Source organism: Mesorhizobium sp. WSM4820 (genome assembly GCF_055811075.1).
Genome location: NZ_JBVVQN010000028.1, coordinates 1 through 82,340 on the forward strand (window position 1 = coordinate 1; position 82,340 = coordinate 82,340).

The following is an 82,340-nucleotide window of genomic DNA, read 5'->3' on the forward strand; positions in this document are numbered from 1 at the left end:
CCCCCAGATTCCCGCCCCCGCCCTGCAGTGGGCCTCCGCGGCGTCGACGGACAGCCATTGCGGCGCCGGCTGCTTGCCGGCGGTGATGACGTTGATGCGGTTATAGGTTCTCAGGCAATGGTCGGTGATCCACAGCAGCGTGTTGGCATCCGGCGGGAAATAGAGCCTGACCGTGTCGGCCTTCTTGTTGGCGACGAAATCGGCAAAGCCCGGATCCTGGTGGCTGAAGCCATTGTGATCCTGCCGCCAGACATGCGAGGTCAGCAGGTAATTGAGGGAACCGATCGGCTCGCGCCAGGCAAGCTCGCGGGATGTCTTCAGCCATTTCGCATGCTGGTTGACCATGGAATCGACGATGTGGATGAACGCCTCGTAACAGGAGAACAGGCCATGGCGGCCGGTCAGCAAATAGCCCTCCAGCCATCCCTGGCAGAGATGCTCGCTGAGCACTTCCATGACGCGGCCGTCCCGGGAGAGTTTTGCGTCATAGGGCTCTATCCGCTGCATCCAGACCCGGTCGGTAACCTCGAATACCTCGTCAAGCCGGTTGGAGGATGTCTCGTCCGGCCCCATCAGCCGGAAATTCCCGGCCTGCGCATTCAGGCTCATGACGTCGCGAAGATAGCCCCCGAGAACCCGCGTCGCCTCGGCCTTGGCGCCACCCGGACGCGGCACATCAAGCGCCAGGCTTTTCCAATCGGGAAGCACGAGGTCGCGCTTCAGCAGTCCGCCGTTGGCATACGGGGTTGCGCCCATGCGCTTGGATCCGGTTGGCGCAAGCGCCGCCAGCTCTGGAAGAAGATGCCCGCTGTCGTCGAACAGCTTTTCCGGTTCGTAGCTCCGCATCCAGTCTTCGAGGATCTTGCGGTGTCCCGCATTGCTGCGGGCGTTCGACACCGGCACTTGATGCGAGCGCCAGAAATCCTCGACCTTCTCGCCATCGACCTCCTTCGGGCCGGTCCACCCCTTCGGGCTGCGCAGCACGATCATCGGCCACAGCGGACGCTCTCCTTGCCAGAACGGCGTACGGGCGCGCTCCTGGATCGAGCGGATTCTGTCGAGCACGGTGTCCAGCTTGATGGCCATCAACCGATGCATGGGAACCGGCTCGTGACCTTCGACGAAAAAAGGTTCGTAGCCATAGCCGGCGAACAGGGCTCGCAATTCCACGTCATCCATGCGGGCAAGGATCGTCGGGTTGGCGATCTTGTAGCCGTTGAGATGCAGGATCGGCAGGACAGCGCCGTCGGATGACGGGTTGAGGAACTTGTTGGAGTGCCATGCCGCCGCGAGCGGACCGGTTTCCGCTTCGCCGTCGCCGACGACGCAGGCGACCACCAGATCGGGATTGTCGAAGGCCGCGCCGAAAGCATGGACCAGCGCATATCCCAGTTCCCCGCCTTCATGGATCGAGCCGGGCGTTTCCGGAGCAGCGTGGCTCGGCACTCCGCCGGGGAACGAGAATTGCCGAAAAAGTTTCCTCAGGCCGTCTTCGCCCTGGCCGATTTCGGGATAGATTTCGCTGTAGCTGCCCTCAAGCCAGGTGTTCGCCACCATCGCCGGGCCGCCATGACCCGGGCCGCAGATAAACAGAACGTCGAGACCGCGTTGACGGATGACGCGGTTCAGGTGGACGTAGATGAAGTTGAGGCCAGGCGTCGTGCCCCAATGGCCAAGCAGCCGCGGCTTGACGTGTTCGGCTTTCAGCGGCTCGCGCAGCAGCGGATTATCCATCAGATAGATCTGGCCAACCGAAATGTAGTTCGCGGCCCGCCAATAGCGGTCCATGAGATCGACCTGATAAAGGCCCGTTGTGGTCGCAGCTTTCTGAGCCTCGTCGTTCATCGAAAATTCTCCAGAATGCGTTCGCCCGTCGATATCTGGAGTGACATCGCTCTGGAGAAAGGATTTCACGGAAATAAGTTCGGCTGGAGCCGCCATTTGCGCCCGCCAATCGCTCTTTTGCAGGAACCTGGAAGCTCGCCAGCGGTTAGGGAGACTAGCCGCCCGATATGAGTTGCCGAGGCCGAGCGCCTACCCGAGAAGCCGTCGGGCACGATCAGGGGACAATCGGGGGCTGTCAGTTCGCAAGAGGAGCAAAAAGATGCTCGATCTTTCCCGCGCACGCAACCGAATGGTCGAAATCCATCTCAGCCGCCGTGGCATCCATGACCGCGAGGTGCTGGAAGCGATGCGCGAGGTTCCGCGCGAGGCATTCGTCGCTCCCGGCTTTGAAGAATTCGCCTATGAGGACGGGCCGCTGCCGATTGCCGAGGGTCAGACGATATCGCAGCCCTACATCGTCGCCTTGATGATCGAGATGGCGGAAATCGGACCGGGCGACCATGTCCTCGAGGTTGGCACCGGTTCGGGCTACGCGGCTGCCGTGATGAGCCGGCTCGTCGAACGCGTCTACACGATCGAGCGCCACGCCGGGTTGGCCGAAACGGCGAGACAGCGGTTCCAAGAGCTTGGCTACGACAATATCGAAGTCCGCACCGGCGATGGCACCAAAGGCTGGCCCGACGCGGCGCCCTTCGACACCATTCTGGTCGCCGCCGGCGGACCCGGTGCGCCGCTTGCGCTTCAGGAACAGCTCGACGTCGGCGGCAGGCTCGTCATCCCGGTCGGCGACGATCCGCATGATCAGCGCCTTCTCAAGGTCACCCGAACCGGCGCTGCGACTTACAGCGAGGAGGATTTCGGCGGCGTGCGGTTTGTCCCGCTCATCGGCGAGCAGGGCTGGCCCGAGAGCGGCAACCGTATCGCGAATGATCGTCCGTCCGGACGCGCACGCACGCGCAGCCTGCCCGAGATGATCGCGGCGGCGGCCGAACCGCTGCCGGACTTCGACGATCCGGCGTTCGGCGCATTGTTCGACCGGTTTGGCGACCGGCGCGTCGTCCTGCTCGGTGAAGCGAGCCACGGCACGTCGGAGTTCTACCGGGCCCGCGCCGCGATCACCCGCAGGCTCATCGAGAAGCACGGCTTCACCATCGTCGCCGTCGAGGCCGACTGGCCTGATGCAGCGGCGATCGATCGCTACGTCCGCCATCGGCCGCCACGCGCCAACGCCGATCCGCCGTTCCAGCGGTTTCCCACCTGGATGTGGCGCAACACCGACGTTGCGGCGTTCGTCGACTGGATGCGACATCACAATGAACGCATCAGGCTATCGTCCCGACTGGCGGGGTTCTATGGCCTCGACATCTACAATATGAGCGGATCGATCGCCGCGGTTCTACAATATCTCGATCGGGTCGATCCGCAGGCAGCAAAGATCGCGCGTGAACGCTATGGCTGCCTGACGCCTTGGCAACATGAACCATCCACCTACGGCCGTGTCGCACTCACATCGGGTTTCGAGAAATGCGAGCAGGCCGTGCTCGAACAATGCCGCGAACTGCTTGCCAGGCAGCTCGACTATGCCCAGCAGGACGACGTCGATTTCATGGATGCGACCCAGAATGCCCGGCTGATCGCTTCCGCGGAACGCTACTACCGGATCATGTATTATGGCGGCGCGCAGTCCTGGAATTTACGCGACACCCATATGTTCGAGACGCTCGAGCATCTGCTGGAAGCTCGCGGGCCGAACGCCAAGGCGGTCGTGTGGGCGCATAATTCCCATATCGGCGATGCCCGCTACACCGAAATGGGGAATGTCAGGGACGAAGTGAATATCGGCCAGTTCTGCCGCCAGCGCTTCGGCGACGAGGCAGCCTTGATCGGGCTCGGCACGCATTCCGGGACAGTCGCCGCGGCCTCCGACTGGGACAGCGAGATGGAAATCAAGCGGGTGCGGCCTTCCCATAGCGATAGTTACGAGCGGCTTTGCCATGATAGCGGCGTCTCGCGTTTCCTGCTCGATATCAAGCGCGACGATACGTTGCGCGAGCGGCTTCTGGAGCGTCGGCTGGAGCGCTTCATCGGCGTGATCTATCGGCCGGAAACCGAACTGCGCAGCCATTACGCGGATGCCTCTCTTGCCCAGCAGTTTGACGCGTTCGTCTGGTTTGACGAAACCGTCGCGGTGACGCCGCTTGGGCCGGAGCATGTCGGAACCGGCGTTCCCGACACCTATCCGTTCGGGCTTTAGCCGCCTCTCGGACAAGGCCGCGTCGAGGTGAGTTTCGGCGGAACATTCATCGCGCCGTGCTGTTTCTAGTGCATGTCGCCCAAAAGTGCGCAGCGGTTTTGGGACAACGACATGCATAAAAACAAAGATTTAAAGCGCGTCGATTGAATCCGTTTCAACGCGATGCGCTTTAGAACAGGAACCCTTTTCGAAGGAGCTATGCCATGAGCGGAACCAAACATCCAAAGTGGAAAAAACCGAGCGATGCCGATCTGAGGAACAATCCCGGTATCGGGAGCTCCAAGGGCACGATCAAGGAAGGCGACGAAGTCTTGCTCGAAGGCGAAAACACCATCGAAGGCGACGTCGAGAACGACACCAACGCCCTTGGCGGCATCAATCCAAGGCAAAAGATGCGGACGAACAAGTAGCGCCGCTGCGCATCCCTGCGCGTTGTTCACTCCCCAGCAAAAAACGTCGCGGCAGCGGCAATTGAGACCAGGCTTAGCATCGCCAGGCCTGCCCTGGCGATGTGCGAGGCTTCCCAAACGTCGCGCAGGTCTGTCCAGTCGCCGCTTTGCTTCCGACGGAGCATTGAAAAAAACGTCGCGGCTGGCTTAGAGACAGCGACATCCTGCACCCAGAAATTGTTGACGGGATGCGTGACCAGCCAATAGACCGCATGTTCCGCCACGAGGAAGACAAGGGCCGCCAAGGTCCACCAGAATCTAGCGCCAGGATAAGGCGTGAGGTAAAGCAGGGTGGCGAGTGCAACGATGCCGCCGATCTCGGCAAACCCGCCGATCGTGAAACCGGGATAGTAGATGGTCTGCACAGATTTGTAGGTGGCCTCCTTGAGGCGCAACTTGCCGGGCAACTCCAAAGCGTGCGCAAGCGACAGCGCCATCGTGGTTGCGACCAGAAGAAGGGTGACAATCATGAACGCGCGCATGCTGTTCCTCCCTGAACCGTCTTGGCAATACGCGGCGTACATAGCGTGCTCGCCGACACGGTAAAGGTGACGAAGGTGGAGCCGCCGCTCCATTATTCAACGCCGCTGGCATAGAGCCCCACCGCCAAGGCATGGAACCATCGTTCGGCGCGATGGTTGTCACCCTGGATGATCCTCCTCCGAGCAAATGGAAGGAGACACATGCCGCTGTGAACGACCCACGTCTAGGCCGGGGTCGACAGCGAGAAACGAGCTATTCATTGGCGCCGGAGCTGTTGAGTGGAAACACATTGGCGCCGAGGAGATGTGAAGCAAGCTTCGGGGAGTCTCCGATGACCGATCCTGATCCAGACCCGAACAATCCCGTGCCGATACCGGATAATCCCAATCCTGAGCCGGCCCGGCCGCCTGCTCCGCCGGAGACTCCGCCTGGTGAGCCTCCGGGCGTTCCTCCGCCTTCGCCTGATCCCGTTCCCAGCCCCGAAAGGCAGCCCGTCGAAATTCCTCCCGATATACCACCGGAGATCCCCACGGAACCGACCTTCCCGGGTCCGACCGCCAGGGCATTGGACCCGGAGCATTGGACCCAGGAGTAAAAACCCGGCGGTAGAACGACGCCGTCGCCGGCCATTCCGGTTTTGGTCATTCCCCGATTTGGCTGGTCGAACGTTCGTTGAGCGTCGCGCCGGTTTGCGCATCGATCGCCGCCAGGCTGACCTCATAGCCCCACAGGGTCCGGATATGGCGCAGCGTCGCGTCGCGACCGCCCTCCTCCAGCATGATGCCGTTCTTCACCTTGTGCTCCAGTCGCAACTGCCGGTCGCCGAGCAGATCGACATCCACAACCTGGATATCCGGCCGGCTCGCGCCGATGTCGTAGCTCTGGGCGAGCCCGGCGCGTATCTTTTCGTAGCCACGCTCATTGTGTATCGACGCGACTTCGTAATGCGGCTCGCTGGCGGCGTCGGCGAGGACAAAGAACCGCCATTTCCGCATCAGAGCGGGGCTCAGATACTGGCGGATGAAAGATTCGTCGCGATGGTTCGCCCACGCGTCGAGCAGGGTTTCGCGCCAATCGCCGTTGCCGGCGATATCGGGGAACCAGTCACGATCCTCGGCAGTCGGCTCGGTCGCTATGCGCTGGATGTCCTGCATCATGTCGAGGCCCAACGCATAAGGATTGATGCCGGAAAACCGCGGGTCGTCGAAGCCCGGCTGAAAGATCACGTTCGAATGGTTGCGCAGGATTTCCAGCATCGCGCCTTCGCTGATCAGGCCACGATCGAACAGCATGTTCATCAGCGTGTAGTGCACGAAGGTGGCGCAGCCTTCGTTCATCACCTGCGTTTGCCGCTGCGGATAAAAGTATTGCGCGACGACGCGGACGATCCTGACGATTTCACGCTGCCAGGGCTCCAGGACCAGGCTGTTTTTTTCCAGGAAGTAAAGCAGGTTCTCCTCGGGCAACTTGAGCGTTTTCTTTCGCTCCGCGATGTCGGAATTCTTTTCCCCAACATTGTCTCCACCCTTCGAAGGCGGCAGCGTGCGCCACAGATCGTTGTAAGAACGCTCTTCGTACTCCAGGCGCTCACGAACGCCTACACGCTGCCGCTCCGACGACAGCTTCGGCGGCCGGCGATATCTGAAGACCCCCTGTTCCATCAGCGCGTGGGCCGCATCGAGGATCGCCTCCACCGCGGCAACGCCGTGCCGCTCCTCGCAACGGGCAATGTAACCCTTGGCAAAGTCCAGATAACTCAGGATCGCGCTGGCGTCCGTCCATTGCCGGAACAGATGATTGTTCTTGAAAAAATGATTATGGCCAAGCGCTGCATGAGCTGTCACCAGGGCCTGCAGGGCCATGGTGTTTTCCTCCATCAGGTAGACGATGCAAGGATTGGAATTGATCACCAGCTCATAGGCGAGCCCCCGCCCGCCCTTGCGGTAGAGCAATTCCTGGTAGAGAAAATGCTTGCCGAAGGACCAGTGGCGATACATCAGCGGCATGCCGACCGAGGAATAGGCGTCGAGCATCTGCTGGGACGAGATGATCTCCATCTGCACCGGATAGATGTCGAGATGAAGCTCTTCGATGGCGATCGCCTCGATCGCTTCGTAGGCGCGCGACAGTGTCTTGAAATCCCAGTCGGACCCCGAAAAGAGCAAACCTGATTTGCTGGTTTGGCCTGGTTTGCCGGTTTGGCCTGATTTGCTGGTTTGGCCCGACTTGCTGGTCTGGCCCGACTTGATGGTCTGGTTCGCCATCGGCTCCCCTCAAGCGCTTTTCTGCAAGACCGGCTGCCTGGCAAAGAGCTGGCGAAAGACCGGATAGATGTCGGCTGCGTTGGCGATACGGCTCATCTGGAAATTCGGCCATCGCTGGTTGACAACGCTGTAGGCGCGCCAGAGCGAGGTTCCATTGTCGGTGGTGCCGAAAATATGGCTCTCACGTTCGTCGATGATCTCGACATAGGCGAAATACTGGCACAGGCGCATGATCTGGCCGTCCATCAGGCCGATGCAGCGCTCAGAATCGGTGACGAAATTGTCGCCGTCCGACGCCTGGGCGGCATAGATGTTCCACTCGTTGCTGGGATAGCGTTGCGCGATGATGCGGTGCATTTCCTCGAGTGCCGTGGAAACAACCGTGCCGCCGCTTTGCGTATTGTAGAAGAAGGTTTCCTCGTCCACCTCCTGCGCCTCGTGCGTATGGCGGATGAAGACGATTTCGGTGCGGTCGTAGCGCCGTTTCAGGAACAGGTGCAGCAGCACGAAGAAGCGCTTGGCCAGATCCTTCTCGCGTTCGCCCATCGAGCCGGATACGTCCATGAGACAGAACATGACCGCATTGGCGTTCGGTACGGGCTGGGCGTCGAAACGGTTGAAGCGGATGTCGACGGGATCGACATAGGCGATCCGCTTGCGGCGGCGCTCAAGTCGCTCAAGCTCCTCCCGCAGCGCTGCAATGCGCTGGCGTGCCGGCGCCGCGATCTGCGGCTCGGCCTCCAGCATTGCGAGTTGCTCCGCAATCGCATCGAGTTCCTCCTGCTTGGGGCGCCTTAGCGCAATCCGGCGACCATGGCTGTTTCGCATCGTGCGCCCGACATTGATGTTGGTCGGCGAACCGGTCGCCGCGAACCCGGCGCGGCGCGGTTTGAAGGATAGTATCTCCTTGAGGTTGAGCTTGACCATGTCGGGAAGTTCGAGATCCTCGAAAAAGAGGTCGAGCACCTCCTCGCGCGAGAGCACGAAACGAAAATCGTCCTCCGAGACCGTTTTCCCGGGAGATGAGCCGCCGCCGCCCTGGCCGGGCTTCGGAACCCGGTCGCCCGGGGCGAAATGCTTGTTGCCCGGCAGGATGTGCTGCCGCCTGCCGCTGTCCTTGGCATCGCTGAAGCTCGGCTCTGCTGTGCCCCTCGCCGGCATCGAGACGGTGTGCTCGCTGTCGACATCGGCGATCTTGCCGGTACGGATCCGATCCCGGATGCTTCGCTTCAGCTCTTCGCGCGCACGCTTCAGGAAGCGCTGGCGGTTGCCGAGGCTCTTGTCCTTTGGGTTCAGTCGGCGATCGACAAAGATCGGCATGGAACCATCCCGGCCGGACTCAGCCCGCCTTGTTCACCCGCATGTACCAGTCCACCAGCCGGCGGACCTGGCGTTCGGTGTAACCGCGTCCGACCATCCGATGCACGAACTCGGTATGCCGCTTCTCCGTTACGCTGTCCTGCTTGGAGCCGAAGCTGATCACCGGGAGCAGATCCTCGACCTGGCCGAACATCCGCTTCTCGATAACTTCGCGCAGCTTTTCATAGCTCGTCCACGACGGGTTGCGGCCATGGTTCCTCGCCCTTGCGCGCAACGTGAACTTCACGACCTCGTTGCGGAAGTCCTTGGGGTTGGCAATGCCGGCCGGCTTTTCGACTTGCGACAGTTCGTTGTCCAGCACCTCGCGATTGAGGATCTGGCCGGTATCGGGGTCTTTGTAGTCCTGGTCCTCGATCCAGGCATCGGCATAGGCGATGTAGCGGTCGAACAGGTTCTGGCCGTATTCGCTGTAGGACTCCAGATAGGCCTTCTGAATTTCATGGCCGATGAACTCGGCATAGCGCGTGGCCAGTTCCGACTTTATGAAGTCGAGATAGGCGGCTTCCGTTTCCTTGGGGAACTGCTCGCGCTTGATCGCCTCCTCCAGAATGTACATCAGGTGCACGGGATCGGCGGCCACTTCCTTGGTGTCGTAGTTGAAGGTCTGCGACAGGATCTTGAAGGCAAAGCGCGTGCTGACGCCGGTCATGCCTTCATCGACCCCGGCGGCATCGCGGTATTCCTGAACCGACTTCGCCTTGGGATCTATGTCCTTGAGGTTCTCGCCGTCATAAACGCGCATCTTGGTGTAGAGCGGCGAATTGTCGTGCTCGGCCAGACGGGTCGAAACGGTGAACCGGCTGAGAATGTCGAGAACCTCCGGTGCACAGGAACTGGAGGCCAATTCGCTTTCGCGCAGCAGCTTTTCGTAGATCTGCCTTTCTTCGGTGACCCGCAGGCAATACGGCACCTTGACCACCAGGATACGGTCGAGGAATGCCTCGTTGTTCTTGTTGTTCTTGAACTGCAGCCATTCCGATTCGTTGGAGTGGGCTACGACGATGCCCTGATACGGGAAAGATCCGAAGTTTTCCGTACCGTTGTAGCTGCCTTCCTGGGTAGCGGTCAGCAACGGATGCAGGACCTTGATCGGCGCTTTGAACATCTCGACGAACTCGAGCAGCCCCTGCGTGGTCCGGTTCAGGCCGCCGCTGTAGGAATAGGCGTCCGGATCGGATTGGCTGAAATGCTCGAGCTGTCTTATGTCGACCTTGCCGACCAGGGCCGAAACGTCCTGGTTGTTCTCATCGCCTGGCTCGGTCTTGGAGATGCCTATCTGGCGTAGCCGCGAAGGCATAAGCTTGACGACGCTGAACTTGGAGATGTCGCCGGACAGTTCGTCGAGGCGCTTGGCCGCCCATGGCGAGATAAGACCGTTCAGCCGGCGCCGCGCGATGCCGTATTTGTCCTCCAAAAGGTCGCCCATGCGGTCAGGATTGAAAAGCCCGAGCGGCGATTCGAAAACCGGACTGATCTGGTCGCCGACCTTCAGCGTATAGATCGGACGCTCCTCCATCAGCTTCTTCAGCCGTTCGGCGAGCGAGGACTTGCCGCCGCCGACAGGGCCAAGCAGATAGAGAATCTGCTTGCGCTCCTCGAGCCCCTGAGAGGCATAGCGGAAATAGCCGGCTATGCGCTCGATCGTGTCCTCCATGCCATAGAACTCGGCGAAGGTGGGATAGACCTTGATTGTCCTGTTCGAGAAAATGCGGCCGAGCCGCTCATCCATGCTGGTGTCGATCAGGGTGGGCTCGCCGATCGCCTCGACCATCCGCTCGGGCGCCGAAGCATACATCGATTTATCCTCGCGGCAGGCAAGGAGATATTGCTGGATGCTTATCTCCTCCTGCGCCGCATTGGTGTAAATCTCCGAAAACAGATCGAAGACGTCGGAGTGGTTCTCGCGCATGGTATTCCTCGCCCCGGCCGGTCTGGTTGCTGTCGCCTCTTCACTCAACTGTCGGAAAGCCTTTGTGGTTCCCTATTACACGTAGTGCGTCTGCGACCGGATGTTAGGGGTCCAGACAGATATCGTGAACGCCTGGAAGTCAGCCAGCGAATGGCTCGCACAATGGAACGTTTCCGAGGGAAGTCCATTCTTCCACCAGCGCTTGCCGAGCGCAACAGCCCGCTGGGTACAAGTTGCCTTTCTGAAGCAATAAACCGCCCGCGCTCAGCAGTTGCCCGCGCTCAACGGTTGCCCGCGCTCAACAGTTGCCCGCGCTCAGCAGTTGCCCGCGTTCAGCAGTTGCCCGCGTTCAGCACTTGAATGGCGAATCACTGGCCATTCGGCGAAGAGAGCTGCACTGCGGTGTCCAACCCTGCACCGGGAGCAACGGTTTCGCTCCTGATAGGTAACGAGGGAAAGGAGATGTTCCATGTTCGAGAACAGCATGTGGTTGATCGTCGTTGCTGGAGGCCCGCTACTGCTGGCAATCCTGCTCGCCTACGCACTCCTTACGTGGCGACGCCGGGGGCCTGCAGCGCGCAGAGAAAGCGATCGGGCCACCGAGCGACTGTATCGCGAGGAAAACGGCCCGGGCAGAGGCGGTAAAACAACGTAAAACACGTCGCATGAAGTCGGTCGAACGCGACTCGCTTTAGACTCCATCACTTTCGGGCCAAAGCGCCCGGATCTGCTTCGGCAACGCGTCCCGCACCTTGGCCGACTGGCCGAGGTCGACATGCCTGGCGAGTACCTTGAACACGGATCTCAAGCCGGTTGCGCTCATCGTCGCCTCCTCTGGGCAATCCAACACCCGCCCAAAATGCCCGTCATGACGCGCAAACGGCGATCTAGCGCAATTGTTTCGTCACTCGTTGAAAATTGTCCAAGAGGTCTTTACGCGTACAGTTACGAACGGGCACCCCAAGGAGGCGGCCATGAAGAGCGATACCGAATATCTACGTCTCGCCGTGGAGATCGCCACCGAGAGCCGGGCGAGTGGCAATCATCCTTTCGGGGCGCTCCTGGTCGGGCCGGAAGGCGACGTGCTGCTTTCGTCGGGCAACACCTACGCGCGGGATCGCGGCGTTGGCCACGCAGAGGCAAACGTGGCCCGCGCGGCTGCGCAGCAATACGACCCGACCTTTCTCGAGCGATGCACGCTGGTGACCTCGGTCGAGCCGTGCTGCATGTGCGCCGGGGCCTGTTACTGGGCCGGCATCGGCACCGTGGTCTACGGACTCAGCGAAAGGCGGCTGGCCGAGCTGACCGGAGACAATTCGGAGAATCTGACCCTCGATCTGAGCTGTCATCAGGTGTTCGCCGCCGGACGGCGCCATGTAGCAATCCGTGGCCCATTCCCTGAACTCGAAGAACAGATCGTAACCGACCACAAGGATTTCTGGTGACAGAACCAGTCATAAAAGGACTGCTGTCGGTGAAGAATCCGTAGCCTCTGCGGCGCCACGAGCTCCGGCCACTTCTGGCCCAAAGGTGTCACACGCGAGGCCCGCGTCTTGTTGCAGAAAGCCATCGACTCGCGCGCAAAACCGCCGACACGCAAAACCGTCCACTGACTCGACCGACACGTTCATTCCACCAGTTCGAACGCTCAGTTGCCCGGAACCTTCCGCCCCTCTCGCCGGTTTACCGCGGAGGGGTTGCAAATGGGTCGATATTTCAGCCTGTCAGCTGCGTCATTATTGCTCGCGAGCGGCTCTGCCGGCGCCCAGACGAGCACTCAGTCGGCACTTGAGTCCGCGGGAGCGGAAGCGCAGCAGGTAGAAATGCTGTTTTGGGTCATGCTAAGCGGCGGCGCCGTCATCTGGCTGGGCGTGGTCGGCCTGCTTCTTCATTCAGCCCTCGTCAATCGCCGCAGGCTGGCCGAAAAGTCTGCCAGCAGCATCATCCTTTGGGGCGGCGTAGTCTTCCCCTCGGTCACGCTTTGTGCGCTGCTCGCCTATGCGCTGTGGCTGATGCCTGGCCTTCGGCCCTTCGCCCAGGCGAGCCCCGCCGCCCTGCGGATCGAAGTCACCGGCAGGCAGTTCTGGTGGGAAGTTGTCTATCACCCTCCTCTGGGACCGCCGGTCGCGTCTGCCAACGAGATCAGGCTGCCGGTCGGCGAGCGGGTCGAATTGACCCTGAAAAGCGCCGATGTGATCCATTCCTTCTGGATCCCACCGCTCGGCGGCAAGATGGACATGATCCCCGGCCGCACCAACAGGCTTTCGATCATGGCCACCAAAGCTGGTCTATTCCGCGGCCCGTGCGCGGAATATTGCGGCACGTCTCACGCGCTGATGGCGCTCTCGGCCGTCGCCATGGCGCCCGAGCCTTCCGGTCCTGGCTTGCCGCCCAGGCAATTCCCGCGGAAGGGGCCGGCGCAAGCGGCGGCGCGCTGTTCCTGCGCCATGGCTGCGGGTCCTGCCATGTCGTCGCGGGCACCGATGCGCGCGGCCTGATCGGCCCGGATCTTTCGCATATCGGTTCCCGCGCCACCGTCGCAGCCGGAATCCTGCCCAACACCGAAGACGCCGTCGCCAGCTTCATCGCCCGGCCCGAGCTGATCAAGCCCGGCTCCAGGATGCCGGCCTTCGACATGTTGCCGCCGGACGACATTCGCGCCATAGCCGCCTGGCTGAGAGGCCTGCGATGAGCGCTGCGGTCAAGGAGCGTTCGCCGGAAGAATACAAGGCGCAGGAACAGCGGCTGCGCGCTGTGTGGGCCAATCCGACCGGTTGGCGCTACTGGACCTCGGTGAACAATTACCAGATCGGCCTCTGGTACGGCTCGGCCGCCTTCGCCTTCATGCTGTTTGCCGGCGTGCTCGCGCTGCTGATGCGACTGCAGCTCGCCGTGCCCGACAACGACTTCCTCTCGGCCGATTTATTCAACCAGGCTTTCACCCTGCACGGCACGGTGATGATGTTCCTGTTCGCGGTGCCGATCTTCGAGGCGGTCGCGATCTTCCTGCTGCCGCCGATGCTGGGCGCCCGCGAAATGCCGTTTCCGCGCCTCGGAGCCTTCAGTTTTTGGAGCTTTTTGCTCGGCGGTATCTTCGTCTGCGGCTCGATCTTCTTCAATGCGGCGCCGTCGGCAGGCTGGTTCATGTATCCGCCGCTCGCCACCGACAAGGAGTTCTCCGGCATTGGCGCCGACATCTGGCTGCTCGGCCTTTCCTTCATCGAAGTCGCCTCGATCGCGGCCGCCGTCGAGCTCATCGTCGGCATCATGAAATGCCGCGCGCCGGGCATGCGCATCAATCTGATGCCGCTCTTCGCCTGGTACCTGCTGATCGTTGCCGGAATGATCCTGTTCGCCTTCCCGCCGCTGATCGCCGGCGACCTCCTGTTCGAGATGGAACGGATGTTCGATTGGCCGTTCTTCGACGCAGCGCGCGGCGGCGACCCGCTGCTGTGGCAGCATCTGTTCTGGATATTCGGCCATCCGGAAGTCTACATCATCTTCCTGCCGGCGATCGCGCTGATGGCCATGATCGTGCCGACTTTTTCCCAGCGTCCGATCGTCGGTTACTCCTGGATCGTGCTCGCGGCAGTGGGGACAGGGTTCCTTTCCTTCGGCCTGTGGGTGCACCATATGTTTGCCACAGGCCTGCCGCAGATCTCGCTGGCCTTCTTCTCGGCGGCCTCCGAGGCGGTGGCGATCCCGACGGGCGTGCAGATCTTCGTCTTCATCGCCACCATGCTGGCCGGCCGGGTGATCTTCTCGACCCCGATGCTGTTCGGCACCGGAGGGCTGGCCATCTTCGTCATTGGTGGCCTGACGGGCGTCATGGTGGCGCTCGCACCCTTCGACTGGCAGGCCCACGACACGTATTTTGTCGTTGCGCATCTCCATTATGTGCTGATCGGCGGCATGCTTTTCCCGGTCGTGGCCGGGCTCTATTACTATTACCCGCTGATCGACGCGAAGAAGCTCTCAGACGGGTTGGGGCGGCTCGCCTTCTGGCTGATGTTCTGCGGCTTCAACATTGCCTTTTTCCCCATGCATCTGAGCGGCTTGCGCGGCATGCCCCGTCGCGTCTTCACCTATCCAGCCGAAATCGGCTGGGACTGGCTGAACCTGATCTCGACGGCCGGAGCCTTCATTTTCGCCGCGGGCGTGCTGGTGGTCGTCTTCGACGTGCTCAGGCCAAAGCACCGGCAGCCGCGCGGCGAATTCAACCCGTGGAATGCCGGCACGCTGGAATGGATTTCCGAGCCGGAGGAGAACTGGGGCGTCCGCTCGATACCCATCGTGCGCAGCCGCTACCCCTTGTGGGACCAGAAGGACCTTGCCCGCAAAGTCAATGAAGGCCGCTATTATCTGCCCGACGCGGAAGAGGGATGGCGCGAGGGACTGGTCACCACCGTGCTCGACGCCGAACCCGTCCAGGTGCTGCGGGTCGGCGGCACCTCCCATGTCACCATCGTCTCGGCTCTTTCGCTCGGAGGCGCCTTCATCGCGCTTACCTTCCACTGGTGGATCGCGACGGCGCTGGCCGCAATCATCTGCTTTTGCGCAGTCATCTACTGGCTCTGGACGGGCACTGGCGAAATCCCCGAGAAGCCGGAAAAGGATGTCGGCCTGGGCCTCAGCCTGCCGCTTTATGCCTCCGGCTCCGATTCGGTCGGCTGGTGGGCGATGTTCATCACCATGGTGGGCGATGGCACCGCGTTCGCCAGCCTCGTCTTCGGCTATTTCTTCTACTGGACGATCCATGCCAACTTCACCGCGGGGATTGCCGGGCCCGATGCGGTCTGGTCGCTGGTCGCTGCCAGCCTGTTCGCTGCGGCGTGGGGCCTGATGGTGGCGGCACGCACGGTCAACAGGCGCGGCGCTACGGCCACTATGCGCGGCTTGCTGGTGCTGTCCCTGCTAACGACTGTTGCTGCGTCCGCCACAGGCCTGGCCGCGCCATTGTCTCCAGGCATGGACCCGACGCGCCACGTCTATCCCGCAATCGTCTGGATCCTGGTGATCTGGGTGCTCGCCCATGCAGCGCTCGGCACAGTCATGCAGGCCTATTGCCTGGCCCGCTCGCTGGCCGGCCGACTGACGCCGAAGCATGACCTGGATCTAGGCAATGTGGTGCTCTACTGGCATTTCCTGCTGATTGCCGCCGTCACCACCTTCGCCATCATCGGCCTCTTTCCGGCAGCGATGTGAGGCGCCGATGTGGCTTGTCCCAAAACAGATCGAGACACTGTGGACGCTGTTCACTGCGCCGGTGGTGTGGGCTGCGCATTTCCTTGTTTGCTACATCGGCGCAGCGATCTATTGCGCCAAGCCCGAGCTTGTCGGGCTGAGTTTCAGCGCTGTGCGCGCCGGCATCGCCGCCGCCACCGTGATCGCCCTCTCGCTGATCGCGCTGTCAGCATGGCTCGCCTGGCGGCAATGGGGCTTCGGCACAGACGATCCGCCGCACGACGATCCGACGAGACGCGACCGGACCCTGTTCCAGGGCTTTGCGACGCTGCTGCTCTCGGGTCTCAGCTTCATCGCCGTGATCTTCACCGCGATGCCTGCATTGTTCCTGACGGAGTGTATCCGGTGAGACGCGCCTGCCTCATCCTCGGCATCCTCGTCCTTGCCCTGGTCTGGCTCGGGCCGCTGCTCGATGGCTTGCGGGATTCGTTTTCGGCGCACATGCTGGCGCATATGGGAGTGGTGGCGATCGCCGCGCCGCTGATGGCGATTGGGGTCCCGCTCGGCCCGACACCAGGTGCGAGCCGGGCGTTCACCCTCGCCCTCCCCGCCTCCCTCGTCGAACTCATCGTCGTCTGGTCCTGGCACGCACCGGCCTTGCGGGCTCTGGCGCAAAGCTCGCTGTTTGTCACCGCTGTCGAGCAGGTCACGTTCCTTGCCGCCGGGCTGTTCCTGTGGCTGGCCTGCCTGCCGCGCCGCGGCTCGGACACCACAGGCTATGCCGCCGGCGCCTTCGCCCTGCTTCTGACGTCCATCCACATGACCTTGCTCGGCGCGCTGCTGGCGCTGACCCCGCGGCCGCTTTATGGGACCGGCGAGACAAGCTGCTTCGGCATCGCGCTTTCCGCCCAGCAGGATCAGGAACTTGGCGGCGTCATCATGCTTCTGGTCGGCGCCGCGGTCTACCTGGCCGGCGGCGTGACGCTTTTCGCGCGCATCCTCGCCACACCACCCCGGAAGACGGTCTGATGCATATCAGCTGGAAGAAGCTCGCCATAGCGCTTACCATTCTGCCCTTCGTCGTGGTGCTGGGGGCCTGGATCGGCTTTTTCAATGTCGGTGCCTCGAGCGGCCACTGGAAGATCACGGAATGGTTCCTCCATTTCGCCATGCGATCGGCTGTGCGCACCTATGCCCTGGCGGTCGACGCTCCAGAGGCTCTGCCGCGCCATGCGATTCAGCCGGCCGCCGGGCATTTCGCACGCGGCTGCGCCATCTGTCACGGCGCGCCGGGCGAGCCGCGATCTCCTGTCGTCATGAGAATACTGCCGCAGCCGCCTGACCTTGCCGGGGCCGTCGGCGAATGGTCGGACGCGGAGCTTTTTCGTATCGTCAAGCACGGCGTGCGTTTCACCGGCATGCCGGCCTGGCCGACGCAGGAACGCGACGACGAGGTCTGGGCGATGGTCGCCTTCCTGCGCGAACTGCCGTCGCTGGACGAGGCCGCCTATCGCGATCTCGCCTATGGCGAAAGGCTTGCGCCTCCCGCAGGCGCTGCCGAAACCCTGCCGCAAGCGCTGGCGGATTGCGCCCGCTGCCACGGCGAGGACGGTTTTGGACGCGGTCCCGCGATACCCGTTCTGGCCGGGCAGAGCGAGGCGTATCTGCTTGAAAGCCTGCGTGCCTATGCCGAGGAAGGCCGGGCAAGTGGGTTGATGAGCCTGCCCGCCATTGCGGCAGGGCCTCAACTCTGGCCGGACCTGGCCAGGCATTTCGCTGCCCTGCCGGCGATGCACCCCGGCGGCGGCGGCGATCCAGCACTTGTCCGGCGCGGCAAGGAAATCGCCGAGAGCGGCGTCAGGCAGGCCAATGTGCCCGCCTGTCTCGGCTGTCACGGAAGACAGGACCGCAGCCCGCTCTATCCCTCGATCGCCGGCCAGCCGGCGCCCTACATCGAGACGCAGCTTGGGTTGTTCAGGGCGGGAAAGCGGGGTGGAACGCGCTTCGGCCATCTCATGGCAAATGCCGCGAAGGGTCTGACGGACGACGACGTCCGCGCGCTTGCGGCCTACTTCTCCCGATCGGCCGCTGCGTCGGCAACCGCAACGCGATAAGCGCGTTTGCGTTCTTTCGACGTTTTTCGAGGTTCTGGTGAAAAACTTGGCCACCGCCCTTCTCATACTGATCATTGTTCTCGTAACCGCCGCAGGAGCGATCTTCTTCCTGTCGCGCGAAGAGGCGACCGTTCCGATCGCCGAGACCTATGGCCCCAACCCGACCCTGCCGGAGCCCAATCCGACCTGGCTGCCGACCGTCCATGTCGCTAAGGCCATGCCATGGCCGCAGGGCACCAAGCCGACAGCGGCCCAGGGATTTGCAGTCAACGAATATGCCCGCGGGCTCGACCATCCGCGCTGGCTGTATGTGTTGCCAAACGGCGACGTGCTGGTGGCCGAGAGCAATGCGCCGCCCAGGCCGGAGGAGGGCTTCAGCATACGGCGCTTCTTCGTCAATTTCTTCCAGAGCCAGGCCGGCGCGGGGACGCATAGCGCCAATCGCATCACGCTGCTGCGCGATCAGGACGGCGACGGGGTGGCAGAAACCAGAACCGCCTTTCTCACCGGGCTGTTCTCGCCATTCGGCATGACCCTGCTCAACGGCAAGCTCTACGTCGCCAACGCCAATGCAATCGTGGCCTTTCCCTACCAGGAGGGTGCGACCGAGATCACCGCACCGGCGGAGAAGATCGTCGACCTGCCTGCGGGGAGGAACCACCCCTGGACCAAGGACGTGACCGCCTCGCAAGACGGGAAGAAGCTCTATGCGACGGTCGGATCCAATTCCAATGTCGGCGAGAACGGCCTGGAGGCAGAGCAAAACCGCGCCGCCGTGCTGGAGATCGATCTCGCCTCGAAGCAGACGCGTCTCTTCGCCTCCGGCCTGCGCAATCCGAACGGCCTGTCGTGGCATCCGCAAAGCGGTGAGCTCTGGGTCGTCGTCAACGAGCGCGACGAGATCGGCAGCGACCTGGTGCCGGATTACATGACTTCGGTGAAGGATGGCGGCTTCTATGGCTGGCCTTACAGCTATTTTGGCCAGCACGTCGATAATCGCGTCAAGCCGCAGCGGCCCGACCTCGTCGCCCAGGCGATCAAGCCGGACTATGCGCTCGGGGCGCACACGGCTTCATTGGGACTGACCTTCAACACAGGCGACCTGTTCGGTCCTCAATACAGGAATGGCGCTTTCGTCGGGCAGCATGGCTCGTGGAACCGCAGGCCGCACAGCGGCTACAAGGTGATTTTCGTGCCGTTTTCAGGCGGCAGGCCCTCCGGCCCGCCCCAGGACATCCTCACCGGCTTCCTGAGCGAGGACGACAAGGCTTTTGGCCGTCCCGTGGGCGTGGCGATAGACCGGCGCGGCGCCCTGCTGGTGGCGGATGATGTCGGCAACAAGATCTGGCGGGTCGTTCCAGCTCAGACGCAATCGGCACTTTGAGCAGTTCGTGCTGCCGGCGGCCCGGAAGCGATATGGCACCGCTTGCCATTGCCGGTCGGACACGGCGTTCCGGCGCCGATCAAAGCCGAAAATCAAGCTGTCGTTGCCAATCCGCGCCCGCGTGCGTGCCGGACCCTTTGACGCATACGATCGGCAAGGGAAGCGAGCGAGCCTTGCGCCGTGCGCGTCCCAAGGACGGATTGCAGGACAACGCCCTGCGTTGCGAATTTATGCTTGAACGCCTCTGCGCCGCACAGGAAATCGACCGTGCTCAAGCCGTGATCGAACGACCACTGTATGTAGTCCATCATCAGGATCATGCCCGGCGACGCTTGGCTGAAATCCGGATCGAAAGTGGTCACGAACGCCATCATGGTGTGGTGCTGGACGAAGTTGATGGAAACCGCGACCATTGCGCCATTGCATTCAAGTACGAAAATGTGCAGCACGCCGGCACGCGCCAGCGCGTCAACAAGTGCGGCCAGTACCGGCGCTCCCTCTTCGAAAAGTTGCGATTCACGCTTGCGCTCGACCAGCCATCTGCGCTTCAGGGCAGAGAGCCGGTCGAGTACCGGCTGCAGTGGCTCGTCTGGCGCAAGCAGGCGAAATTTCATTTCGCCGGCTTCTTCCAACGTCTTGACGCCGCGCCGATAATTCTGCCGTGTCTTTTTCGACTGCTCCGCGAACCACGCCCCTCCGCTCGCCCACTGTCCGGCGACGCGATAACTGACTTCCTCCCTGTGATTGGGGCGAAGTCTGATCCCGCTGGAGGTATCCGGAGTGAGAATTTTGCGGGCCGCCGCACCCGGCAAGAGACGATTGAGAAAGGCAATATCGAAGCCACCGGCGTCACAGATCCGGGCCCATACTCCCTGCAGGGCCGATAACGAGCATTCCGGAGCAACGAGAATATCGCCGTAATCGGTATAGCTGCTGGCCGCCCATTCGAGAAACCGCAGGCCCTTGCGCTTGCGGATCGCCATGGGAACGACAGCAACGAGCCTGTCACCATTCCAGACCAGGCCGATCCGCAGCGCGCGCTGGTCACGGTCCGCTACGGTATTCCACCAGGCCGAAATCCAGGCATGACTCTGAAAGACCAGCCCATCGGTGCGATGCCAGAGATGCGCCCAATCGGCTTCGATCGCAGCCAGGCGATCCGCCGAACGGACAACTTCCAGGCGCTCTGCGCTCGAGGCGTCAATCGAAACAATGGTGTTCATGAAGGGGAACGATCCTCTGCGATGGCATCCGGACGCCTCTGGAACAGTCTGCGGACATGCCCTCCCATCTTCCTGAGCGGCAGGATGTAAAGCCCAAAGAGCGATTGATAGTCGCGCACATCGCGATCAATCAGGCCAAATTTGAGGTCTTCATCCGGATCCGGGACAAACTGCGTCCCGAAGAGGCGATCCCAGAACGAAAACAGCAGGCCAAAATTCTTGTCGTAGTGGCGAGGGTCGATGCTGTGGTGCACCTGGTGCCAGTGCGGACACAAGATGACGTTGTTCAATGGGCCGAAGGAAATCTTGAAATGGGTATGACGAACAAAGTCCATCATCAGGATGTTGCGGATGACATAGACGTTGATGCCGAAGATGGCGATCTCGACTGGATCGAGCGCGATCAGGCTCCAGATGCCGAAGCAGATCCCCGGGATGACGCCATCCCAGATACGGTTCATCAGGTCGTCCAGCGGGTGAACCCTATCCTTGGTGATTCCCACCATCACCTCGGCCGAATGATGCACTTTGTGCAATTCCCACAGGAACGGGAAGTGGTGCTGGGCGACATGGTAGAGATAGTATGAAATGTCGTAGGCGATCAGCATGGTTGCGGTGAAGACGACGATCGTCACCGGTCCGGCCGCGCCATCGATGAGCGGCGCCTGGATACCCAGCAGCCAGCCGATTGCGTGGTGCGTCCCATAGCCGACGGCGGCAACGAAGGTGACGCCGGCAGGGATGAGCAGGAATGGCATTATCGCCCGTTTGGTGACCCAAAATAGGACATCCGCTCGCGCCGACGGGTGCAGGATGACTTCCGCCGGGAAAGCGAAATCGAAAAAGTCCCTGAGGGATTTATGCTCGACAGTCCGCCAGTAAGCGACCACCGCGCTCCCCAGTGCGGTGAAAAGCAGGAGGCCGAGCGTCACCAGATCGACGTTCGAAAGCTTTTCCACAATCAATCCGGCGAATTCAGAAAACATCGGTGCGGTGGCTCCTGGGCCGTAAAATGGCCGTCCGGCGAATTGCGAAGCAAGAAACTTGCCAAACCCACTGCATGTTGCCGGCAACCAAATGGCTATTGCGGCTGCAACAAGCATAAGCATGCCGGATTTGCGCCAGACTAGCAGTTCAACCGTAACAAAACGCTAAAAGTTCGAACGCAATTAATCTCGAACATGCCGAAACACCGGAGAGGCCGCTCCGCTGCAGCGCCGGTCGCTATCATAGCGGCGGCGGGGCGATTGCTGCGAGCTGTATCTCAATTCCGTCTTCGCCCACTTCGCCACGCCAGGCGATGCGTTCGGCCGGCTGCCTGACGCCAAAACGCGGCGAAACCCAGCCGCCCTGCCCCGGTGCGTCGCCGCCGGCACGGATGTCGACCGCAGCGTCCGGAAAGCGCATGGCTATCAGCGGCTCATCGCCGCGCAATACCGTGACCGTGTTTTCGTCCCGGTCGGTGCCGAGGCCGGCTGCGAGTTGAAAGACGATCTCGGCCACACGCCTGCCGCCGAGCAGTTGGTCGGTCAGGACGATGCCGTCGGCCCGGTGCATCACGGTGCGCTGATGCATGACGCCGAAGCGGCTTTTATAGCCGTCATGGCGGGCGCGCAGCTTCCAGTGCGTTCCCGGCTCGCTCTCCACCAACTCCGCAACCGCCTTGTGCGACCAGTTGAACATCCCGGCGATGATGCTTTGGCTTTTGCCCTCGATATTCAGCGTGTTATGCGCCGGTGTCGAGCGAAACCAGTCGCGCCAGACGCCTCCCGAACCGTAGAGCCAGGTGCCGGGATCGACCAGCACCGGCTCGCCATCGATGCACAAGGTGAGCGACAGCGCGTCGGCATGGCCGTGAGCCGCTATCGAGAGATAGCCGAGCGGGCCGTGGTCGAATGTCAGATCGATGCTGCGGCCGTTCATCTCGCCGCGCCAGACCGAGAGCCCGCTCTGCGTGAACGTTTGCAGCCCACGCGACACCGGTGCCGGCTCCGACGGCGTGCCAAAGACAAGCGCCCGAAAATCGTCGGGCTCAGCAGCGTTGCCCGGCATCTGTAGAAAGCCATGGATGGCGGCGGCGACGGATCGGACATAGTCCGGCTCGTCACCGAGCGTCAGCACGCGACCTTCGTCATTGTCGCCAAAGCCGGCGGCTGGTGGCAGCCAGGCGACGAAATTGGCAAAAGCGGCCAGGCGCGCTTCAACGGGCGAGGCAAACGGCGTTCCGGCCTGGCGTGCCGCTGCGACGCACAGCAAGATCAGTTCGGCGGTGAAGGCCGCGTAAGTCGGGGTCTGCTCGGCACCGGCGCCATCGGCGAGAATCTGCTTGCGCGCCTCACCCAGGAGGGCTTCGCGTGCAGCGTCGGGTGCGGCCCCCAATGCCAGGCCGATCAGATACTCGCCAGCCAGTTCTGCGACGAGATGATTGTTGGCGGAGGAAAAACGGGAGGGGAACCGCGGCAGCCAATAGGCGCTTGCCGCCAGTATTTCGCCCACGTGCTGCCGTGTCGCCGCGCCAAGTCGGTCGCCGACCAGGTCCATGGTGACAATCAGGCTGATGGCTCGCAGCGCGACTTCGATGCCGGAGGCCCAGCCGACCCCCCGAAACGGCGGGTTGGCTGAATGCCAGCTGTCGATCGCCGCCTCTATGGCCCTCCGGGACTGGTCGTCGCCGGCGAGAAGCAGGTGGGCGGCCAGTGGCGGCAACTGCTGCAGCCGGTTGATCTCCCACACGTATTTTACATCGCCGCGGCCGCCGCCATGGCGAAAATCGATATCGAAAGTATGGGCCTCGGCACCCGGCCAAAGCCCGCCGGTCACCGGATCAAGGCGCCAAAGCTCGGGAGGAAACAGCCGATCGGGATCGCGCCGTGGCCATGTCCGCCCAAGTGCGGAAAACTCGCCGCCAAGCGCCTTTTGCGCCGCCGCCGCTATGGCTTGCCGTTGTGCCGGTGTCGCAGCCAGCACAGCATCGCGCAATCCACGCAGCACCGGATGCAACCGGGGCGAAGCATAACGCTGCCAACCGCCGTCGCGGCGGCGCGAAGCGATCCTTCGACGCTGCTCGCCCAGCCGGTGCAACACCTCAGCCGGCTCCATGCTGCGCAACCGGTTGATGTACCAGCCGATTCTCATACCGCCCCGCCAGGGTTTCGATTCTTGTATACCATGCTGTCGAAAAGCCGAGCGACCGCAATCCTCTTTTCCGATCCTGCGGTTAATATCTCCAATCATGAAACGGAAAGAGTGGCGATGAGAAGGACGGCGTTTGTTGCAGCGTGGATGCTCGGCATGGCGATAGCCGCCAGCGCTGCGCCGATCCCGCTGCAGCGCGGCGTTGGCGTGCATGAATGGCTCAACTGGTCGCCGGTGGAGGAGGATGGATCCTACCGTTGGCCGCCCTATCGCAGCGAGCAGGAGTGGCGCGCTGGACATAGGCCGCTCACCGATTGGCCCGGCGACGCGTTTACGCACATTCGGTCGATGGGCTTCGACTTCGTCCGGCTGAGCGTCGACCCCGGCCCTCTGCTTGCCAGCCGGGGCGCCAAACGCCAGCAGGCGCTCGACATACTTGCCGCCGCGGTCGAGCGGGTCACGTCGGCCGGCCTCAAGGTGGTTTTCGACCTGCACGGCGTCACCCAGGTTCCGGCCTACAGCATGGAGATGATCTATGACGGTGCCGACAGCGAAGGCGTCGCCAGCTATCGCCAAATGGTTGTGGCGGTCGCCGCCATGCTGGCCAGGGTTGGCACCGACAAGGTAGCCCTCGAGCCTTACAACGAGCCGGCATACTACCCCTGTAATTCGAGCGGCAGCGATGACTGGCAACGGATCATGGCAGACACGGTCCGCGATATTCGCGCAGTCAGCAGTGAACTCACCATCGTCGCAACAGGCGCCTGTGGCGGCAGCATTGCCGGACTGGTCAATCTCGCCCCCGGCTTTGACGATCCGAATGTCTACTACAGCTTCCATATGTACGAGCCGCACAGTTTCACGCACCAGCGGTCTGACGGGACAGGCGCTTTCGCCTCGGGGCTGCCTTGGCCGGCCGACAGCAGCACGCCCGAAAAGGTGACCGAAACCCTTAAGGCCCGGATGGACGCCGCCGGCTTGAGCCCGGTCGAGCAGGTGATGAACATGGTCGCGGCGCGTCAAGCAATCGCCCGGTATTTCGAGCAGAATTGGGGGCCGAGCCAACTCGAGGCGAGCTTCCGTCAAGCGGTCGACTGGGCCGAGGCGCATGGCATTCCAGGCCGGCGACTGTTCATGGGCGAATTCGGCGTCATCCTCATGTCGGCGGACGGCCGCATGGGCGCGTTCGACGCTGACCGTCTGCGCTATCTCGAATCGGTGCGCCAGCAGGCGGAACGCTTCGCGATACCTTGGTCCGTCTGGGAATTCGCCAATCCGCATGGGATGTCGCTGATCCTCCCCGACGGACCGCCCGTAGCTGATGGCGGACTGGTGCGAGCGCTGGGTCTTGCGCTTCAGTAACGCGACATGTCGAGTTGCTGGTTGATGAGCGCCCGCTTGCCGCCCCGCCCGGCGGCAATGCGGTCCACGGCTTTCAGGCAAAACCGGATACGACCGTTTGTGCGGTTGACCAACGTCTCGACGAGTCGCGCGGCGCAGGCAGGTGCCGCCCCGGCGGTCGGGATATAGCGAATCAATGCCTCGCCGGGCTGGTCCTGGTAGAATTGCAGCTCCTCTATGCCGTCGAAGAATGCGGGGCCGTCGGGCACCAGGTGCGTCGTCACCACCCGGCCGCCGTCGGCGGTCACCAGATAGTCGACGTTTCGGCGCGGCATGACAGCCTCGACTCTAAGCCGCTGGCCGTTTGCCTCATTCGGCAATTCCACCAACCGGGCAGAGTCGCCGGTATCGTAGCGGATGAAAGGCATGCCGGTCGACAGGAAGCCAGTGCCGACGAGCCTTCCCTCCTTGCCTGTCTCTGTTACCGGCTCGCCTGCCGCGTCGACCAATTCGGCGAGGCCGTAGAGAGGATTGAACTCGTAGCTGCCGGGGGCTCCGGGCGTTTCTTCGGCGAACAGCACCTTTTCGCTGAGCCCATAGAAGCAGGACAGCGGCACGTTGCCAAGAACGCTTCGGATGATCTCCCGTTGATGGGGATGGACTGGCTCCGAGATCATCATCATGCCCTTGACGGGCCGTTTTGGTACTCGGTCAAGCACGCGCATATGCCGGCAAAACAGCTCTATGGCCGAGGGATAGCCATAAAAATACGTGATGCCCCGTGCGTCGATCAGGTCGAGATAGGCATCGGCGTCGTCGACCGTCATTGGAAAGACAGAGAGCCTTAGCTCGCGAAGTGCCGGGTCCCATTCATGCAGTCGCTTGCCGGTGGCATCGAGGCTGAACCCGCGGAAGCAGACGCGCGCCGTGTCTTCATCGTAACCGATCCGCGACCAGACGTGGTAGACAAACGCCATCTCGCGGGCGCTCCGATCCTTGTCGAGATAGAAGCGAAATGGCTTGTCGGTGCTGGAGCCGTTGCCGGAGGCCTCATCCAGTTGGGCAATCGGCACCGCCAACGCTGCAGTTCCAGCCGCCCGCAGGATGTCCTTGGACAGGACCGGGAGGCGGCGCAGGTCGGCAAGTCCCAGCGTCGACAGATCGAAGCCAGGACCGAGGGCCCGGTCGATCGACTCGCGATAGAACGGACTGCCGGCATGGGCTTTCCGCAACAGCGCGCGCAGCGCGGCCAGATGAAATTGCCCGGCATAGACAGGATCCTCGGCGGCCATGGCGATCCGGCTCCGCCACGACCGATAGGTCGCACCAAATTTTACCCGCGTTGGCGCCAGCGCCAGCATGGGCGCCAGCAGCCGCCTGACCGCTGGCGGGCTTCGCACATAGGCACCGCGCGCTACGTCAAGAAAATTCATGATTTTGCACCGGACCTGCCGTTTGCCGCCTCATGCCACACACGGCATATCGATGCCGCGAACGAAGAAAGCTCCAGCCGTTCCCGGTGCACCGCCATGGCAGCCGAGCCAAGACGGGCGCGCAACGCCGTGTCGTCAACCAGTTCTGTCAGTGCCTCGGTCAGCGCCGCCACATCGCCGGGAGGCACCAGCAACCCGGTTTTCCTGTCGATGATGATGTCCTCTACCGCGCCGACAGGCGTGGTGACCACTGCGAGGCCGGAGGCCATTCCCTCGATGACCGAGACCGGGAGGTTTTCGGCGAATGAGGGGAGCGCCAGAATGTCGGCCGAAGCGATCAGCGATGCAACCTCGTTCGGACCCACCCAGCCTGGAAAGGCGATACATCCGGCAAGCCCCAGCCCGGCCGATCTTGCCCGTACGGCCTCGACGTCACCATCGCCGGCGATTGTGGCGCGCCACTGCCTGACAGGCTTCATGCGATGCAGTGCGTCCAACAATTGCGGCACGCCCTTGCGGTCGCCGATACGGCCCAGGAACAGGATGTGAACGCTGTCTCCACCACCGACATGGGCCAGGGACGGGACTTCGGTGGCATTGGGCACAATCACGATGTTCGTGGCCGCGCCTGGCGCCCGTGCAGTGACGAAGTCGCGCCAGATACGGCCCAGAACCACGATCCGATCGGCATGCTCGAACATATGCCGGATGCGGCGGCTCATGAAGCTGCGGTTTTCCTTCCAGAACGTCTGGTATTGAGCTCCATGCAAATGCAGCACATAGGGGATGCCGAGCAATCGCGCGCACCTCGCGATGACCATCTTGCGGTAGGTACTGCCAAAGCTCGATACGTTGATGTGAACGACGTCGGCACGGCCGGCAACACGCGCGACCACCATCCGAAGGCAAAAGCCAATCATGTAGAGGACCGACAGCGCGACCGAGCCCGAACCGCGACTGGGAAGGAACCGCGCTTCGACCTTTCCGTCTCCCTGCCGTTGGAGTTCTCGATCGAGCGCCGCCATGATGCGGTCGATGCCGCCCTGCCCCGACACACCCGACGGGGTCGCGACCAAGACATGTATTTTTCGATCGGGTAAGAGACTTTGCAGCATGGTATTCTCGATAGCACGGACCGCGTAACCACAAAGCAAACGTTCCCGGTAAGTTTACGGCAAATCTTTTAGTTCAAACTGAATCTGTTCACCCTTCGCCGCTGTCGCGCTGGATTTTCCGCCGGTCGACGGTTAGTCGATGCGGAATTTTCCGGGGACAACCCTTTGCTGCTGCGCTCCACGCTCATCTACGCCCCGGCGATCCTGCTGACGCGGATTTCCGCTCTGCTCCTGCTGGTCATCGTGACGCGGCTGGTCGACCAGACCGAGTATGGGCTGCTGACCCTGGTGGTGACCATCGGCGAAATGACCGACATTGCGGTCACCAACTGGCTGCGCATCGCTTTGCTCAGGCTTGGCGGCAAAGGCGACGTCAGCCGCGGCAGCCTGATGCTGGCCGGGCGGGTGTTGCTTGCCAGCACGGCACTGGCGCTGATCATATCCGTGGTCGCCTCTGCAGTGATCGTGCCGGAGCGCTGGGTCGAGTTCGCGATCGCCGTCTGCAGCTACCTGATCGCCGGTTCCATCGGCCGCTACGCGTTGACGGTGCTGCAGATGCAGCAGCGTCATTCGGTCTATTCGATGCTCGAGTTCCTGCGCGCCGTGCTGCAGCTGGCGCTGCCGATCGGCGCCATCGTCATGTTTCAAGATTCCTTTCTGACGGTATCGCTCGGCTCCAGCCTCGGTGTACTGATCGCCGGCATCGGGGCGGGCGTCATGGCATCCCGACGCGTCGTTGCCGGTCCGCCACGCTTCACCCAAAAGGAGTTCTTCGTCCTCGGCGTGCCCCTGGTCATCATGGCGCTGGTCGGCTTCGGCCTGCACAGCGCCGAGCGTGTGTTCCTCAAGATCTATTACGATGCCGGCGCGGTGGCGATCTTCGCCGCAGCCTATGCACTGGCCCGCCAGCCGATCGATATGGTCGCCAATTCCATCAACATGGGCGCCTTTCCCGAGGTGGTCAGCCGGTTCGACGACGACGGGCCCGCGGCATCGGGCCGGCTGCTGTCGCAATTGATGGCCTTGATGATGCGCCTTTGCCTGCCGGTTGCAGCGATGCTGGTCGCACTCAGCAGCGATATCACGCAACTCCTGCTGCCCGCCGAGTATCACGGCCGTTTCGGCCTGCTCTTTCCGATCATCGCCTTCAGCGTGCTGTGTGCCAATCTCGCCAGCTTCGTCTATGGCACCGTGGTGCACGCGCACAAGCGGCCGTGGCTGCTGATCATCGCCAATTCCTTCGGCTCGGTGGCGACAATCGCGCTGTCCGTCCTGTTGATCCCGCCGATGGCGGAGGTCGGCGCTGCCTTGGCGCTGGCGGGCGGATCGCTGGCAGGCCTTTTAGCCTGCATCATCATCAGCGAACGGCTGACGCCGGTGCCGGTGCCATGGCGCGACATCGGCATGTCGGTCGTCATCTCGCTCAGCACCGGGCTGGCCGCCAGCCTTGCCAGCGCTCTGCTCGGCAATATGCCGGCCATCTTCTCGCTCGTTGCCGGCGGTGCCGCTGGCGCAGTGGTTTTCTTCGGGCTGACCTGGCTGTTTTATCCCGCCGCCGCGATGCAATTCGTAGCCAAGCTGAGGGCGCGGCTGCGGCTCGCATAGGCCGCAACGGCATTTGCCGAATTGTCGTTCCATAGTCCTGGAAAAAGCGGCTCCGACTTCGGACTGATGCAGCAGCCCAGGGTCGTCGGCTGGTAAAGCTATTTATGGATCGACCTTCCGGCGTCCCCGACGGCCCCATAACTCCCGGCACAGCAGCGCCGCGTAGGCGGTGTTGGTGTCATAGTAGCGGCGCCACAAGCGTCGCGGCTCCTGTGCCACGCGAAACAACCACTCCAGACCGGCCGCTTGAACCAGTTTTGGCGCCCGCGCAACCTTGCCGCCATAGACATCGAAACTGCCGCCCACGCCCATGACGAAACTCGGGGTGAGTTCGTCACGATAGCGCTTGATAAAGCGCTCCTTGCGCGGCGTCGGCATCGCCACCAACAGGCAGTTGGCCCCCGAGGCGTTGATCGCCTCGACGATGCCGGCCTCGTCTTCCGGCTTGAAATAGCCATTGCGCATGCCGGCGACAACGAGACCCGGATAATCCCTGGCAAGTCGCATTCCAACGGCATCGAGAACGGATTGTTCGGCGCCCAGGAGGAAGGGCCTGAAGCCACGCTTCGCGCAGAGGCTCAGCAGATTGATCATGACGTCGACGCCCGCCACCCGCTCCGGCAGCGCGACGCCGCAAAGACGCGCCCCCCAAAGCACGCCGATGCCGTCGACGTTGATCACATCCGCCGTCGCCACATCCTCCCGCAACTCGCTATTGTTGCGCATGTTCACAAGCTTGGCGACATTCACCACCACATGATGCAGCGGCCGCCGCAGGGTCATCGCCTCATCGGCGATGGCCAGCGTCTCGGCCATGGTCAGCGCATGGATCGGCGCGCCGAGGAATTCCCGGCGCCGCGATGCCAACAGGCGATGCTGCGCCCATGCAGGGTCGTGCGCGTTCATGCGGCTTCCTCTGCACTTGCAGGAAGCGCCTCGAGCGCTGATTTCTTGCCTTCGATGCGGGCGTCGGGCTTGCGTGCCTTGCGCCAGGTCCACAAACCCCTGGTGTCGATGAGCTTCTTGTCCTTGAGCGCTTCGGGATCGACCAGATTGAACTGCCGATGGTCGACCAGCAGGACGACGATATCGCACTGGTCGATGGCGGAAAGCGCATCGGTGAAGACGATGCCCTTGCCCTCGAGCTCATGGGGCAGCCTGTGTGCGTTGGGTTCAGCCGCAATGATCCTCAGGTTGGGAATATCCGACAAAAGCTTCACCACCTCGACAGCCGGGCTCTCGCGCATATCGTCGATGTTGGGTTTGAAGCTGAGGCCAAGACAAGCGACCGTCTGCTTGCGGGACGGGTCGAGCAAGGCTTGTATATCCCTGACCACCGACAAGGGACGCTCGGAATTGATCCGGCGCGCCGAAGCCATCAGCCGCGTGCTATTGGGCGCGGCATCGATGATAAAATACGGATCGACGGCAATACAGTGGCCACCGACGCCAGGGCTCGGCTGCAGGATGTTCACGCGGGGGTGCCGGTTGGCGAGATCGATCACCTCCCAGACGTTGAGCGACAAATCCTGGCACACCGCCGCAAGCTCGTTGGCAAAGGCGATGTTGACGTCGCGGAACGCGTTCTCGGTCAGCTTCACCAGTTCCGCGCTTTCGGCCTGGGTCGTGAACAGGTCGCCGGCAACAAAGGTCGAATAGAGTGCGGCGGTGCGTTCGGCCGACTTGCGCGACAGGCCGCCGATCGAGCGATCGTTGTTGATCAGCTCGGTAAGGACCTTTCCCGGCAACACCCGCTCGGGCGAGTAGGCGACCAGGACATCGGCCTGTTCGCCATGCGCGAGAGGAAATTTGAGGTCGGGCCGCAACTCGGCAAGCAGTCCGGTCATGATGCGCGTCGTGCCGACCGGCGATGTCGACTCCAGCACCACAAGATCTCCCCGCTTCAGCACCGAGGCGATGCTTCGTGCCGCCGCGAGCACATAGCTCACGTCAGGCTTGTGGTCCTCGGTCATCGGGGTCGGCACGGCGATGACAAAGGCGTCCGCTGGCTGCGGCGTGCTGAAAGCCCTGAGCTTGCCGTTGGCTACGACCTTCTGGATCAAACCATCGAGGTCCGGCTCGACGATATGGATTTCGCCGCGATTGACCTTCTCGACCACCGCTTCGTTGACGTCGACGCCAATGACGTCGAGCCCGCGACTGGCGAAGATGGCACAGGTCGGAAGGCCGATATAGCCCATGCCGATAACGGAAACGGTCTTGATCTCAGCCATGATGCAGCAGTTCCTCAACGATCCGGTTACTGGCCCGGCCATCGCCATATGGGTTGTGTCGTTCTGCCATGCCGCGATAGGCCGCCTGATCGTCGAGCAGGCTGTTGGCATTCAACAGGATCTTTTGGATATCGGTGCCGACGAGACGGGCGGTGCCCGCCGCGATCCCCTCGGGCCGTTCGGTATTCTCACGCATCACCAGCACCGGCTTGCCGAGCGAAGGCGCTTCTTCCTGCACGCCGCCGCTATCGGTCAGCACCAGATAGCTCTGCTTCTGCAGGAACAGGAACGGCAGATAGTCCTGCGGGTCGACCAGGTGGATGTTGGGCACGCCGCCCAGTTCTGCGTTGACCACCGAGCGCACATTGGGGTTGGGATGGACCGGATAGACGATCTGCACGTCCTCGCGCATTGCCAGCCCCTTCAGCGCCGTGCAGATACGATGGATGCCGCCGTCGAAATTCTCACGACGATGACCGGTGACGAGCACCATTTTCTTGGCCGGATCGAGGAACGGGAAACCGGCGGCGAGTTTTGCGCTCATCAGACTGTCGGCGTCGATCGCGCCGGAAAAATGCAACAGCGTGTCTATCACCGTGTTGCCGGTCACGAAGATGGTGCTCGCAGCCTTTCCTTCGGCGATGAGATTGTCGCGCGCCTGGATGGTCGGCGCGAAATGCCAGGTCGCGATATCGCCGGCAATCTTGCGGTTCAGTTCCTCTGGAAACGGAGAGTTGATATTGTGGCTGCGCAATCCGGCCTCGATATGGGCGACCGGGATGCGCTTGTAGAAGGCAGCCAAAGCCGCAGTCATCGCCGTCGTCGTGTCGCCTTGCACGAGGACGATATCAGGCTTCGCCTGCTCCAGCACTTCGGCCATGCCCAGCAGCACGCGCGAGGTCACGTCGAACAATGTCTGGCCGGGCTGCATGATGTTGAGATCATGATGGACCGGCAGGCCGGTCAGTTCGATGACCTGGTCGACCATCTCGCGATGCTGGCCGGTGATGCATGTCTCGGTGATGAAACCTGGATGGGCAAGCGCGGCACGCACCACCGGAAAGCATTTGAGCGCCTCAGGCCTGGTGCCGAACACGATCAGCAGTTTTTGCCTGGACGGCAGTTTTGGATGTGAAAGGATGTTCATTGCTGATCCTGGTCGCCAGAAGGCGTCGCGACCTGCCGATTATTCGCCACGAGCTATAATAGCGGCAGAAGCCGCCTCCGTGACCTTAAATCTTAATATATGATTAACAGCCAAGCCCACGTCCTCACCGGTAACTCTTATGAAAGCCTGAACCGATAGGTATCCTGGCAGAGTAGTCTTGAAAAAGAATATATTCGATTGACTAATGTTTTAATTATCGGCCACACGGTCGGATCTCGGCGCTGGGAAAATGCGCTTCTGGTGCGGTTGAGCGCAGCCGGTCACGTGGTTTCGAGCGGCCGCGCGCCGACGCCTGCGCCGATTGCACGCGGCCTGGATGTTGTGCTGGCGATCGAGAGCCGGCGCTTCGGTCCCTCATTGGCAAGCCGCTCCGAGCCGTTGCCGTCTGGCGGTTCTGGTCCGGCCGACCTCATAATCGATCTCACCGGCACTGCCGCACGACGTGACGCGCCGGTTCTGACGCTCGAATTTTGCGGCCGCAGCACGTTCCCCGCCGGTGTGGCCGAGATGCTGGCGAGCGGGCGATTGCCCGAACTTGCCGTTCGCCTCGACGGCGTCACAGTTGCCCGGGGCCGACCGATGCTCGGCGACCGGCTCTGGCTGTCTCGCAGCTGCAACGACCTGCTCGCTGGGGCCATCTCGCTGGTCGCGCAAAGCGTCGCCCGTGTTGCCGCGGGCGAACTTGCGCCGATAGCCGATAGCCCGGCGCCGATGCTGAGGAACGGCAGATTTGTCCGACACTATCTGCCTTTTTTCTGCAAGGGGTTGGTCGATCGCGCCGTGCAAAAACTCAGGCTTGGACGGCGTCCCTTCTATTGGCAGGTTGCCTATCGGCTGATCGACGGGCCAGGTGTCGCCGAAACCGGGCGGCTCGACGGTAAGCCGTTCACCGTCCTGCCGGACGATGGCCAGCGATTCTATGCCGATCCGTTCGTCCTCGAGCGGGATGGCCGCCACTATCTGTTTGTCGAGGAATTTCCCTACGCTACGGGTCGCGGCGTGATTTCTGTCGCCGAACTGGGTGACGACGGCAGCTTCGGCGTGCCGAGGGTGGTGCTGGAGGAAAAGCACCACCTGTCGTATCCGCAGGTGTTCGCTCAGGCCGGCGAGATTTTCATGATTCCTGAAAGTGCGGCGGCGCGCGAGCTTGTGCTCTACCGCGCCGCGCAATTTCCAGATCGCTGGGTACGCGACACAGTGCTGTTGACGGACAAGGATTTCAATGATGCCACGCTGCTCGAATCGGACGGCCGCTTCTGGCTGTTGGGGACGGAGCGGTTCGGTTATGGCAGCGCGTCGGACACGATGGCGGTCTATTCCGCACCCTCGCTGCGCGGGCCGTGGGTTGCGCACGCGCTCAATCCCATCGCCGTCGATCACTCGGCCGCTCGCCCCGGCGGCGCCTTTATCCACCACGGTGGCGCCGTGGTGCTGCCGGTGCAAAACGGATCGAGAGCTTACGGCGGCGGTCTCGGGTTGATGCGTCTGGACCGGCTTGACGATTTCGACGTCGGTTTTGCGCCGCCCCGCCCGATCGGCCCGGGGCCGGCATGGGGCCGCGCGGGCATTCACACGCTCAACCGCGCAGGCAATCTCGAGGTTGTGGATAGCGCCGGCTGACGCGTCTGGAGCATGCGCTATCCACGCCGATTCAGTTTTGGCTCGGATGCCGCCGCGGCCGACAGTATGCTCGCCGGCCCGCTTCGAAACGGGGCGTTTCTATAGGCAAGCAGCAACACCACGATAATGGTGATCTCCGGCGATTTTGACGAGAGCGCGTTGTTCGACAGCGCAGCAAGCAGGAACGTCATGGTGCCGATCCATGCCGGCAGCGGCGCCCCGCGCAGCAACCGGAAAATGAACCAGAACACCAGCCCGATGAAGAGCACGGCTATCGGCAAGCCGAACAGCATGATGATGACCACCGGCGCGCTCTCGATATAGGGTAGATGCAACTTCTCGTTGACGATTGCCAACAGGTCGTCGACGTTCATGCCGAACAGGATGTCTTTCCAGCTGACAAGTCCGAATACCTGGTAGATCGTCACCCGCGCCATGAAGTTTTCGTCAAAGATCGTGTTGCCGAATCGGTTCAGCAGCCCGCCCGAAAACAGTAGGGCCACCAGCACTGCGCCGCCCGCCACGGCGAACAGCAGCACGACAGACTTGGCCTGCCGCTGATGCTTGAGCGACAGGCGCGGCCAGGGCACGAACATCAGCAGGATGAGGGTTTCTGCGGCAGCGAGCAACAGGGCGGCCCGGGCGCCTGATGCAGCACAGCCGACGAGCAATACGAAGATCGCCAGCACCCGCACCCATATGCGCCAGTTCGTCAGCGGTACGAACCCGATGACTGTGGCGCAGAGCGCGCCCAGGGCCAGCGGGTGCGCCGATAGGCCGATCGGCCTGAACTGCAGTTCGTTGAGACCGTAGGGCAGAAATCGATGTTGAGTCACCGCTTCGATCGTGCCCATCACAGCGCTGAGGACCACCATCCCAAGCACGAGGTCGCCCAAGGCACGCCGCACTTGCGCGTTCAGGGCCAGCATCAACAGGCCTGCGGCGCCCGCCACCAGATAGGTATCGATGATAAACCCGGAGGAGCCGGCACGGCCGGTGATGAACAGATACGGCACCAGCGCGAAAATCACCGCAGAATAGAGCAGCAAGGCCTTGAAGATTCCAATTTCGTCGCCTTGCAGCAGAAACGGTCGGCTGAAAAGGACGACAGGAAGCAGCAGGAAGATAGCATAGGTGCCGACATGCAGTTTCTCGTAGAACGAACCGCCGTCGGCGGTATAGTCGACGACCATGTTCATGATCTGCGGTGAGGCCGTGAAGCGGAGCAAGAACGCCAACGCAGCGCACAGGAAAAACAGAAGCGACAGCGCGTTCTGACGGCGCGCCTGGCTGGATCGTTCCGATACGGCAGCTGGATAGCTCATGGCCGGTCCAAGTGAAGGTATTCAAACGCCATTCTGGCCAACGATATCCATTCAAGGGACCGCTGAACGGACGCGGCGCGTGACTCGGCAAAATATGCCAACTTGGAAAATGACATGTTAACGATCTTTCTGTAGTGCTGGTCCGCGTAGCGAATAACCAGAGTTAGCACCATGTCCGCCGCTTCCGGCACAACCCCTCCCTCTGCAGCGGGTTCCGACGTCAGCGCGTTCGAGCGGATCGCCAATGCGCGGCGCGCCAGCAGGGCAAGGCTGCAACAGGATGCTCCGGTCATGGCACGCCCCCCTGCCCCTGTCACTCCGCCCACGCCCGAGCCTGTCCCAACGGTGACGCTCGACAAGATCGGCGATTTCCTCGAGCTCGATTTTCGACGCCTGTTTGTCTGGCTGCGTGCCGGGCTCGTCTGGGCATTGATGCTGGCAGTAGCCGGCGGCGTCATCGGCGCCGCCTACGGGTTGCTGAGCAAACAGCGTTATACCGTTACGACGGAAATCCTCATCAATCCTGCCAATTTGCAGGTTGTGGAAAACGATGTCTACTCGCAACCGGGCCAGGTCGACAGCCAGATACTGAACGCGCGCAGCAAGCAGCGCATCTTGACCTCCGGCAACGTGCTTGCACGTGTGGTGGACGAACTCGGTCTTGCCAACGATCCGGAGTTTTTCGATCCGGACCAGACCGCTTCCACCTCTGGTGCTGCAGCGAGTGGCGGCAAGTCCGATCCGAAGCTTGTCGCCCAGAAAAACCTGGCGCAGCGGGTCAGCGTCGCTGCAGATGAAACCTCGTTCGTCACAACCCTTGCGGTATCGGCAGAAACCACCGGCAAGGCGATCCTGATCTCGCAAGCCATGGTGAAGGCTTTCCAGGAAGAACTGGCCAAGTCCGAAGCTGCTGGCGCCGGCCGTGCCGCAGCTGCTCTTGAAGGCCGGCTCGGCCAACTCAAACGCGACGTGCAGGCAGCCGAAGAGAAGGTCGAGAGCTACAGGCGCAGCCACAATTTGTCGGCCAGCAATGGCCAGCTTGTCAGTTCGCAGACGATGACGCAGCTCAATAGCGAAATTGGCGAGGCGCAATCGCGCGTCATCGCGGCGCAGGCAAGTTACGACGCCTTGGTTGCTTCCGGTGTCAATGGGGCCAATCCTGACCCCGCGGTTTCGGCAGCACTCTCAGTGTTGCGCGACAAGGCGAATGGCTTGCGGCAGCAGATCGATTCTCAGTCCATGACCTATGGTCCGCGCCACCCGACGATCGTCCGGCTCAGGACAGAATTCGAAACCGTCAGTTCTCAACTCAGGGCGGAGTTCTCGCGCACGGTCGGCACGGCAAAAGCCAACCTGGACAAGGCCAACGCCTCGTTGGCTTCTCTCACCGCCAGGATGAACGATCTGAAGAACAACGTTTTCACCGAAAGCGAGTCCCAGGTCGCCCTGCGTGAGCTTGAACGCGACGCCGCCTCGAGAAGGGCGGTTTATGAAAGCTTCCTGTCTCGCGCGCGCCAAATCACCGAGCGCGAGCAGATCGACACCACCAATGTGCAGGTGATTTCCACCGCCGTGCCGCCACCGGGGCGCTCGTGGCCGCCCCGCACCCCTGTGACGGCAGGCCTGGGAGCTTTCGCCGGCTTTGCTCTGGGCATGCTGCTGGCCATTGCCATGGGTATCGTTCGCGACATGCGCCAGCCGCCGAACCGACCAGGCATCGGCGTCAGCCGAGCCTGAAATCCAGGCATGGCGAAACGCATTGTCTTTCACATCGCCAGTCTCAGGGGCGGCGGCGCCGAGCGTGTCTTCGTCCTCATGGCAAACGAATTGGCATCGCGTGGGCACGATGTCACCCTTTTTACCTGGAACGCGCAAGGACCCAACGCCGCGCTGCGCTCCCCCGCCGTGCATCTGGTCGATTTCGACCTTCCCATCCGGGGCGAGGGTTACGGCAAGTGGGAGACGCTGAAAGGCATCGTGCGAAGCGCAGGTTTGTTCAGCCGCCTTGCTCCGCATGCGGTCTACAGCGCCCCGGAATTTGCCAATCTGGTCGTGGCGCTGGCGCTTCTCCTGGCGCGAAGCCGGGCGCGGTTCTTTCCAAGCTTCCACGCAGCCGCCTCACTGCCTTCCAGCAGTCTCGGCGCGAGAATAGCGGTCTGGCTTTCCGCGCTGGTTGCAGCGCGCGCAACCAAAGCCATCGCCGTCTCAGCGGGTGTCGGCCGCGACATTGCGGCCCGCGGCTTTCCCAAATCCAAAATTGTCGTCATCAACAATCCGCTGCCGCCGGTTGCGACGCTCGAACAAGATTCCCATGCATGGCAGGCACAGCTGGCGACGATGGGCGATGGCCCGGTCATCGCCACCGCCGGGCGCCTGGTGCCGGTCAAGGACCATCGGACCCTGCTGCGGGCTTTCGCTGTCCTGCGCGCCGGCCGCCGCGCTCGACTTGTCATCTTCGGCGAAGGTCCGCTGGCTGCCGAGTTGCGCGCCTATGCCGAGGAAACCGGTATCGGCGCGGACGTGCTCTTTGCTGGCTACGTCAACGACTCAGCCGCCTGTTATGCCGCAGCCGATCTGTTCGTGCTTTCCTCGACGAGCGAAGGCTTTGGCAATGTGCTGGTCGAGGCCATGGCTGCGGGAGTCCCGGTAGTCTCCACAGATGCGCCACATGGCCCGCGCGAGATTCTCGGTGACGGTCGTTTCGGCGCCCTGGTGCCGGTCGGCGATGCCGCGGCTATGGCAAAGGCGATTGCTGATATGCTGGACAACCCCACTTCTGCCACCACTCTGAAAAGCAGGGCAGCGGATTTCGAAGTTGAAAAGATCGGCGATCTGTACGAAGCGCTGCTCTAATGCATGTCGCCCAAAAGTGCGCAGCGGTTTTGGGTCAACGACATGCACAAAAACAAAAGGCTAAAGCGCGTCGCAGACGCGACGCGCTTTAGCCAAGGAATTTCGCGCTGGCGCTGATTGACGCCAGCCGCTATCGCCTTTCGCGCCGACATCGAAATCTGATAGCAGCGGATGAAGAAAAGCAGCAGGTCGGTCACCGCGGCAGGAGCGCGGGCAGCCGCGCGGCGATTCTTTTTAACGGAGCGTTCGAATGAGACATGTGTGGCGTTGGTTCGGCCCGGTCGACAAGGTGACGATTGCGGACGCGCGTCAAGCCGGGGCGCAAGGCATCGTCACGGCCCTTCATCACGTTCCTCACGGCGCCGTCTGGCTGCCCGCCGAAATCGAAAGGCGTCAGCGCGAAGTCGCGTCCTTGCCGGATGGCAGCGCAAGCGAACTGAACTGGGACATTGTCGAAAGCCTGCCGGTTTCCGAAGCGATTAAGACGCAGGTCGGCGAATGGCGCAGCCATCTTGCCAACTACAGGACATCGCTGGAAAACCTGGCGCGAGCCGGCATTTCGGTCATCTGCTACAATTTCATGCCCGTGCTCGATTGGACCCGCACCGATCTTGCCTGGCGCCTGCCGCATGGCGGCACCACCATGCGCTTCGATCTGATCGACTTCGCCGCATTCGACATCCATATCCTGAAACGCCAGGCGGCGCCCGGCGACTACACACCGGAGATCGCCGCCGAGGCGGCGCGCCGATATGCGCAAATGGATGACCATGCGCGCAAGATTCTGGCAAGAAGCGTCAATTCCGGCCTGCCCGGCTCGACCGAAGACACGTCTCTCGACGGCCTCGCGGCTCAACTGTCAAACTATGACCGCATCGACGCAACAACCCTGCGCCGGCATTTCGTCGATTTCCTGGCGGAGGTCGTGCCCACGGCCGAACGCCTCGGCCTGCGACTCTGCTGCCACCCCGATGATCCGCCGTTTCCGCTGCTCGGCCTGCCGCGCATCATGTCGACTGAGGCCGACTACAGCTACGTTCTGGACGCAGTCGACAGCCCGGCCAACGGCGCGACGCTGTGCACCGGATCGCTCGGCGCAAGACCCGATAATGATCTGCCCGGCATGATCGAGCGGATGGGGCCAAAAATCCATTTCACCCATCTGCGCAATGTGCGCAAGGAAGCGGCCGGCACCCCCTGCTCGTTCCACGAGGACGAGCACCTTGCCGGCGACACCGACATGGTGGCGGTGGTGGCGGCGCTGCTTCACGAGGAAGCGCGGCGCAAAGTGGAGGGCCGCCCGGACGCCATCATCCCGATGCGCCCCGACCATGGCCAGGATATCCTCGATGACCTGACGCGCGGGGCGCAGCCCGGCTATCCGGCCATCGGCCGGCTCAAGGGATTGGCCGAGCTCCGCGGCGTCGAACATGCGATTCGCAGGTCGACATCAGGAGAGCCGATCTCCACTTACACCGCATAATCCAGAGGGAAATGCCACAGGCCGGTCCGCGACCTGTGCTCGTTAAACATGCCATCTTCGACCGCTGGGCGTCCGGCAGTCCGCCTCCGGCTTGATGCCAGCTTTTCACCCATTTCCGCGGACTTGTGTATAATAGCAACTTGCGGCTTGAGTCCGATTGCAATCCGCTGGGTTACGCTCGTTATTGGTCCATCCGCAGCCGGAGTTGAGAAGAACTCCAGGAGGCGGTTGGGAATTCATATCCTGGGAGGAAAACAAGATGAGAAAATTCGCCGCCGCTCTGGCCGCCGCCGCTACGCTGTATTCGTTCGCCGCGGGCGCGCAAACCTATCCCGAACGCACCATCACCGTGGTGGTGCCGTTTTCGGCCGGCGGCCCGACCGACACGGTCACGCGCCTCGTCGCGGAAGCCATGTCGAAGGATCTCGGCCAGCAGATCATTGTCGAGAATGTCGGCGGCGCCGGCGGCACGCTGGGCGCCGGTCGCGTCGCGAGCGCCGAGCCCGACGGCTATACGCTGCTCCTCCATCATATCGGCATGGCGACAAGCGCCACGCTTTACAGAAAGCTCGCATACGACACGCTGAACAGCTTCGAATATGTCGGCCTCGTCACCGAGGTGCCGATGACCGTCGTCGGCCGCAAGGACCTCGAGCCGACCGACCTGAAGGGGCTGGTCGACTACGCCAAGGCCAACAAGGATACCGTCACCGTCGCCAATGCCGGCATAGGCGCGGCCTCGCATCTGTGCGGCATGCTGTTCATGAGCGCGATCGGCACGCCGCTGGTCACCGTGCCCTACAAGGGCACCGGACCGGCCATGACCGACCTTCTCGGCGGCCAGGTCGACATCATGTGCGATCAGTCGACCAACACCACCAAGCAGATCCAGGGCGGCACGATCAAGGTCTACGCCGTCACCTCGGCTGAACGCCTCGATGTTCTGCCGGACGTCCCGACGACGACGGAAGCCGGTCTCCCGGAGGTGCAGGTCGGCATCTGGCACGGCATCTACGCGCCCAAGGGCACGCCGGCAGAGGTCACCGAACGCCTGTCGAAGTCGCTTCAGGTCGCGCTGAAGGACCCGAATGTCGTCGCCCGCTTCGCCGAACTCGGCACCAAGCCATCGCCTGAAGCTGATGCGACTCCGGCCGCGCTGAAGGCCAAGCTGGAGGGCGAGATCGCGCGCTGGAAGCCGATCATCGAAGCCGCCGGCCAGTACGCCGACTGAGATTTTGAACGGGGCGCCCACCAGCGCCCCGTTTTTTTCACACCGGCCCCATTTTCACACCGGCATCGGCGCGCCCGCGGCGCGGGCCTGGGAGGACGTCATGAAACCCTTCACAATCGACACGACCAACGGCATATGCGCCGCGCTGTTCATCTTTCTCGGCGGATTTTTCGCGCTGCAGTCGCTCGACCTCGAAATCGGCACCGCCTTCCGCATGGGACCGGGCTATTTCCCGCTGGTCCTGGCAATCGTTTTGATCCTGCTTGGCGCCGTCATCCTCGTCGAAGCGGTGCGCTTCGAGAGCGAGCCGATCGGCCATGTAGCCTGGCGCGGCATGCTGTTCATCCTGCCTGCCCCGATCTTCTTCGGCCTGACCGTGCGCGGCCTCGGCTTCCTCCCCTCGATCTTCCTGACGGCGCTGATCGCATCCTTTGCCAGCGGTCGCATGAGGCCGCTGACCGCGCTCGTGCTCTCCGCCGGCCTGACGCTGTTTGCGTTCCTCGTCTTCAGCTATGCGCTCGGCCTGCCGTTCCGGCGCTTCGGCCCGTGGCTGCAGTTTTGAGGAGATGAACATGGAACTCCTCGACAACCTCGCGCTTGGTTTTTCGACGGCCTCGTCGCTGGCAAATCTCGGTTTCTGCCTGATCGGCGTCCTTCTCGGCACGCTGATCGGCGTTTTGCCCGGTATCGGCGCCACCGCCACCATCGCCATGCTGTTGCCGATCACCTTCCAGATCGGCGACCCGGTTTCCTCCCTTATCATGCTCGCCGGCATCTATTACGGCGCGCAATATGGCGGCTCGACCACCGCCATCCTCATCAACATGCCTGGCGAATCCTCGTCGGCCGTCACCGCCATCGACGGCTACCAGATGGCCAAGAACGGCCGCGCCGGGGCGGCACTCGCCATCGCGGCGATAGGCTCGTTCTTCGCCGGCACGGTATCGACCTTCCTCGTCGCCGTCTTTGCCCCGCCGCTGACGGCGATCGCGCTGGAATTCGGCGCGGCCGAGTATTTCTCGCTGATGATCGTCGGCCTCGTCTCGTCCGTCGCGCTCGCCCACGGCTCGATCGTCAAGGCGCTGGCGATGGTCGTGCTTGGCCTGCTGCTCGGCATCGTCGGCACCGACATCTACACCGGCACGCCGCGCTTCACGCTCGGCATCCGCGAATATGCCGACGGGCTGAATTTCGTCGCGGTGGCGGTCGGCGTCTTCGGCGTCGCCGAGATCCTGCGCAACCTCGAAAACGAGCACGAGCGCTCGGTGATGATCCGAAGCGTCTCCGGCCTGATGCCGACCCGCGACGACTTTCGCCGCATGGCGGCGCCGATCGTGCGCGGAACCATCATCGGTTCGGCGCTCGGCATCCTGCCGGGAGGCGGCGCGATCCTTGCAGCCTTTGCCTCCTACACGGTCGAAAAACGCATCTCGAAAAACCCCGGGGAATTCGGCAAGGGCGCCGTCGAAGGCGTCGCCGGACCGGAATCGGCCAACAATGCCGGTGCGCAGACCTCCTTCATCCCGATGCTGACGCTCGGCATTCCGGCCAACCCGGTCATGGCGCTGATGATCGGCGCGATGATCATCCAGGGCATCGTGCCCGGCCCCAATGTCGCGATCGAACAGCCGGCGCTGTTTTGGGGCATCATCGCCTCGATGTGGATCGGCAATCTGATGCTGATCATCTTGAACCTGCCGCTGATCGGGCTTTGGGTGAAACTCCTGACGATCCCCTACTACGTGCTCTTCCCGATCATCATGGCGTTCTGCTCGATCGGCGTTTACAGCGTCAACACCAACATCTACGACCTCTACGCCGTCGCCTTCTTCGGCTTGCTCGGCTATCTCCTGACCAAGCTGCGCTGCGAACCGGCGCCGCTGCTGCTCGGCTTCGTGCTCGGCCCGCTGCTCGAGGAAAACCTGCGCCGCGCCATGATTCTCGCGCGCGGCGACCCGACCACCTTCGTGACGAGGCCGATCAGCGCCGGCCTGCTGTTCATCGCCTTCGCCGTGCTCGTCATCGTCTTCCTGCCGGCGGTCAAGAAGAAGCGCGAAGAGGTGTTCGTAGAGGAGAATTAATGTATGTCACGCAAAAGCATGCCCTTGGGCCTGACCCCGGGCCTGACCCGAGGGTGCGCAGCGGTTTTGCGACAACGACATGCATAACAAGAACTTAAGTCACGCGGCCGCCTGTCTACCGGCGCGGCCGCGAATGCGGGCCCCGGTTTCCGCATCGAACAGAAAGACGGCAGCATCCTGGAAGGTGATGCCGATCGGCTCATCCATATCGTAGTGCGCCGATTTATCGGCCTTGACGGTTACGGTGGCCCCACCGAACTGGCAGGTGATCAATGTATGATCGCCGATCAGTTCCACGGCATAGACTCGCGCCGCAATCTTGCCCTCCGATGGCGCCGTGACCCGGCAATCCTCGGGCCGGAGGCCGGCAGTGACCTTCTTACGGCTTTCGGCAACGCTGGTCGCAAATCGCCCTTCCGCGCAGGCGAAGCTACCCTCGACCAGCTCACCGTGGAGAAAATTCATCGGCGGCGAGCCGATGAAGCCGGCGACGAATAGGTTCGCCGGATCGTCGTAGATCTGACGGGGCGTCGCGATCTGCTGCACGACGCCGCGGTTCATGATGGCAACACGGTGCGCCAGGGTCATGGCCTCGATCTGATCGTGGGTGACGTAGATCGTCGTCACGCCCAGATCGGCCTGCAGGCGCTTCAGTTCCGAGCGCATGTGGCCGCGCAGCTTGGCGTCGAGGTTGGAGAGCGGCTCGTCCATCAGGAACACGCTCGGCCGCCGCACCATGGCGCGGGCGAGCGCGATGCGTTGCCGCTGACCGCCGGAAAGCTGCCGCGGATAGCGGTCGAGGAACTCCTCGAGATGCACCTTGACGGCGGCACTGCGCACGGCGGCGTCGCGCTCAGTACGCGGCACGCCACGAAGCTTCAGCGGATATGCGATGTTCTCGGCAACCGTCATGTGCGGATAGAGCGCGTAGGACTGGAACACCATCGCCACATCGCGATATTTGGGCAGCACGTGGGTGACGTCGCGGTCGCCGATGAGGACGCGGCCGGAACTCACCGATTCAAGCCCGGCCACCATGCGCAGCGCTGTCGTCTTGCCGCAGCCTGAAGGGCCGAGCAGCACCAGGAACTCGCCGTCCTCGATCTCCAGGTCGAGCCCTTTGACCACCTCGACCGCGCCGAAGGACTTGTAGATATCGGACAGGGTGACCCGCATATTGACTAGCCCTTCACTGCGCCGACCAGCAGCCCGCGCGCGATATGCTTCTGCAGGATGCTGGAGATGATGACCACGGGGGCGATCATCACGGTGATCAACACCGACATGTTCCACCATTGCGGCCCGCGGGTCGTGTTCTGTGCCGATACCAGCACCGGCATGGTCTGCGCATCGGCATTGGAGAGGAAGAGGGCCAGCAGATACTCGTTCCAGGCAAGGATCAGCACCAGCAGGAAGGTCGCGACCAGGCCGGACCGCACCAGCGGCAGCGCGATGGTGAAGAAAACGCGGAACTTGGAGGCGCCGTCTATTTGTGCGCTCTCCTCGAGGTCGAGCGGGATGCCGGCGAAGAAATCGCGCGTCAGCCACACCACGATCGGCAGGTTGATGGCGGTGTAGGTGGCGATCAGCGCCACCTGCGTGTCAAGCAGGCGCATCTGCTGGAACATCACGTAGATCGGCAATACGGCGACGATCGGCGGCATGATGCGGTTCGAGATGATCCAGAACTCAATGTCGCTGTTGCCGACCGCAAGCTTCGTGCGTCCAGCGAGCGTGAACAGCGCAATGACGAAGAGGGCTGCCGCCACGACAATAGCGATCTCCCAGCGCACGCCGAAAGTGGCCACCGCCACGATGATTGCGGTGAGCAGGATCAGGAAGATTGCAACGGCGGCGAGTTTCACCTGGAAGCGGATACGCACGAGCGCGTAGGCTGCCAGCGAGCCGATCAGGACTGCGAGCAGCGTGCTGGCGACGGCGACAACGACCGAATTCATGTAAGGGCGCAGCGTATAATTCTGCACGAGCATGAAGTCCCATGCCTGAAGCGAGGGAGCAAAGTCGACGAACGGAAGATAGAACGGCCCGTTGTCGACCTCCCCAGGCCCCTTGAAGGACGTGATGAACACCCAGTAGAGAGGAAGCACCACAACCAGCGTCCACAGGAACAGCAGCACATAGGTCACCACCCTGGCGACCGGCGCCTGGCTGTCGATCGAGGCCGGCTCGAACAGCCGGCGCGCCAGCGAGCGCGGCTCGGTGCTCATGCTTCGAACCGGCGCGCCGGCCGGACCACGAAGTTGAAGAACGAGACGCATACGATGGTCGAGATGAAGAGCAGCATGTAGCCGATAGCGGCCGAGCCGCCGAGATCCTGGGTGCGCCAGGAAATGAAGGAATGGAGCGTCATCGATTCCGTCGCCAGGCCGGGGCCGCCGCCGGTGAGCACGTTCGGCAGATCGATGATCTTGAAAGCCTCGATGAGCCGGATCAGCACGACGGTAGCGGCAATCGGCGCGATCGCTGGCCAGGTAATGTCGCGAAAAATCTGGAAGCCGTTGGCGCCGTCCAGCCGTGCCGCCTCGACCTGATCGCGCGGCTGGTTTTCGATGGCCGCCAGCAGCACGATGAACATGAACGGCGTCCACTGCCAGGTGTCGCCGACCAACACCATCAGCCGCGCCGACCAGGCCTCCGTGGCCCACGACCACTCGCTGATGCCGAAAGCGCGCACGAGCGGGGCGAAGGGCCCCTTCTGCATGTCGGCGAGCATGCGGAACGTGTAGGCGATGCCGACCGGGGTCACCATCAGCGGGATGAAGAAGAGGACGCGAAAGAAATTCCGGCCGCGGATCGGCTGGCCGCACAGCAGCGCGAGGCCCAGCCCCAGTGCGAACTGCACGGACACGCCGACGAACACGTAGAGAAGCGTGTTGACGACAGTCCCCGGCACGCCGCCCGGCGCCATGGTGGCCAGCGCAAGAACCGCCAGGCCCATCGCCATCGAGGTCGCCAGAAGCCGACCAACCGTGCCGACGACGGTCGGCCTGCCACGCAACAAGTAGCGGGCGAGGAGGAAAAACAGCCCTGCCGCGATCAAGGCCAGCAAAGCGAATTGGACAAAGCCGAACGTGCCAAACTTACCGAGCAGGTGATACTGCTGCGAGCCGACCAGCAGCTTGCGGAAGTTCAAAAGTCCGATGAATTTCAGCGTGAATCCGCCCGACGCGAGCGCAAAGCGCGAAAGCGCGAGATAGGCCGAGATGATGAGCGGAAAAATTGCGAAGCAGAGAAGCACGACGACGGCTGGCAGCACCATGATCCGGCCTGAGTGACCGTCCAGCCATTCGGCCCAGCTGCGGCGGTCGGCAGCGTCTGGCATCGTGTCGGTTGCGGTCATCATATCCTGAGAAAGTGGGGCAGGCATCAGACCCGGCGCGGACGATGCCACGCCGGGTTGTTTGCTTGGCTGCCTATTTGGCGCCGATGGTCGCCTTGTAAAGTTTGAGCTGCTCGTCTTTGCCAACCTCTTCGTTCAGCTCATTCCAGCCCTCCTCGACCGCCGCGACGGTCGCTTCCTTGTCGATTTCGCCGGCGAGGAAGCGCGAGACCGCCTCGTCGAGCACGACCTGCTGGTACTTCTGATTTTGTGGGATGCGCAGGTCGAGGATCATGTTCGGGCTGCTCATGCTGTCGTTGATCGCGCCCAGGTAGACTTTGGCCTCCTCCTCGCTCATGCCGGCCTTCTTCCAAAGGTCGCTGTAGCCGAGCTGCGAGGTGCGGTACGGGTTGAACCCGGTGCCGCCGACGGTAACGTCGGCATTCGATTGCGCTGGCTGCGTCATGAACGAGAAGTAGGCGTAGGCGGCGTCCTTCACCTTCGGATCGGCCGCCGCGTTGATGCCGCCGCCCCAGCCGCCAAAGGCGGCGAATGGTGCATGGTTCACGCCGTCGATCGCGTGCGGGCAGTTTTCTGCCGTGCAGGCTTCTAGCTTGCCGGTGTCCCAGTTCAGGACCTCCTTGGATCCGGGCATGATCGCAGCGCCCCATTTGCCCATCACCTTGGACTGCTTCGGATCGATCGAGATCGTGCCTACATCACCCCAGTCGAGGTTCAGCGCGCAGCGGCCGGAAGCGAAGAGCGGCCTTGTATCGCTGACGTCGAGGTTCAGTTCGTCCGGCGGGCCGTACTTGGTCGATTCAGACAGGAAGTCGAGCGCCTTGCGGAAGGCGTCGTTGTTGACGAGCGGCGTCATGTCCTTGGTGTTGAAGAAGGTGCCCTGGCTGGTTCCCTTGGACTGGGTCATCGAGCCGACCACATCGGTGACGAACCAATAGCTCTGCGCGTTGCGCTTCTTGGCGATGCAGGAGCCGAAATCCGGCGTGCCATCGCCGCTCATGTCCTTGCCATGCGTGGCCTTGGCGACCTCGAGATACTCGTCCCAGGTTTTCGGCACCGCCAGGCCGGCCGCTTCGAGCACATCCTTGCGGTAGTACATCATGTGGAAGTCGCCATCGAGCGTGATCATGTAGGTCTTGCCGTTGTACTTCTCGGAGAAGTCCCGGAAGAACGCGCCCACATCGTTCTGCTGGATGTCCTTGTCGGCCTCGACCCGCGGCGTCAGGTCCTCGAGGTAGCCGCCGGCAATGTAGTCGACCATCCATTGCGGGGCGAACACGCCGGCGTCGACCGAGTTGGTGCCGCTCGCCCAGTCGGTGAGAATCTTCTGATAGAGATCCGAGAAGGGCACCGCGATGACATTGATCTTGGCACCGGTGAGCGCTTCGAACTCGGGCGCGCGCCGCTGCAGCGGCTCCTGAATCGCACCGGTCTGCGTAATGACGTTCACTGTAACCCCCGCAAACGGCTTGTCCTGGGCAAAGGCAGGCGCGCCAACCAGCGCGGTAAAAGCCGAAAAGCCGGCCAGAAAGACCCCAATTCTCATCAGACTTCCTCCCGTGTTGACCGGGACATGTTCCTGCGAACCAAGCCGCCGGTATCTCCCCGTCGGTTGCCGTCGCCAGAGCACGGCACCAACGCTTGCCAAGCACAATATCGGCATCGCGCAGCGAGTCCAGTGCCTTGCCGCGACGGAAGGTGAGCTGCCCCGCGGGCTTCCCGGCTAATGCATGTCGCCCAAAAACGCGCAGCGGTTTTAGCGCGGAGTCGCCAGAAGACCGCTCGATCTTGCCTGGGGAGTATTCCACCGCATCGACAATCCCCGTCACACCACCGTCGGCACGGGCGTCACTGCAAGTTGGTGTGGCGGTGCAACATCAGTCTGTGCGCGTCGCGGATCTGCTGGGCCATGAAGAGCACAATGCTGTCGAGCAGGATGAGGCAGGATTGCTCGAACAGGCTGCCGCCAAACTGTTTCGAACCCTCGACAGGGACATGCAGCGTGACATCGGCAATGCCGGCCAGAGTCCCGGCCGGCTGATGCGTCAGCGTAACGACCTTGGCGCCCTCCGCCTTGGCGATGCGGGCAAAGCCTGTACTGACCGGCGTTTCCCCGGAGCCGGAGATGATCAGCAGCGCATCGCCCTCGCGGATCGATGGCGCCGATACCTCACCGACGAAATGCACCGTTCGGCCAAGATGCATGAAGCGCATCGCACCCATCTGCGCGACAAGGCCGGAGCGTCCCTGCCCGGAAAAGAACCATCGCTGATCGGGGTCATCGAACGCCTGCACCAGCCCTGCAAAGGCGTCGGCGTCGATCCGGCCGAGAAGGTCGGTTATCTCCCGTCCCACGGCCAGCCACGGCCTGGATTGGGCAATCTGTCGCGAATCCATCGGGCTACCTCTTTCGGACTTGCGGATTCTGTGATGGCGCTGCCAACCACGAGGATTTCAGGCTCGACTGCGATCACCGCTTCCAGCGTGTCGGGGCCGATCCCGCCGGCGAGCGAAACCAGAAAGCCGCGATCATGCATCTTTCTGACGGCGTCGATATGTGAGGTGGAAATGTTGCCTGCCAGCCGCGCATCGGTTGGCGAGTGGACCGCGACATAGCCGAAGCTTTCGGGGAAGACAGCATTCAAGGGAAGCAATTCTGCCTTGCCCATCTCGGTGATGGTGTCGACGATCACCGTCGCGCCGAAGGCTGCGGCACGTTTTCCCACCGTCTCATGCGTGGCGGACGAAGCACACGAAAGCACCGTCATGAACGCGGCACCGGCGCCGAATACCATATCAGCCTCGAACCGGCCGCCGTCGACGGTTTTGGTATCGGCCAACACCATGACTTCAGGGCAGAGCTCGCGCGCCGTGGCGATGGCCGAGAGGCCGAGGCGTTTCAGCAATGGCGTGCCGATCTCGATAATGTCGGCAAATTCCTTCATCTGCGCGAGCAGGGCCAGGTGTTCAGGCTTGTCGAAGGCGACTTGGAGGAGCAAGGCGGTTCTCTCGGATTGCTTAAGACAGCGGATGCGGCATGCCGCCCAACCCACTGTCGTGTGCTTCGTGGTCGAAACCTGCCATAATCCAGCAACCTCCAGGCTGGTCTGCATAGGGAGCAAATCGTACCCTGCAAAGCAAGTGGTCTTGTCGAAAGCAGGAGGTGCGGGCCAGATCAGCGCCGACGCCACCTGCAATGCAGTATGAGATAGTCCTTTGACGAGACTGTTTGAGCCCATTGCATGCAAGGTCGACCTGTCGACTGGTGCGATGGGAAATGCAACCGGCACCTACCAGAAGCGCTTCCGCGATCTGGACGGGCTCTATGCCGACGCCGCGGCGTTCGAAGCCATGCGCGTGACATGGGGTGAGCGCATCGTCTACGAGGTCTCCGAGTTCCGACCGACCGAGCAGTCGGGCGACCTGATTTTCGGCGTCACGCACATGGCGCCCGGCAAGGTCGGCGACGAGTATTTCATGACGCGCGGCCATATCCACAGGCAGGCCAACCGGCCCGAGATCTACTATGGCCAGAAAGGCCACGGTCTCATGCTGATGGAGTCGCCGGAGGGCGAGGTTCGCATCCTGCCGATCGACGCCCAGACCGTCTGTTATGTTCCGCCGTTCTGGATCCACCGCTCGATCAATGTCGGGGAAGGCGATCTGGTGATGCTGTTCTGCTACCCCGCCGATTCAGGGCAGGACTACGAGATCATCGCGAGATCGGGAGGCATGCGCTCGCGCGTGGTCGCCGGCGATGGAGGCTGGAGGCAAGTCGACAACCCGGATTGGCGACCGCGTGACGCAAAGCTGATCTCTGCCCTCTATGGGCAACAATCCGGCACGGCGCCGGCATGAAGGCTCGCTACGAGATCGCTGCTTCATTTAGCATTGCTGCACTGCGCGCGGAGAAAATCCGGGAGAATGGCAAATGAACCGCTATCGGCCGGCCACCCAGCCGACATTCTATTTTATCGGCGTCACGACGACGAGCAGCTCGATCATGCGGGTTTTCCCGGCATGGGCGCGCCACCTCGGGCTGAAGGAAGCGGTTCTCAAGGATGCGGTTCTCAGGGGCATCGACTTTCCACTCCATGCCGATCCGGAGGCCTACCGTGAGGTCGTCTCCTTCATAAAATCCGACCCGCAGTCGCTTGGCGCGCTCGTCACCACGCACAAGATCGATCTTTTCAACGCAGCGCGCGACCTGTTCGATGTGATCGATCCGCACGCCCGCCTGATGCACGAGACCAGTTGCCTGTCGAAGCGGGGCGGAAAACTCGTCTGCCATGCCAAGGATCCGATCTCTTCGGGCCTTGCGATAGACGGTTTCATTCCGGCGGGATATTTTGCGGACACCGGCGCGGAGGTCCTGTCGATGGGCGCCGGCGGATCGACGATAGCAATCACCTGGCACCTGATGCGCAAGCAACGTGGCGCCGACTTGCCTTCGCGCATCATTGTCAGCGACCGTTCGCAGCCGCGTCTCGATGAAATCGAGCGCATCCACAGAGACATGACGTCGACGGTCGAGCTCGAATATGTCCTGGCGGACCGACCAGAGATCAATGACGAGACGTTGGCGGCGCTGAAACCAGGCTCGCTGGTGATCAACGCGACCGGACTTGGCAAGGACGCGCCCGGCTCGCCGATTACCGATGACGGCGTGTTCCCCAAGCGCGGCATTGCCTGGGATCTCAACTATCGCGGCGACCTGATCTTCCTCGACCAGGCAAGGCGGCAGCAGGCCCGACAGCAGTTGCAGATCGAGGATGGTTGGACATATTTCCTGCATGGCTGGACGCAGGTGATCGCAGAGGTCTTCGACATCGCGATCCCGGTGTCCGGGCCGGATTTCGACGCGATGTCGCGCATCGCCATCGAAGCGGCGAAAGCCTGACGCCGTCGGTCTTGTCACACCGCGCTCGCTTTGACTGATAGACAGAGGATCACATGTTTGCCCATCTCAGGACTCTTCCGAAATGAGCGGCGAACTTTTCCTCGCCATCGACGTCGGCACCGGCAGCGTCCGCGCCGCACTGATCAATGTCGCCGGCAAGATCCTCGAGCTTGCGTCGCGCGAGCACGACCAGATCGTGCCGGAATTCGGCTGGGCCGAACAGCGGCCGCTCGACTGGTGGGAGGGTGCGCGAGCCAGCGTCAAGACGGTGCTGGACCGCGTCGAAGGTGCCCGCGAAAACATCTCCGCCATCTGCGTCTGCGGGCAGATGCACGGGCTGGTCCTGCTCGACGCGCACGGAGCGCTGACGCGCGACACGGCACCGCTCTGGAACGACAAGCGCACCGTCGATCTCGTCCGTCGCTTCGAGCAAGCGAACCAGCCGGACAGCTACCTGCCCGAAAGCGGCAACACGCCGACCCCGGCATGGCCGGGCTTCAAACTACAATGGGTCCGAGACAACGATCCCGCCGCATACGCCCGAAGCGCAGTCACCGTCATGCCGAAGGATTACATCAACTACCGGCTGACCGGCGAGATCGCCATGGATACGGGCGACGCGTCCTGCAGCTTCCTGATGAACCCAGAGCGGCTCGACTGGTCGCCGGTGATGATCGAGCGCATGGGTCTCGATGCCGCCAAGCTGCCGCCGATCCGCAACCCGCTGGATGTCGTCGGCCACGTCACCGAACAGGCGGCGCTCGACAGCGGCCTGCGCTCTGGAACCCCGGTGCTGGTCGGTGGCGCCGACTATCCGGTGGCACTGCTCGGCTCAGGCGCCTGTCGCCCGGGAATGGGTTCCGACAGCACCGGCACGGGCGCCATCATCACTGTTATCGCGGAGAAGCCGCTGCTTGACCCGGAAATCTCGAACGTTGCGACGGTCGAAGGCAACTGGGCGCAATTCGTGCTGCTGGAGACCGGCGGCGACGGCATGCGCTGGGCACGCCGCGCCTTCCACGGCAACGCGCTGTCCTACGACGAGATCGTCGCCCGCGCCGCCGAGGCGCCGGCCGGTTGCGACGCGCTGCTCTTCATGCCCTTTCTCACCGGGGAACGCCTGGGGCGTCATCGCAACGCCCGCGCACAGTTCTTCGGATTGGGCGCCGGGCATGGCATGGAGCATCTGCACCGCTCGATCCTGGAAGGCATCGCCTTTGCCATGACGCGCCACATCCGCATCATGGAACAGGCGTCGAACAGGCCGCTGGAGCGCGTCATCGCCGCCGGTGGCGGGGCGCGCACCGAACTGTGGCTGAAGATCAAGGCCAGTGCCTTCAACATTCCGATCCTGGTCCCGCGGGAGCCCGAATGCGGCATTGTCGGCTGCGCCGCGATGGCCGCGACGGCGACAGGCCGCTTCTCGCGCGTCGACCAGGCGGCCGAGCGCTTTGTGAGCTACGACGCCGAAATCCTGCCGGACCCCGGATGGGCCGAGACCTACAGCCGCACCCAACCGGTTTTCGAGCAGCTCTACCATCACAGCCAGGCGCTCTACGACGACATCGACGCACTGGCGGCCGCCACGCGGCCGACGCAGCCGTGACGCATCTCAAGCCTGCCGAGCCCTGACTACAGCGACAGACCTGGCATCAAGACGCATCCCGTCGTGAATGCATCGGACGATTGACTTCAGCTGTGGCGGATTTCCGTTCCCAGCACCTTCAGGCACTCGCGGATGAACGCGGCTAGTGCGGTCCAGCCCTTTGCCGAGACCATCGTTCCGTCGACATAGGCCTCCGTCGGCGACAGGTCGATATAGGTTCCACCGGCCAGCGTCACTTCCGGCTCGCAGGCGGCCAGCGCACCTACTTTCTTGCCACGCACGACGCCGTCGACGGCGATCAGGATCTGGACGCCATGGCAGATGGTAAAGATCGGCTTCCTGGTCTCGTGGAAATGGCGAACCATCGCCTGCACACGCTTGTCGGTGCGGATGTACTCGGGGCCACGGCCGCCGGCGCAATAGACGGCATGATACTGGTCGAGCTGCCTTTCCGCCTCCGAAAAGGTCTTGTTCAGCAAGGCATAGTGGCCGGGTTTTTCGGTGTAGGTCTGGTCACCCTCGAAATCGTGAAGCGACGTCTTGATCAGGTCGCCAGCGTTCTTGTCAGGACATACGACATGGACGATGTGGCCGACCGCCTCCATCGCCTGCTGATAGACGAAGATCTCGTATTCTTCGGTGAACTCACCGGTCAACATCAGTATTTTCTTGCCTGGCATGGTCGGTTCCTCGTTTTGGAATGGAAGGCGGGCGGGCGTTGCACTCGCCGGCGGCGCGGGTCTCAATCGAACGCCGGCAACAAACGATCACGGGAATGCTCGATATGACGGCGCATCGCCTGTTCCGCCGCCACGGGGTCGGAGGCGGCGAAGGCGGCCAGGATGGCCTGATGCTCGTCGAGCGCTTCCTCGGTGACGCGCGAATGGAACATCAGGCGGAAGATATGGAAGTGGGTATGCTGGAACGCGAGGGTCTCGCGCACGAGGCCATTGTTGGCAAATTCCATGATCCGGTCGTGGAAAATGGCGTCCTGCCGCGCGAAATTGGAGTAACGCAGGCGTTCATCCTTGCCTTCGCGGCGCGCCATGCCGCCTGCGGACTCCTCAAGCACCGCAAGTTTCGTCTCATCCATCGATGCGGCTGCTTTGGCCGCCGCATGCGGCTCGAGCAGCAGGCGAAGCTCGTAGAGTTCGTCAAATCGGCGCCTGGTTATCTGCGGCGCAGCGCGGTAGCCGATCAAATGTGTCTTCAGCACAAGTCCTTCGCCTTCGAGGCGGCCAAGCGCTTCACGGATCGGCGTGTGCGATACGTCAAGTTCCTTGACCAGGCTGTCGACGGTGATCCGTGAGCCAGGCGCGATCTTCAGCGCCATGAGTTGCGCGAAGATCGCTTCATACACGTCCTCCACCAGGCTGGTGGATCGCTGGATGCGCCCGCTGGCGGGGTCGACTTCTCGGGCATTGCTTGCGTTCGTGACCTGCATCTTTGCCTCTTGACAGGATCACTGGCTAACACGATGCTCCGTTCAATACAATCCTATATCCTATACGATTTAATAGAGGATACCTTTAGGACCGAGTTCGGCGAGCTTTCGCCTTTCCACCATCATCGAGGGACGCAAGACCATGAGCCTTTTCGCTGCCATAAGGCTGCCGCGTGAAATCCTCTTCGGCAAGGGCCAGCGCCATGTCATTGCAACCGTTGCGGCCAGGCTCGGCCGTCGCGCTCTCGTCTGCACGGACGAGCGCTTTGCCGCAACTGTCGCCTTCGCCGAGATCATCGCGGCGCTCGAGGGCGCATGGATCGCTGTGCTGGTGCACGACCGTGTGCAGCCCGATGTGCCGCGCGACACGGTTGCCGTCTGCGTCGAGGAGGCGCGGGATTTTGCGCCCGACATGGTGATCGGCATCGGCGGCGGCAGTTGTCTCGACATGGCCAAATGCGCCGCTTTGCTCATCAGTCACGGCGGCCTGCTCGAGGACTACTACGGCGAGTTCAAGGTGCCCGGACCGACGCTGCCGCTGATCGCGGTGCCAACGACAGCCGGTACCGGCTCGGAAGTGACCCCTGTCGCGGTGATTTCGGATCCGGATCGCACCATGAAGGTAGGCATCTCCAGCCCGCATCTGATCGCGGCAGCCGCCATCTGCGACCCGGAACTGACGATGACATGTCCCCCGGGGCTGACGGCGATCGCCGGCGCAGACGCGCTGACCCATGCGGTCGAGGCTTTTACCGCCGCCAGGCGCGGCACCGACCCCGGCCTGCCGCAACAGCATGTCTTCATCGGCAAGAGCGCGCTGACCGATCATTTTGCGCTGCTCGCGATCAAGCTGCTTGGCCGCAGTCTCGAGAAGGCCTGCCGCGACCCCGCCGACGAGGACGCTCGCGCCGATGTGATGATGGGCGCGCTTGCAGCCGGCTGTGCGTTCGGGACGGCCGGAACGGCGGCGGCGCACGCGGTGCAATATCCGGTCGGCGCGCTTACCCACACCGCTCACGGGCTGGGTGTCGCCACCATGCTGCCGTATGTCATGAAGTACAACCGGGCCGCCACGGCCGCCGAGATGACCGAGATCGGCCTTGCCCTTGGTCTCGACGGCAGGGACCGGAGCACCGCTGAGATGGCCGACGCGACGATCGACGAGATCGGCCGGCTGTTTGCAGCGATCGGGATTACGCCTACGCTGGCCAGGCTCGGGCTTCCCGCCGACAGGCTCGATTGGACGGCCGAACAGGCGCTCGGCATCGACCGTCTCATCAAGAACAATCCGCGTCCATTCGATCTGGCGGCCATGCGCGGCCTGATCCAGGCCGCCTATGATGGCGACCTCGCCGCCTGTGTCATGTGAGCAATCGAGGAGCAGGCCATGAACATATCTCATCAGGCGCTGGACGACGAGCAGGACACTGCCGGCTTCCATAGATTCTCGCACGGCTTGTATATTGGCGGCCAATGGCGGCAATCCGCCGACGGCAGGGAAATCGGGGTTGTCGACCCTTCCACGGAAGCGGTGATCGCTGCGGTTCCCGATGCGACGATCGAAGATGCCGCGGCGGCCGTCGAGGCTGCGGCCAACGCCGCCGATGGCTGGCGCACGATGGCGCCCCGCAAGCGTTCCGAAATCCTCAGGCGTTGCTTCGAGCTGATGACGCAGCGTTGCGAGACGCTGGCCACCCTGATCTCGCTGGAAAACGGCAAGGCGCTGCGGGACGCGCGTGGCGAGATCGCCTATGCCGCGGAATTCTTTCGCTGGAATGCCGAGGAAGCGGTTCGCATCTCCGGCGAATTCGGGATGGCGCCTTCCGGCACCAACCGCATCGTCGTCGACTACGAGCCGATCGGCATCTGCGTCCTTGTCACACCCTGGAATTTTCCTGCCGCCATGGCGACGCGCAAGATCGCGCCCGCCCTGGCTGCCGGGTGCACGGTGATTTTGAAGCCGGCCAGCGAGACCCCGCTCACCGCCTACGCGCTCGCCGCGCTCTATGAAGAAGCAGGTGTTCCGCCAGGGGTTGTCAACGTTCTGACAACCTCCAATCCCGGTCCGGTGACGGCCGCGCTGCTAGCCGATCCGCGGGTGCGCAAACTCTCCTTCACCGGCTCGACTTCTGTCGGGCGCGTTCTGCTGGCCGAGGCCGCAAAGCACGTGGTCTCGTGTTCGATGGAGCTTGGCGGCAACGCGCCATTCCTTGTGTTCGATGACGCGGATCTCGACGCGGCGGTCGGTGGGGCGATGGTGGCGAAGATGCGCAACGCCGGCGAGGCCTGCACGGCCGCAAACCGCATCTATGTCCAGTCCGGCGTTTACGATGCGTTTTGCGAAAGCCTCGCCAGGCGGATGTCGGCACTCAAGATCGGCGCTGGAACGGACGCGGCCACGGAATGCGGGCCGATGATCACCAGGAAGGCCGTCGACAAGATCGACCGTCTGGTCAACGATGCTGTCGCCCGTGGCGCGCGGGTGCTGTGCGGAGGCAAGGCAGGCTTGGGAACGGGATACTATTATCCGCCGACCGTGCTCTGCGACGTCCCGGCCGAGGCGGAGATGGCGCACGAGGAAATTTTTGGGCCGGTGGCGCCGATCTCGAGCTTCGAAACGGAAGCCGAAATCATCGCGCGTGCCAACGACACCGAATACGGTCTTGCCGCCTACATCTACACGCGCGATCTTGCGCGTGGAATGCGGGTGGCATCCAGGATCGAAGCCGGGATGGTCGCTCTCAACCGCGGCTTGATGTCCGATCCGGCAGCACCGTTCGGCGGGGTCAAGCAGAGCGGCCTCGGCCGCGAGGGCGGCCAGCATCACGGCATTGCCGAGTTCATGGAGGCGAAATACCTCGCCATCAGCATCTGAGCGGAGGAAAAGTGCAAAACGATCCGTTCCGCATCCGCGACCATGTCGCCGATTTCGATCAAATCGTCCAGGACATCGTTCACCGCAGCGAGGCCGTCCGCGCAACCATCCCGATGACAGCGGACATTGCCTATGGGCCGGATCGGACCGAAACCATCGACCTGTTCTTTCCCCCGGGCAAACGAAGCCGCCTGCCGGTGCACATGTTCATCCATGGCGGCTACTGGAGGATGTTCTCCAAGCGTGACTATTCATATGTCGCGGCGACGATTACCCGGGCCGGTGCGATTGCCGCCATCGTCGACTATGCTCTGATGCCCAAGGTCAGGATGGCGACGATCGTCGACCAGGTGCGCCGCGCCAAGCAGTGGGTTCTGGCCCATATCGCCGACCATGGCGGAGACCCGGCAAACCTGACCGTCAGCGGTCATTCGGCCGGGGCACATCTTTCAACGTTCCTGTTCAACAACGAGCATACCCCCTCCAATGTGCGGGCAGCCCTTCTGCTCGGCGGGCTCTACGATTTGAAACCGCTCCAAAATTCCTTTCTCGCCAACGAGATTGCAATCACCGATGAGGAAGTCGCCAGGTTTACACCGCTTGCCCATCGGCATGATCCTCAAACCAGGGCGATGGTTCTGGTCGGAGCCAACGAGACGCCGCCTTTCCATCAGCAGGCAGATCGATTCAAGGAGCACCTGCTGCAGCAGGGTTCGCCGGTAACGTCGCTTGTTCTCGCCAACCGCAACCACATGGACAGTGTCAGAGATCTCGGCATGCCCCGGAGCCAGGCGGGGGTTTGCCTGACGAAACTGATTGCTAACGACGATCGTTGACCCAGCAGACATGCCGGCCATCACCCATTGCGGCTTACCGCAAGGGCGTCTGCATTCCAACCTGCAGTGCTGCAGACGGACGCCCGTCTTTGGCTCATCACTGGTCGGAATTGCTCCGCCAGAGACACTCGTCAGACCGCCCTGAGATGCTCGACCCATTGCGGGGTCTGCATCACCGAGCGCGCGCGCATGTATTTCCATGCCCCGTATTTGTAGAAATCGAAATCGAGCGCCGACACGACGTTCTGCACCATCGCCCAGGTTCCCCACTTCACGTCGGCAAGCATCTTGTGCACGACCAGGCGAGCTTTCAACCGTGGATCAAACCTGCCGAAATATTCCTCGATCACCTCGGCCTCGACCGCATCGGAGAAGAACATTTCTCCGCACCAGATGCCGAGTTCGTAACAGCGATCGTTGTTTGCCGCATACTCGTAATCGATCAGCATCATCGACCGGTCGGGCGCGATCATGAAGTTTCCCGGCATCGGATCGTTGAAGCACGGCACCAGGTCGATGCCTGAAGCCTCGAGCGCCGCCCGCGCCAGCCGGTACTGGCGATGCAGCCAAACAAAATCCGCGGGCAGTGCGCCTCCGAGTTTACGCACCTGATCGACATGCTCGTCAATCATGTCGAAGACGGTCTTGGTCAGCGACAGCAGGCCCGAATCGTTGAAGCGCCGATAGAGACCCAGCACCGAGCGACGTACATCCGGATCGAGAAAATCGCGGTTGGTACAGGAGCGCCGCCCCTCCATGAAATCGGCGATCTCGACGCCGCGTTCGTCCAGATAGCCGTAGACTGCGGGACCGATACCGAGCGAGTGCGCACGCCGGCTCGCCTCCGCCGCCGCCTTTCGGTCGATGAACATCTCGGTGCCGCGGCCCGGAACCTTCACGAAATAGCTCCCTGCCTGTCCGGCGATGCGAACGCGCCAATTGGAATTGCTGATGCCGCCATGCACCGGCCCGTAGCGGAGATCGCGGCCGGCCCATGGTTCGACGGCACAGATGACGGCCTCGATCTCCCGCTCGGCTTCGCTTACCGCCTCGCCCGCCCGCTTCTCAATCATGTAGGGCCCTCCTCGCAGCCGCTCAAAGCCGTCTCAATTTCAATTGGAAGTCCGGATGGCGAAGGGCCATCCGGCAGCGCAGCAGGCGCCACTGCGCGTATTTCAGAAACTCGATGTCGCCGCGCGGCGATGTCGAGTTCATAAGCATCCCCCAGAGCCCCCACATCAGATCGTCGGCCGCCGCATAGGCACGGCAGCGGTCGAGGGAAGCCTGACGGAAGGACCCCTCGAACACCTCAAGCGCCGGCCGCATCTCTTCTTCGAATGGAAATGCCTCGTTGAGAAGAATGCCGATCTCGTAGAGCGGGTCGACATTGCGGGCTTCGTCGAAATCGACGAGCTGAACCGCCCCGTCCTGGCTTATCATGACGTTGGAGGCGAGGCCGTCGGCGTGGCTCGGCCGGACATCGTAACCCGCAGCCGTGATCGCGCGCTCGATCTCGCCGACGCCGTCGAGCATCCACCAAAGATCGTCCGGGTGGTCGACGTCAGCGGCTTGGCAGGCATTGTCCAACACCCGGATCCTGTCGAATACCGTCCAGGACAAAGTGAATGGCCGCGCCCCGTGGATCGCCTTTTTAAGCGCGATGACCTGTTCCATCACGTCCGCCCGCCGCAGATCGTCCATGCGCGCTGTTTTCCAACCGGGCGGCAGGAGATCGAAGATGATCGCGTCGGCGTCTCGCGCAAGATGCCGCGGACTTGGCGTGCAGCCCAGTCCGGCCGCGATCGAGGCGGCTTCAAACACGGCCTCCAGATCGACGAACGCCTTCTGGTCCGAGTTCACGATCTTCAGGAAATAGGCCGGAGACGGCTGATCGACCGCCACCAGCCATGCTTCGCTGTCGACGCCGCGATGCGAGGGCGATGCGATACCCGGAGTAGCTGAGGTAAAGCCAATCTGTTTTCCCGTCCAGGCCGCAACAGCAGTGAGCGCAGCCTCGGCACGAACTTCCGCGGGGGTCGAGGCTTCGCCGAGTGTCTTCATTGTCTGTCCCTCAGTTCTTCAGGATGTTGCCGTCAACGCAGAACCGCCACAGCATCCCCGCGAGCAGTTCCGTCCCCAGGAGCCGGTCCTCGGGCGTGGTAAACTCCGTCGGATGGTGGATGACACCGCCGACGCTCGGCACCCCGATGACGATCGCCGGCGTCACCGCCGACATGCTGACGGCGTCGTGCCCACCGATCGTGTCGAGCCGCAGCACCGTCTGCCCGAGCGATTTGGCGGTCTGTTCGGCCAGGTCGATCAGCCCGGCGTCGAATTCTCCTGCTCGCCTCCGGTCTATGGATCGGACTTCGAAAGACGCGTTGGCGCGCCCGGCGCAGGCTGCGATCTTCTGCTTGAGCTCCGCTTCGGCCGACGCCAGAAGCTCGGCGCTTCCCGACCGCAGTTCGATGAACATCACCGCCTCTGCCGGCACCACGTTCGGCGAATTGGGATGGACTTCCAGCCGCGCCGCCGAGGTGTGCAGATCCGGAGCGGCCTTGTCGGCCATGTCCCTGAGTTCGGCAATCAGATAGGCGGCAGCGAGCAGCGCATCCTGCCGCTCGGCCATCGGTGTGGGGCCGGTGTGGGCCTGCCGGCCGAGATAAGCGAGGCGATATTTGACGGCGCCCCAAAAACGGGTGAATGCGCCGATCCGCAGGCCGGCCTTCTCGAGATGGGCGGAACCTTCGATGTGGATCTCGATCAGGGCGTCCGGCACCACGCGAGCGGCTTCGCCCGCATAGCCGATTTCCGACAGCGCCTCGGCCACCGAAACGCCGGAACCGTCCCGGCGCGCCAGCGCGAAATCGAGGTCGATCTCGCCGGAATTGACGCTGCTGCCAAGCAGGCTGGGCTGGAATCGCGCACCTTCCTCGTTGGTCCAGTTGACGATGACGAAGTTGCATTTCGGCGTGAAGCCGGTTTCAGTCACCCGGCGCCGGATCGCCTCTATCGCGCTGCAGGCTGCGATCACTCCATAGGCGCCGTCGAAACGGCCACCATTCGGCTGACTGTCGAGATGCGACCCGCACATGATCCAGGGCGCATCCCTGCCGGCCCAGTCGAGGAAACCGTACATGTTGCCGATCGCATCGACCTCAAGGCGCAGGCCTTCCTGCGCAAACCATGCAGCCAACCAGTCGCGTGCCAGTCCATCCTCGCGGGACAGGGTCAGTCGCGTCATTGAGCCGTCCGGACCACCGCCGAAGGCGGAAACCTCATCCATCATCCGATGGAGGGCTTCGGCGTCGATGTCGGGAAAAGCCGATGGGTCCTTACGAATTTCAAGCATAGAGCACCTTTACCTGCGCCTGATCCATTTGTGCGGCGAAGTCCGCCTTGAGGGGAGCGTCGGTGATCAGGATGTCGACGTCCCGGAATTCGTATGTGCAGATGGAGCCCTGCCGGCCGAACTTGCTGCTGTCGGCCAGCATGACGCACTGTTTGGAGTGCTTTCGCAGCGCGCGGCGAATGTTCGCCTCGTCCTGTCCGAGGTCCATGAAGCCGAACCTGCTGTCGACGGTTGCAATGCTGACGAAGGCGATGTCGAACAGATGCCGCGTGACGAGATCGACCGGATCCTGCCCCATGAAAGCGCGGTAGCTCGCCCTGACGTCGCCGCCGACCGCCACGAGATTGGGATGTCCGGCATCGGCGAGCAGCGCGACGATGTCGAGCGAGTTGGTGTAGACGGTGATATCAGGCCAGTTCCTCAGATGCTTGGCGAACGCCAGCGTCGTCGTGCCGGTGTCGACGAAGATCTTGATATGGTCTCTGAGCAGGGTCGCCGCGCATTCGGCGATACGCGCCTTTTCGCGCGCGTTCAGCCGCATCCGGTCGGCGATGGGCTCGTCGGCGTCCGGGCGCGGCTTGACGCCACCGCCATAGATGCAGCGCAGGTGCCCCTCGAGTTCCAGTTGCTTCAGGTCGCGACGCACCGTTTCCCGGCTGACATGGAAATGCTCGGCGAGTGCCTGCACCGACACGCGCCCGTGCGTCTCGAGTTCGGCAAGTGCGTATTGCAAGCGATCTTCAGGATCGCTCATGCAGATCTCGCTTCCATCGGTATGTTCCTCCCCGTTTTTTGTCGATCATGCGGCGGCGCGGGCCCCCTGTCTTTCAACGAGGAAGCAGGCCGCCAACTCGCCGTGATTTCGCACCGTCAGCGTCGGGCTCTCGGCATGGCACCTGTCGAAGGCATGCGGACAGCGGCTGGCGAAACTGCAACCCGGCGGCAGGTCGATCGGGCTCGGCGGCTCTCCTTCGAGCAGGCAGTCCTCCGGCTTGTAGCGGCGCTCCTCCAGTGTTGGAACCGCGCTCAACAGCGCCTTCGTGTACGGATGCCCGGGATCGAAGAAAAGACGCTCATTGTCGGCGATCTCGACCACCTCGCCGAGATACATCACGGCAACCCGGTTGCAGACGCGGCGGACCATTGCCAGGTCATGCGAAATGAAGACGTAGGTCAGGCCGTGCTGGGCCTGCAGTTTTTCGAACAGCGCCAGCAGGCGGAACTGCTCGGTCTGGTCAAGCGACGACAGCGTCTCGTCCATGATGAGCACCTTCGGCTCGAGCACCATGGCGCGGGCGACATTGACGCGTTGACGCTGGCCGGCGCTGAGCCCAAGCGGCAACTCATCGTAGAGGTTCGCGGGAAGCTCGACCTCGGCCATGACCGCCAGGACGCGATCGCGTATCTCCTTCGCATTGCCCATGCCGTGCACGCGCAGCGGATCCTCCAGGATCGCGCCGATCGATGTCCGCGGCGGCAGCGAGTTGAACGGATCCTGCAGCACGAGCTGAAAATCGCGCCGGAACTTCAGCAGCATCTTTCCCCTCAGTTTCGAGAGATCCTGGCCATCGCAGATGACGCTGCCGCTGTCCGGAAACTCCAGGCGGCTGAGAAGCCGCATCAGGGTGGACTTGCCGCAGCCGGACTCGCCGACCACGCCGAAATTCTCGCCCGGCATGACGTCGAAGGTGACATTGCGCACGGCGCGGACCTCGCTGTGGGCAGCGAACGTTCCCCGTTTGCGGACACGGTAGGTGCGGGTGGCGTCGCGTATGCTGATCGTTGGCCTGGCCGCGTTCGGGGTACGTGGAACCGCGACCGCTTCGCTCGACCAGATTTTTGGTATCTGGCTGATCAACTGCAACGTATAGGGATGCTGCGGCGCGTCGATGAGCCGCTGCGGGGTGTTGCGCTCGACGATCCTGCCTTCGGACAGCACCAGGACCTGATCGGCCGCCTCCTTGACCATCGGCAGCGAAGAGGAAACGAACACCACCGCGGTGTCGAAACGCTCCGTCAACTCGCGCATCAGACGCAAGACCTGCGCTGCGACTGTCACATCGAGCGGCTGGGTGACGTTGTCGGCAACGAGAAAAGCTGGATTGCTGATCAAAGCGTCGACGATCAGCGCTCGCTGCATCATGCCGCCGCTGAACTGCGAGGGGTACTCGTCGAAACGTAGTCGTGGCGAGGGAATGCGGACCGCTCCAAGAAGATCTATGACCCGCTTGCGGGCTTCCGTGGGATCGATGCCGGGCACTACGGCGCTCAGCTTCTCGACGATCTGGCGGCCGACTGGCAAAGTCGGATCCAGCGCTCCCATAGGGTTGGCACCGACATAGGCGATCTCCCTGCGCAGCAGGCGCATCCGTCCGCCGGCCAAGTCGAGAATGTTCTGCGACTTGTACTCGAGCGAGCCGGACGAGATGCGCAGCGGCGGGTCGATCCAGTTGACCAGAGCTCGCGCCAGAACGGTCTTGCCCGAACCGCTGGCCCCGATGATGCCGACGATTTCACGCGGGGCGAGATCGAACCTCACATCGGAGAGCACCGGCCGGACGCCCGCCCCCGTGCCCACTTCCACGCCGAGATTTTTGACCGACAGGACCGGGCTGCTGTTCACGACACGCCTCCGTAGATCCGGTTGCGGGCCCGTTCGAGCGAAGCGCCCATGAGATTGATGCTGGTCAGGGTAAGGCACAGGAACACCCCCGGCATCGTGGCGATCCACCACGCATTGAGCAGGTACTTCCTGCCATCGGCGATGATGTTGCCGAAGGTCGGCGTCGGAGGCTGCACGCCGAGGCCGATGAAGCCGAGGATCGACTCGAAGATCATCATGCGCGCTACGTCGAGCACCGACACGAAGATGATCGGCGGCAGCACCAGCGGCGCGAGCAGCCAGACCATGATGCGAAAATCCGAAGCGCCGCTGACCTGGGCGGCGCGCACATATTCGCTCTTGCGTTCGGTCATCACGACGCTGCGCGTGACGCGGGCATAGACCGGCCAGCTCGAAAGACCGAGCACAAGGATGATGGCCGGGATCGTCGGCCGCGATACCCCCAGAACGGTGATTGCGAGGATGATCATCGGAATGGAGAGCTGCGCGTCGGTGATCCGCATGATCACCATGTCGATCCTGCCGCCATAGTAGCCGGCGAGCGTGCCGAGCGAGCAGCCGATGATCAGCATCACCACCACGGTGGACAGGCCGATCAGCAGGGAATAACGCAAGCCCACCAGACTGCGCACGAGCATGTCGCGACCGATCTGATCGGTGCCAAGCGGTGCCGCCCAGTTCCATTTGTCGCCGAGGAAGGGCGGCGACTGCAAACGGCCGGCGACGTTCATCTTGGTGGGATCGATCCCGCTCAAGGCCGGGTAGAGCAGCGCCGCAAGACCCAGTATGGCGAAGATCACGAGGCCGACCCGGAACTCGTTCGACGCCAGCGCCACCTTCCATATCCGCCGGGACAGGGAAGCGCCGCGCTGCGCTTCCGGCGCAGTTGCCTTCAGGCTCAGACTGGTTTGCGCAACGCTCATCAGTATTCCAGTCTCGGATCGATCAGCGTCGCGATCAGATCGACCGCGATGTTGATCAGGACGAAGATGGCGCTGGTGACGATCGCGATGCCCTGAATCAGCGGAAAGTCACGCTGCAGCACGGCGTTGATGGTCAGAAGGCCTAGTCCGGGGTAGTCGAAGATGAATTCGATGACGAGCACGCCGCCGAGCAGGCCGCTGATCTGGATGCCGAGAAGATTGAGCAGCGGTACCGAGGCGTTGCGCAGAGCATGCGCGAAGATGATCCGACGCTGGCTGAGTCCGCGCACGCGGCCGACTGCAATGAACGGCATCATCATTGCCGAGGAAATCGAGCCGGTCAGCGTCCGGATAAGAACCGGCGAAAGTTCGACAGCCAGCACGATTGCCGGCAGGATCGTGTAGGCAAAGCCCTTGTAGCCGATCGCCGGCAGCCATCCGAGCTTCACGGAAAGCAGCAGCGCAAGCACGATGCCGAGCCAGAAGCCCGGCAGGGATATGAAGATCGACGACACGTAAAAAGCGATCTTGTCCGGCCATCGCCCGGGAGACAATCCGGCCGGGATGCCGACCAGAAACGAAAAGAGCATCGCGAACACGATCGCCAGAAGGGCGAGCTGCAGCGTCATCGGCAGGGTTTCGCCGATAAGGGTGAGCACATTGGCGCGCTCGCCGCGCGTGGCATCCCCGAAACTGGACCCGCCGGTCGAGGCGCCGCTGGCCGGCCGAACGAACGACTGGCCGAGGTCGCCCCTGACGACGCCGCTCATATAGCGCCCGAATTGAACCAGCACCGGATCGCGAAGTCCCATCTCCTTGGCGATCTGCTCGATCAGCGCCTCGGGCGCCATTCCGCCCGCCATCAACCGGACGGGGTCGCCAGGAACGACGCGAAGCAGGGTGAAAATCAGCAGCGTTACAAGAAAAATGATCAGCGCACCCTGGGCCAGGCGGCGGACAAGAAAGCTAATGATGAACATTCCAATCTCCTGCGGCGCAAAGCCCTGCGGATCGGTCGTGCGGCTCTCCTTCTCCCCTTGTGGGAGAAGGTGGCCGAGCCCACGGGGCTTGCCTTCGGCAAGCCCGAGGACAGGCTCCGCTCGGTCGGATGGGCGTTCCAGCTTGGCACCAACAGCGCTCCGGCCAGCACCCCTCTTCCGTCTTGGCGCTGCGCGCCAATCCACCTTCTCCCACAAGGGGAGAAGGCAAGACGGGGCCGCGCTTCCGACCGTCACGGCCCGGGATTGTTTCTCCCGGGCCGCGGCTGGCGCCAATCAGGCGAACGCCCCCTTCGACGCGTCCATGGAACCGTCCGGATAGATGAAGAGCCCCGTGAGAGACTTGTCCATCGCGTGGATCATGACGGAGGTGAACAGCGAGAACGACGGCACCTTCGCGGCAATCATCGGCATCGTCTCGGTCTGGAGGATCTGCTTGCGCTCCTCGAGCGAAGCCGCGCTGCGCTCCTTGTCGAGTGAGGCGTCCAGTTCGGGATCGACGATGCCCGTGATGCGCTTGGATGAGGAATGGAAATGCGTGCGCAGCACGAGGTCCGGCTCCGGCGATCCGGTCGACCAGCCGCAATCGACCATATGGCCCGGGCCACCGCCGGGGCGATCGTAGAGACGCTCGTTCCACGCCGCGATCTCCAGCACCGACAGCGTGACGGGGAACCCCTGCTCCTGCAGCATAGCAGTGATCACCTCGCCATACTCCTTGGTCTTGGGATAGAACCCGACCGAGGTGATGTATTCGAGTTCGGGCAAGCCCTGCCCCTTCGGGAAGCCTGCTTCGGCGAGGAGGGCCTGGCATTTCTCCGGACTGTATTCGGGATAATTGGGCAGGTCGATATAGCCGAACTTCACCGGCGAGACGTAATTAGCCGAGGCATGGCCGGCTTCGCCGAGGATTTCCAGCAGCATTGACCGGTCGATCGCGTGGCAGGCCGCCATGCGCACGCGCGGATCGTCGAAGGGCGGCTTGGAGCAGCGGAACCACAGATATTTGTTCTCGACCGAGACCACGCTGCTGATCGCAACCTTGTCGTTACCCTGCAGGGTCGCCACCTGCTCCGGTTCGAGCCGCTCCACGATGGACGCCTGGCCGTTCATCAGCGACAGCATGCGGGTGGTCGAATCGCCAACGAAATTGAAGCTGATGCCGGGGATGGTCGGCGCCCCGAGCAAGTAGTCCGAATAGGCTTCCAACACCGTGTCGTTGCCTCGCTGCTCGACGAACCTGTAAGGCCCGGTGCCGTTCAAGCGCTGCGAAAGTGGCCCGCTCGGCCCGGCGGCGATGTCGGTTGCCGACAGCATCGGCAGGTAGGAGGCGAGGAAGATGAACAGGTGCGCCGGATAGCCGCCCTTCGATGTGTCGACAATCACCGTGTAGTCGTCCGGCGTTGTGATCGTCAGCGTCTCGGTCGGGCCTGGATACCACTGCGCCGGCCGGTCGGGCTGCGAGCCATATTCGAAGGTCGCCTTGACGTCTTCCGCCTTGAATGGCTTTCCGTCGTGGAACTTCACCCCTTCACGCAGCTTGATCTCAAGCTTTGTCGGCTCAAGCAAGGTGATCCTTGTGGCGAGTTCGTAGATGACCTCGTCGGGTTTTTCGACGCGCATCGGCGTCCGCGTCAGGAACCCCATGACGAAACCCTCGATGTTCTTCTGCGACAGCGTCGTGTGCGCGGTCGGATCCCAGTTGCCGGTGATGTTCTCGGCCGACAGGAAGACCAGTTGCTTGCCCGCCTGCGCAGCCGCGCCTGAGACCAGGAATTCCGGGTTGATCATCATAAGCCCGGCGCCCGCTCCGAATGCCGCCATGCCTTTCATGAAATCGCGCCTGCTTGACTCGCTCATATGTGGTTCCCCTTTTTCGTTATGTGGTTTTGTGGTTTTCATTACGTTAGCCAAAACTCTCCGCTTGGCAACACAGATTCTTGCTGCGTGCTGCCGATACTGCGCCAAGAAAGGCGAAGTCGCCCTGATTTGTTGATATTTTGGGCATATGGCGTAAAAACTTTCTGCTGGAAAAGGCCGAGACGGCCCTCATTGCCCAACTAGGCGGCACGAGACTGGGTTTTGGAATGGTGTGGTTTTTTCCAAAACGTCGCAAAGCCAAACTGAGCGGAATGTCTCGCGGGAAAAAATCAGCAGTTCACCGCAACATGCGGTTGCAAATTTTCGGATGTCGGCCGGAGCACGGCGCTGAAGCATTGCTTCATCAGCAGCACGCCTCAGCGAGGGAAAAGAACCTCACCCATGCCAAGCACCGCGTTGTCGCCGCCGTATTTCTGCGGCGCGTTACCCAGCAGCGGCCGTTTCAAGATAGCCTCGGCGATCAGATGGCGATCGATGACGGCGGCGAAGACGCTCTCCGGCGCGCCGCATTCGACAAAACTCGGCGACAGGCTTTTCGGCGCGCGATCGAGCAGGATCGAACCGCGACGCATCAGATAGCCAGGCATCTCGCCGGTGCCGCCGGCCACCACCAGCGTGCCGGCGATCATGCGGCTGCCGGCATTGTCGCCTGCGCCTTTCAGCACCGCGACCAGGCCACGCCGCATCCGGTCGGCGGCAAAAGCGCCGGCTTTGCCCCTGACGATCAGCACGCCGCCATTCATGCCGGCCAGTTCGCCGGCGAGCGGCCCACCAAGGTGATCGCCGGCATTGCCGGATATTTCAAGCCTGCCACCGCGCATGCCGGAGCCGGCATGTGGACCCGCATTGCCTTCGATCGTCAGCGTGCCGCCGCGCATGGCGCACCCGGCCTGGGCGCCGGCATTGCCGACGACGCGAACCGAACCGCCCCGCATGCCTTCCGCGACGCGGTCGAGGCGCGCGCTGCCGCCTTCGAAGACGATGTCCAGCAGGTTGTTGCCGGCGACGCGAAAGATATCGCCGACCTTCGATCCATGCTTCGACATGCCGATCCGAATCTTTTCGAAATCGCGCCTTTCGATCCCGGCAAGCCGCTCCGCCGTCAGCAGCGACAGATCAAGGCGCTCGGGTGGCTCGGCGACAAGGGTGAAGGTCAGCGCTTTCACGGCAGCATATCCTTCAGCGAATAGATGAACTTGCCGAGCTTGCCGCCGTAATTGCCGGCGCTGATGCGAACCGCGCCTCGCTTCGGCCCGAGCTCGATGACGGCCTTGATGCCGGCCTTCATCGCGGCGGCAACGGCATCGTTGGTCTCGCCGTCGATGACGATTTCCAGGACGGCATTGATGTCGGCGCCGAGCTCACTCCTGACGACACCGCGCAGTGTCGGCGCGTAGGCTTCGTTGGCCGAGGCGATCATGCCCTTGTATTTACCGCCGATCTTGGAACCCGAACGGGCGATGCCGCCCGGAAACGGCACGATCGCGCCCGGCACCAGACCTATCGCGGCAACCGCGACCTCGGCGGCGAGCAAGGCCCTGGCGCTGGTTTCAGCCATGACGAAGAAATTGCCGCCGCCGACGGCAGCCTTGGTCAGCCCGGTCGTTGCTTCGCACAGGAATTCGCCGTCCATGACGGGAACCCGCCAAAAATGCCTGCCGCCGATTTTCTTGGAGATCTGCCAGCCGTCGCCGAAATAACGCAGCGCCGAACCGAGCTTCAACGCGGCGCTGCCCTCCAGTCCGGCGAAGCAGGCCGAACCCGGCGAGGTCAAGACGCACTGGCCGACGCGATTGAGCAGTTGTTTCTGCAGCTCGTCTGTTCCCATCGCAAAAATCATCACCCGGCAGCCGGGCCGGCCATCCGGTGTCGCCGATGGCGGCAGTTCGACATCGATTGCCGCTTCGCAGCCGCAGCCGATCACCGAGGTAGCGAAGCCGGTCATGGTGATCGCCGCCTGGCGCGCCCATTTCCGGTTCGGCGCGGTGATGATGATGGCGGTCGCGCGCATGCCGAAGGCCTCGGCAAAGGTATCGTCGATCACTATGCCATTTACGCTCACGTTCGGCATGCAACCTCGCCGAATGGCTGTTCGCGCGCGATCGCCGAATCCGGGAAATCGAACCAGTCCAGCGACAGGCCGTAGCGCTGCTGGTGATAATCTTCCAAGCGCCGCAGCATCGCCTTGTCCGGCGGCGGATTGAGCCTGAGCGCCTTGCCCCAGCGGTAATGGGTGATCTCTCCGTCCTGCACGACGAGATCGCCGTCCTTGAAGACATACGCCGCCTGCCCGAGCATTTTCGCAATATTTTGGTCCCTGCGGTAGACAGCGATGTCGGCGATAGCGCCGGCGCCGAGATGGCCGCGGTCCGTCAGCCCGAGCAGCCTGGCTGGAGCCGCGCGCGTCATGATGGCGATTTCCTCGAAATTGTATTCGCGGTCGATTGCCGCCAGTGTGGAGAGCGCCATGGCGGAAGGTGAAAGTCCGGCGATCATTTCGGTGCGCGCTTCCCGGCTCATCAGCAACTCGAACAGGGCCGGATAGGCGGTAAAGGGCGCGCCGTTGGGATGATCGGTGGTGAAGAAGACACGCCACGGATCGTCGATCAGGAGAAAAAGCTCAAGCCCGATCGCCCACTGCATCGTGCCATAGAAATCCTTGCCATAGCGGTAGGGCACGATGCCGCCGCCATTGCCGTCGCCGTCATGAATGACGGATTTCTTCGGCTGCGCACTGCCACGCGCCGAAAACTGCCGCATGACGTCGGAGGATATGGTGACTGTCTGGCCGAACATCACCTGGCCGATATCGATGGTGACTTCCGGCGTCGCGTTGACCAGTTCGGCAAGCCGCGCCGCGGCCGAGGAAAACCTGCGCTTGCCTTCCGTGCCGTAGCCATAGAACTGGAGATGGGCGAGGTGCAGCGGCAATCCTTCCGCCGCCGCGATCGTCGCGGCCGCCGTGTCCGCCGATCCCGGGCTGCCCAGATTGTTGCAATGGACGTGCAGCGGATGCGGGATGCCAAGGCTGGCGACGGCGGCCTGCAGCGTCTTGACGATCTTGCGCGAGCTGACGCCGTAGGAAGGCACCACGTCGTCCAGCGAGAAGGTGCGGACGTTTTCCTTGAAGGCGGCCGCCGCGCCGGCATTGATCACCTTGACCCCAAGCGCCCGCGTCGAGGCGACCGTCCAGGCGACATAGTCCTCGATCATTTGCGAGGAGGCGTCGTCGCGGATCATCGACAGCAGGAAATCGTCGTTGCCGAGAATGGCGAGCGTCGCCTTGTCGATGATCGGGATGTCGGCCAGTTCGAGATGGGTGTGAAGCGCGGCTCCCGGCGACATCGCCGGCTCGACCACCGTGGTGAAACCCATCTTGGCGTAGAGGCAGCCGGTCTGGAAAGTCGACCAGCCGGCATTGGAGAGCGGCGTCGTCGCCGGCCGCGCCTGGTGCGCGGCGTGCTGCTCCGGCAACAGCAGCCGTGCCGTATTCACGTTGCCGCCGCCGATGTGGGAATGGATGTCGATGGCGCCCGCCATGACTATGCAGCCGTCAGCGTCGATGGTCCGGTCGGCAGCGCCACCCGCCGGCGCCGCAACGATCTTGTCGTCGCTGATCCACAGGTCGCCCTTGCCGAGGCGGCTGTTGACCGGATCGATGATGTCGCCGCCAGCGATTTTCGTCAGCATGGCAACGCCGCCTCGGCGGAGACATGACTGGCAACCAACCGGACAACGGTCGCAGCGGAGGGCAGTTCGGACGCCGCGCGCGCGTCGACCGACCGCAGCGATCCGGTGCGGCTGGAATAGACCACCGCCTGATGATCGACGCCCGCTTCGCCGATGGCGATGGTGACCGCAGCACCCGCGACCGGCTCATGCGTTTTCGCCAGGGCGATCAGCGCCATGCGGTTCCTTTTCTTCTGCGGCTGGACAATCGAGGACGAGATCCGCAGGTGCAGGTCGGCTTCGCCGGCAGCGATCATGCGCGCGACATCGTAACGCCAGGGATCGAACTCCGGGAAGCCGCGCGCAAAGCCGGTGCGCAGCGGAAAACCGGTCATCCAGGTCGAGGCGAGCGCGCTTCCCCATCCGTTCTCGCTCGCCGGCAGATGCAGGCCGGATGCGCGTGATTTGCGGTTGAGATCGGTGATCAGCCCTTGCAGCATCTCCAGCGCCAGCCCGTCTGTTGCGTCGCCTGAAAACAGGAAGACGGGAAAATGCGCAGCCTCCAGGGCTTTGGCGAAATCGTCGAAATTCGACACCGGCTGCGATGTCTGGCGCCCCCTGCACTGCGCCCTCAGTGCCGCCAGCGTCGCGCCGAGGCCTGCCTCGCCGCAGGACAGCAGCGTCGCCGTCCGCCCGTTGCTCAACCGCGGCGCAGACGTTTCATTCGACCCGACCAGAAAGATCTCGCGCTGATTCTTGGCCGAGAGATCGGGGGCCGAGAGATCGGGAACCGTCTCGGCAAGCTCGCCGACAAATTGATGATGGATCTGCGGGAGTTCGCCGACGATCACCACGACATCGGCGCGCCGGCGCGTCTCGCCGGGCGCGACGGTCATCGCGCCTTTGTCGGTAAAAAGCGCGACCTCCCGGGAAACCGCCGCGCCATCGGCATGATCATATGCCGCGCCAACCCGCTCAGCCAGCGCGATCGCCGCCCTGGTGCCGTGTATATCCGTATCCAGGCTGAAAACCGGGCACCGGCTTGACCCCAACAGCGCGGCGGCATGTGCGGCCGCGCGCTCGACCAGCGTTTCCCGGTTGCCGATCCAAGCAACCGCCATTCACTACGCTACTTTCTGGTGCCGGCCCGATCCTAGACGAAACTGGATTGGCCGTGAACCCCGCCTGTCAGCAGATTAGCGAATGTTTTCTTACGCCATCAACAAATTCCGACCGCGCTTAATCATATTTGATGTAAGCGAAGCGCTGATCGGTCGGCGGAGTGCCTTCCAGCGCGCCGCCTTCCCGGGCCGGCTGCCACTGGACGACCTCCTCGATCTTTTTGGCCAGCTCGAAGTCTTTGTCGGTGATGCCCTTGGCCGCATGGTTCATCAGGCGCACCTCGACCCAGGCGTAGGAAGCCGTGATGTCGGGGTGGTGCCATGCCGCCTCGGCGAGATGGCCGACCGTGTTGATGACCATCAGTGTCGATTTCCAGCTGTGGGTCTTATATTTGCGCCGGATCCAGCCGTTCTCGTAATACCATTTCGGCAGTTCCTTCTCGAGCCGGTCGGCAATCTCGGCTTCCGAATAGACCTTTTCCTTGGGCGTCTCGTTCATCTCGACCTCCGCGAATTGCCCGGTCCGTTCTCGCGCCGAGCCAAAAGAAGATAAAACGAATGCACTCTCTGCGGCTTGCCCCTTCGACGAAAACAGCTATCATGGCGACGGGCACCTAAACTTCCATGATGCGTCTATGATGCACCCATCGGGGGGTAGATGTCGAATTCTGTTACCTTACAAGTGCCCGCCCGCCTGCATCTTGGCTTCCTCGATCTCAACGGCGATACCGGGCGTCGCTTTGGCAGCGTCGGGCTGCCGCTGAGCGAACCCGAAACAACAGTCACCCTGTCACGGTCCAGCGAGACCATCGTCGAAGGCGCCGAGAGCCGTCGCGCCGGCGAACATCTGGCGACGCTCTGCAGCCATCTCGGCATTCGCGGTCAGCACCGTCTGGTGGTCGAACAGTCGATCCCGAGCCATGCCGGCCTGGGCTCCGGTACGCAGATCGCCCTTGCCGTCGCCGCGGCGCTGCGCACGCTCCACAAACTGCCTCTCGATATCGGCAGCGATGCGACCCTGCTCGATCGCGGCGGACGATCCGGCATCGGCATCGCCAGCTTCGAAAGCGGTGGCGTCATTGTCGACGCCGGCAAGGACGACAGCGGCAGGCCGCCGCCGGTCGTGGCGCGACTGCCTTTCCCGGAAGAGTGGCGCGTCATCCTGATCCTCGACCATGGCGGGCATGGACTGCATGGCGATGCCGAGATCGCGGCATTTCGTTCGCTGCCACCCTTCCCGGCATCCGGCAGCGGTGAGATCTGCCGGCGGGTGCTGATGGGCATCATGCCGGCTCTTGTCGAGCACGACCTGCCAGCCTTTGGCGCCGCCGTCGCCGCGATCCAGATGCTGATCGGCACCCATTTCGCCCCGGCGCAAGGCGGCGTGTTCACCTCCAGGCGGGTCGAGAGCGTTGCCCACGCTCTCAACGAAGCAGGCGCCGTCGGCATCGGCCAGAGCTCGTGGGGGCCGACAGGGTTTGCCTTCGCCCCATCGCAAGACGCTGCAGTCGGCTTCGTCAATGCGGTTCAGCAGACAGTTGAAGACGGCATCGAGATCAGGATCGTCAAGGGCAGGAATTCCGGCGCGAAGATCAGTTCGACCAGACTTGATCTCGTCGGCAGCTGACGGCTGGGCAACACGATCAGGTTCAAGAGGAAAGGCGAGAAATGGCCCGCAAACACATCCTGCACATGCTGACGCCGTTGAAGCATATGAGCCCTTTCGACGTGAACATGGCGCTCGATGCAGGTTTCGACGCCGTCGTCCCCTATGTCGATGTAAGCCTGGGAGAGGTGACAGGCCTCGTGCAGGACGCGATCTTCTCGCGCCCGCCCGATGCGGGCGTCGATACCGGCATTTTTATCGCCGGCAAGGATGCCTCGCTGGCGCTCGACATGTTCGACGCAGCGCGAAAGGCGATGGTGCCGCCTTTCCAGGTTTCGGTATTCGCCGATCCGGCCGGCTCGTTCACCACGGCCGCGGCGATGGTGGCCAAGGTCGAAAAAGCGCTGGAGAAGAAATTCGAGCGCGGGCTGAAAGACACTAGGATCGCTGTCTTCGGCGCCACCGGCGTCGTCGGCTTCTGCACCGCCGTGATCGCCGCCAGGGAAGGCGCCCAGGTCACGCTGGTCGGCCATGACGGCATCGAAAGGGTCAAGCAGATCGCGGCCGAGATCAAAAGCCGGTTCAACATAGCCGTCGATGCGGCCGACGGATCGAGCGACGCCCGCAAGACGAAGCTGGTCGAGGCGAGCGAGGTGATCCTGGCGTGCGCCAAGGCCGGCGTCCAAGTGGTCTCGAAAGCCCAGCTGAAAGGCGACGGCCTGCTCATTGCCGCCGACGTCAATGCCGTCCCGCCGGCCGGCATCGAAGGCGTGGCCGTCAATGCTAATGGCGATCCGCTCGAAACGGCAAAAGCTGTCGGCATTGGTCCGCTCGCCATCGGCAACGTCAAATACAAGGTCGAATTCGGCCTCTTCAAAAGAATGATCGAATCCGAAAAAACCATCACGCTCGATTTCCAGGAAGCATTTTCCCTTGCACGCGAGACTGCCAAATAACGCTGGATCTCTGCTGATCGCGGCGATTTCAGGCCGGGCGCTGGCTGCCGCTGCGCGCCGCGCCGGCTATCGTCCGCTGGTCGCTGATTTCTTTTGCGATACCGACACGGTCGCGCTTGCCGAGCGCGCGACGATGCTGCCGGGCGACCTGCAACGCGGCATCGACGGCCTGCGCATCATCGAGACGCTTCGGCAACTGGCCGGAGACGACCAGCCGGTCGCCATTGTCCTGGGCTCGGGCTTCGAGCGGATGACCGAGACCGTCGACGAGATCGCGCGCCATTTTCCGCTCGCCGGCAACAGCGGCGAAGCGATCCGCAGGATCAAGGATCCGCGATTGCTAGCCACCGATTGCGCCGAACTCGGCATTCCGCATCCGGAATTCCGATGGGACCCGCCGCCCGATCCGGAGAACTGGGTGGTCAAGACCGCAGGCGGCGCCGGCGGCGCGCATATCAGGCGGGCCGCTGGAGAAACCCCCATATTACAGTGTCAGGCTCCTGGCGGCCGCTATTTCCAGCGTTTCATTGCCGGCCGCAGTGTCTCGGCCCTGTTCGTCGGCGACGGCCAAAGCGCTGACATCGTCGGCTTCAGCCAACAATGGGCGTCGCCTGCCCCGGCAGCGCCCTATCGCTATGGCGGCGCCGTGCGGTTGAGGCGCTTCGATCGCAGACGGGCGGCGACGATCCGCGGCTGGCTTTCAGGTCTGGCGCGTCGCGCCGGCCTGGTTGGATTGTGCAGCGCCGATCTCATTCGCGGGCCGGATGGCTACAAGCTCATCGAGATCAATCCGCGGCCCGGCGCCACGCTCGACATTTTCGACGATGCAGACGCGCCACTGATCGAAGCGCATCTGCGCGCCGCGGCGGGCAAGAAATACCGTCTGCCGCGCTTCGTCGATTCGATGGCGTCGATGGTGACCTATGCGGCGGCGCCGATCGCCCGCTTTCCATCGATTGCCTGGCCTGAATGGACTGCCGACCATCAGTCGCCCGGCACCCGGCTGATTGCCGGCGATCCGGTCTGCACCATCTTCGCGCGCGGTCCGAGCGCCGATCTGACCAGACGGCTGATCAAGGGACAAGCCAGCCGATTGCAACACCAATGGGAAGGAGACCGGACATGAAAAACGGTTCGGCATTCCTCAACGACAATGCGCAGCGCATCATCGACGGCATGATCGGCGACGCCGAACGCCTGCGTATCGGCGTTTCCACCGGGCCTTTGGGCGAGCGCCTGATCGACGCCGGCGCCAAGGCCGCCGGCGGCGTCGAGGCCGGGCTGCGCATGGCGGAAGCCGCGATGGGCGGCCTCGGCAGCATTTCGGTGTGCATGGACCGTGGGTCGCCAAAATGGCCGTTCACCATCGAAGTGCGGTCGTCGCAGCCGGTGCTTGCCTGCCTGGGCAGCCAGTATGCGGGCTGGAACCTGTCGAGCCAGGATTATTTTGCCATGGGATCGGGACCGGCGCGGGCGCTCGCCCGCGTCGAACCGCTGTTCGAAACACTTTCCTATCGCGATACCGCGTCGTCCGCCGTGCTGATCCTGGAGACGGCCAAACCGCCGCCCCAGGCGATCGTCGAGAAGGTCGGCAGGGCAACCGGACTGGCACCCGAAAAGCTCACCTTCCTCTATGCGCCGACACAAAGCCTGGCGGGCGGCGTGCAGATCGTTGCGCGCGCGCTCGAGGTTGCCCTGCACAAGACCAATGATCTCAAGTTTCCGCTGGACAACGTTGTCGACGGCATCGGCACGGCGCCTATCCCCGCCCCGCATCCGGATTTCCTGACCGCGATGGGCAGGACCAACGACGCCATCATCTATGGCGGCAGCGTCCAGCTGTTCGTAAAAGGCTCGGCGAAAGACGCCAGCGAGCTCGCGGAGCGGTTGCCGAGCCACGCCTCGCGCGACCACGGCCACCCCTTCGCCGAGATCTTCAAGCGGTTCAAGGGAGATTTCTATGCCATCGATCCGCTGCTGTTCAGCCCGGCCGAAGTGATCGTCACGGCGATCGAGACCGGCGATACGTTCCGCGCCGGCGAGCGTGATCTGCAGATGCTCGAACGGAGCCTCGGTTAGACCATGGCGCTGCAATGGATCGGTCTGTCATCCGCCTGCCGGGGCATTCGTTCCGGCTTCCGTATACCGGTATCCAAGGCCTGACATGATCCCTCGCATCCTGATCGTCAGCGACGTCTCGGACGCCCGCTCCAAGGGCCTGGCGGCAAGGCTGGAGCGGCGTGGCGCCGTGGTCGCAACCGTGCCGCTGGCGGCAATCGCGTTCGACACCGGCAGCCCGAGCGGACTGTCGATCCCCGGCTTCGACGGCGCGCTGCCCGACGCCGTGCTTGTCCGTTCGATCGCCGCCGGATCGTTCGAAGCGGTCACCCGGCGTCTCGGCGTGCTGCACGCATTCGGCAAGCTTTCCATTCCGGTGTGGAATTCCGCGCAGGCGATAGAACGCTGCGTCGACAAGTCGATGACGACCTTCCTGCTGAAGAATGCCGGCGTGCCGACGCCGCCGACATTCGCGGTCGAGGGTCTTGCCATGGCCGAAACGGTCGCCAGACGCGAACTGCCGTTCACGCCGCTGGTGCTAAAACCGCTTTTCGGCGCCCAGGGCCGCGGCATCCGCCTGATCGAAACACTGTCCGACCTCCCCGCCGAGGACGAGGTGAACGGCGTCTACTATCTCCAGCATTACGTGCCGCGTCCTGGCCCTCCTTTCCGCGATTTTCGCGTTTTCGTCTGCGCCGGCGAGGTTTTGGCGATGATGAGCCGCCGTGGCGACGACTGGATCACAAATATCAATCGCGGGGCGGTGCCCGAACAAGTCTCGGGGCAGGTTTCGGGGCATGGCGAAACCGAACTCGCGGCGCTGGCACGGGCCGCCGCCGCCGCTATCTCAGCGGATTTCGCCGGCGTCGATATCGTGCCGGCGGCAGACGGCAAGCTGTTGGTGCTGGAGGTCAACAGCATGCCCGCCTGGTCCGGGCTTCAATCGGTGGTCGCGGTCAACATCGCCGATGCGATTGCCGACGCGCTGCTGAAATTCCTGGCTGATCGCCCAGCTGATCACCCAGAGGCGGCGGCGTCGCGACCCTACCGCCTCACTGCGCCGGCGAATTCGTGACCGACGGCATGGCGCATTCGCGAGAACGCCTCCGGGCTGCCTACAAGGACGCCTGCCGGATGGAGATCGAGGCGCTGAAACCGGGCAACGTCCATCTGTTCGCCGACGGGCACGGCATGTCCGCCGCCCAGTTCATGACCAGCGCCGAGGTCTCGTCCGTCCCGCTGACCGATCCGCGCCTGCCGGTCGGACGGCGCATGCTGGAAGCGGTCCGCGCGACACGCCTGGCGGTCCAGACCAATACCAATCTCGGTATTATCCTTCTGGCAGGGCCCCTGCTATGCGCCGCTGAAATGGCGGGCGCCCAACTGCCCGACAATCGACTGCCTGACAATCGCCTGCGTGACAATCTCGACGCGGTGCTGCGCGCGATGAGCATGGACGATACCAGGGCGGTGTTCGAGGCGATCGTCGCCGCCGCGCCGGGCGGCCTCGGAGAGGCGGCGAACGATGTGCGGCAGGAGCCGAAGGTTCATCTGCTCGACGCCATGCGGGAGGCGGCCGACCGCGATATGATCGCCCGCCAGTATGCTACCGGTTTCGGCGACGTGTTCGGCGTCGGGCTTGCGGCTCTGCAAGCCGCCTTGGCGCGCGGCGAAGGCGGCATGTGGCCAACGGTGTTCGCCTATATGGCGTTTCTCGCCGGGTTCCCGGACAGTCATGTGGTGCGCAACCATGGCGCTGAAGTCGCAAATCAGGCACGGCAAGAAGCCCTTGCCGTTGAAGCGGCGCTGCATGCCAGCGACCACGAGGCGTCACGCATTCGTCTGCTCATCGAGCTCGACCGCCGGCTGAAAGCGAACAACGTCAACCCCGGCACGTCGGCCGACCTGACCGTGGCTACTCTTTTAGTCCACACTCTCGGCGTTCAGCTTGCATAATCGCAACGTTGGTGGTTGACTTTCAGGAGCGGAAGCTGGGCTTCCGCGGCTATCCAGCCAACCGGTCCGGATCTCCGGGCGCTGCCAACAAGGATAGCTGTCCATCGAGCGCTCGCTCGGTTTGCGGCGTCTTTGGACACCATAACTGTGTCTTGGAGGAAAATTGGCATGGCAAAGATCTCGAAAGTAATGGTCGGTGAATCGCTGGTAGGAGACGGCAACGAAGTGGCGCATGTCGACCTGCTCATCGGCCCACGGGGGAGCGCAGTCGAAACAGCATTTTGCAACGCGCTGACCAACAACAAGGACGGTTTTACCTCCCTTTTGGCGGTGATCGCGCCCAATCTTCAGTGCAAGCCCAACACCGTGATGTTCAACAAGGTCACGATCAAGGGCGCCAAGCAGGCGGTGCAGATGTTCGGCCCGGCCCAGCATGCGGTCGCAAAGGCCGTGCAGGACAGCGTCGCCGATGGGACCATTCCTGCCAATGAGGCGGACGACCTGTTCATCTGCGTCGGCGTTTTCATCCATTGGGACGCCGCCGACGACGCCAAGATCCAGAAGTACAATTACGAAGCGACGAAGGAAGCCATCCAGCGCGCCGTTGCAGGAACGCCGACGGCCGCCGAAGCCACGGATAAGCGGGACCAAGTGAAGCATCCGTTCGCGGCTTAGACAAGAGACAGCCCCGCACAGGCAAAACCCTCCGCGGAGCCGGATGGTCTGTTGCGCCGCCTGAAAAAGCTTCTGGGCCTTTAGAGCATCGGACCCCAAAACCTGCCCTCGGAATTGACCCGAGGGTTGGGAACCGGTTTTGGGAAATCCGATGCTCCAGCAAAGAGATAGAGCGGCGAGACGATCGACTTGAGAGTTCGCCGCTCTAGATCCAAGGCACGGTTTCCGAGACCGAAGTTCGAGGTTGCCGCGAATGTCAGGCGCCAAGCGTTGCGAGGTGCCCCGGCGTGAGCGTGCCGTCATGCAGCGAGGTCGCAACCAGCGCCGCGGCGATACCGAGCGATGAAAGGGCGCGAATGTCAGCCTCGTTGCGCACTCCGCCGGCCGCGATGACGGAGCGGCTTCCAGCCTTCGCCTTGATCGCCTCGAGCCGCGTGAAATCGGGACCGGAGCCGGAGCCGACCTTGGCCAATGTCATGACGATCAATTTTTGCGGCCAAAGCGCCGGCGCGTCGAGAAATGATGCCGGACCGCGAAACCCATCGTCGAAGAAATCCAGCGACAGGATAAGGTCCGGATGACCGCAAAAACGCCGCAACAGCGCTTCGTCCTGCTGCGATTCGGATCCCAGGACCGGGCAAAGCCAAGGTTCGGCAAGTGCTGCCGAAAGTGTTTTCTCGTCGGCGATGCCGGCATCGACCCAAAGCTCCGGCGGCTCCGCCATCGCCTTCAGCCGGGCAAGCGCGGCACTGTTTGGCGTTCCGCCTTCGATGGCATCGAGATCGGCGATATAAAAGGTCGGAAAAGGGTAAAGCCGGCGCAGGCCCTCAGTAACCGCAACGACATCGGAAGTTTGGCTGAGCGGCGTGACGATCGGCCTGTAGCGATCGCGTTTTCCCTGCTGGGCGCGCACCACCTCGCCGCCTTTCAGGTCAAGAACCGGGATGATACGCAACGTTCTTTTTCTTGCTGACCAACTGCCCCTGACCAACTCTAATGAAAGCTTGAAGCGTGGAAAAAAGAAAGAGCATCGTTGCCGGCTTCGATATTGGCGGCGCCCATCTGAAGGTGACGCGTGCGCAAGACGGCCGCATCGTCGAGGCTGTAACGATTGCCACGCCGCTTTGGCTAGGGCTCCATACCCTGACCTCGGCATTCGAGGAAACGGCTCCGATCTATGCCGGCGCCGATCTCAACGCATTCACCATGACCGGCGAACTGGCTGATATCTTTCCGTCCCGCGACGCCGGCGTCGCGGCCCTGCTGGATGAGATTTCGGCGCGGGTCCCAGGCGAAAACTTGATCTATGCCGGGCCTTCCGGATTTGTCGGGGTCGAGCAGGCAGCGCGGCTGAGCGCCGATGTCGCCTCCGCCAACTGGCATGCGACAGCGTCGTTGGTGGCAAAGCTCGCCGGCGATGCCCTGTTCGTCGACATGGGCTCGACCACCACCGACATCATCGCCATTAGAAATGGCGCCGTCGCCAATGACGGCTATACCGATGCCGGACGGCTGCTGAGCGGCGAACTGGTCTACACCGGCTTCACTAGGACGTTCCTGTTCGGCGTCGCCTCGTCGGCCCCCGTCCGCGGCAGGCTGACACCGCTGATGAACGAGTATTTCGCCTCGATCGCCGATGCGCACCGGATCCTCGGGGTGCTCGACGAAAAGGACGACAGGCACGCTTCCGCCGACGGCAAGGAAAAGACGATCGATGGCTCGATCGCGCGGCTGGCGCGCATGATCGGGCGCGACGCCGCCGAGCTGACCCTGCCGGAATGGCATGAAATCGCGCGCTGGTTCAGCGAACAGCAGTTGCGCAAGATCCACGACGCAGCGTCCCTGGTTGCCGGGTCCCTTGTCCCGGATGTGCCAATCGTCGGCGCCGGAACCGGCCGCTGGCAGATCAGGCGGCTGGCCGAACGCATGGAACGCCGCTTCGTCGATTTCGCCGAGATCATCCCCGCAGATGACGCCGTTCGCGGCGAAGCCAGCAGCGTCGCGCCCGCGTCAGCGGTGGCGCTGCTGGCGGGATCGAACTTGTAGGCGCTACATCATGGCCGTCCGATCAGTCGGATCGATGAGATATTTCCCCCGGCTCGAAGATCCCGACCCGTACCAGCGCAGGTCGCAACAGGGTGGAAGGTTCGCGTTCGGCACCCGCTCGGCGCATGTCCGGTTTGCGGTCCATCTCAGCCGTAGAGATCGGCTTCGCAGCTTCCTGAAAGCAGACCTTGCCGGAGATCACGCTGGAGGTCGTAGTTGCGCCAATACCAGTCAGCCAGATTCATACTCGCGGATGACCGCAATGGGGCCGAGGAACGAACCCGCTGCGCGGGATGGGCGCGTGGGGTGAGGTAGAGATCACGAACCGGACGTCGCGCTCG

General features: G+C 62.8%; 74 protein-coding genes. 34 read left to right on the forward strand and 40 right to left on the reverse strand.

Going from position 1 to position 82,340, the window contains the following annotated elements:
- On the reverse strand, positions 1-1,845 hold a 1,845-nt coding region (locus AC0L2R_RS30765), incomplete at its 3' end, for a phosphoketolase family protein (protein WP_473513358.1).
- Between the two features lie 259 nt (positions 1,846-2,104).
- Here AC0L2R_RS30765 and AC0L2R_RS30770 point away from each other — a divergent pair.
- Together AC0L2R_RS30770 and AC0L2R_RS30775 are read left to right on the forward strand one after the other, a co-directional pair.
- The gene (locus tag AC0L2R_RS30770; protein WP_473513360.1) at positions 2,105-4,099 is read left to right on the forward strand and encodes a protein-L-isoaspartate(D-aspartate) O-methyltransferase; all 1,995 of its coding nucleotides are present in this window, start codon (positions 2,105-2,107) and stop codon (positions 4,097-4,099) included.
- 203 nt (positions 4,100-4,302) lie between these two features.
- Positions 4,303-4,509 carry a hypothetical protein gene (locus AC0L2R_RS30775; RefSeq protein ID WP_292549974.1) on the forward strand — a complete coding sequence of 69 codons (207 nt, stop codon included), beginning with the start codon at positions 4,303-4,305 and terminating at the stop codon, positions 4,507-4,509.
- Positions 4,510-4,535: 26 nt separating this feature from the next.
- On the opposite strand, the gene AC0L2R_RS30780 is transcribed toward AC0L2R_RS30775, so the two are convergent.
- The 4 genes from AC0L2R_RS30780 to AC0L2R_RS30795 form a co-directional block, all read right to left on the reverse strand.
- Positions 4,536-5,030, reverse strand: coding sequence for a DUF1772 domain-containing protein (locus tag AC0L2R_RS30780; protein ID WP_473513362.1), 495 nt, complete (start codon positions 5,028-5,030; stop codon positions 4,536-4,538).
- 642 nt (positions 5,031-5,672) lie between these two features.
- Complete coding sequence (locus AC0L2R_RS30785) at positions 5,673-7,295, reverse strand: SpoVR family protein (protein WP_473513364.1); 1,623 nt, start codon at positions 7,293-7,295, stop codon at positions 5,673-5,675.
- A 9-nt stretch (positions 7,296-7,304) separates the two neighbouring features.
- Entirely contained in the window at positions 7,305-8,615 is a 1,311-nt protein-coding gene (locus AC0L2R_RS30790; RefSeq protein WP_473513365.1) for a YeaH/YhbH family protein, read from the reverse strand.
- Between the two features lie 19 nt (positions 8,616-8,634).
- Entirely contained in the window at positions 8,635-10,584 is a 1,950-nt protein-coding gene (locus tag AC0L2R_RS30795; protein WP_027151391.1) for a PrkA family serine protein kinase, read from the reverse strand.
- Positions 10,585-11,053: 469 nt separating this feature from the next.
- Here AC0L2R_RS30795 and AC0L2R_RS30800 point away from each other — a divergent pair, with 469 nt between their 5' ends.
- Positions 11,054-11,239: a hypothetical protein gene (locus tag AC0L2R_RS30800; protein WP_473513367.1), complete on the forward strand. Its 186-nt coding sequence runs from the start codon at positions 11,054-11,056 to the stop codon at positions 11,237-11,239.
- 36 nt (positions 11,240-11,275) lie between these two features.
- On the opposite strand, the gene AC0L2R_RS30805 is transcribed toward AC0L2R_RS30800, so the two are convergent.
- A complete protein-coding gene (locus tag AC0L2R_RS30805) occupies positions 11,276-11,407 on the reverse strand; it encodes a hypothetical protein (RefSeq protein WP_473513369.1) in 132 nt (43 codons plus the stop codon).
- A gap of 151 nt (positions 11,408-11,558) precedes the next feature.
- Here AC0L2R_RS30805 and AC0L2R_RS30810 point away from each other — a divergent pair, with 151 nt between their 5' ends.
- From AC0L2R_RS30810 to AC0L2R_RS30845, 8 genes are all read left to right on the forward strand, one after another.
- Positions 11,559-12,029 (forward strand): nucleoside deaminase, encoded by a 471-nt coding sequence (locus AC0L2R_RS30810; protein ID WP_473513370.1) that lies wholly within the window; start codon positions 11,559-11,561, stop codon positions 12,027-12,029.
- A gap of 378 nt (positions 12,030-12,407) precedes the next feature.
- Complete coding sequence (locus AC0L2R_RS30815) at positions 12,408-13,082, forward strand: cytochrome c oxidase subunit II (protein WP_473513372.1); 675 nt, start codon at positions 12,408-12,410, stop codon at positions 13,080-13,082.
- Positions 13,025-13,276 carry a c-type cytochrome gene (locus AC0L2R_RS30820; protein WP_473513460.1) on the forward strand — a complete coding sequence of 84 codons (252 nt, stop codon included), beginning with the start codon at positions 13,025-13,027 and terminating at the stop codon, positions 13,274-13,276. The genes AC0L2R_RS30815 and AC0L2R_RS30820 overlap by 58 nt, the downstream gene beginning before the upstream one ends.
- Positions 13,273-15,789: a cytochrome c oxidase subunit I gene (ctaD, locus tag AC0L2R_RS30825; protein WP_473513374.1), complete on the forward strand. Its 2,517-nt coding sequence runs from the start codon at positions 13,273-13,275 to the stop codon at positions 15,787-15,789. The genes AC0L2R_RS30820 and ctaD overlap by 4 nt, the downstream gene beginning before the upstream one ends.
- A gap of 7 nt (positions 15,790-15,796) precedes the next feature.
- Complete coding sequence (locus tag AC0L2R_RS30830) at positions 15,797-16,177, forward strand: hypothetical protein (RefSeq protein WP_128166553.1); 381 nt, start codon at positions 15,797-15,799, stop codon at positions 16,175-16,177.
- Positions 16,174-16,797: a cytochrome c oxidase assembly protein gene (locus AC0L2R_RS30835; protein WP_023797787.1), complete on the forward strand. Its 624-nt coding sequence runs from the start codon at positions 16,174-16,176 to the stop codon at positions 16,795-16,797. The genes AC0L2R_RS30830 and AC0L2R_RS30835 overlap by 4 nt, the downstream gene beginning before the upstream one ends.
- Complete coding sequence (locus AC0L2R_RS30840; RefSeq protein ID WP_473513376.1) at positions 16,797-17,882, forward strand: c-type cytochrome; 1,086 nt, start codon at positions 16,797-16,799, stop codon at positions 17,880-17,882. The genes AC0L2R_RS30835 and AC0L2R_RS30840 overlap by 1 nt, the downstream gene beginning before the upstream one ends.
- Before the next feature lie 34 nt (positions 17,883-17,916).
- Positions 17,917-19,266: a PQQ-dependent sugar dehydrogenase gene (locus AC0L2R_RS30845; protein WP_473513462.1), complete on the forward strand. Its 1,350-nt coding sequence runs from the start codon at positions 17,917-17,919 to the stop codon at positions 19,264-19,266.
- Positions 19,267-19,358: 92 nt separating this feature from the next.
- On the opposite strand, the gene AC0L2R_RS30850 is transcribed toward AC0L2R_RS30845, so the two are convergent.
- The 3 genes from AC0L2R_RS30850 to AC0L2R_RS30860 form a co-directional block, all read right to left on the reverse strand.
- Complete coding sequence (locus tag AC0L2R_RS30850; protein WP_473513378.1) at positions 19,359-20,489, reverse strand: GNAT family N-acetyltransferase; 1,131 nt, start codon at positions 20,487-20,489, stop codon at positions 19,359-19,361.
- Positions 20,486-21,475: a sterol desaturase family protein gene (locus AC0L2R_RS30855; protein WP_473513379.1), complete on the reverse strand. Its 990-nt coding sequence runs from the start codon at positions 21,473-21,475 to the stop codon at positions 20,486-20,488. The genes AC0L2R_RS30850 and AC0L2R_RS30855 overlap by 4 nt, the downstream gene beginning before the upstream one ends.
- A 241-nt stretch (positions 21,476-21,716) precedes the next feature.
- A complete protein-coding gene (locus AC0L2R_RS30860; RefSeq protein WP_473513381.1) occupies positions 21,717-23,624 on the reverse strand; it encodes a heparinase II/III family protein in 1,908 nt (635 codons plus the stop codon).
- Between the two features lie 117 nt (positions 23,625-23,741).
- On the opposite strand from AC0L2R_RS30860, the gene AC0L2R_RS30865 reads away from it, so the two are divergent.
- Complete coding sequence (locus tag AC0L2R_RS30865; RefSeq protein ID WP_473513383.1) at positions 23,742-24,986, forward strand: glycoside hydrolase family 5 protein; 1,245 nt, start codon at positions 23,742-23,744, stop codon at positions 24,984-24,986.
- Here AC0L2R_RS30865 and AC0L2R_RS30870 read toward each other — a convergent pair.
- Together AC0L2R_RS30870 and AC0L2R_RS30875 are read right to left on the reverse strand one after the other, a co-directional pair.
- Entirely contained in the window at positions 24,980-26,398 is a 1,419-nt protein-coding gene (locus AC0L2R_RS30870) for a phenylacetate--CoA ligase family protein (protein WP_473513385.1), read from the reverse strand. The genes AC0L2R_RS30865 and AC0L2R_RS30870 overlap by 7 nt on opposite strands.
- Positions 26,395-27,513: a glycosyltransferase family 4 protein gene (locus AC0L2R_RS30875; RefSeq protein WP_473513387.1), complete on the reverse strand. Its 1,119-nt coding sequence runs from the start codon at positions 27,511-27,513 to the stop codon at positions 26,395-26,397. The genes AC0L2R_RS30870 and AC0L2R_RS30875 overlap by 4 nt, the downstream gene beginning before the upstream one ends.
- 165 nt (positions 27,514-27,678) lie before the next feature.
- On the opposite strand from AC0L2R_RS30875, the gene AC0L2R_RS30880 reads away from it, so the two are divergent.
- A complete protein-coding gene (locus AC0L2R_RS30880; RefSeq protein ID WP_473513389.1) occupies positions 27,679-29,118 on the forward strand; it encodes a lipopolysaccharide biosynthesis protein in 1,440 nt (479 codons plus the stop codon).
- Between the two features lie 102 nt (positions 29,119-29,220).
- On the opposite strand, the gene AC0L2R_RS30885 is transcribed toward AC0L2R_RS30880, so the two are convergent.
- The 3 genes from AC0L2R_RS30885 to wecB are packed head-to-tail and all read right to left on the reverse strand — an operon-like array spanning position 29,221 to position 32,499.
- Positions 29,221-30,024 (reverse strand): WecB/TagA/CpsF family glycosyltransferase, encoded by an 804-nt coding sequence (locus tag AC0L2R_RS30885; RefSeq protein WP_473513391.1) that lies wholly within the window; start codon positions 30,022-30,024, stop codon positions 29,221-29,223.
- Entirely contained in the window at positions 30,021-31,352 is a 1,332-nt protein-coding gene (wecC, locus tag AC0L2R_RS30890) for a UDP-N-acetyl-D-mannosamine dehydrogenase (RefSeq protein WP_473513392.1), read from the reverse strand. Before wecC ends, AC0L2R_RS30885 begins: the two co-directional genes overlap by 4 nt.
- Entirely contained in the window at positions 31,345-32,499 is a 1,155-nt protein-coding gene (gene wecB / locus AC0L2R_RS30895) for a non-hydrolyzing UDP-N-acetylglucosamine 2-epimerase (protein WP_091596635.1), read from the reverse strand. Before wecB ends, wecC begins: the two co-directional genes overlap by 8 nt.
- Positions 32,500-32,697: 198 nt before the next feature.
- On the opposite strand from wecB, the gene AC0L2R_RS30900 reads away from it, so the two are divergent.
- Positions 32,698-34,140, forward strand: coding sequence for a glucosamine inositolphosphorylceramide transferase family protein (locus AC0L2R_RS30900; protein WP_473513394.1), 1,443 nt, complete (start codon positions 32,698-32,700; stop codon positions 34,138-34,140).
- A 17-nt stretch (positions 34,141-34,157) separates the two neighbouring features.
- On the opposite strand, the gene AC0L2R_RS30905 is transcribed toward AC0L2R_RS30900, so the two are convergent.
- Both AC0L2R_RS30905 and AC0L2R_RS30910 read right to left on the reverse strand, forming a co-directional pair.
- A complete protein-coding gene (locus AC0L2R_RS30905; RefSeq protein ID WP_473513396.1) occupies positions 34,158-35,465 on the reverse strand; it encodes a VpsF family polysaccharide biosynthesis protein in 1,308 nt (435 codons plus the stop codon).
- A complete protein-coding gene (locus AC0L2R_RS30910; protein WP_473513398.1) occupies positions 35,462-35,758 on the reverse strand; it encodes a hypothetical protein in 297 nt (98 codons plus the stop codon). The genes AC0L2R_RS30905 and AC0L2R_RS30910 overlap by 4 nt, the downstream gene beginning before the upstream one ends.
- On the opposite strand from AC0L2R_RS30910, the gene AC0L2R_RS30915 reads away from it, so the two are divergent.
- Complete coding sequence (locus AC0L2R_RS30915; RefSeq protein ID WP_473513400.1) at positions 35,757-37,202, forward strand: GumC family protein; 1,446 nt, start codon at positions 35,757-35,759, stop codon at positions 37,200-37,202. The two genes, AC0L2R_RS30910 and AC0L2R_RS30915, sit on opposite strands and share 2 nt — an antisense overlap.
- Before the next feature lie 9 nt (positions 37,203-37,211).
- Positions 37,212-38,318, forward strand: a complete 1,107-nt coding sequence (locus AC0L2R_RS30920; RefSeq protein WP_473513402.1) for a glycosyltransferase — start codon at positions 37,212-37,214, stop codon at positions 38,316-38,318.
- Here the strand turns inward: AC0L2R_RS30920 and AC0L2R_RS30925 are convergent.
- A complete protein-coding gene (locus tag AC0L2R_RS30925) occupies positions 38,315-38,515 on the reverse strand; it encodes a hypothetical protein (protein ID WP_473513404.1) in 201 nt (66 codons plus the stop codon). The genes AC0L2R_RS30920 and AC0L2R_RS30925 overlap by 4 nt on opposite strands.
- 53 nt (positions 38,516-38,568) lie before the next feature.
- Here AC0L2R_RS30925 and uxuA point away from each other — a divergent pair, with 53 nt between their 5' ends.
- The 4 genes from uxuA to AC0L2R_RS30945 all read left to right on the forward strand — a co-directional run bounded on the left by uxuA (position 38,569) and on the right by AC0L2R_RS30945 (position 43,113).
- A complete protein-coding gene (gene uxuA / locus AC0L2R_RS30930) occupies positions 38,569-39,801 on the forward strand; it encodes a mannonate dehydratase (RefSeq protein WP_473513406.1) in 1,233 nt (410 codons plus the stop codon).
- A 259-nt stretch (positions 39,802-40,060) separates the two neighbouring features.
- Positions 40,061-41,032 carry a tripartite tricarboxylate transporter substrate-binding protein gene (locus AC0L2R_RS30935; RefSeq protein WP_473513408.1) on the forward strand — a complete coding sequence of 324 codons (972 nt, stop codon included), beginning with the start codon at positions 40,061-40,063 and terminating at the stop codon, positions 41,030-41,032.
- A 100-nt stretch (positions 41,033-41,132) separates the two neighbouring features.
- Positions 41,133-41,594: a tripartite tricarboxylate transporter TctB family protein gene (locus tag AC0L2R_RS30940; RefSeq protein ID WP_023797766.1), complete on the forward strand. Its 462-nt coding sequence runs from the start codon at positions 41,133-41,135 to the stop codon at positions 41,592-41,594.
- Between the two features lie 10 nt (positions 41,595-41,604).
- Positions 41,605-43,113: a tripartite tricarboxylate transporter permease gene (locus AC0L2R_RS30945; RefSeq protein ID WP_027151366.1), complete on the forward strand. Its 1,509-nt coding sequence runs from the start codon at positions 41,605-41,607 to the stop codon at positions 43,111-43,113.
- 99 nt (positions 43,114-43,212) lie between these two features.
- Here the strand turns inward: AC0L2R_RS30945 and AC0L2R_RS30950 are convergent, their stop codons facing one another.
- From AC0L2R_RS30950 to AC0L2R_RS30975, 6 genes are all read right to left on the reverse strand, one after another.
- Complete coding sequence (locus tag AC0L2R_RS30950; RefSeq protein WP_128173295.1) at positions 43,213-44,289, reverse strand: ABC transporter ATP-binding protein; 1,077 nt, start codon at positions 44,287-44,289, stop codon at positions 43,213-43,215.
- A gap of 5 nt (positions 44,290-44,294) precedes the next feature.
- On the reverse strand, positions 44,295-45,341 hold the full coding sequence (locus tag AC0L2R_RS30955; RefSeq protein WP_473513410.1) for a carbohydrate ABC transporter permease: 1,047 nt from the start codon (positions 45,339-45,341) through the stop codon (positions 44,295-44,297).
- Complete coding sequence (locus AC0L2R_RS30960; RefSeq protein ID WP_473490764.1) at positions 45,338-46,474, reverse strand: carbohydrate ABC transporter permease; 1,137 nt, start codon at positions 46,472-46,474, stop codon at positions 45,338-45,340. Before AC0L2R_RS30960 ends, AC0L2R_RS30955 begins: the two co-directional genes overlap by 4 nt.
- A gap of 73 nt (positions 46,475-46,547) precedes the next feature.
- Positions 46,548-48,020: an ABC transporter substrate-binding protein gene (locus tag AC0L2R_RS30965; RefSeq protein ID WP_473513411.1), complete on the reverse strand. Its 1,473-nt coding sequence runs from the start codon at positions 48,018-48,020 to the stop codon at positions 46,548-46,550.
- Positions 48,021-48,322: 302 nt separating this feature from the next.
- Complete coding sequence (locus AC0L2R_RS30970; protein ID WP_473513413.1) at positions 48,323-48,871, reverse strand: SIS domain-containing protein; 549 nt, start codon at positions 48,869-48,871, stop codon at positions 48,323-48,325.
- Complete coding sequence (locus AC0L2R_RS30975) at positions 48,814-49,587, reverse strand: orotidine 5'-phosphate decarboxylase / HUMPS family protein (protein WP_473513415.1); 774 nt, start codon at positions 49,585-49,587, stop codon at positions 48,814-48,816. Before AC0L2R_RS30975 ends, AC0L2R_RS30970 begins: the two co-directional genes overlap by 58 nt.
- A 103-nt stretch (positions 49,588-49,690) precedes the next feature.
- Between AC0L2R_RS30975 and AC0L2R_RS30980 the strand changes: the two genes are divergently transcribed.
- From AC0L2R_RS30980 to AC0L2R_RS30990, 3 genes are all read left to right on the forward strand, one after another.
- On the forward strand, positions 49,691-50,332 hold the full coding sequence (locus AC0L2R_RS30980) for a glucose-6-phosphate isomerase (protein ID WP_473513416.1): 642 nt from the start codon (positions 49,691-49,693) through the stop codon (positions 50,330-50,332).
- A 73-nt stretch (positions 50,333-50,405) separates the two neighbouring features.
- Entirely contained in the window at positions 50,406-51,374 is a 969-nt protein-coding gene (locus tag AC0L2R_RS30985; protein ID WP_473513418.1) for a shikimate dehydrogenase family protein, read from the forward strand.
- 82 nt (positions 51,375-51,456) lie between these two features.
- The gene (locus AC0L2R_RS30990; protein WP_473513419.1) at positions 51,457-52,980 is read left to right on the forward strand and encodes a xylulokinase; all 1,524 of its coding nucleotides are present in this window, start codon (positions 51,457-51,459) and stop codon (positions 52,978-52,980) included.
- A gap of 86 nt (positions 52,981-53,066) precedes the next feature.
- Here AC0L2R_RS30990 and AC0L2R_RS30995 read toward each other — a convergent pair whose 3' ends face one another.
- Positions 53,067-53,660, reverse strand: coding sequence for a DJ-1/PfpI family protein (locus tag AC0L2R_RS30995; RefSeq protein WP_023797753.1), 594 nt, complete (start codon positions 53,658-53,660; stop codon positions 53,067-53,069).
- Positions 53,661-53,722: 62 nt separating this feature from the next.
- Positions 53,723-54,424: a GntR family transcriptional regulator gene (locus AC0L2R_RS31000; protein WP_473513421.1), complete on the reverse strand. Its 702-nt coding sequence runs from the start codon at positions 54,422-54,424 to the stop codon at positions 53,723-53,725.
- Between the two features lie 142 nt (positions 54,425-54,566).
- On the opposite strand from AC0L2R_RS31000, the gene AC0L2R_RS31005 reads away from it, so the two are divergent.
- From AC0L2R_RS31005 to AC0L2R_RS31015, 3 genes are read left to right on the forward strand one after another with little or no spacing between them, the layout of a single operon-like run.
- The gene (locus AC0L2R_RS31005; protein WP_473513423.1) at positions 54,567-55,793 is read left to right on the forward strand and encodes an iron-containing alcohol dehydrogenase; all 1,227 of its coding nucleotides are present in this window, start codon (positions 54,567-54,569) and stop codon (positions 55,791-55,793) included.
- A gap of 18 nt (positions 55,794-55,811) precedes the next feature.
- Positions 55,812-57,299 carry an NAD-dependent succinate-semialdehyde dehydrogenase gene (locus AC0L2R_RS31010; RefSeq protein ID WP_473513425.1) on the forward strand — a complete coding sequence of 496 codons (1,488 nt, stop codon included), beginning with the start codon at positions 55,812-55,814 and terminating at the stop codon, positions 57,297-57,299.
- An 11-nt stretch (positions 57,300-57,310) separates the two neighbouring features.
- Positions 57,311-58,135, forward strand: a complete 825-nt coding sequence (locus tag AC0L2R_RS31015) for an alpha/beta hydrolase (protein WP_473513426.1) — start codon at positions 57,311-57,313, stop codon at positions 58,133-58,135.
- A gap of 131 nt (positions 58,136-58,266) precedes the next feature.
- On the opposite strand, the gene AC0L2R_RS31020 is transcribed toward AC0L2R_RS31015, so the two are convergent.
- The 13 genes from AC0L2R_RS31020 to AC0L2R_RS31080 all read right to left on the reverse strand — a co-directional run bounded on the left by AC0L2R_RS31020 (position 58,267) and on the right by AC0L2R_RS31080 (position 73,201).
- Positions 58,267-59,208, reverse strand: coding sequence for a phosphotransferase (locus tag AC0L2R_RS31020; RefSeq protein WP_473513428.1), 942 nt, complete (start codon positions 59,206-59,208; stop codon positions 58,267-58,269).
- Between the two features lie 22 nt (positions 59,209-59,230).
- Positions 59,231-60,196 carry a phosphotransferase gene (locus AC0L2R_RS31025; RefSeq protein ID WP_473513430.1) on the reverse strand — a complete coding sequence of 322 codons (966 nt, stop codon included), beginning with the start codon at positions 60,194-60,196 and terminating at the stop codon, positions 59,231-59,233.
- A 10-nt stretch (positions 60,197-60,206) separates the two neighbouring features.
- Positions 60,207-61,487: an allantoate amidohydrolase gene (locus AC0L2R_RS31030; protein WP_473513431.1), complete on the reverse strand. Its 1,281-nt coding sequence runs from the start codon at positions 61,485-61,487 to the stop codon at positions 60,207-60,209.
- Positions 61,480-62,241, reverse strand: a complete 762-nt coding sequence (locus tag AC0L2R_RS31035) for a DeoR/GlpR family DNA-binding transcription regulator (protein WP_128184062.1) — start codon at positions 62,239-62,241, stop codon at positions 61,480-61,482. The genes AC0L2R_RS31030 and AC0L2R_RS31035 overlap by 8 nt, the downstream gene beginning before the upstream one ends.
- A gap of 45 nt (positions 62,242-62,286) precedes the next feature.
- Positions 62,287-64,110 (reverse strand): dipeptide ABC transporter ATP-binding protein, encoded by a 1,824-nt coding sequence (locus tag AC0L2R_RS31040; protein WP_473513432.1) that lies wholly within the window; start codon positions 64,108-64,110, stop codon positions 62,287-62,289.
- Positions 64,107-65,033, reverse strand: a complete 927-nt coding sequence (locus tag AC0L2R_RS31045; RefSeq protein ID WP_287070289.1) for an ABC transporter permease — start codon at positions 65,031-65,033, stop codon at positions 64,107-64,109. The genes AC0L2R_RS31040 and AC0L2R_RS31045 overlap by 4 nt, the downstream gene beginning before the upstream one ends.
- On the reverse strand, positions 65,033-66,013 hold the full coding sequence (locus tag AC0L2R_RS31050; RefSeq protein ID WP_473513434.1) for an ABC transporter permease: 981 nt from the start codon (positions 66,011-66,013) through the stop codon (positions 65,033-65,035). The genes AC0L2R_RS31045 and AC0L2R_RS31050 overlap by 1 nt, the downstream gene beginning before the upstream one ends.
- Before the next feature lie 294 nt (positions 66,014-66,307).
- Positions 66,308-67,891: an ABC transporter substrate-binding protein gene (locus AC0L2R_RS31055; protein ID WP_473513435.1), complete on the reverse strand. Its 1,584-nt coding sequence runs from the start codon at positions 67,889-67,891 to the stop codon at positions 66,308-66,310.
- Between the two features lie 377 nt (positions 67,892-68,268).
- Positions 68,269-69,078, reverse strand: coding sequence for a formylmethanofuran dehydrogenase subunit C (locus AC0L2R_RS31060; RefSeq protein ID WP_473513437.1), 810 nt, complete (start codon positions 69,076-69,078; stop codon positions 68,269-68,271).
- On the reverse strand, positions 69,075-69,983 hold the full coding sequence (gene fhcD / locus AC0L2R_RS31065; protein WP_029350418.1) for a formylmethanofuran--tetrahydromethanopterin N-formyltransferase: 909 nt from the start codon (positions 69,981-69,983) through the stop codon (positions 69,075-69,077). Before fhcD ends, AC0L2R_RS31060 begins: the two co-directional genes overlap by 4 nt.
- The gene (locus AC0L2R_RS31070) at positions 69,971-71,602 is read right to left on the reverse strand and encodes a formylmethanofuran dehydrogenase subunit A (RefSeq protein WP_473513439.1); all 1,632 of its coding nucleotides are present in this window, start codon (positions 71,600-71,602) and stop codon (positions 69,971-69,973) included. Before AC0L2R_RS31070 ends, fhcD begins: the two co-directional genes overlap by 13 nt.
- A complete protein-coding gene (locus tag AC0L2R_RS31075) occupies positions 71,596-72,702 on the reverse strand; it encodes a tungsten formylmethanofuran dehydrogenase (RefSeq protein WP_473513441.1) in 1,107 nt (368 codons plus the stop codon). Before AC0L2R_RS31075 ends, AC0L2R_RS31070 begins: the two co-directional genes overlap by 7 nt.
- Before the next feature lie 118 nt (positions 72,703-72,820).
- On the reverse strand, positions 72,821-73,201 hold the full coding sequence (locus AC0L2R_RS31080) for a 4a-hydroxytetrahydrobiopterin dehydratase (protein ID WP_128173311.1): 381 nt from the start codon (positions 73,199-73,201) through the stop codon (positions 72,821-72,823).
- A 159-nt stretch (positions 73,202-73,360) separates the two neighbouring features.
- Here AC0L2R_RS31080 and AC0L2R_RS31085 point away from each other — a divergent pair, with 159 nt between their 5' ends.
- The 7 genes from AC0L2R_RS31085 (at position 73,361) to fae (ending at position 79,953) form a co-directional block, all read left to right on the forward strand.
- Positions 73,361-74,329, forward strand: coding sequence for a beta-ribofuranosylaminobenzene 5'-phosphate synthase family protein (locus tag AC0L2R_RS31085; protein WP_473513443.1), 969 nt, complete (start codon positions 73,361-73,363; stop codon positions 74,327-74,329).
- A 41-nt stretch (positions 74,330-74,370) separates the two neighbouring features.
- A complete protein-coding gene (locus AC0L2R_RS31090; RefSeq protein ID WP_473513445.1) occupies positions 74,371-75,264 on the forward strand; it encodes an NAD(P)-dependent methylenetetrahydromethanopterin dehydrogenase in 894 nt (297 codons plus the stop codon).
- Positions 75,242-76,390 (forward strand): ATP-grasp domain-containing protein, encoded by a 1,149-nt coding sequence (locus AC0L2R_RS31095; RefSeq protein ID WP_473513447.1) that lies wholly within the window; start codon positions 75,242-75,244, stop codon positions 76,388-76,390. The genes AC0L2R_RS31090 and AC0L2R_RS31095 overlap by 23 nt, the downstream gene beginning before the upstream one ends.
- Positions 76,387-77,343, forward strand: coding sequence for a methenyltetrahydromethanopterin cyclohydrolase (gene mch / locus AC0L2R_RS31100; protein ID WP_473513449.1), 957 nt, complete (start codon positions 76,387-76,389; stop codon positions 77,341-77,343). Before AC0L2R_RS31095 ends, mch begins: the two co-directional genes overlap by 4 nt.
- Before the next feature lie 85 nt (positions 77,344-77,428).
- Positions 77,429-78,397, forward strand: coding sequence for an ATP-grasp domain-containing protein (locus AC0L2R_RS31105; RefSeq protein ID WP_473513451.1), 969 nt, complete (start codon positions 77,429-77,431; stop codon positions 78,395-78,397).
- Complete coding sequence (locus AC0L2R_RS31110; protein ID WP_473513453.1) at positions 78,394-79,278, forward strand: triphosphoribosyl-dephospho-CoA synthase; 885 nt, start codon at positions 78,394-78,396, stop codon at positions 79,276-79,278. Before AC0L2R_RS31105 ends, AC0L2R_RS31110 begins: the two co-directional genes overlap by 4 nt.
- Before the next feature lie 168 nt (positions 79,279-79,446).
- Positions 79,447-79,953 carry a formaldehyde-activating enzyme gene (fae, locus tag AC0L2R_RS31115; RefSeq protein ID WP_023797737.1) on the forward strand — a complete coding sequence of 169 codons (507 nt, stop codon included), beginning with the start codon at positions 79,447-79,449 and terminating at the stop codon, positions 79,951-79,953.
- Between the two features lie 256 nt (positions 79,954-80,209).
- Here the strand turns inward: fae and AC0L2R_RS31120 are convergent, their stop codons facing one another.
- Positions 80,210-80,908 (reverse strand): HisA/HisF-related TIM barrel protein, encoded by a 699-nt coding sequence (locus tag AC0L2R_RS31120; protein WP_473513455.1) that lies wholly within the window; start codon positions 80,906-80,908, stop codon positions 80,210-80,212.
- A 56-nt stretch (positions 80,909-80,964) separates the two neighbouring features.
- Here AC0L2R_RS31120 and AC0L2R_RS31125 point away from each other — a divergent pair, with 56 nt between their 5' ends.
- Entirely contained in the window at positions 80,965-81,999 is a 1,035-nt protein-coding gene (locus AC0L2R_RS31125) for a hydantoinase/oxoprolinase family protein (protein ID WP_473513456.1), read from the forward strand.
- A 146-nt stretch (positions 82,000-82,145) separates the two neighbouring features.
- On the opposite strand, the gene AC0L2R_RS31130 is transcribed toward AC0L2R_RS31125, so the two are convergent.
- A partial coding sequence (locus AC0L2R_RS31130) for a hypothetical protein (RefSeq protein WP_473513458.1) occupies positions 82,146-82,340 on the reverse strand: 195 nt, incomplete at its 5' end.

Excerpts from the sequence above, each read along its gene's own strand:
- AC0L2R_RS30770 (WP_473513360.1), top strand. The coding sequence starts at position 2,105 with ATGCTCGATCTTTCCCGCGCACGCAACCGAATGGTCGAAATCCATCTC.
- AC0L2R_RS30775 (WP_292549974.1), top strand. The coding sequence starts at position 4,303 with ATGAGCGGAACCAAACATCCAAAGTGGAAAAAACCGAGCGATGCCGAT.
- AC0L2R_RS30780 (WP_473513362.1), bottom strand. The coding sequence starts at position 5,030 with ATGCGCGCGTTCATGATTGTCACCCTTCTTCTGGTCGCAACCACGATG.
- AC0L2R_RS30785 (WP_473513364.1), bottom strand. The coding sequence starts at position 7,295 with ATGGCGAACCAGACCATCAAGTCGGGCCAGACCAGCAAGTCGGGCCAA.
- AC0L2R_RS30790 (WP_473513365.1), bottom strand. The coding sequence starts at position 8,615 with ATGCCGATCTTTGTCGATCGCCGACTGAACCCAAAGGACAAGAGCCTC.
- AC0L2R_RS30795 (WP_027151391.1), bottom strand. The coding sequence starts at position 10,584 with ATGCGCGAGAACCACTCCGACGTCTTCGATCTGTTTTCGGAGATTTAC.
- AC0L2R_RS30800 (WP_473513367.1), top strand. The coding sequence starts at position 11,054 with ATGTTCGAGAACAGCATGTGGTTGATCGTCGTTGCTGGAGGCCCGCTA.
- AC0L2R_RS30805 (WP_473513369.1), bottom strand. The coding sequence starts at position 11,407 with ATGAGCGCAACCGGCTTGAGATCCGTGTTCAAGGTACTCGCCAGGCAT.
- AC0L2R_RS30810 (WP_473513370.1), top strand. The coding sequence starts at position 11,559 with ATGAAGAGCGATACCGAATATCTACGTCTCGCCGTGGAGATCGCCACC.
- AC0L2R_RS30815 (WP_473513372.1), top strand. The coding sequence starts at position 12,408 with ATGCTGTTTTGGGTCATGCTAAGCGGCGGCGCCGTCATCTGGCTGGGC.
- ctaD (WP_473513374.1), top strand. The coding sequence starts at position 13,273 with ATGAGCGCTGCGGTCAAGGAGCGTTCGCCGGAAGAATACAAGGCGCAG.
- AC0L2R_RS30830 (WP_128166553.1), top strand. The coding sequence starts at position 15,797 with ATGTGGCTTGTCCCAAAACAGATCGAGACACTGTGGACGCTGTTCACT.
- AC0L2R_RS30840 (WP_473513376.1), top strand. The coding sequence starts at position 16,797 with ATGCATATCAGCTGGAAGAAGCTCGCCATAGCGCTTACCATTCTGCCC.
- AC0L2R_RS30850 (WP_473513378.1), bottom strand. The coding sequence starts at position 20,489 with ATGAACACCATTGTTTCGATTGACGCCTCGAGCGCAGAGCGCCTGGAA.
- AC0L2R_RS30855 (WP_473513379.1), bottom strand. The coding sequence starts at position 21,475 with ATGTTTTCTGAATTCGCCGGATTGATTGTGGAAAAGCTTTCGAACGTC.
- AC0L2R_RS30860 (WP_473513381.1), bottom strand. The coding sequence starts at position 23,624 with ATGAGAATCGGCTGGTACATCAACCGGTTGCGCAGCATGGAGCCGGCT.
- AC0L2R_RS30865 (WP_473513383.1), top strand. The coding sequence starts at position 23,742 with ATGAGAAGGACGGCGTTTGTTGCAGCGTGGATGCTCGGCATGGCGATA.
- AC0L2R_RS30870 (WP_473513385.1), bottom strand. The coding sequence starts at position 26,398 with ATGAATTTTCTTGACGTAGCGCGCGGTGCCTATGTGCGAAGCCCGCCA.
- AC0L2R_RS30875 (WP_473513387.1), bottom strand. The coding sequence starts at position 27,513 with ATGCTGCAAAGTCTCTTACCCGATCGAAAAATACATGTCTTGGTCGCG.
- AC0L2R_RS30885 (WP_473513391.1), bottom strand. The coding sequence starts at position 30,024 with ATGAACGCGCACGACCCTGCATGGGCGCAGCATCGCCTGTTGGCATCG.
- wecC (WP_473513392.1), bottom strand. The coding sequence starts at position 31,352 with ATGGCTGAGATCAAGACCGTTTCCGTTATCGGCATGGGCTATATCGGC.
- wecB (WP_091596635.1), bottom strand. The coding sequence starts at position 32,499 with ATGAACATCCTTTCACATCCAAAACTGCCGTCCAGGCAAAAACTGCTG.
- AC0L2R_RS30905 (WP_473513396.1), bottom strand. The coding sequence starts at position 35,465 with ATGAGCTATCCAGCTGCCGTATCGGAACGATCCAGCCAGGCGCGCCGT.
- AC0L2R_RS30915 (WP_473513400.1), top strand. The coding sequence starts at position 35,757 with ATGGCACGCCCCCCTGCCCCTGTCACTCCGCCCACGCCCGAGCCTGTC.
- AC0L2R_RS30910 (WP_473513398.1), bottom strand. The coding sequence starts at position 35,758 with ATGACCGGAGCATCCTGTTGCAGCCTTGCCCTGCTGGCGCGCCGCGCA.
- AC0L2R_RS30920 (WP_473513402.1), top strand. The coding sequence starts at position 37,212 with ATGGCGAAACGCATTGTCTTTCACATCGCCAGTCTCAGGGGCGGCGGC.
- uxuA (WP_473513406.1), top strand. The coding sequence starts at position 38,569 with ATGAGACATGTGTGGCGTTGGTTCGGCCCGGTCGACAAGGTGACGATT.
- AC0L2R_RS30935 (WP_473513408.1), top strand. The coding sequence starts at position 40,061 with ATGAGAAAATTCGCCGCCGCTCTGGCCGCCGCCGCTACGCTGTATTCG.
- AC0L2R_RS30940 (WP_023797766.1), top strand. The coding sequence starts at position 41,133 with ATGAAACCCTTCACAATCGACACGACCAACGGCATATGCGCCGCGCTG.
- AC0L2R_RS30945 (WP_027151366.1), top strand. The coding sequence starts at position 41,605 with ATGGAACTCCTCGACAACCTCGCGCTTGGTTTTTCGACGGCCTCGTCG.
- AC0L2R_RS30950 (WP_128173295.1), bottom strand. The coding sequence starts at position 44,289 with ATGCGGGTCACCCTGTCCGATATCTACAAGTCCTTCGGCGCGGTCGAG.
- AC0L2R_RS30955 (WP_473513410.1), bottom strand. The coding sequence starts at position 45,341 with ATGAGCACCGAGCCGCGCTCGCTGGCGCGCCGGCTGTTCGAGCCGGCC.
- AC0L2R_RS30960 (WP_473490764.1), bottom strand. The coding sequence starts at position 46,474 with ATGACCGCAACCGACACGATGCCAGACGCTGCCGACCGCCGCAGCTGG.
- AC0L2R_RS30965 (WP_473513411.1), bottom strand. The coding sequence starts at position 48,020 with ATGAGAATTGGGGTCTTTCTGGCCGGCTTTTCGGCTTTTACCGCGCTG.
- AC0L2R_RS30970 (WP_473513413.1), bottom strand. The coding sequence starts at position 48,871 with ATGGATTCGCGACAGATTGCCCAATCCAGGCCGTGGCTGGCCGTGGGA.
- AC0L2R_RS30975 (WP_473513415.1), bottom strand. The coding sequence starts at position 49,587 with ATGCAGACCAGCCTGGAGGTTGCTGGATTATGGCAGGTTTCGACCACG.
- AC0L2R_RS30985 (WP_473513418.1), top strand. The coding sequence starts at position 50,406 with ATGAACCGCTATCGGCCGGCCACCCAGCCGACATTCTATTTTATCGGC.
- AC0L2R_RS30990 (WP_473513419.1), top strand. The coding sequence starts at position 51,457 with ATGAGCGGCGAACTTTTCCTCGCCATCGACGTCGGCACCGGCAGCGTC.
- AC0L2R_RS30995 (WP_023797753.1), bottom strand. The coding sequence starts at position 53,660 with ATGCCAGGCAAGAAAATACTGATGTTGACCGGTGAGTTCACCGAAGAA.
- AC0L2R_RS31000 (WP_473513421.1), bottom strand. The coding sequence starts at position 54,424 with ATGCAGGTCACGAACGCAAGCAATGCCCGAGAAGTCGACCCCGCCAGC.
- AC0L2R_RS31005 (WP_473513423.1), top strand. The coding sequence starts at position 54,567 with ATGAGCCTTTTCGCTGCCATAAGGCTGCCGCGTGAAATCCTCTTCGGC.
- AC0L2R_RS31010 (WP_473513425.1), top strand. The coding sequence starts at position 55,812 with ATGAACATATCTCATCAGGCGCTGGACGACGAGCAGGACACTGCCGGC.
- AC0L2R_RS31020 (WP_473513428.1), bottom strand. The coding sequence starts at position 59,208 with ATGATTGAGAAGCGGGCGGGCGAGGCGGTAAGCGAAGCCGAGCGGGAG.
- AC0L2R_RS31025 (WP_473513430.1), bottom strand. The coding sequence starts at position 60,196 with ATGAAGACACTCGGCGAAGCCTCGACCCCCGCGGAAGTTCGTGCCGAG.
- AC0L2R_RS31030 (WP_473513431.1), bottom strand. The coding sequence starts at position 61,487 with ATGCTTGAAATTCGTAAGGACCCATCGGCTTTTCCCGACATCGACGCC.
- AC0L2R_RS31035 (WP_128184062.1), bottom strand. The coding sequence starts at position 62,241 with ATGAGCGATCCTGAAGATCGCTTGCAATACGCACTTGCCGAACTCGAG.
- AC0L2R_RS31045 (WP_287070289.1), bottom strand. The coding sequence starts at position 65,033 with ATGAGCGTTGCGCAAACCAGTCTGAGCCTGAAGGCAACTGCGCCGGAA.
- AC0L2R_RS31050 (WP_473513434.1), bottom strand. The coding sequence starts at position 66,013 with ATGTTCATCATTAGCTTTCTTGTCCGCCGCCTGGCCCAGGGTGCGCTG.
- AC0L2R_RS31055 (WP_473513435.1), bottom strand. The coding sequence starts at position 67,891 with ATGAGCGAGTCAAGCAGGCGCGATTTCATGAAAGGCATGGCGGCATTC.
- fhcD (WP_029350418.1), bottom strand. The coding sequence starts at position 69,983 with ATGCCGAACGTGAGCGTAAATGGCATAGTGATCGACGATACCTTTGCC.
- AC0L2R_RS31070 (WP_473513439.1), bottom strand. The coding sequence starts at position 71,602 with ATGCTGACGAAAATCGCTGGCGGCGACATCATCGATCCGGTCAACAGC.
- AC0L2R_RS31075 (WP_473513441.1), bottom strand. The coding sequence starts at position 72,702 with ATGGCGGTTGCTTGGATCGGCAACCGGGAAACGCTGGTCGAGCGCGCG.
- AC0L2R_RS31080 (WP_128173311.1), bottom strand. The coding sequence starts at position 73,201 with ATGAACGAGACGCCCAAGGAAAAGGTCTATTCGGAAGCCGAGATTGCC.
- AC0L2R_RS31085 (WP_473513443.1), top strand. The coding sequence starts at position 73,361 with ATGTCGAATTCTGTTACCTTACAAGTGCCCGCCCGCCTGCATCTTGGC.
- AC0L2R_RS31090 (WP_473513445.1), top strand. The coding sequence starts at position 74,371 with ATGGCCCGCAAACACATCCTGCACATGCTGACGCCGTTGAAGCATATG.
- mch (WP_473513449.1), top strand. The coding sequence starts at position 76,387 with ATGAAAAACGGTTCGGCATTCCTCAACGACAATGCGCAGCGCATCATC.
- AC0L2R_RS31105 (WP_473513451.1), top strand. The coding sequence starts at position 77,429 with ATGATCCCTCGCATCCTGATCGTCAGCGACGTCTCGGACGCCCGCTCC.
- fae (WP_023797737.1), top strand. The coding sequence starts at position 79,447 with ATGGCAAAGATCTCGAAAGTAATGGTCGGTGAATCGCTGGTAGGAGAC.